Below are 115,343 nucleotides of genomic sequence, written 5' to 3'. Positions count from 1 at the left end.
AATGGACTTGTATACAAATGATGATGTAAGGAGGGGTTTGATAATCAAGGGGCTGGGTAATAATGTCAATCGTAACGAGATGACTAAATTTATGAGTCGTGGAGGTGTGAAGGATCTAGACAATGTACCGGTGATAAGGGTGTCCGAACTGTACTTGAACCGTGCAGAGGCTTATTTTCGTTTGGATGAACCTGGGCTTGCACGAGATGATGTAAATACGATCAGGCAGAGGGCCGGATTGGCGGCTACGACAAAATCAGGATCAGATTTGTTTGAGGAAATCTTGTTGCAGCGTAGATTGGAATTTGCATTCGAAGGACACCGTTGGTTTGATCTGAAAAGGTTGGGCCGTAACGTCGTCAAGTCTGGAAGAACATTACCATTTACGGATCCACGAATCCTGGCCAGAATTCCTTTTCGTGAGGTCAATGCATCGGAAGGAATGATCAGACAGAACAGAGGGTATTAGATGATAGATATTAGATGAAAGACAAAAGATATTAGATAAGATGAAACCTGCATAAATTGCCATAAACAAAAGTATATGAACTAAGCGTAGCGATCTCTTGAACGCCGATAAAAACAAACAAATGGTGAAAAATAATTTATGCAAGCTTCATTGCCGTTAAAAAACAAATTTATTCGAATGAAAAAGATTATTATCATATTAATGGGGGTGTTCATGTTGACCTCATGTTTCAAGGATTACAACGAGGACTTCCTGATCACGCAGAAAACCGTCGAGTTTGAAGATGCGGTCGTCAATTCCAATGCGACGGGAAGAAACTATCCTGTATTGGGACATATTTTTGAGTTGCATGGCGTAGTATCCTACCGTGTCAATATGTTCGGTGAGCAGTCTGCCGTGCCGCAGCAAATAGCCTATCGCATCGTGGACGAACAGAGTACGGCCGTAGAGGGGCAGGACTTTAGGTTTGTGACCGGCAATAGCCTGACTGTATCGCCCCATTCCAGCTTTGGCTACTTACAGGTAGAAGTGTTGCCAACAATCGCAGGCAGCAAATTGTTGGTTGTCGAGTTGCTTGGAAACAGTGAAGTAGAGGTATCGCCCAATTATAGGATGATTGGTATTCCGATGAGTGATGCCGTACTGAAACCGGATCCGAATGTAGTGGTTGATCAAGGAGATTATCTACATATCACCGACTTGACACTTGGAGGGGATGCTAACCCGGATAAGGGCTGTTTCTTGGATATGCAGACCGGCAATATCTACAATTGGGAAGCTGCTGCACTATTTTCGGATAGAGCGACCATCGCTTATTTCCACTCGGGAAGTAACTTTGCCAACTTCGTTTTTCCGGGCTTGTCGAGCATGTCTACCGCATGGAATAGTTACTACAACCGTATCCGGAATTGGTCGGTCGCACCGACAGGTTCAGTGGTACGTTATACCGATATCCAACCTGCCGATAATGCGATCTTCGACAATATATCTTCTGCAAGTGACATTGAAACCGCTGTTTTGGATGCGCAGGCCAACGTCGGTACCAGGCATGGAGCAGCGGCCACCTATGGGCCCGGTGAGCGTGTCCGGTCATTGAAAACAGGGGATCTCGTATTTGTGTATTCATCCACGCACGATTTCTATGCCGTGGTACGGGTATTGGACGCTATACCGGATGGAAGTGTCCCCGGGGCAGAAAGAACAATGAGGTTTGAGTACAAGGTTCAAAAATAATGACTTAAATGGATGATATGATGAAGAAAATATTTTATATAGCCGCCTTGTTTGGGGCAACATGGATAGCCGGGATGATGCTATCCTGTGATAAAGATAAACAATTGCCCCCCGAAGATATCGTGGAGCGTGTGTTGCCACCCATTGAGGATGGGGATGACGGAACCGGAGGTGAAAATCCGAACGATCCAAAAGATTATGTCCATGCCGTGGCCTTTATGACGGCAGAAGATGCCGATATGAGGGGAAGCGGAATCGATCTGGCGACCGGACAGGTGTTTCGTGGACCGAATGCGCACAATTATTTGCATGCGGTGGATCTGCTCTATCTGGACTATGGCAATACGACCAAAGGCAACATTGCCCTGCCCGAGTCGAAAGAGTTGTCGGTCAATGTGTACGGTGAAGATGTACAGTATGGTTGGCGACATAAAAACTCGGGGGTACTTTACCGTCTGGAAGATGTGCAGCCACGGGATGTGGCATGGTTCAATGGGGCAAAGTCAGCCGCGCGGATCACTGCTGTAGTGGATTCCGTGATTTCGGTACTGTCGGCAGATCCCGACCAGCAAAAGCAACGGTACCGCAATGTACAAGGGGATGAGATATTCATCTTCAAATCCACGACGAGGAATATCTCCAGTATAATCTATGTCAGCCAACAGATGACAACCGGTACAGGCTCGCAATGTCGGTTGATTATCAAGAGCGATGCCACGCAATTGCAGGAAGTTGCTCCGGTGACCGGAGGGCTGTTGAATGCCAATGGAAACTATTATGCGGATGTGTTGACTGCGACCTTTAATCCTGCTACCAATGCAGAATTGTTCTTTGATTTTATGAAGAAAAAAGTTTATACCCGGACAGAATTAGAACAGTTGGAAGATTTTTCGGGGATCCACTTAATGTTTGCTTATAAATCCAGTAATAATTCCCATTATATCTACACGCCAACCAGTACATGGATGTATGGAGGAGCTGACAATAGTGCTAGTCATTATACTCCTGGTGACAGAACTCTCTATAACTATTTGAATGCTCCGGGAACGAAGGTGAGCACGATGTGGTTTTGGCGCATTGATAATCGTCCATCTCCCCAATATTCTACGTATACATTTGAACAATCGCGTCTAAACAATACGGCTTTGACTGAATATTATAATTATTGGCAGAATTTGGGATCTTGGGGATCAAATCTTATCAATCCCGCCACCAATTTGGTTTTCCGTATCCGTCATGACAATTCAAGTGGGGCATACGGTGCCTTTAAGATTTTGAATGTCAATAAGACTGCCGGAGAGGTCAGTATCGGTGTTAAATATTGGAATTCATTGGATTAATCTTAACATTATGAAGCATATCAAAATAAAATATTACGCTGTCTTCGCTTTCTTGGTATTGCTGACAGTATCCTGCGAAAAGGAGTTGGCCATTTCCGAGGACAGTATTGTCACAGAGTTTTTCAAGAGTGGGGATGATATCTCCAGGATTTATCTGAAACCGGGAGGCAGCGACAACAGCACCGGAGGCTATATGGATCTGCGGTCGGGTATCATATACACGTTCGAACAGATGGAAGAGCATTATCACGAAGTGGATCTGGCCTATACGTACGGCTCTGCTTCTGGCAACAATCTGTTGGCTATGGATGCAAAAAATGTCTCCTTTAGTCAGGTGGGCGAAGAAGTAGAACATGTCTTCCCCTACAAAAACAAAGGCGAATTGTATCTGTATACCAATGCGACAAGCGAAGATGTCAGTTGGTTTCAGGCTCTGTCCACTACCGCAGATGTGCGGCGGGGATATGATTCCTTGCTCAACGTATTGGCAATAAGGGAAGGTAGTGAAGTACAGCCGGTCAAAAGATTGGGCAATCTCAAAAAAGGAGATATCGTATTGTTTCACGGGATTAACCGCAAGATCAAGAGCCTTATTTATATAGAAAATATAGCGACATCCGCAAACGGAACGATGAACATGTTGGTCAAGTCGGATATGGGCGAGCAAATATACTTTCAGAAACCCGATCTTCCACTGAAAAATCCGGCACTAAAGGCAGATACCTTGGTGTTGGAGGTTAGCGCACCGAATACAGACGAAAACTATATCGACCTGTTCCGCAGAAAAGTGTATAAAGCTGAGGATCTGGAAAATGATGATGTATCGCAGATTACCTTGTTGCATGTTTTTGATGGCATAACGTCAAATTTCTATACGATGACCAGCAGTTATATAGGTTCTACTTACAGACCTGAGCTATGGAACTGGATCAACACACTTCCGGGAAGAAATGCGATGCACCTGTATCGTATAGATAACCATGCCAAGTACCTGCCCGGATATACTTTTGAGGATATCCGAAACAATAATGAAGCGCTTCAAGCATACGGCGACTATATTGGTGGCACGGGCTGGAATTCTCGTTATACAGGTTCTAGTATAGTTCCGGGCTTTGTGATGCGCATACGCAATGCTACCGATGAGACCCAAGGTTTTCTGAAGGTATTGGAGGTAGATAATAATACGGGGATGTGTAAGGTGGCGCTAAAATATGCACACGACGAATAATAGTTGGAGTATGAAAAAAATAATTTTGTGTATTCTTTTACTTTCCTTGAGTATAGCGCAGGCACAGGAGGTCTCCTTACGGACATACACGGCCAAGCTAACAGCTCAAAATGCTGATCCTGCCCGTAATTTTCTGGATCTGAAGTCCCGAAAGACGTTTGATTTGATCGGTGCGAGCTACGAACCGGAGCGTATAGATATGTTTGTACTGTTCGGTCGCAATACACGTGTCAATCTCATGCTTCCATCCAGCAACCGTATAGCATCTTTTGGTGAGCACTTCAAAGTCAATATACAAGAGGGTTGGGATGTCCAGAATAGGGGGGTACTCGTCAATGTGGGGAATGCAAAAGAAACGAAGGATAAGTTTTCTGCTTGCCGGACGTTGTCTGACTTGACATCATGGTATACGGAAGCAGAACAGAATGTCAAGAAAATTGAGAACTACCAGCATCGAAAAAATGGTCCGATCGATAACTTGATCCGTTTAGAAAAAGGGGATGTGATCCTATTTCGATCTGAAGACAGAAACTTTTACGCCATCGGTCTAGTGCAGCGAACGGAAGAGTCCCATCAGGGCAAGGTAGTCATTACGTGGAAGATACCCCGTAGTTTTTAGATGTCAATAAGAGAAATAAAAAGAATTAAAGCAATCTTTAAATCGATAGGATAATGAAAAAATATAATAAAATAATACTGTTTCTGATCTTGACTGGACAAATGGTTGTGTGGCAGGCTTGCAGTAGCGGTATAGAAGATGAACTCACAATCAAAAAGAACCCCGATCGATATGAGACATCGAATCCTGACCCTGATCCCGATCCCGAACCTAATCCCGATCCGGTTAAACCTTTACCAGAAGAGCTTGCCAGTATAGCACAGAGCAACGGTATACCGGGGGTGCAGATCGCTTATATCAAGGGTGATCAAGTGGACTCATATATCTATGGAGTGACAGATCTCAATTCGATGACTCCGCTGACGGAAGACCATGTTTTTCAAGCGGCTTCGGTAAGCAAGGCTGTGGCAGCCTATGTCTTCTTAAGGTTGTATGACAAAGGTGTATATGACTTGGATCGCCCGTTACATGAGTATTATTATTATGATCGTGTGGCAAGAGCCAACAATCCGAAGAACGGTCTCATTACAGCAAGACATGTTTTGGCTCATTTAACCGGATATCCCAATTGGGTAGGTACCGTACAGTCTACTGCGTGGTGGACGTCTATATTAGAACCTGGAGACAATTATACTCCTGGTGTAGATTATCGTTATTCTGGCGAAGGATTTACTTACCTGCAGGAAGTGTTGAAACATCTGACCGGAAAGAGTCTGCAACAAATGGCCTGGGAAGAGGTTTTTGAACCATTTGGAATGGTCAATACTTCGTTTGAATGGTTGCCATCTGTGTTTAGTGGGAAGAATACGCGAGGGCATAGAGTCATAGATGGAGCCTTAGCCGTCAGTGATGATCCTATGACCCGTTGGACGGGAAAGAATCCCAATAGTGCGTTTACGATGATTACTAACGCAAAGGATTTTACTAAATTTATGAAGAGAGGTCTCATGAAAGGCGAAGGACTCAGACCTGAAACCTATGCTCTTCTGACGACGATAGCTAGCTGGCCAGAAGGAATAAATGATCCACATCTGTCCCGTGGATTAGGCATGGTCATTCATAAGAATGAAAAAGGAACAAGTCTCTATCATAGTGGCAGTAATAGTGGATATTTGGCTTATTTTATCATGAATATCGATCAGGATGAAGGGGTAGTGGTATTTACGAACAGCAATCCCGCAGGCCGTGTGATGGGGGAAAATGCTTTTCCTTTTTTCCTAGGGGCGGATCAGACTTTTTATATGTTTGAGTAGTGGACATACAAACTAATTTTAATAGTAGATAAAAAATGAAAAGTAAGGAGCAGATATATGAGATTAATAAAAAGTGTATTGATGTTGGGCTTGGTTGTTTGGATGTTTGGAGCTGTATATGCGCAGAAGAGCGACCTCCGGGTATACACACTTACCGTACATTCCCAACGGAGTCCGCTGGGTGGTAATATGGTGGACTTGGACAAACGTCATGCTTATCCATTGGATGAAGCCGGCTACAACCCGAAGCGGATAGACTTTGGCTATATGTACGGGAGCAACACAGGCGGCAATTTGATGGTACCTGTTAGCCAAGGGTTTTTGACTTTCGGCAACCCTTTTAAAGATGCGCTGTTGTCTTGGGGAAACAATCGTAACAATGGCTATTTTATTAATATGGGTAACGATCAAAAAGCACAGGAAATCTTTAATACGTTACAATCTGCGGATTCTTTAGCGATACTGTATGAAAGATGGTTCGATAAAATTATGGAGGTGCCTAATTACGAGCCGAGCAAACATGGGCCGGGACAACGGGTTCGCAACATGACTATAGGTGATGTGCTGCTATTCCGTTCGGAAAATAAGGACACTTATCATATTTTTCGGATTACCAAGCTCGTGCTTAGCAATAATGGATTGATTGAGCTGGAGGTAAAATCGCCAAAGAACGTGAAGAAGAAAAGGAAGTAGAATTTGGAAATGAGGTGATTTGGAAATTTGAAAATGGTTAATTAAGGTTAATGGTGTCAAACTTAACAACATCACTTCATTACTTAAAAAAAAGAATATGAAACAACTAACATACTTACTGATAGCATTTATTCTGCCACTCTCGCACTTTGCATCGGCGCAACAACGAAAAACTACATTCCCCGGCAAAAAATGGGAAGTTGTCAAAAATCCCGAAGAATCCGGGCTGTCCAAAGAAAAATTGTTGGAGGTCAGGAAACAAATCGAGAATGACAATACTTCAGCGTTTATGATTGTTGTCAACGGCAAGGTAGCTTACCAATGGGGAGAAGTCGACCGAAAATACAATACACATTCTATGCGTAAAAGTGTTTTGAGTGCGATGTACGGCAAATACGTACAAGAGGGAATCATTGCTTTGGAAGCAACAATGGCTGATTTAGGCATTGATGACAACGAGGGATTGTCCGAGGAAGAAAAAAAAGCCACTGTTCGCGATTTACTTAAAGCACGTTCGGGCGTGTACCATCCGGCTTTGTATGAGTCTTCGGGAATGAAGAGACGGAAGCCTGCTCGTTTTTCCGTACGAGCAGGTACACATTGGTACTATAACAATTGGGATTTTAATGTGTTAGGTACTATCTTTGAACAAAAGACCGGTAAGCGTATCTTTGAAGCATTGTATGAAGATATAGCTAAGCCTATCGGTATGGAAGACTATGTACCTGCGGATGGTACTTATATTAGTGGAAAGGAGTCAAGACACAGGGCGTATCCTTTTAATATAACAGCAAAAGACTTAGCACGATTTGGTCTGCTCATGCTCAATATGGGGAATTGGAATGGGAAGCAGGTTATTGATAGTGCATGGGTTGCCGAAAGTACCCGTTACCATTCTGATGCTGCCTTATATGGATCATCGGGGTATGGCTATATGTGGTGGGTGGCTCGCGATTTTAATAAGTATGAATTGTATAAAGGAGTGGATTTACCCGAAGGATCATATGCCGCTCAAGGTGCAGGAGGACACCATCTGATTATCATTCCGGATTATGATATGATCGTGGTACGTCGGGTAAACACAGATATATCCGGCAATAGAGGAAAAGATCTTGCGCCGGTGCTGAAATTGATCTTAGAAGCGAGAATAAAATAGTGGTCAGTAGACAGGCATTGGTGATCAGCAAAGAGATATTGATCACTGACCACTGACCACTGACGACTGACAACTATATAAAAAATGATTAAACTAATATACAAACCCTACGACGTGCAACTGAAGCATGTCTTTCGGATATCGAAGGGGGCACGCAAAAGTGCTCCTGTAATGTTGATTAAGCTGACATACGATGGAGTAGACGGCTATGGCGAAGGGTCTATGCCACCTTTGTATGGCGAATCCTTGGAAACGGCCCAGGCATTTTATGCCAAAGTGGACTTGTCACAGTTTGACAACCCGTTTGATACGGAAACTATCCTTGCGTATGTGAACAGCGTAGCTCCCGGCAATCAGGCAGCCAAGACAGCTATCGATATCGCCTTGCACGATCTGATCGGCAAACTGCTCCATATTCCTGTGCATAGCTTATTTGGTCTCCCTACGGTATCACAACATACATCCATGACAATCGGTATAGACGAACCGGAGGTCATGGCCAAGCGGGCGTTGGAATACAGGGATTTCAAATATTTGAAAATAAAGCTCGGCACGGATAGGGACAGAGAATTGATCGAAGCTATCCGTCAAGTGAGTGATCAACCATTTTTTATCGATGCCAACCAAGGATGGAATAATAGAGAGCAGGCATTGGACTTTATCCACTGGCTCAAAGAGCAAAATACTGTTTTTGTCGAACAGCCCATGTTGAAAGAGGATAAAGCTGGTAATGCTTGGCTGACAGAACGTAGCCCCTTGCCGATTATAGGCGATGAGGGTTTCCAACGTCTTACAGATTTGAAAGAAGTATCGGAGATTTACCATGGTATCAATATCAAGCTAATGAAATCTACGGGCCTTCGTGAAGGATATAAGATGGCCGTGACCGCGAAAGCCTTAGGTCTAAAAGTGATGCTGGGCTGTATGACCGAGACATCCTGTGCCATATCGGCTGCGGCACAGTTGACAGCTTTGGCAGATTGGATCGATCTGGATGGCAATCTGGATGTGACCAATGATCCCTACGAAGGTGTAAAAGTAGAGAATGGTATATTAAGCCTATCTTCCTCTCCAGGTATAGGTTTGGTCAATCCGGATTGGGATAGTATTTGATTTTTTTGTAGAGACGCAATACATTGCGTCTCTACTATTATGGCGCAACCATCTGCATCAATATGCCACATACGTATGCCGCATACGTGCCTATAGCGTAGCTGAATACCGATATAATGACTGCTACCGATATGAGTGATGGATGAAAGGCCGCAGCTGTGGCAGATGCCGAAGCAACGCCTCCGACATTGCCCATACTACCCATAGCGTAGAAAAAGAAAGGGGCACGGATGATCTTGGCAACGATAAACAATAACAGGGCATGGAAGGCAATCCAGATAATCCCAACGAGAAATAACAAGGGGTTGGCCAGAATAGCCAGTATATTCATCTGCATACCAATAGATGCGATCAGGATATAAAGAAATACAGTGGCAAACTTGGAAGCACCTACCCCCTCATATTGCCTGGCACGTGTAAATGAAAGTGCTATTCCTAACAGTGTCGTGATAAGGATCAACCAGAAAAATTTGGATGTGAGGCTAAATCGGGACAATTCCGGAGCTTTCATTTCGATAAATCCGGCTATCTGTCCGGCTACAAAATGACCGATAGCGACAACACCAAATGCCAGAGCCATCATGATAAAAATATCCTTGACTTCTGTAGGGCGGACGTTGCTTTTGGCAATAGCATCCATTCGGTGGGTCAATGCTTCGACCGAAGAATTGTCCGCCTTGAAATACCTGTTAAGGGCATTGGCTTTGCTTGCCCCATAAATGAGGATGGCCATCCAGCCATAGGCGACAAATACATCTACTGCCAATGTTGCTGAGAACTGTTCAGGTGAAGGTTGCAGTATGGTATACAAAGCCGCTTGATTGGCTCCGCCGCCTATCCACGAACCGGCGAGGGTAGCAAGTGCTTTCCAGGTATCACCAGAGACAACATCAGGTGCAAAAAGCGACATGACCCATACGGCAAATGGTCCGCCGAGAACAATACCGAGCATACTTGCAAGGAACATGATGCCCGCATTCTTTCGCATGGCCCACAATTCCTTGAGATTGAGGTTCAAAGTGAAAAGTACCAAACAAGCCGGCAATAGATAGTTGGAACTGATATGACCAATGTTGGAATGTTGACCTGATATAATGCCAAAAGAATTGAGCAGTCCTGGGAGGAAATAGCATAGCAATAGGGGCGGAATAACAGTGTAAAATTTTTTAACAAAAGAACTTTTGAGATTGGAGGTAAAGAATACCAGACCTAGTATGCCCATGAGTATTCCGAAGACTATCGTATCATCCGTGATGAAAGCCGTATTAGGGTTTTCTGACATATAAATTGTTTAATCGTATTATTTATGCTGTTGAATATAAGGATATTTTTTCGATTAGGATCGGTGTTTTTACGATCTGGCGTCCAGAATGAGTTGAAACAGCCTGCCTATATTGGCATTGGACACGCTATGACCTGCGTCTGTATTCACCCGGTGTACGATAACCATGTCATAGGTGGGGATGACGAGCATAATCTGCCCGCCCACACCGGCAGCCATATAAGCACCGTCGGGTAGGTCTACGTTGGGTAGCAATTTATATGTAGTCCCTATTTTGTTGACCCACCACATATACCCGTATCCAGAATTTTGTGAAGCCGCGGCATCCGAATAGGACTGTGTACTTTCGGTTACCCATGATTCGGGAATGATCTGCTGGTTTTTCCATTTACCCTTGTTCAGCATCAGCAGGCCGAACCGTGCCAGATCGCTAGCCGTTATCCGAAATGGATAGGCTTTATGCCTCGATTCTGTACCGCTTACATATTGCCCATCATTTACCTTAAAATATTCCATCTGTAAGGGTATAGCCAACTCATTATATATAGTTTGGTATATATCTTTATCTGTCTGCTGCATGAAGATTGTGCCTAAAGCGTTGAAATCCCAGTTGTTATAGTACCAGAATGTGCCGGGTGCGTGGCTATAGCGATCGGGTTTTCGGTTCACCATAGCTTCGGATTCGTAAAGAGCAGGATGGTAGATGCCCGACCGGGCTTGCAACAGGTACCGTACAGTGGCTTGCTTTTCGACGGTTGAAAGACCTTCGTTGTCATCAATCGATAGATCGGTCATCGTCCAATCAAGATTAATATCACCATTTTTGACGTAATTGCCGTAAAGCGCACTCAGAAAGCTTTTGCGCAAGGAATGGCTCTGGTACTTGTGGTTAATATCCCCTCTTTGGTACAAAATTTTTCCCTTGTAGATGACCAATAAGGCTGCGGATTGATGTTGATTGTACTGGTGAGCGACCAAATCCAGTTTGGACGATAAGAAACCAGCGTCCTCGGCCTTGTCGATCTTTTCCCATCGGGCGTTTGGAAATGTAGCTGTGGTCTTGTCTATCGGAGCTGTATCGGTCGGCTGCGGATCGGAGGATTTACAGCTTACGGCAAGCAGGATGATGAAACATGCTAAGGTCATACGGACACCATAACGATTTATTTCTCTGTTGATCTTTATCATAATTCTATCAAAACAATAGGCAATATACGCCAATTAAAGTTATAGACGGATGAAAGGAGGGAAGGGAGTAGAGGAAAGGAGGCGAAAAATTTGTCATTCTGACGAAGAAAGAATCGAAAATAGTTTTGAATACGTTTAAAGATAGATTCCTCGTACCTCGGAATGACAAAATAATAGTAATTTTTTTCTTTTTTTATGCCTACATTTATGATGATCATTTGATTGATTCATGCTAACATTATATAAAAAGTATTTATTCGCTCTTGTCGGGATATGGATGTGGGTATCGGCAATGGGGCAATACACTGTCCAGAATGTACCTAGCCCGAAGGATCGGGGACAGGAGCATTTCGTCAGTAATCCGGATGGGATTTTAAGTTATGGTACAGTCGCGACATTGGACGCGATGTCCCAAGAGATAGATAGCCTGACAGGTGCCGAGTATGCTATCGTCATTGTAAATGACTATGTTGGGCACAGTGATTTTGAGTTTGCGCTGGAACTGTTCAATAGCTGGGGTATAGGTAAAAAAGAATCAAATAATGGCTTATTGCTCTTTATCGCCAAAGATAGACGGGAATACCGCTTTATTTCGGGATACGGTATGGAGCGTATCTTTCCCGATGCTTATCTGAAAAGGGTGGGAGAAAAATACCTTGTGCCTTATTTTCGACAGGAAGACTACGATACAGGTGTGTTAGAAGCATCACAATTCATCTCGCATATTCTTAAATCTCCGGATAGTATAGCCGAATTGGAATCCATGATGCCCGAAGCGATGTCTTTTTGGAGCACGCGTAATCCGGTACTGATGAACTCCCTGTTTATTTTCATACTTTTTACAGGTCTTTATTTGTACGTCCATTTTGTCGCTGCCAGATTATTAAAAGGTACTAAAAAGAAACCAAAACTGATTGCACCGATATTTTGGGGTATGGGCTGTATGTTGTTGCTGATGTTTGTGAGCTTGTTTGTCTTTCTTTTTGTCTTTGGCAACCTGGAAGAAATTTATCAGGCTAAAAATCTGCCTTATTTCGTTTTTATTTTCTGTGCAATCGTGTTGGCCATGAAGATTACAAATGGAAGATCGGCCATTACCAAAAGTTTTAAAGATGAGGAGGACTTGCAGCGTACGTTAAAAAGATTTACGACTTACCTTTTTATCCCTATGCTGCTGACACCGTTGGCATGGATCGATCTGGGTATGATCTTTAACAGGTTTGCTAAAAATACAGGAAGATTTACCCCTCCTGATAACAGTGGTGACTGGGAACGTATAAATAGAGCTGATAGGGGAGCGAAACCAAAACAATACCTCAATAACGGGCAGATCAAGGAAGAAACGGTCAAGAGTTTGCGTTATGAGATTTGGAAGAATAGGAAAACCAATGAGGTCAAACTGGTTGCCTGGGAAAAAAGTTCCCGGTTTAGGGAATGTCCGAAATGTCACTATTATACATTAGAAGTAAACAAGACGAGAACCATTCAATCCGCCACATACTCTTCTTCCGGTCAGGGCGAGCGATTTGATTCTTGTCAGAACTGTAATTACTTTCTGTCCAAAGGATATTATACTATCCCTCGTAAAAGCGAAAGTTCGGGGAGCTCCGGTTCGTCTGGTGGTGGCAGATCTTCATCAGGAGGTGGCGGTGGAAGTTTTGGTGGTGGTTCTTCGGGCGGTGGTGGAGCCGGGGGAAGATGGTAGTCTGAACAAAGTACAACATACAGTCGAAGCAAATGAGGAATAGATTAACTTTTACTTATTCAATACGATGAAATATCTTGTTTTTTGCAGTATGCTGATATGGGGCTGTCATAATGCCTCCTCCAATAAGCAGGTTCCACTCGGAAACGAAGCAGACACCTTGCAGATACAAAAAAATATGGAAAGGCAGCTGCTTTTTGATAACGATACGATCGCGATCTATCGGATTGATTCGGTTTCGTATTTTGAGCAAAGGCAAAAATTCTATGTCGAACAGGATACGATTCCTTACATTGCCGATTTCGAACAGGCAAAAAAAATACTTCAAGGAAAAGTGGTCTTTGGCGGTTGGAACGACGGACAGCGTATCATTGATTCGCTGTTGGATGGACAGATGATTTCGATGGTGCGGTTCGAAAATGGGGAGGTTTTTGATCAAAACCTTCAAAAAGGAATTTTTTCTGATGTATACTTTGTCAAATATTATCCGACGGAGGATATCGTGCTATTTGAAGGGGGCCATACTTCGGATTTTAGCATTAATCTGAAGAATGGGTTAATGGATGTGGAGCAGGTAGGAAATCCGGATTATATCGTTCATTCGCCCAATAAGCGTTATCGTTTGAACGGCTGGTTTCCGGGACAGGAATGCTCCTCCTATTTTATCCAAAAACAGGCTGAGGGGGAATATCTGTTTTGTACCGGTGTACCTATGCATCTCACCAAAGAGGCATTTGATCTTTGTACGATCGGTGATGTCTTTTGGAAATCAGATCAGGAGCTCTATTTTCGGAATACATATTACGGCAATACGGACGATGAAAGATTGGGCTTTTTTCAATTGGTACTAAAATAGAATGCGGTTAAGCCGCGAGGAATAGAGGAATATAAGACAATTATGAAAATGTTTCTAATATCTATCTGTTTTTTGGGTATATATGTGTCTATTGCTTCGGCACAGATTACATCTATATCTTTGGAGCCTTTGGCTACCGTTAGCACACATAAATACACCCGTGTACAGACAGATTCTTTAGCTCAACAAGGAATATTTATATCTGCAGAAGGACTGCCCATTCCACCTCGTTTGTTGTATCATAGCATTATCAACGAAATAACCTGGAGCTTTGATGCTATAAAGAATAAGGCTGTTGGCGATATTGAACTTCATTTTTGGGTCAAAAAAATGCAGCCTCAAAACTTTGAAATCGTCAAGGATATTGGTTACGGCTCCGCACAAGCTATAATTGATATCATTAAACGCAAGTACTGGTCGCCCGGGATTTGGAGTGGTCCTTTGATGGATACCAAATTCAAGTTGGAAATAAGAGTAGATTTTTCGGATTTACTGTTCGTAGAGTTCCGTAGGGTCTCTACGAACTTGCTAAATGAAAAGGAGTCTCAGACTCCATTCTATTGTTGATCCGTAGTGACCGCTTCGCCCAACACTACGGATAGTAGGAGACGCCATTAAAGGCGTCTCTACATGATTACCTCATTTCTTCTCTTAAAAACCTACCTGTCTCACTGTTCTTTTGCTTGACAAGCTCTTCTGGCGTTCCGGAAAAGATAAGTTTTCCGCCATTTCTTCCCCCTTCGGGGCCCATATCAATGATCCAGTCCGCCACCTTGATGACATCGAGGTTGTGTTCGATGATCAAGACAGTATTGCCCCTGTCCACCAGCCTGTTGATAACCCCCAATAACACGTTGACATCTTCGAAATGCAGACCTGTTGTCGGCTCGTCGAGGATATAGAACGTATTTCCGGTATCTTTCTTGGACAGCTCTGTGGCCAGCTTGACCCGTTGTGCTTCACCACCCGATAGTGTCGTGGATGATTGTCCTAAGGTGATGTAGCCTAAGCCTACATCCTTCAATGTCTTGATCTTGCGATAGATCGATGGGATATTTTCAAAAAACTCCACAGCTTCGTCTATGCTCATATCCAACACATCGGATATGGATTTGCCCCGGTAGCGTACTTCCAATGTCTCTCGGTTGTATCGCTTGCCCTGACAAGTTTCACAAGGAACCTGTACATCGGGCAAGAAATTCATTTCGATGATCTTCATGCCCGCTCCCTGACAGGTTTCACAACGACCTCCTTTGACATTGAATGAGAATTGTCCGGGCTTGTACCCTCGTATCTTTGCTTCCGGCAACTGTACAAACAGCGTACGGATATCCGAAAATACGCCGGTATATGTAGAAGGATTGGACCTTGGAGTACGGCCGATCGGGCTTTGGTCTATTTCGATGACTTTATCGATGTGTTCTAATCCCTCGATGCTCTTGTAGGGCATAGGGGTAGACTTGGCTCTGAAAAAATGCTTGTTGAGGATTGGATAGAGTGTGCCGGTAATCAGACTGGATTTTCCCGATCCGGAGACGCCGGTTACCAGGATCAACGTTCCTAGTGGAAAGTCCAGGGAAATATTTTTGAGATTGTTGCCTGTAGCCCCTTTTAGTGTAAGGGTCTTGCCATTTCCTGTTCGGCGCTGTTGAGGGATGCTTACTTCTTTTCTTCCATTGAGGTAGGCAGCTGTGAGGGTATCTGCCTCAACGATATCTTTTGGCGTACCTTTGGCGACGACTTTTCCACCATTGATACCAGCAGCAGGTCCCATATCGATGACATAGTCGGCATTGAGGATCATGTCTTTGTCGTGTTCGACGACTAATACTGAATTGCCGATATCTCTTAGATTTTTAAGTGAGCTGATCAATCTCTCATTGTCTCTTTGGTGCAGTCCGATACTGGGTTCGTCTAAGATATAAAGTACATTCACCAACTGTGAACCGATCTGTGTAGCCAGGCGGATGCGTTGGGCTTCTCCTCCTGACAGCGTTTTTGATGAGCGGTCGAGTGTCAGATAGTTCAGACCCACATCCAATAAAAAACCGAGACGCGCACGTATCTCTTTCAGTATCTCGGTAGCGATGACCTGTTGCCGTTCGTCCATGCGTGTTTCGAGATTGACCAACCATTCCATGAGTGTGGAAATGTCCATTGCGGCCAGTTCGCTGATGTTTTTGCCATCGATCTTGAAGTGCAAGGATTCCTGCTTTAATCGGGCTCCTTGGCAGGAAGGACAGCAAACCTTGGTGCGGAAGTCTTCCAAAGCTGGAGAATCGTCGTTTTGTTTTCCGCTCATTTCTTCGAGCATTTTGAGGAGCCCCGAAAAATTGACACGGTATTCCCGAGCACCATAAGCACCGTAAGATACAGTCAGAGGTATTGGCTCTTCGGAACCGAACAGCAAAGTGTCGATCAGCTCTTCGCTGAGTTTTTCGATAGGTGCGGCTAGTGAAAAATCAAACTTATGGGCTACAGCTTTCAGTATAGCGGAGTTCCAGGACTCCCGTAGAGGACCCAATGGGGCAATCGCTCCTTTTTGTATACTGATTTTACGGTCGGGGATAACTATATTTTTGTCGATTTCAAAAATATAGCCCAACCCATCACATTTTGGACAGGCTCCATAAGGTGAGTTGAATGAAAATGTATTGGGTTGGGGTTCATCGTAGGAAATTCCTGATTCGGCGTCCATCAGATACCGACTGAAAAACTGCTCGCGTGTATTCTCTCTGTTGCTGATCTTGATGATGCCCTTGGCCGCTTTCATGGCCTGCAATACAGAGGTGTAAAGTCGTTTTCTGTCTTCCTGCGAGACTTTGAGCCTGTCGATGACGATTTCGATATCGTGTATCTTGTAGCGGTCTACCTGCATTTTAGGTACAATATCCGATATTTCACCGTCCACACGCACTTTGGTATAGCCTTGTTTGCGTATTTGCTCGAAGAGTTCGCGGTAATGTCCTTTTCTTCCCTTGACCACGGGCGCCAGTATATGGATGGCTTCCTCCTTGAAGTCTTCGAGTATCCTGTCGACGATCTGGTCTTCGGACATACGCTCCATCTTCTTGCCCGTCACATAGGAAAAAGCTTCACTTGCCCGGGCATAGAGCAGGCGAAGAAAATCATAGATTTCGGTGATGGTGCCGACAGTAGAACGGGGATTTTTGCTTGTTGTTTTTTGTTCGATGGAGATGACGGGACTAAGTCCGGAAATCTTGTCCACATCGGGTCGTTCCAATCCGCCTAAAAATTGACGGCTATAGGCCGAAAAAGTTTCCATATAACGGCGTTGGCCTTCGGCATAGATGGTGTCAAAAGCAAGAGATGATTTGCCAGAGCCACTCAACCCTGTGATCACGACCAACTCATTTCTGGGAAAGGATACATCTATATTTTTTAGATTGTGGGCTCTCGCTCCGAAGACCTCTACTTCATTTTGATCCACTAAATCTACTGCTTTTGTCTTAGCCATTCGAACATTTTTTACAACTTGCAAAGTTACGGAAATAAAACGGCTTTTTGGTAAGACCTATAAGGTTTTCAAAACCTAAAGACCTGTCTGACTTACTGGTTTTTGTGCACTGATTTGTATTTATAAAAAGACTTGACTAACTTCGAATAGTTATAAACGTAAATCGGAGTCACTTCATTGTTTCGCTAAGGGTTATCTTTATGTTATCAAGATGTTATTAAATTTATTTTGACATTAGAGATTGTCTATGAACAAAATATATTCTCTAGTTTTGGGGTGTGGGTTATAAATTAGGAAGACAATGGAGAAATGCAACCTTAATAATAAGAATAGCTTCGCTTTATGAAAGTTTCAAATCCCTAAAAACGGAAGAGATATATCCATGAATCATTCTCAATTGATCGATAATTTAAGAAAAGGAAAAGAGGAGGGCTTAACAGCAATCTACCGTCTTTATAAGCGTTCGTTGCTTTATTTTTCTTCACAATTTGTGGATCGTGAGACTGCAGAAGAAATTGTCTCTGATACCTTTGTTAAGGTATGGCGGTTGAGAGCGGATTTTGACTCCATGCAAAAATTGAAAGCATTTTTATATATCTCTACCAAGAATGCTTGCTTGAATCATTTGAGACGACCACAGGCAAAGTGGAATATCGAAGAAATAGAGAGATGGAAAGAAGATTTGTTTGAGGATGCGGAAGTGTTTGTCAAAATAGTCCAAACCGAATTGTTGGAACAGATCTATAAAGAGGTTGGTCGGCTGTCGGTAAAGCAACGTGAAGTGTTTAATATGACCTATCTGGAGGATATGACCGTAGAGGAAATCGGTAAAAAACTCAAAATAAGTCCTACGGCCGTGTACGTACATCGTTCCAGAATGATCGCCTTGCTCCGGAGTTCCCTCAAGATAAAAGATGCATTCTATCTATTGTTTTTTTTACCCCAGTTTTTTGTTTGATGATAGGGGCAAATGATCATTTGCCTTACAAATCCCTCTGTACTTGACGAAAGAATTATCACACTGGACATTTGTGGTTTCTTTTTGATGAGTCCTCCTGACAAGCCGGGTCAATTTTCACCTTTACATTGACGATCGATATAAAATTTTCATTTTGTATGTTTTTTCCATTATTTATCAAATCGTATAAAAAACATATTAGTAATCAGCTGCTTGTGATTTTTCTTCAAAAAGTATGAAAGATATCCTTTCCTATCGTGTTTCTATCATAAAGGCTCTATATCATGCACCATATCAATCAAGCTGTTCACCTTTTAAAGAGCTACCTAAAAGGTGATATACATCCCGATTCAAACGAGAAGTTGCAGCAGCTTTTGACCAAATATCCCGATTTGCTTGACTTTGTGAAGAGCCTTGATAATCCGGATGACCTTGAGGATGCTTTGGATCAGTATAAGTCATTCGATGACGAAAAGATCGATAATAAAGGGGATCACATGTTGCAAGACATATTATCCCGGATCAAAGAGGAAAGGAAGCCTCAGATCATAAGCTTCAAGCGGGTAGCGGTCATAGCGGCTTCGGTAGCTGTACTGTTTTTTGCAGCGTTTTATGTACTTGGTGATCGCTTTGTAGGTTTGGGGCAGACGACACTGCAAAGCGCAGCAAGTTTTTCTCCAGGGACAAATAAAGCCATACTGACCACATCGGATGGCAAACAATTGGAATTAAGCTCTTCTTACGGAGGTATTATCGTGGCGGATAGGTTGCTTTATGAGGATGGTTCAGTGGTGTGGGAAGAGAAGGCATTGGATCAAAATATGACCTTGACCCTGGCTACGCCGCGGGGAGGGCAATACCAAGTGTCTTTGTCGGATGGTACAAAAGTATGGCTAAATGCAGAAAGTAAACTACACTATCCCCGGGTATTCTCCGATAGTATCCGTATGGTCGAAATGGAGGGAGAAGCTTATTTTGAAGTGGCAAAAGATGCGCAAAAACCTTTTATCGTAAAGACGAAGCAAGAAAAAATAGAGGTCCTTGGTACTCATTTCAACGTCAATGCATATACTGAAGAATCAACGTCTGCGGTGGCGCTGCTAGAAGGGAAGGTAAAGGTGTCTCTAGGAGATCGGACATCTAAAGTCCTCCAACCGGGACAGCAGTCTTTGGTAAAAGAAGATGCTATTCAGGTCCAGAACATAGATGTAGCAGAAAGTATAGCTTGGAAGAATGGTGAATTTATGTTCAACAATGAAAGCCTGAGCAGTGTGATGCGTAAATTGGCAAGATGGTATGATATTGAGGTAGAGATTGCTTCGGATGTGCAGGATATATCTATCTGGGGATCTATATCTCGTTATGACAACTTTAGTGAAGTGTTGCAGGTCATCAAAATGACGGACGATAATATTCAGTTTAAGATTGAAGGAAGGAGGGTAAAGCTGATGAAGTAGCTATAAACAAGACCTTCGATGAATACAAGACTGTTAGAAAAACCGGAGAAGGTGGCACTTCCCCGGTGGATGGTTTCATTCTTGAAAATGTACTAAAGCAATAACATTTAAAAACTTAACCAATCAAAGGTAATGAAAAATTACGTTTTATCTATTGGGACAGGTAAGCTGTTCCCTAGATACGGATATCTGCTTATTATGAAGATGATTGTTTTATTTCTTTTGGTTGCAGTATCTCAACTACAAGCAGGAGTATTGGCCCAAACGGTAAGTCTCACCAAGAAAAGTGTGCCTATTGTAGATATATTCCGAGAAATCAGAAAACAGACGAACTATACGGTGATCTGTAATGCTGCAATCATCAAAGAAACGCCAGCCATCGATATCGATATAAAGAATGTGTCGTTGGAGAGAGCGTTAAAAACGATTTTAGAACCAAATGAATTAACTTATACCATAAAGGGGAAGGCAATTGTCATAAAGAAAAAGACTCCAAATGCTTATAAGGCTCCACCCAAAAGAGACAGACCAAACACGGTTCAGGAGAATCTGGTGACCGGGTTGGTGACCAATGCCTCCAAGCAACCTTTACAGGGAGTAACTGTCACAGTGAAAGGCAAAAGCCACCTTAAAACCGGTACGGATCTCAACGGTCGTTTTGTCCTCAATGTCGGTAAGGGAGAAACCATTGTGATCTCTTTGGTAGGTCACATCACACAAGAAGTATTGATAGGTGATCAGCAGGAGATCACGATCAGCATGGAAGAAGACCTTGAAGGTCTCGAGGAAGTCGTCGTAGTCGGCTTTGGAACACAGAAAAAAGAAAGTGTAATCTCTGCTATCACCTCGGTTTCTCCGAAAGATTTAAGAGTGCCGAGCAGTAACCTGACAACTGCTTTGGCAGGACGCATTGCAGGTATGATTTCTTACCAAACCAGTGGCGAGCCGGGGCGCGATAATGCGGATTTCTTTATTCGTGGTGTGACGACTTTTGGGGCAGGTAAAGTCGATCCGCTCATATTGATAGATAATGTGGAAGTGACTCCTACAGATTTGTCAAAGATGCATCCCGATGATATTCAGAACTTTTCTATCCTGAAAGATGCGACAGCAACCTCGTTATATGGTGCACGCGGTGCAAACGGAGTGATACTGATTACGACCAAAGAGGGTAAAGAAGGTAAAGTCAGGGTTAGTGTTCGTATGGAAAACTCTTTTTCAGAACCTACCTCTACGATTAAAATGGCAGATCCCATTACGTATATGCGTTTGGCAAACGAAGCTGCATCTACCCGCAATCCATTAGCATCGACTCCCTACTCGAATAATAAAATCGATGCTACCATGAATGCCGATCGGAATCAATTTGTGTATCCCGCCGTAGATTGGATGGATATGATCACTAAGGATGTGGCGATGAACCAGCGTGCGAATTTGAATATTTCGGGTGGTGGCACTGTGGCGCGCTATTATATTGCAGGTTCCTTTGCAAAGGACAATGGGATATTGAAAGTGGACGAGCGGAACAATTTTAACAGTAATGTCGATTATGAACAGTACATGCTCCGCTCCAATATCAATATTAACCTTACCTCATCTACAGAAGCCATTGTCCGTTTACACGGGACATTCGATGATTATAATGGTCCTATTGCAGGTGGTAGCGATATGTACAGAAAAGTACTGCAGGTTAGTCCTGTCCGTTTTCCGGCTTATTTCGAACCAGATGAATTTTTCCGTAGAGCTGGACATATTCTATTTGGGGGCTTTGAGGGTGATTCATACATGAATCCTTATGCTGAATTGTTGAGAGGGTATCGACAAGAAAGTAGATCTAAGATGATGGCACAGATGGAGCTCAAACAAGATCTGGGTGCTTTGGTTCCAGGACTTACAGGTAGGTTGTTGGGCAATACAACCCGAATATCCGGATTTGACCTTACCAGATCCTATAGCCCTTTTTACTATCAGATCCTACCAGGTCAGTACAACAGGTTCACGGATGAATATAGACTGACCGAACTGAATCCTACCGGTGGTAGCGAATTTATTACCTATGCTCCCGGATACAAGGCCGTCGAGAGTTCTTTTTATGGAGAGGCTTCTTTGGCCTACAACCGTACCTTCAATGCAAAGCATGAAGTCAGTGGAATGTTGGTAGGGATAGCCCGCAACGCACTTACTGCAAATGCTGCTACGCTTTCTGCTTCGCTGCCGCAGCGCAATCTCGGATTATCTGGAAGACTTACCTATGGATACGATAACCGTTATTTTGCTGAATTTAATTTTGGTTACAACGGGTCTGAAAAGTTTGACAAAGGTCACCGCTGGGGTTTCTTCCCTTCTGTGGGAATAGGATGGTCTGTCGATAGAGAGAGTTTTTGGAAAGGCGAATTGAAAGAGATCGTTTCCAAACTGAAACTTCGCGGTACCTATGGCCTGGTCGGAAATGATGAGATAGGTTCACAACGCTTCTTTTATCTTTCGGAGGTGACCATTGGCGGTGGTGGCAATTTCACTACAGGTTATAATTTCAATGGTATTAACCATAATGGCGTACTTATCAGAAATTATGCTAACCCGAATATAGGATGGGAAATCGCTCGTAAAACGAATGTAGGTTTGGAATTGGGGCTGTTTAATGGAAAAGTAGACATTATAGCGGACCTGTTTCACGAATATAGGAGCAATATTCTCCAATCTAGAGCAGATATTCCTGTAGAAATGGGCTTGTGGAGTACGCCGCAGGTCAATGTGGGCGAAGCTCAGGGAAGAGGTATAGATGCCTCACTGGATTACAAGCACAATCTTTCAAGCACGGCCTGGTTGATCGGAAGAGCAAACTTCACTTATGCACGTTCGACTTATCTCTATTATGAAGAAGCAGAATACTCTCGTCTTAATATGGATTGGCTTTCAAAGAGAGGTAACGCTGTGAAACAACAGTGGGGATATGTGGCCGAAAGACTGTTTATCGACGATGCGGACGTAGCCAACTCTCCACGTCAAGAATTTGGAGAATATATGGCAGGTGACATCAAATACAAGGATATCAATGGTGACAATATCATCAATGAACTCGACAGAGTACCTATCGGTTACCCTACTATTCCAGAAATAAATTACGGCTTTGGGTTGTCCGCAGGATATAAAAATCTAGATGTGTCCATCTTTTTTCAAGGTTCTGCACGGTCTTCGTTTTGGATTGATGCCGCCACCATGTCACCTTTCCGTCAGCATTCTTCTGATGGCAAGATATTGGAAACAGGTTTGGCCCAATTTATTGCGGATGACCATTGGACAGAATTGTCTCAAAATCCCAATGCGGCATGGCCACGACTGTCAAACATACTTATCGATAACAACAATCAGCGTAGCACCTGGTTTCTGCGAAATAATGCGTTTTTACGCTTCAAAAGTGCGGAGATTGGTTACGAACTACCAAAAAAATGGATAGATCGGGTTAATTTATCTTCCTGTCGTTTTTATTTAAGCGGAACCAATCTTCTGGTATTCAGTAAGTTTAAGTTGTGGGATGTTGAGATGGGTGGCAATGGATTGGGGTATCCTCTTCAGCGTGTTTTTAATTTAGGTGTTAATCTTTCATTTTAATAGAATATGAAAAATTCAACCAATATAAAATATACAGGAATAAGTGCTGTCCGGAATAGGGCCATCATGTACCTGTTGTATGTATTGTGCTTTGGTGTCATGTCATGTAGTAAATTTTTGGATGTAGTTCCCGATAATGTTCCTACGGTTGACCATGCGTTTAAGACTCGTTATCAGGCAGAGCGGTTTCTGTATGGTTGTTTCAGCTTTCTTCCTAGTTTTGCTGATGCGGGTTCCAATCCGGCACTGTTGGGTGGTGACGAGACCTGGTATATAGATCCTGTGGAAGGCATGGATCCGCGACTCTGGTACATTGCCAGAGGGGCACAGGGAACCCAATCTCCGTTGGCTAATTATTGGGCAAGCAAGCAAAATACATATAGTTTAAATGGCGGGAACGCCTTGTTTACCGCACTGAGTGATTGTAATATTTTTCTGGAAAACATACATATACCTTATGATCTATATGATGAAGAACGGGCGCGATGGATTGCAGAGGTCAAATTTCTAAAAGCCTACTATCACTTTTGGTTATTCCGAATGTATGGACCTATTCCTCTGATCAAGGAAAACTTTCCTATCAGCGCAAAGGGAGAAGAAGCTCAACGATACCGTGAGCCGGTAGATGAAGTGGTGAGTTATATCGTTTCGTTGCTGGATGAAGCGGTAGAAGATTTACCTCTTCAGATAGAAGACCAAACCAACGAAATAGGACGTCCTACTAAAGCTATCGCTCTGGCGGTCAAGGCTCAGGTACTGACATTGGCCGCAAGCCCGTTGTTCAATGGCAATACGGACTATGCCGGTATTGCGGACGAACGCAACATAGAGCTTTTCCCGCAGACTTATAGCGCCGAAAAATGGCAAAAAGCAGCTGAAGCACTCAAAGCGGCTATTGACATTGCGCATGAAGCCGGGCATAAATTGTATGATTTCAGCGTAATGAACCCTTCTAATGCCGTACTTCTAAATGAAAAGACCATTCTTGCTATGCAGGTCAGGGGTGCAGCTACTGAACTATGGAACGAAGAAATCATCTGGGGAGATTCCGAGACCAATACATTGGCTTTACAAAGAGCCTGCCATCCGGTCTTTTTTGTGAACCAAAATGGAGGAGGTTTATACCGGACTTTTGCACCGACCCTGCAGGTGGTCGAACAATTCTATACCAAAAATGGGGTGCCGATTGAAGAGGATAAAGAATGGGTCGGTGTCGATCCGATGCAGATAAAAACAGCTACTGCAAATGATAAATATTATATCCGGGAGAACCACCGTACTATCCAGCTTCATTTTGATAGGGAAGCCCGTTTTTACGGTTCCATTATGTTTGATGGTGGCACTTTATACGGCAATAGCAGGATTACTTCCGACGATAATATGTGGGTGACTGATCTCATGGCAGGAAGAGTCGGTGGAGGGGCCAATCCCGTGCAACGGTATCCTTCTACGGGTTATATCTGTAAGAAATGGCTTCATTTCCGTTCAGCGGTACCGGATAATAGTAACTCGTTCAGCGCACATCGCTATGCCTTTCCTATTATCCGTTTGGCAGACCTTTATCTGATGTATGCCGAAGCATTGAACGAAACACTTCCGTCTCCCACAGAAGAAGTATACTATTATGTAGATATCGTAAGGGCCCGTACCGGATTGAAAGGAGTGGTAGAAAGTTGGAGCGACTATGCGATTGATGCTAATAAACCGTTGCAAAAGGTCGGTATGCAGGAAATTATTCGACGCGAACGCCTGAATGAACTGGCCTTTGAAGGGGCACGTTTTTGGGACTTGAAACGTTGGAAACTTGCAGAAATATATATGAACCGTCCCGTACGAGGTTTGAACATTCGTGGAGAAACACCCGAAGATTTTTATCAGGAAACAGAGATATATCCTTTGACCTATCGTAAAAGAGATTATTTGTGGCCTATTAAGCAGAGTACTTTGCTTACTAACAGAAAATTAGTTCAAAATCTAGGATGGAATTAAAAAATTAAAAATATATAAGTATGAAAAAGTTATGGTTAGTGATAGGGGTGCTTTTGTCTGTATTCTTTTTGGGATGCTCAGAGATAAAGGACTGGAGTGATCCGGCAGATAACATCCCTCCTGGTGAAATTACCGATATACGTGTAAAAAATACCAATGGAGGGGCAGTAATCCATTATAGACTGCCTAGTGATAATGATTTGTTAGGTGCAAAAGCCGTTTTCACTTTCAGTGAGAATGAGGAACCTATGGAAGTTTATGCTTCTGCTTTCAAAGACTCGATTGTCCTGGAAGGGTATGCCAATACGGAGGAACATATCGTCCAATTGTACGCTATAGACAAAAGCAACAATTTATCACAGCCGGTTTCGGTGACTATTCAACCATTGACACCTCCGATATCTCTGATACGTCAGACGTTGACCGCTCAGGAAACTTTCAGTGGGGTACGAGCTATATGGAAAAATACTTTGAAAAAACCGATAGCAGTTTCGTTGTACACGTTTGATGCATCCGGAGATAAGGTACTCTTCGAACGACATTATTCAAGTGCTGAAAATGGCGGTTATACGTTTCGGAATTTTGAGGCTGTTGAACAACCTTTTTATTTTGAATTAAGTGACCGCTGGGATCACGTGGCTGCTCCATTGGATACGGTATTGACTCCTTTGTTTGAAACACAGATTAAGGGAATGGAAGGAACCCGATATGTGTGGGATCTATATGATTATGATAACAGTATATACAGGGGAGATCCTATTCAGGCAAATGCTGGTAGTCAATCTGTGTATCGTGGGCGTGTCCGGAATCTTTTTGATGGAAATACCTGGGACAATTCGGCCTATTTTTATTTCAGACCCCCTACTATGAATCAATATGTGCCGGGAGCAAGCTCATCGGCGTATCCATCGCCCAATTATGTGACATTTGATTTAGGAGTGCCAGCCAAATACAGTCGTTTTAAATATTATACAAGGGGCCGTACGCCTGTTTATTCAGCATGGTCATGGTATGAATTTGAAGTTTGGGGTACAAATAATCCTAAAAAACCGAATGAGATCGGTGATGGAAGCCAGGCAGATAACCTCAAATACTGGACTTCGTGGCCAGAAGCAGGCGGTACAGATGCCTGGAAAGAAGACTGGGAAAAACTTGCGGATTGCGAGATTAAATTCCCTTCCGGAACACCTGGTAATGCGCCACAGGTCGAGAGTGCCGAAGATATTGCTTTTGTTATGGATGGATTTGGCTTTGATATCGATCCTGATAAGACAGGTAAAGCATTTCGTTATATTCGCTTTGTCCTCAAAAAGAACAATACAGATAATGTTCCTTATATTCAATGGAGTGAATTGCAGTTTTGGGGATCTTATGAGTAGAAAATGACGGATATTCAGTAGTAATCATACATATCAAAAATGAGAGGTTTTATTTTTGTTTGCTTAAGTTTTATTTGGTGGTGTCCTTTGGTGAACGCCAACCAGATTGTATACCCTTGGAGGGCATGTCCAGCGATCGTTTCGATAGGGCAGGCAATAGATATCTTGTATGACAATACAATTGGTATGTCTGTTGATTCGATTATTTTGGAAGGCCCTTATAACCGAGTGATTTTGTCGGTCGATAGGGTTAGTACGGGATGGTTTGAATATGATACTTTCACGAAGGTAGGAGTCAACCAGCAGATACAGGTCACTATTCCGGAAGATACACCGGAAGAACTGTATGATCTGATTGTTAAAAGTGGCGATGAAACAAACATATCAAAGCGATCTGTCAAAGTGCTGAAAGCCTATCGTAATCCGCACCGTTTTATCCATATAAGCGATCCACATATTTCTAGGCAATGGGTTGGGTCCCCTGATCAAGGTTATGCTAAAGAATTGGAACTGCTCGATCGGTTTATTGAAGTGGCAAATATTATTCATCCAGAGTACATTATTGTTACAGGTGATATTATCCATGATTATACCCGTTTTAATGCCGATTCTTTAGGGTGGGGAGGAGTTGTGCGTTCTGGTTTTGACAACCCTCCATTGGCAGAGGAGAAATACAACAACTATTTTGAGGGAGCGAATGGATTTTCCGGTGTTTACGGTTTTAATGCCCCGGTTTTTTCTATCCCAGGCAATCATGATTTTTATGGACCGAAATCGGATGATTATCCAGCGAAAGCCGCCCAATGGAATCGGCTGATGGGAAAGCGGGTGTATGGTTTTTCTTATTTGGATACGCGAATCATTGGAGCTGACGATTACTTGGGTGATCCTGTCATCGATATTCCCAACCATGCACCTATGTCGGGACTTCAAGGGAGGTTGCTGGATAGTTTTCTGCATACGGCTGGACATGGCAAAATACGCATCATGGCACAGCATAGACCTGACCGGGTAGATACTGCTTTTGTCGACAGGCATAAGATCCACATATTGCTCAATGGGCATAATCATCGGCCACACCAGAGTTTTGTTGGATCGACACCTACGCTCAATATTCGGCCCGGAGCTGTATGCAGGAGTGGAGAGATCGCCAAATGGAAGAAAACATTAGGGTTTTTTCGTATTTTCACGATCGACAGCGATACTTTTCAATACTCACCTCCACTTAGGTTTTGTAAAAATCCTACAGCGGCCTATGATGAGCTGATCATGAATCTAACATTGGATTTTAAGTGGGATAATACGGGACAGGCTACATTCAATGAGGCTCGAATTACCAATGATTTTGATATTGATTTGCCAAACTGTAATATACGATTCGTAATGGCAAAAGGAAAATACAAAGTCTCCGAAGGGACTATATATCAAATCATCGAAACTTCTGAATACACTGTGCTTGATGTACGTGTAGATGCAGGTGCGCAAAGCAGTAAAGAGGTGACGGTCACAAAGCAGTGATAGATATATAGGAAAATTCTTAACCTCAGCAGTTTTTTAACCTGCTGAGGTTATAAAAACTAATTTACCTTAATGCTATACGTAATATCCACTCCGCCGGCGGAAAGCATATCGTGTACAGAACAATATTTTTTTACGGCTAGTTCAGCAGCTTTTTGTACTTTTATTTCATCGATCTTTCCTTTGAGAGAAAAGGTGATATGGATCTTGGTAAAGATGTTGGGTATTTCTTCCCGTCTTTGTCCTTCGACCTCCACATGGATATCTTCGATCTCCTGCCGTTGCTTTTGCAGGATCGTTGTCAAATCAAATACACTGCATGAGCCAAGTGCCATCAATACCAGCTCCATAGGGCGTACCCCTTTGCCTTCACCGCCAATGGATTCCGATCCATCGATGTTTACCTTGACATTCGAGAGCTCGCTAGAAGCTTCAAAATGTACAGCTTGATTCACTCTGTTCAGTGCTATTTTCATGTTTGGTTTTTTTATTAAGTACAAACTTAGATAAAGTTGTTTTTATATGCAATTATAATCAAGTTCATCAAAAAAGCAATCATATCGATTTGCCTGCTCGTGAACTCACGAGCTCGCTTCTCCTCTGCCGCTGAGAAACGACTTTTACAAAGGTGATATACGTTTTACAACATATTTTCTATAGGCTACGGCAAAATCACCGCCCTGTACTTGGTGATATCCACGCGTGGTATATTGGTGCTATATTTTAAGTTGATGGCATCGATGAACAGATTGGCCATAATGGCATTTCCCATGGGTGTAAGGTGTATACCATCCAGTGAAAATACATTCCCCGTGATGTAGGAAGCACTGATGTCTATTCCACTCAAAGTAAGCCCATTTTTGACCAGATGCAGGTAGTCATGTGCATCTGCAAGTGCAAGCTCTTTGTTTTCGGCGACGGATTTGATTGTATTGTTCAAGGTCTCGATATGTGTGGTGATTTCCATGACTTCATCTCTGTCCAATACAAACTTGTCATGTAGCGGATTTTGTTCGATCAGACCATAGCCCGCCGTGGCCGGATTGCCAAAGATTACGGCCTTGCCCAATGTGTCCGCAGGAAAGGTCAGAGGAAACAAGTCTTCATCAGTTGCCATCCGTACGCCATTGCTGGTCGTGATGTATATTTTAGAAAACTGGCCTTGCGTAGCAGCACTTACCCCTGCCTCCAGGCGGGCAGTAGTTACCGTATTAAAGTAAGGTACTACCGTGACATCGGGAATGGTGGCCACGACTCCTTTTCGTTCTCCGGCAGTCAATGCCTCGATAAAATTGGTGTATAAATTGGCAAATAATCCTGCTTCTGTCAATGCAGTGGTAGGGTCATTGGGATCATGATAGGCTCCATTGGTCGCATATCCGAGTACATCGTTGTTTCCTAGCCAAAAGCTAAAAAATGTGTGCCCCTTGGTTGTGGCAAAATTAAAATATGTCTCTGTCTCTGTTTTATCATCCGTAAGCAGGCGCTCAAAATAAGAATTGCCGTACACACTACCTACACCGGCGACAAAGGCCATGTCCAGCCGCATGCCGGGTACACCGAGATTTTGTATCTCATTTGTATATTTTGTGTAGAGTGGACGTTGAGTAGGGGACATTCCTCTTATTGCCAGCTTGTCCGTAACATTCTCGGTAACCGGAAGATCATTTACGAAGCCTTTCAGCCGGATATATCCGGAACCGTTGGACTGTTCCTCTGCGAAAAAAGGACTCATGAACTCTCCTCCTCCGACAGACTTCAACTGTGCCGCAATGATATTGGGAAAAGCTGCCTGCTGTCCTTCGAGATAGAGGCCCCCATCTGCAAAACCTGCCGTCAACGAATTACCTACGGCTATATATTTGGAAAAATCTACTTGCGATTGACCTGATGAATTTTGATCAAAGTCGTCAAAATCTGGCGCACAAGAGGATACGGATAATATAGATACGAATAAACTTAAGAAAAAGCTGATTTCTGTATTTGATTTTTTCATGATAGTTACCATTTATAAGTTAATGATAGACCTGGAGCATGGATGTTTGTCTTATAAGCCCCTCTGAGACCGGAAGTAGCACTTGTGACGGTGCGAGCCTGTATTCTTTGAAAAACATACGCACCGGTAATGTCCCATTTGTCCGAAATATTGTATGTGAAACCTGCTGAGCCCATTATCCGGTTATTGTCCGGTGTTTCGGGCGAAACGTAAGGGCCGTTCACAGGTGTGTACACATAGCCTCCACCTGCTCTTAAGGCGAGATGATCACCTGTTTTGTAATTTATCCCTATTTTTCCGGAAAAAGCATTTTCATATTTTTTTGGTTGATGAGTATCTTGCAGGACCGGTGTATTGTCCTTGTAGTCGAAGTCAAGACTTTTGTACACATCGTATCCGATAAAAGTACCATCCACGGCTATATCTACTTTTGGACTTAATGGGAAGCTTATACCAAGATTAAAAGATGCGGGCAAAGGAAGTTCTGCGTCAAATGTCGTATTTGGGAATGAGGCCGCAACGGATGTCGGTACGGTAAATTTAGCGTCGCCGTCTTTCAGTTTGGTGACGACTTTGGATCGATAGCTCAGCGAGATAGCAACTTCATTATCCAGATGGTAGTGAGCCCCCAGATTGAACCCCATGCCCGTACCTGTACCGGATAGCTGTGCCTGTCCCGGTGATCCGTCGGCAAAGAATACAGGCAGGGATCTCGACAAATCCACCAACCCAATGTTATATACAAATCCACCACCGACACTAAACTGGTCGGTCAGCTTGAAACTTAAAGTAGGTTGGATATAAATCGCACGTAGCTGAAGGCTATTGAGCTCGTACCTTCCCGGCCATTCGGTTCCCCAATCTACCGCACCGCCAAAGGGCGTGTATACGCCTAATCCTGCTTTCCACCAAGATTCTTTAGGGCCAAAAGTAGTAAATAGGGAAAAAGGAGGGGAGATCTGGAATTTGGTATGGTAAGTGTCCGCGCTGCCCGTTTCCCGAAAAGCGGAACGATACATTACAGCAGACCCTCCTACGGAAACAGCATTGCCTTCCATCTTGGATAGAGCACCTGGATTGTAAAATATACTGCTCTCATCCACGAATAAAGCTGAGCCTGCACCAGACATCCCCAACGCTTTTATACCTTGTGTATTGACTTGCGAGCCTTGACCAAAAAGAAGTGAGGGGCCCGCCAATAAAATGGAGAATAGAATTCTTTTCATAGCATTGTTAGTTAGTGCTTGAATATATAATGCTGACATAGTATTTTTTGTTTTAAAAAAAATACTTTTTAACATATATTTCGAATACGGAGAGTGTTATTTGTTAGCTTACTCCTTAAATAAATAGTGACCCGATAAAGGACAAGTGACATTCAAAGGAAACGAAGTAAACATAAAAGAGGAGACTGCGGGAAATGAGTAGACAGGGAGACACGACAAAAAACACAAAGTGAGCTCACCATGGGTAATCTGTCGTGTATCCATAGGCACATACCGGGATTATCATCGCTCCGGTAGGTTTTTCAGATTACGTATACAGCTCCCTGATCTGCTGTGCCGCATTTTTGTTGTTCACTTTCTTGATGATATGCTGGATAATGCCATTTTCATCAATGACAAAAGTAGTTCGTGCCGTGCCCATATACTTTTTGCCGTACATATTTTTTTCGACCCAAACTCCATAGTCGTTGACGATCTTTTGGTCATCGTCGGCCAATAGTGTAAAGGGAAGCTCGAATTTAGCGATAAATTTTTGGTGAGATTGTTCGCTATCGATACTCACGCCGATCACTTCAAAACCATCATTCAGTAAGCTTTGGTAATTGTCCCGAAAATTGCAGGCCTCAGTGGTACATCCCGGTGTATTGTCTTTAGGGTAGAAATATAGGATGACTTTTTTGCCTTTGAAATCCGATAATTTTACGATTTCTCCATGTTGGTTCTTTGCGGTGATTGCTGGCGCTTTGTCGCCTGTTTGTAGTGTCATAGTATTAAGTGGTAAGTTATCAGTTGTAAGTATCAGGTTAATCGTTGTTAGGCGGTTGCAATGATTTAATCAGACCCCGAATGATTTTAGATACTTCTCTACTTTGTTCAATAAGCATATCTGCATTGATTTTGTTTAGATAATTTAATCTTTGCGCTAAATAAATCATTGATTTCACTTCACTATTAGAACCTAGCGAAATATACAGAAACCTAACAAATTCTTTTTTACTTTGTCTGTCAAATCCTTCAGCTATGTTGTTGGAAATAGAGACCACGGCACGGTATATTTGATCTTTAAAACTCCAATCTTTTAATTCTGTGAATGACATATATACATCCACAGCTATATCTTGGGCTTTTTGCCAAGCAATAAGGTCTTCAAATTTCAGTATTTTCATAACTCGTTAGCTTTAGTTAAGTTACTAATCTACTAAAATTTTATATATGCATAAAAACTTACCACTTACTACTTATCACTTACCACTCATCTAACAAAAGATGTTTCGTAAACCCGTTCGTTGTCTTTCCAATCCTTGACTACCAAACGGAATTTGTGGGATCCCTTGGCGAGATCTTTATCAAATCTATGCCACAGATGACGATTTTTGGAATCGTATTCCATCAGTACCCATTTGTCATCAATATATCCATTGAAAGACTGTATGCCCGAAAAATTGTCCGAAATGGTAAAATCTATCTTAGACTGAGCGGCTACATTCTTGCCGTTGGTCAGGTTCCGTGCGGTGATGGTTGGAGGTATGGTATCTACGGCCACATAGAATGAACCCAGGTTGCGTGTATTGACCGTCACCCACCCATTTTCAAACTTCCCACCTTCCGATCCGGATTCTACCGAAGCAATCAGCGCCTTGCTTTCAAGATGTGCGGGGAGGTGTGTTGGTTTGATACGGAGGTTATATGTGGTAAACAAGGGGGTAAGGTTGTTGCCAATGTGGTGTACGTGCGAAAAGCCCATGGCAATGGGAGCACTCGGCTGGTAGACGAAATCCAGATCGCTGTACAGTACTCCGGCAGGCATATCCACCTTCACATGTGATGCGGAAAAAGAGTTGGCTCTGTCGTAAGCAAACTGTTCACCTCTGATAGGGTTGCTTTTTGGTTGGTAACCATTGCTGTTCTGTACCTTGAAATTCAATTCACTGCAATTTCCCTTTACATCCTTAACCACATATTTGATCTCGTGTACGGCATTATCTTTCAATTCGATAATACCCTCATGCTCCAAGTGCTTGAATATCTCTATGGGATTACCCGGATCTTTGAAGCTTTTTTGCACTTTGGCTTTTGACTGTTTCCAATAGGCATAGTCTATATAGGAATGGATAGCACGGCTGGTGTTGAAGTCCAGTTCCTCAAATACTACAGTGGATATGACATGGCCATCGAGAAACAATTCGATGGAATATACGCCATTTCGAAAACCACCTGCGCGGTGCCGGTCTATGGTGTTGATACCGAGGCCGAATTTACCATTGACAGGTATGGGGGCACTGCTCGCGAGTGCGTAATGGCCGGTGCGAATGGCCTTGACCTGCGGATGGCGACGAGGTGTATGCTCGTTGAAGATCCTGTCGTTGAGATCATAAACAGTGATACCATTGATCGTCGGCGCAAAATTGTCTGTAAAGCGTAGGCCAAAAAGCTGTGGATTGAGCGGACGTTGTGTCTTGGTGTCCCGTATCTCGAAGTGTAGATGCGGACCTGCCGAACCTCCCGTATTTCCGGCATTGCCGATGTATTGCCCTTTGGTCAGTTTGACCTGACCTGTAGGAAGCGTGATGTCTACATCGAAGCGTTTGAGTTTGTATTGCTCCGCACGTACGATATTCGTTAAGGCATCGTTGAATTTGTCCATATGTAGATATACTGTCGTATAGCCATTGGGATGATCGATATATACCGAATTGCCTCCTCCACCGATCTGTACACGCACACGTGAAACAAATCCCTCTGCGGCAGCATGTAGCGGCAGTCCGACTTTCTGTTGCGTGCGGTAATCGTCTCCAGCATGAAAATGAGTGCTCCTCAGTTCGCCGAAAGTGCCGGAAGCATCAGGAGCGATGTTCAACGGATTGCGGAAATAGCCTTGTGGATAGTCACGTGATGTGATGATAGCCTTGTTTTGGGCGTGAGTAATTAGGGTAGATAGTCCCAAACAGAAAGCTAAAAGTTGTTTTTTCATTGTACTAAAAAATATTCATCACTTAACATAACATGTGAACATTTGTTTTTCTTGCAAAAAACCTTCCAATTTATCACCGATCTGTACAGGCCCTACCCCTTCGGGTGTTCCGGTATAGATCAAATCGCCTTTGCGCAGGGTGATGTACTGTGAGATAAATACGATGAGATCGTCAAAGCTGAAAATGACATCTTTCGTATTACCTTTCTGTACGGTTTCCCCATTCTTTTGCAAGGAGAAGGACAGGTTTTGTATATCTTCAAATTCTTCTTTGGCAATAAGTGGACTGATGACAGCTGAGTGGTCAAAGGCCTTGGCAAGCTCCCAAGGTAGCCTTTTTTCTTTATGTTGGTTTTGGATATCGCGGGCAGTAAAATCTATGCCCAATCCAATAGCATCATAATATCTATGTGCAAATTTCTTGGACACATGCTTCCCTTCGTTGGCGATACGCAGTACGACCTCCACTTCGTAGTGGACGTCTTTGGAAAAATCAGGATAGTAAAAATCCTTGTTGTCCTTCAATACGGCTGTATCGGGTTTGAGAAAGATGACGGGCTTTTCGGGGACAGGATTATGGAGTTCTTTTGCGTGATTGATATAGTTGCGGCCTACGGCTATTATCTTCATGGTCGTAAATTATCGTGTGAAGCAAACTTACTAAATGTGTCTGTCTTTACAAAGAAGAGTAATGATAAAGGAGCAAGGAACAAGGGCTTATAACTAGTCTTTATTCTTTGCTCCTTTGCTTTTTTTCTTCTTTTTTGAAATATCGGCATAAAGTAGTATCATTGTGCCGATAAGTTAACCAATTGTTTACGGTATATTCATATGGCAAAGATTATTTTGTGTTGAAAAGCCGTAAAGTTGAGAATCTAATGGAAAATACCAGGGAAAATAAAGTCGTGTCTTTAAAGCCAAAAACGGAATTCGAAGGCTTTTATAAGAAGAACTTTTCAAAGGTAAGGTTGACATTAGTGTTTGTGGGGGTAGACGACGAAACTGCCGGAGATTTGGCGCAGGAAGCCTTTACCAAGCTATGGTTGTCGTGGGACAATTTTGAGCACGATGCGTCTAGAATGAAATTTCTGAAAGTGGTATCCCGAAATTTATGGATTGACAAGTACCGGAAGATACAGCGCGAGGCTTCTTTTGCTGATCGGTTGGAGGAGGATAGATCGCTACAGGAAATGATCGATTACCAGGATCTACTGGAGGTTACCAAAAAAGCTTTATGCAGTTATGACGAAGCAAAACGTGACATGTTCTACGAGATAAAACTTTATGGTACACCCTATAAGGAAGTTGCAGAAAAATTTAATGTCAATATTAAGACATTGGAACGCTATATGACGCAGATGTCCAAGTCTGTAAAATCTTATTTAAGGAAATATTATCCTCATATTTCTATTGCGGTGATCGCATTTTATTTGTTCTAAACCTTAGAAAAGTCTTGTACTCGCCGTAGACAAAGTGTCTAATTCCCGTTTATTTTTAGAATTTTATAGGTCTTTTATTTTTTTTAAAAAAATATGAGGGATTTCTTCTTCTGATTCGTTTATAGGTCAGAATGAAGAGAATAAATCCTATAAACCGCATTGTCAGGGACTTTCTGGATGGAAAATTGACATCCCGGCAAAGAAAAGCTTTCCTTAACTTGGTGCAACGTAGTGAGGATAGTGAAGAACTGGAAAACATCTATCAAAATATATTTGAGCAGATTGAAAACCTTTCGGAAGACGAAGTAGACTTGTTGCACGAACTTTTGGAAAAAGAAAAGAAAACGACAGGTATAGTCTATAGGATGAGACCGTTCTTCAAATACGCCGCTATACTATTGATGGTGTGCGGTGCATATTTTGTCTATCAATGGGCGCAACCTTTCACAGATAATATTGTCCTGACTGCGGCTATAGAACAAGGAAAGACGGTTTCCAGGCATGTGCTTCCGGATAATTCTGAGATCATACTCTATGGTTCCAGCAGTTTCGAAGTGTTGGAGTATACGGACAAGTCACGCACTATTGTATTGCATGGTGAGGCTGATTTTTCTGTTATGCCGAGCAAAACACCATTTTTTGTACAGACTGAATCCGGTTATTTTACCAAAGTCCTCGGAACACGGTTTACCGTTAGGGATGTTAGGGGGAAATATAGCGTAGCCGTAGAAAAAGGCCGTGTGACGGTAGGTAGAGGCGAAGAAATATTGGGTATCCTTTCTAGGGGAGACTCATTGGTCGTAGATGATGAAGTACATCTGTACGGTGCAGGAGTCAGCCCATTGGTATTCGACAATGTAAATTTAGAATATGTACTGCACACGGTCAATCAGGCGTACGATACAGAAGTTCGGCTGGCAGCAGATTTAGATGGCGCAGTAAAGTGTACAGCAGCATTTGACAAAAATCTAAGTATCATCGAGATCGTAGATATATTGTGCGAAATGTACGGATATACGTATTCGATCAATGACCATAGAATAATAATTCAACACTAAAATCAAATCTATTTAAATGAGATTCAGAACGATTAGAAATTCGTTTATGCTAAGCGTATGTTTGGTCCTGTGGTCATTTGCAACCTTTGCCCAGGACAGCAGACTGCTCAGGGTACAGATGACAAAGAGTAGCGAAAGTTTGACGAACATTCTTAGCCGGCTCGAAAGTGAGCATAAGGTAAAATTTGCCTACAACCCGGAAGAACTATCCAGAATCCAGGTACAGCAACGCTACGATAAGATGTCGCTGTCGGAGGTGCTGGACGAGAAAGGTTATCGACTGTCCGAAAAGTCAGGCAGCTTTGTCATTTCACGTAAACCACAAAGTGCAAGTGGGCAATCACAAGGGCAAAGGCTATTGACCGGAACGGTAAAGGATCCACAAGGCCAACCGCTCATGGGTGCCAGCGTACAGATCAAAGGCGCCGGTGTGAGTACGAGTACAGATGATAATGGAAATTTTGTCATCAATGCCAAAGTAGGAGATGTCTTGCTCGTCCGTTTTGTGGGTTTTGAGGATATGGAGCATACCGTGTTCAATACGGGATCACAAAATCTGGTACTGGTCAAAACAGATGAGACGTTGAGTGAGGTTGTGGTCGTCGGATATGGTACCCAACGTAAGGCTAGCGTCATCGGTGCTATATCGACCGTCAAACCTGAGGTGTTGCAGTCGAACCAGACCCGTTCGATCACGAATAGTCTGGCCGGACAGGTAGCGGGCGTGATAGCGGTACAGCGCAGTGGTGAGCCGGGATATGACAATTCTGATTTTTGGATTCGGGGTATGAACAGTTTTGGGGCCAATACAACCCCTCTTGTATTGGTCGATGGTATAGAGAGAAGCTTGAACAATATTTCGCCGGAAGAGATTGAATCGTTTTCTGTTTTGAAAGATGCTACAGCTACGGCAGTATATGGGGTGCGTGGTGCCAACGGAGTTATTTTAGTACAGACCAAACGTGGTAAGCAGGGTAAGCCCCGCGTTACTGTCAAGACGGATTATGGATTGTCTCAACCTACCAAGCTGCCCGAGTTTGTAGGTGCGGCCAAGTACATGGAAACCATCAATACAGCTTATTCCTATTCAGGATTGGCTCCCCTGTTTTTGGATGAGCAAATTCATCGTACGCGTATAGGTTACGATCCGGATCTGTATGCCGATGTTGATTGGATGGATGCTGTGACTACACCTTTTTCGGGCAATGGCCGTCTGAGTATGGATGTCAACGGAGGAAGTGAACGACTTAGATACAGTTTGGTGGCGGCATATTTCAACGAGTCGGGTATGATTGCCGTTGATGATCGACAGAATTATGATTCCCGACTGGGATTGAAAAAATACAATTTACGGAGCAATGTGGATTTGGATCTGACCTCTTCGACCAAACTAGCTGTAGGTATTGGTGGGTATATCACGGAACGACAGGCGCCTGGTGTAGGTATTAGTACGATCTTCAGCCATGCCATGGATACACCGCCTTATGTACATCCGATCATCTATTCCAATGGAGAAATTCCCCGTATAGAAGCTCGGTACAACCCCTGGTCTGATGCCACGCAGACCGGATACCAGTTGCGATATGACAGCAATCTGGAGACACAGCTCAACGTGGTGCAGGATTTTGGTCTATTGATGCCTGTATTGGATGGATTAAAAGGTAGTGTACTGGCTTCTTTTGATGCATTCAACCGACATGACCAACGCCGGACAAAGACTCCACGTAATTTTATTGCCATTGGCCGAAACGATATAGGTGAATTGATTACTTCGGAAGTGGGGAAAGATGGTCAGGAGTTTTTGGGTTATAGCCGGACTTCGGGCGGCAATCGTACCATTTATTTTGAAAGCCGTCTGAACTATAACAAGACCTTGAACAACGTACATCATCTGGACGGACTGTTTTTGTTTAATCTACGGGATTATGTTGACCAGAGTGTCAGCGAGGCTATAGGAGCACTTCCCTACCGCAATACAGGTATCGCCGGAAGGACTGCCTATTCGTATGCAGATCGTTATTTTGCCGAATTCAATTTTGGCTATAATGGTTCTGAAAACTTCAAGCGTGGTTATCGTTTTGGCTTTTTCCCTTCTTTTGCTGTGGGCTGGATGCCTTCCAGTGAGCGATTTTTTGAACCTTTGCTAGGTACGGTTTCTAAGTTGAAATTTCGTGGATCATGGGGGTTGGTGGGCAATGATCGGATACAGGGAGATGGTACAGCAGATACCCGTAGGTTTGCCTATCTCTCTACGATTGAAAGTGTCAGTGGATATTCTTTCGGTTATACTAACAACTTCGGTTATGGAGGATGGCGCGAAGGAGAATTTGGTATAGAAAACATGACTTGGGAAACGGCCGAAAAGCTGGATGTCGGTATGGAATTGGGCTTGTGGAACAATGCCTTGCATGTACAGGTGGATTGGTTCAACGAAAAGCGTCGGGATATCTTTATGCGCCGGAAGACCATTCCAGAGACAGCAGGTTATAACCTATTGCCTTTTGCCAATTATGGTCGTGTAGACAATCGTGGTTTTGAAGTAGAGTTGCTGGTCAACCACAGCTTTTCGCCCGATTGGTTTATTTCGGCAAGAGGTAATTTTACATACGCCAAGAATACAGTCATCGAATACGATGAGTCGGAAAATCTCAAGCAATCTTTCCGGGCGAGGACAGGGCGTCCGCTGAACCAGCATTTTGGATTGGTTGCCGAACGTCTGTATTCTTATTCGGATTTTGATGACGAATCCAAGAATCTCCTGCGGGAGGATGTTCCTGAGCCTTCATACGGCCCTGTGCGTGCAGGAGATATCAAATATAAGGATCTGAATAACGATGGAATCATCAATAGTGACGACGAGACAGCAATTGGTAAACCTTATGTTCCGCAGAAGATCTTCGGTTTTGGTATCAATACGAGGTATAAGCAGTTTGATTTGGGATTTTTGTTTCAGGGTGCAACCGACTTTACCAATATGATGCAGGGAGCGACTTTGGTGCCGGGTAGCGGTGGTGGAGGTACGGGCAATATCTATGCGAATGTAGATGACCGTTGGACACCGGAAAATCCATCGAGCAATGTGATATGGCCACGTCTTTCGAGCTCCCAAAGTTCAAATAATATGCGTTATTCGACCTGGTGGTTGGTAGATGCGTCCTATCTGCGGCTGAAAAATATGGAGGTAGGCTATACACTTCCCCAGACAGCCAGGGATAAACTCTTGATGAAAAACGCGAGGGTATTTTTGCGGGGAAGTAATTTGTTGACTTTCTCGTATTTCAAGATGTGGGACCCCGAGATTGGCTCGCAAAACGGATTGAAATATCCGTTGCAACGGATCGTGTCTGGAGGGATAGAAATAACATTTTAAAGGATAGCAATGAAGAAAATAATATATAAGATTTTGACCGTCACGGTGTTTTGGGGTATGATGTCCTGTGACAAATTTTTGGATAAGATGCCTGATGATGCTATTACGATGGAAATGGTGTTCAATGACCGAGTACGTACTGAAGAGTGGCTAGCAGCAATATACAATAAGGTACCCGATCCGTTGATGGATTATACCCGGCAGTGGGGCAGTACGTTTTTCTCGGACGATGCGCAGATCGCTATCGCGATGAGTCAGTTCAATGATTACTGGAAATGGGTCGTGGCCAACAATCAGGGATCGGTCAGTGCAACGCATAAGCCACCTGTAGATATCTGGGGCAATGCTTATAAGGATGTGCGTTCGGCTCTGTTGTTTATAGACAATGTCAAACCTTTGGAGGCACAAGGACAGACGGCTGTCATGGTGCAGCAGATGAAGATGGAGGCCCGTTTTTTGATTGCTTTCTACTACCATAAGCTGTTGGAGGTGTACGGACCTTTTCCGCTGATAACAGAATTGGTCGGAGCAGATACACCGTTGGAGCAGGTCATCGTACCGCGTACTCCGGTCGATGAGATCGTGAACTGGCTGGACAATGAATACAAAGTTCTAGCTAATTTCTTTCCTGCATCTTACAGTAATGCAGATCAGATGTTTGGGCGGCCCAACAAGGGAATTTGTAAGGCACTTCGGGCCCGGCTTTGGTTGTATGCGGCCAGTCCTTTGTACAATGGCAATACGGAATATGCAGATCTAAAGAACCCGGATGGTACATTGTTGTTTTCGCAAACGTATGATCCCTCGAAGTGGACAAAAGCCGTAGAAGCTACGCGTGATTTTCTGGATCTAGCCGAAGAGGGTAATTACGACCTGTATAGGGAATATTATCCAAATGGACGGATCGATCCATTCCTTTCTTTTCAGAATCTGTTCCTCAAAACAGCTAACGTCAACAAAGAGATTATCTTCGGTCGGGCAACAAATTCCCGCAACTGGTACAATGGTGTGAGCAATCCCAGAGGGTATGCAGGTGGTTCGGGCTATTATGGTTCGACCCAAAATCTGGTGGATGCTTTCTTTATGAAGAATGGGTTGCCAATAAATGACCCTACCTCGGGTTATGTAGAAACAGGATTCAGCACCTCGCAAACCATTTATCCAAACACTAAATATGATTTAGGAGGAAGTGCGCGAACTGAGGGATTGGTGTCCGAGACAGGTACATATAATATGTATGTGAATAGAGAACCTCGTTTTTATATCACGCTGTGGCACGATAACCAATGGATACCTAGAGCCAATAGAACGACACAATTTAAAAATGGTGGGCAAGATGGAGGGCCTACGCATGACTCACCACAGAGCGGGTATCTGAATAGAAAGGGTGTCAATCCAGAAGCTGATCCAAGGAACAACAATGTGCCTTATCAGCCCGCTATCATCTTGCGATTAGGTGAGTTTTATCTTAACTATGCTGAAGCTTTGAATGAGGTTACGCCGGGCCATGCCGATATTTTGAAATATGTCAACCTGATCCGTGAAAGAGCAGGCATTCCAACCTATGGTAGTGGTGCCGGACAGATCGATATATCTACTGACCAAGGGACTATGCGCGAGATCATCCGTCGGGAAAGACGGGTAGAATTTGCGATGGAGGGTGATGTCCGCTACAACGATATCCGTCGTTGGAAGATTGCCGAGGATATTTTTCGGGCCCCTATCTATGGTATGAATCGGTCGGCGAGCAACAATAGTTTTTACCAACGTACGGCCTATATGACCCGATCGTGGACGAAGCGCAATTATTTTTGGCCAATCTATCAAAACTACAGAGACAATAACGAAAATTTAGTGCAAAACAAATATTGGTAAGATGAGAGATATGAAGATATATATGCCGTTTTTATCGCTATTACTCCTACTGTCCGGTTGCTCGGGCAAAGAGGGATTGATGCGGGATTTTGATGATGATATGGCGAAGAATGGAGGAGACGATACCGATAAAATACAGGTTGTCGTAGGAACCTATAATCTCCGGTTACAGACTACTGCCGACGTAGGCGAACTGCATTGGGAGAGTCGCAGACAATGGGTAAGGAAGATCGTCGATGACCATGATTTTGATATTCTAGGTACACAAGAGGGGTATATGACCCAGATCAGAGATGTCGTGGAAGATAAAGACTATGCTTATGTCGCTGTAGGTAGAGACGACGGGGTATCGGCAGGTGAAACGTGTGCTATACTCTATAAGAAAGATAAATTTGCAGTGGAAGCGCAAGGCACTTTTTGGTTCTCTCAGACTCCCGACATACCTTCCAGTGGATGGGATGCAACAATAAGACGTATCTGTACTTGGATAAAATTTAGGGAGATAGAATCCGGTAAGATCTTTTTTGTATTCAATGCACACTATGACCACCAGGGGAATATCGCACGTGTCGAATCTTCTAAGCTGATGTTAGAAAAGATTCAAGAAATAGCGACAGATTTTCCGGTCATGATGACGGGTGACTTGAATTCGGAACCATCGAGTGAGCCGGTGACGACATTGATAGGAACTAAATTTTTGTGGGATTCGAAACCTATTACAAAATCACCTGCAACAGGTCCGGAGGGAACGTACTATGGTTACAATCTGTCGACAAGTCCTAATTCGCGTATTGATTATGTATTTGTGTCCAGAAAAGTCCATGTGTTGGAATACAAAGTTATAGAGGATGATTTTACGACCGGGAATATCGCTTCGGATCATTTGCCAGTACGTATCAAGGTACAATTCTAATGATAAAAAGGAATATGAAATGTCCATGATTGCAAAACACAAACACGAATAAAAATAATCTGGACATTCCATATGGCCATTAAAAAACAAATTATTTACATATGAAAAGATTATTGTTGTTTATCGGTATGTCTATACTGCTGGTGGGGTGTAAACAGGAATCGGTCGTTATACCTGTATTGGACGACCTAATAGCCGAATACAGAGAAGACGATGCCATACGTTTGGAAGTTTCGGATCATCAGATCGTACTGGATCCGACCAAACGGCGGGAACAAGCTCTATTGGTCACATGGGAACCGCTTAAAGAAGTAGAAGCACATTATCCGGTCAAATATCTGTTTAAAATGGATGTGACTGCAAATGATTTTACAACATCTATCCCGACCATCGAAATGCCCGAAGGTATATATTTCAAGACATATACGCACGAAGATCTGGAAAAACTGTTACGCAACCATTGGCAACGGGTCGAATCCGATGCCGTGTCTATCAGTATCCGGGTCATTGCACAGGTGGCCTCCGGAGAGAAGTTTGTCAAACCTCTGTATTCTACGCTTTCCATATTGGTGACACCTTATCAGATCGAATCCAGTTCTTTGTTTATTTACGGGACTGCAACGGTTGGGGCAAATATGGTCGAGATGCAGGAAGTTGTGCCTGGAGAAATCTATTCCTGGCGGGGTAAATTCAATCCAGGTTCTTTTAAGATAGCGGAGGTCATGGATCAACCCTATCCGGCGTATGGCAAGGGAGAAGGGGATGAGATCGTCTTGATGGAATCCGAAGGGCAACCCGGTGAAGACTTTATCGTGAACGAGGAAGGGGTTTATGCGATTATATTGGATCGTATCAATCAAAAGATTGCTATACAGGAAGTCCCCTATCTGAACATTTATTTTGGTGGTTCGGCCACGCCGACTGCATGGAGTACGCCACCGGTTATGGTATGGGATGTATTTAAACCAAATATCTGTACGATAACCACACAGCTTGTCGGAAAGAATCCGGATGGAAGTGGGGGGGAACTGAAGTTTTCGACACAACCTAATTTTTCATCCGGAACATTGCAATTAAGACCATGGCGGCCGGAAGCTTCGATCCTATCAGATCTTCATGTGCAGGCTAGTTCTGCCCCGGATTGGAAGTGGCGGGTACAACCGGGAGAGGCAGGTAGGTATACGATCGTGTTGGATGTCAGAAGTATGAAAGTTCAATTTATTAAAATCGATTAATCATGAAGTATAGATATTTAGTGGCTTTTTGGTGCGTCTTATTTGCGTTAGGTGCCTGCAAGGATGAGATACCAGCAGTACAGGAAAATTTTATATCCGGAGTCCAGAATCTGAAAGCTATTTCCCAAATGGAGGGCATTGTCTTGTCGTGGGAAAACCCGGACGACAGAGACTACGATAAAGTGGAAATTTCCTATACACTTCAAGGAGAGAAGAAAATGCTTACGGAAACTATTAATGAAAGATACAGTGCTGTCAGTATCAACATCCCCAATGCAGAGGTATATAAGTTTTATATCAAAGCCTTTTCTTCAGTTAGCGGTCGATTCGCTAGGGAGGCAAGTGTGAAAGGTAGAAAATTAGTTTCGTTGGAAGCAGCCGATGAACTGGCAGATATATTGAACAGCATAGAGATCCATGGCGGAGATAATGGTGTACGGGTGTTTTGGGAAAACACCCAGAACCTTCCTGCCATGATCCTTTTGGAATACGAGGGTCAGGTTCGTACTATCGATGCCAATAGTCTGAGTAAGGAATATTCGTTGGGAGGGTTGGAATTGAATAAGCAATATACTTTTACCGTGAGTTTAGTTTACGAAGGAGAAGGCAGTACATTGGTTAGGATGTTGTCGGCGACGGCATTGGAAAAGGCTTACCGGAGATTGAAGAACGAAGGTTGGACGATTACGGCTTCTTCCGAACAAAGTGGGCAGCCTGCGGTTAATCTACTGGATAATAATCCGGCTACCTATTGGCGTTCTAGTGAAAGAGTGACGGTCAACAATAATCCGTCAGGACAGCATATCATTGTAGATTTTAAGACAATCCATCGATTTTCGGCCCTTACGTTTACAAGAAGATTAGGTAACGATGAAAATTCTTCCTGGGATATCAATATCTCTTTTAGTGAGGATGGTGTTACCTATACGGGGCCGTATATGTATAAAAATGCGAGTACAGATCCCAACCCGATATTCAAAGTTGAATTTAATAGAACGGTGGATGGGGAGCAGATGTACCAGTTGCCTTATACGCATACGGCACGTTATGTACGTGTAGACTTTGTGCGTGGAAGTAATAATGGAGCTTACGCTGTTTTTGGAGATATTAATTTTTATGGGGAGTAAGTAACCATAACTCTTAGTTTTTCCATTTGTGTTTTTGGAAAAACTAAAGAGTTATTCAGAAAAATAAATTGATAAGCTGCTTAGCCTCCTTCACGTCATGTACGCGCAGGATATGTACACCTCTTTCGAGGAGGAGGGTGTTCAATGCTGTCGTTCCGTTTAGTGCTTCCTGGGGAGTGGTGTCCAATTTTTTGTAAATCATGGATTTGCGGGAGATACCGCCAAGCATAGGCAAACCGAAGTAATGCAATTCGTCTGTCCGCAGTAGCAATTCGTAGTTCTGTTCTATTGTTTTTGCAAAACCAAAGCCCGGATCCAATATAATATCTTTGACACCCAAGGCTCGCAGAGCGGCTATTCGTTGCCCTAGCTCGGTAGCTACGTCGGTCACTATATCCGTATAGTCTGTCAGTTGTTGCATGGTTTTCGGCGTACCACGCATATGCATCAGAACGTAGGGGACCTGTAGTTTCGCCACTGTGGCAAACATGTTTTCGTCCAGATTTCCTCCTGAAATATCATTGATGATATGAGCACCTGCATCGATACAGGTTTTGGCTACCTCAGCCCGGAAAGTGTCGACCGATAGGATTATGTCCGGAAATTCTTTGGCAAGAGCCTCGACGACTGGAACAGAACGGTCTATTTCTTCTTGCGTAGAAATGGTCGTCGCTCCGGGTCTGGAAGAAAATGCTCCTATATCAATGATATCTGCTCCTTCTTCTAGCATTTGACGTGTATGCGCTATCGCATGATCTACTGTGGCATGCTGTCCTCCATCAAAAAACGAGTCGGGTGTGACGTTCAAAATGCCCATAATAACAGGCTTTTCGAAGGTCAACAGTCTATCTCCGACACGTATACTTTGGGTTGGATATGTCTTGAAATAGGGCATGTAATACCTTATTGAATGACCAATACCCCATCGGCAATCATCGTGATGGCTTTTTGGAGTTGTTTGGTTTCCTTGTTTTCTTTGTTACGGACTGTAGCTGTGCCTTGTACGACAACATTTTTGCCGATAAGGTCTGCCGGAACGGTGTAATCATCCGCAAAGCGGACCATTATAGGATTATCACCACTCTCATTTTGTAAGGTAAGGTAGCAACCGCTCATTTTACATACGGAGGCTACTTTACCGGTCACTTTGCCCGAAAAATTACCCGATGTATTCAAACTGCTTTCCAGTTTTTTGACTGTTATAGCCGGCTTGTTTTCAATAGTTTGTCCATAGTTGACGCCTACTTTTGCGGATTGGGGAGCCTTGCGTTCCTGTGCGATCCCCGTGTGGAGGATAGCCATCAAAAAAAAGAGAAAGATGAATAATCTTTTCATGTTTGGAAACTATTTATTATATATTCAAAATGCCCTCATGCCGGGCGGGCAGTTACTTTTTTTCCGCAAAAAAGTAACCAAAAAACTCGTCGCTGTACCGGCTCGGCACAATGTCTCACCATTCCTGCTATTGCCGACCCGCTAAGGCGACTTTTTGATTAAATGTAAGTATCTGCATTTATTGATTTTTAAAATAGTATTATATCTGTTTTCTTACGTCAAAAATATTTATTTACGTAAAAATTCAAATTTTCCACTTGGATCCAATTTCATCACCACGGAGGGAACACCTTTTGTAGGATCATTTTGGCCGAATTTTACCACGTAATCTACGCGTTTTTTGATATCCTCACTAATTTCGTCAAAGGTTGCCGCAGTAGCATAGCCACTGATATTGGCAGACGTGGATATAATGGGTTTTCGGAAACGTTGCAGAAGCTGTTGGCAGAAGGGATGGTTGACGATGCGGATACCGATAGACCCGTCTTCGGCAATGGCATTGGGGGCGAGATTTTTGGCCTGTGAATAGATAATGGTCAAGGGACGATCCGTGACCTCGATCAGTTCGTAGGCTACATCGGGAATTTCCTGTACATAGCTGGCCAGCTGATTGTCACTGTGCAACAGCACGATCATGCTTTTGTTTTTGTCCCGTCCCTTGAGGGCAAATACTTTCTCCACAGCGTCCGTGTTGGTCGCATCACAGCCGATCCCCCATATCGTATCGGTAGGATACAGGATAAGCCCTCCTTGTTTAAGGGTTTCCAACGCTTGATTCAGATCTGCTCTGTCGATATGCATTTTTGTTTGTTTTTTGCTATAGGCTTTAAGCAGTAAGCTTTAGGCGATAGTCTTATAGCTTACAGCCTAGAGCCTAGAGCTTACAGCTAAATTACACTGCTACATTATGCTCGCGCAAAGCATCGTTCAATGAAGTTTTTTTATCGGTCGATTCCTTACGTTGGCCGATGATCAATGCACAGGGTACCTGATATTCTCCTGCGGGAAATTTTTTGGTATATGAACCGGGAATGACAACCGAACGTGCCGGCACATAGCCTTTGTATTCTACAGGTTCAGCACCAGATACATCGATGATCTTGGTAGAGGCAGTCAAGACAACATTGGCGCCTAGTACAGCTTCCTTTTCGACGCGGATACCTTCTACCACGATGGCACGGGAACCTACGAATACATTGTCCTCAATGATAACGGGAGCCGCTTGTACAGGTTCCAATACACCACCGATACCCACACCTCCGGAAAGATGTACGTTTTTGCCGATTTGCGCACAAGATCCAACAGTAGCCCAGGTATCCACCATCGTTCCCTCGTCTACATAAGCACCTATATTGACATAGGAAGGCATCATGATGACACCTTTGGCCAGATATGCACCATAACGAGCCGAAGCACCCGGTACGACACGTACACCGAGTTCTTTGTAGTTTGTCTTCAACTTCATTTTGTCGTGGTAGACGAAAGGCTTGTTGTCGATTTCTTTCATCTGGCGGATCGGGAAATAAAGGATAACGGCTTTTTTGATCCAGTCGTTTACGTGCCAACGGTCCCCGATAGGTTCTGCTACACGCAATTCGCCATTATCCAGCTTCATGATGATGGCCTGAATGGTTTCATAGTATTCTTTGTATTCCAATAATTGCCTGTCTTCCCAAGCCTCTTCTATAAGTTTTTTTACTTTTTGTAAGTCCATTTTTTATTTATATACTTATTTGTTGTGACTTACAAACTTAGATAAATTCATTTTTATATGCAATATGATTGGGGTGCATATAAAAAAGGTTTATCGATCTCTCCTCTGCCTTTGAAGATTTGTTTTTTCAGAGGAAATATGCTGATTTTTATTGAGAAATGGGAAAGGATAAGGACGTCTTATTTTACTTTGGATTAATAAGTAGGGGCGAAAACCGAGCTTAGCGAGCTCATCGAAGATAAATTTTTCGCCCCTACTATCTTATGCGACTTTATATCTTTATTTTTGATTATGGCAAATGAAAATGAAAAGCTTCGAATAGACAAATATCTATGGGCTATTCGTATCTTCAAGACACGAAGTCTGGCGACCGAGGCATGCAAGGCTGGACGGGTAAAATTGAACGGGCAGAATGTCAAGCCTTCGTATGTGGTCAAGGTAGGTGAGCGATATACGATCCAAAAGGGGATAGAGCGTAAGGAGATCCTGGTCACGGGTTTGTTGGAACGTAGGGTAGATGCCAAGACGGCGGTGCAGTTTTATGAAGATCATACACCGGTAGAAGAGACCTACGGTTTCAAATCTGTCTTTCATGCCCCTGTGCTGAAACGTGATAGGGGGACAGGACGACCAACGAAAAAAGATAGGCGGGAGATCGATGATCTGCAGCAGAGCGATTGGTGGGAGGAGGAAAAATAAGAGATAAAAAAGAAGTCCGCCGATCGGCGGACTTCTTTTTTATCTCTTGTCCAGAGGAACATACTCGCGTTCGGTTTCTCCAATGTACAATTGTCTTGGACGGCCGATAGGCTCTTTGTTGTCACGCATTTCTTTCCATTGCGCAATCCAGCCCGGAAGTCGGCCCAAGGCAAATAATACGGTAAACATATCGGATTTGAAGCCCAATGCACGGTAGATAATTCCGGAATAGAAGTCCACGTTTGGATAAAGCTTTCTGTCGATAAAATATTGATCGCTCAAGGCGGCTTGTTCCAATTGTTTGGCGATGTCGAGTACCGGATCGTTTACACCTAATTTTTCCAACACATCGTCACAGGCTTTCTTGATGATTCTGGCACGGGGATCGAAGTTTTTGTAGACCCTGTGACCGAATCCCATCAAACGGAAAGGATCGTTTTTGTCTTTGGCTTTGGTGATATATTTATTGACATCGCCGCCGTCGTTTTTGATATCTTCCAGCATTTCGATCACAGCTTGGTTTGCACCGCCATGTAGCGGCCCCCATAGAGCATTGATCCCTGCAGATACCGAAGCGTACAGGTTGGCGTTGGAAGAGCCTACGATACGCACTGTCGATGTCGAACAGTTTTGCTCGTGATCTGCATGCAGGATCAACAAGACACGCATAGCGTCCAGTACAGCATCGTCAAATACCTTGTCACAGTTTACTTCTCCAAAGATCATGTTCATGAAATTGTCGATATAACCCCAATCTTTTTTGGGGTAGACAACAGGATGACCCAATGATTTTTTTTGAATCCAAGAAACAATCGTAGGCATTTTGCCGATCAGATTGATGATAGTCTTGTATTCTTCTTCTTCGGACATATTAGGGTTCAAAGATTCCGGATAGAAAGCCGAAAGTGCGCCTACCAAGCAGGAAAGCTGCCCCATAGGATGGGACTTGGAGGGGAATCCGGCAAAAAACATTTTCATGTCTTCGTGTACCATCATCTTTGATTTGATGTCTGTTCTGAACTCTTCTAATCTGTCTTTGGAGGGAAGATCTCCGTATATTAATAAATAAGCTACTTCCAGAAAAGTTGACCTCTCGGCTAAATCCTCAATATTATAACCACGGTATTTTAAGATGCCTCTCTCACCATCCAAAAATGTGATCGCGCTTTTGGTAGCACCGGTATTTTTAAAGCCCGCATCTAACGTGATATAACCACTCTGATCTCTTAATTTCGTAATATCGATTGCCTTCTCGTTCTCTGTTCCTGTTAGGATAGGCAATTCAAGCTCGGTATTGTTTAATTTAATATACGCTTTTTCAGACATAATTTCTTAGTATACTTATAACAAATATAAAAATGTGTCTCAATATACGAATTACTACGGAATATATATTACATAAGAAAGACATTTTTTATTTTTTTATGATAGAAATGGCCAATGGATATTCCCTGTTCATACCCTATAGTCCATGAAGGTGGCATGGGGACAATGTAGGTGCCACAGGCGGTTAAATACTATTTTGTATTCAGGTTGGTCATGGTCAGTTCGATGCCAATATTGATAAAGCTGTTGACCATTTTGACAGCATGTTCGATGAGCGCTGGTAGTTCGCGTAGCTCCTCTTTGTCAAAAGGTCCCAATACATAATCTACTTGACGACCCTTAGCATAATTGTCTCCTATGCCGAAGCGTAGGCGCGGATAGTTTTGTCCGCCGCAGAGCGCTTCGATGGATTTCAAGCCGTTGTGTCCTGCCGCAGACCCTTTGGGTTTGACACGTAAGGAACCAAATGGAATGGCGAGATCGTCTACGATGACCAATACATTTTCGATAGGAACTTTCAGCTGCTGCATCCAATAGTTGACAGCCTTGCCACTGAGGTTCATGTAGGTAGTAGGTTTGATGACATATACATTGTGGCCACGTTGTTTGTACTCTGTATAATAGGCGTGCTTGAGGGTAGACCAGCTTGCGCCTGCTTGGTTTGCCAGTTCGTCAGCTACCATAAAGCCTATATTGTGGCGGGTGTCTACGTATTCTTTTCCTATATTTCCGAGTCCGACGATCAAAAAGTTCATGGGTGTAAAAATAAGAAATTGTAATGAGTATTGGGTACAGCGTATTGAGTATTGCGTATAGAGATGTCAGAAGGAAAAAAGGCATCCGCCAAAAATTGACGAATGCCTTCTCATCTGATTATATCGCTTAATGTCTCAATACGCAATACGTATATTTAACTATTTTTTAGCGCCTTTGGCAGCTTTTGCAGCTTCTTGTTCTGCTTGACGAAGCGCACGGGACATGACAACAGATACAATAGTATCGTCAGCATTGTTCAATACCTTAGCATTTGTCAGTTGAACTTGTTCTACACGGAAAGACTTACCTACTTCAAGAGATTCCATAGGTACTTCTACCTCTTGTGGCATATTGCCGGGCAACGCTTTCACGCGCAGTTTGCGTAGCTTTTGCACCAATTTACCCCCCATTTTGACACCTGGAGAAGTTCCGGTCAATTTGATAGGAATGTGCATAGAAACCTCTTTGTCATCAAACAACTCCAGAAAGTCTACGTGTCTGATTTGATCAGTCAATGGATGGAACTGTGCTTCTTGAACGATTGCCCTTGTTTTTTTGCCTTCGATGTCTAATTCTACGAACACAACCTCTGGCGTATAAAGAACAGGTTTCAAATCAGCTGCGGATACAGAAAGGTGCGTTTGCTCTTTGCCACCGTAAAGAACTGCTGGCACTTTGCCTTCGTAACGCAATTCCTTTGCATCTCTTTTCCCTACGTTCTGTCTTACAGAACCGCTAATAGCAATTGATTTCATTTTCTTTTTGTATGAATGTTATAAAAATTGAGTGGCAAAGGTAAGTATTATTGAGAAGAAAGACAAATGATTGGAGATGTTTTTTAGACACCCTTTATAATACCGATTCTCAATATGTATTTTAATATACCCCTATATGGCGTAAGCATAAGCATAGCGATGCTTGTTCCCAATACATAATTTTAACATAATAACCCTGTCTTTATTAAAAAAATAAGTAAACTTTTGTAATTTTTTAAAAACAATATTGTTTTTGGCATTTGATATGATTATTTTTACACAAACTTAAATTATGCACGTGCTCGAGGATTTATTGGAAAAAGCAAATGATTCGGAATCTGCAAAGAACAGAAAGTCTGCATTAAATAAGGTGCGTCTTTTGAAAACAGTTTTTAGGCAGGAGCAGATGGCTGTGGGCGACCTATCGCAGGGTATGGGGCTGAGTTTTCCTACGGTAAACGGTATTATTTTAGATCTGCAGGAGAGCGGCTTGGTGGTCGCCAAGGAAAAAGGAGAGTCGATCGGTGGACGTAAACCCATTCTCTATCAAGTCAATGACGGTGTGTTCAACGTACTATGTGTAGAGATAGAGCGCTTTTCAATCCGGTTTGTCGTCTTGGACAACAATAATAATGTGGTCTGCCGTCCCAAATCCTACCCTTTTGAAATCAGTGTAGAGGCTTGCAGGGTAGACGATCTGGTGCAATCCATCCATAGGTATATAGCTGAATTATGCGTAGATTTGAATAGCATTTCGGCCATCGGTCTCAATATGCCGGGATTGGTCAATTCAAATACACTGACCAATCATACCTTTTATACGGCTCCCGGTTTCAGCTTAGGTGATTTTTTGCGTGAAAAGTTCAACAAATACGTGGTCGTCATCAACGACGTGAAGGCCGCTGCATTCAGCGAATTAGCATATGGAGCAGCTCGCCAAAAAAAGAATGTATTGGTCATTTTGATGGACTGGGGTATTGGCTTGGGCATCATCAGCAATGGCGGGGTCTATATGGGTAATGATGGATTTTCGGGCGAAATGGGACATATGGTCTTTGTAGAAGATGGAGATCTGTGCTACTGTGGCAAACGAGGCTGTTTGGAGACTATCGCTTCGGGCGTGTACCTGGTCAATCGGGCCAAGGCAGATATTCAGGCCGGTGTACCCACCTTGTTAAAAGGGATGGTCGATATACAGCATTTGCAACCGCAACACATTATAGAAGTAGCCAATAAGGGGGACCAATATGCTATTGATCTGATATCTGCTCTGGGCAAAAACCTGGGAAAAGCTATTTCGATGTTGATACAGATACTCAATCCCGAATCGATCGTATTGAGTGGCAAATTTGCTAAAGCGGGCTCACTTATTACCATTCCGATACAGCAAAGCCTGAATACTTATACCATGAACCCTATACGCGAAGGCTGTTCGGTCGAACTGTCGTCTCTTGATGTGAATGGATATGCAAAGGGATTGGTAAGACATACCATAGAAAAATATTTTGAGCATAATTTTAATATAGTAAATTGATTTTCAACACATTAATTTTTTTATAGATGTTTAAACCAGATTTAACTTCCAGACGCGACTTTTTGAAAAAGTCAATGCTCGCAGCAGCAGCGTTTACAATCGTACCAAGGCATGTCCTTGGAAAAGGCTATTTGGCTCCAAGTGACCATTTGACCAAAGGGGTAATCGGTGTCGGCTCGATGGGCCGTGGACACTTTAAATATGCAGGCACAAAGACGGTCGCTATCTGTGATGTGGATACGCGCCATCTGGCACGCGCACAGACAGCCCTTGGTGGCGGTATCAAGGAGCACCATGACTTTCGCGAACTGATCCAAAATCCCGAAGTGGATATCGTACACATTGCTACCCCGCCGCACTGGCATGGCGTCATGGCTATCGAAGCGGCGCGCTCAGGCAAGGACATCTGGTGTGAGAAGCCGATGACCCGTACCATAGGCGAAGGTAAAAAAGTAAAAGAAGCCGTGGCACAACACGGCAATATTTTCCGCTTGAATACCTGGTTCAGATTCGATGCCAATTTTTACGGCATGAATGTACCTGTAAAGAAGATCAAGAAAGTAGTCGACACAGGTTTGTTAGGATGGCCGCTTAAAGTGACCATCAGCAAGCATACGGGTTTTGATTGGAAATTCTATTGGGTAGGAAAAGAGAACCTGCCTGTACAAGAGGTTCCTAAGGAGCTGGATTATGATATGTGGTTGGGGCCGGCCCCTTATAAGCCTTACAGTGCACACCGTGTGCATACCACTTTCCGTGGATATTGGGATTATGATGGCGGAGGGCTGGGCGATATGGGACAGCATTATCTCGATCCTGTGCAATACTTTCTGGGCAAGGATAATGAAAGTCCTGTCAAAATAGAGATAGACGCTCCTCAGCAGCATTCTGACGCGGTAGGTACATGGCGTAAAATCACGTATACGTATGCCGATGGATGTCAGATTATCCTGGATGGTGCCGGCACAGAAGTTGGCAAAGCCTACGTAGAAGGGCCTAAAGGTAAATTATTCCGAGGCTTTGTATCCGATATACCCGATTTGGAAAGGAAATTGGCACAGTACCCCGATCCGGCTCCTCAAATGACAGACTTTTTGGAGGCTATACGGACACGGCAGAAGTTTGCACTGAATGAGGAGAACGGTTATTACTCCTGTACATTGGTCAACCTGGGGCTGGCAGCGTTGCGGTTGAACAGAACCTTACATTTTGATTCGGCCAAACAAGAGTTTGTCAATGACGAAGCGGCCAATAGACTAATTTATCAACCCATGAGAGGTCCCTGGACTATCTAAATCTATCTATCGTAAAATGAAAAGAATTTTTAATACTATATCTGTTTTATTGCTGCTGCAAACGGCAGTATATGCACAACAGCCTGCCAATCGGACTTCGGCCACAAAAGTTGCCGATGTATTGGCCCAGCAGCCTGCTGAGGAAATGATCAAGTTCTTGTCTGCGATGAAGGAGCTCGAAGGTTTTACTTCCAGTGATGTGACAACTTTATTGACCGGTCTTAAACGACAGGGTTCCAACAATGCTCCTATCGAATATGCCAGCAATTCGTACGCTTTGTATGTCATGCAGCCCGGCAAAGAGCAGCTCCGCGAAACCTATGTGCAGGGATTGTTGCAGGCTTTGGATCAGCTGAAAGACCCGAACAACAAAGGTTATGTATTGGAGCTGTTGAAATTTTGTGCCAAGGATGAGGCTATATCCAAAGTGTCTTCTTACCTATCAGACGACTATCTGGCTGAAAAAGCTGCCAGGGTGTTGAGTGGTATCCATTCGGAGAAAGCCGCGGAAGCACTTCGTCAAGGTCTGCAACAAGCAGGCAACGAGAAAGTGGCTACTGCTGTTGTAGGTGCGCTAGGAGAGGTCAAAGGACAAGGTGTGGAGGATCAAATTTTAGCGTTGTTGCAGAAATACAATGCTGAAAATTTCCAACGCGTCGCCTTGACTACGTTGAGTAAGGTCGGTACGGCAAAATCCTACGATACCTTTTATAATAAGGCGAAAGCTGTCAATTATAAATTTGACAAGGCAAATACAGTAGGGTTGGCGCTGGATTATGCAAATCATCTTGCAGCACAAGGGGATAAGGCTACAGCGGTGAAACTGGCCACTGGTTTCTTTACCGAAGCCAATGACCCGGAAGCCATCGGTGCCAAGGTGGGAGCTTTGGAAGTGCTGGCAAAACTAAACCCTTCCAAAAAACAGAAAAAACAACTCTTGCAACTAACGTCCAATAGCAATCCTGTGTTGCGCAATGTGGCATTGGACCTGCTGGAAGATCAGGCTTCGGCTTCCGATGTCAAAAAGTTGGCCTCCTCTCTGAAGAAGCTTAGTCCGGAAGCACAGGAGAGTGTATTGTTGTTCCTCGCGGATAAAAATGCAGAAACGGCTCTTCCGGTTATTGAGAAAAACTATAAGTCCTTAAAGAATACACAAGCAAAAGTAGCGGCACTCCATACGCTATCCGTATTGTCCAAAGACAATAACACTGCTTTTCTTTTGGCACAGTTGCCTGCCGCGAGCAAGGAGGAACAAGCAGCTGTCAAAACTATTTTGCTGACTTCTAAGGGCGCAGATGTCGTTTCCCATGTCAATCAAGCTCTTGGTAGCTCCGATGTGAATACACAGTTGATATTGCTGGAGGTATTGGCCCAACGATCTAACGCAGAGTCGGCCAAAGCCGTATTTGACTTGCTGGGGAAGACTTCAGATGCAAAAGTAAAATTGGCCGCTTACAAGGCTCTTCCGGCTGTAGCTACTGACGGTGATTATGACCGTGTGGTGGAGGCATTAAGCAAAGCCGAGGGCGAACAAATAAAATATGCGCAGGCAGCGACAGTGGCTACCTTGCGTTATGCCAATGATAGAGAGGCGAAGGTGGGGCGTCTAGCGGCCCAGGCGGAGAAATCTACCGATGCATCCGGAGCCCGGTATTTTCCTGTGTTTGCCGGAGAGGGAAGCGCCACATCCTTAAAGACAGTGGAAAAATATGTAGGTAGTGACAATCCGCTGAAAGCAGATGCTACTCGTGCTTTGGCCTCTTGGTCGAATACTTCTTCTCTCCCTGCTTTGACACAACTATTGCGTGCGGAAAAAGATGAAAAGAATTTCGGGGTTGTCTTCAATGGTTTCGTTAAGCAGCTCAATGCCAGTACGGTCAAGGATGAACAGAAAACCTTACTCCTGCGCGAAGCGTTCGAATTGGCAAAGACCGATGCGCAAAGAAAATCGGCACTGTCCAGCATGAAAGCAACGGGCACTTACCAAGCATTGGCTTTTGCTGCCGGATTCTTGAACGATGCCAAGCTCAAAGGAACAGCTACGGACGTGGTGATGAATATTGTTATGGACAATCCGTCGTACATTGGCAAGGATGTGCGTCAATGGTTGGAGACGGCTAGTGGTAATCTGTCGGGCAGTGAGAGTTCGTATCTACGCGAAGCGATTGTGCGCCACCTGGCCGAGATGCCTGGTGGAGAAGGCTATACCTCGATTTTTAATGGAAAAGACCTGGCAGGATGGAAAGGTCTTGTCGAAAATCCGATCAAAAGGGCAAAGATGTCTGCCAAAGAACTGGCAGAAAGACAGGCTGTAGCGGATAAGGAAATGCGCGAAAACTGGTCCGCAATCAATGGCGATCTGGTTTTTAGTGGACAAGGCAAAAACATTGCTACGGTACAGCAGTATGGGGATTTTGAGATGTTGGTGGATTGGAAACTGGACAAGAATGGTAAAGAACCTGATGCGGGCGTTTATCTAAGAGGTACTCCGCAAGTACAGATTTGGGATATTTCACGAACCAATGTCGGTGCACAAGTTGGATCGGGAGGATTGTACAACAACAAGAAGCATGAATCTAAACCCCTTAAAGTTGCAGATAATCCTTTGGGTGAATGGAATACATTCAAGATCAGAATGGTTGGTGAAAAGGTGTGGGTATGGTTGAATGGAGAGCTGGTCGTCGACAGTGTAACCCTGGAAAATTTTTGGGACCGTAAGCAGCCGATTTTTCCTGTAGAACAAATAGAACTGCAGGCGCATGGCTCAAAAGTATGGTATCGAAATATCTTTGTCAAAGAATTGCCCCGAAAACAGGTGTTTTCGCTGAGTGATCAGGAGAAAAAAGAAGGTTTTGAAATGTTGTTCGATGGTACCAATCTGGACAAGTGGACTTCTACACCAGCGTATGAGATCAACGAAGAGGGCTTTATCCGTGCCAATCCAAATGCGAAATTTGGCAAGAATATGTACACCAAAGAAGAATATGCTGATTTTGTTTACCGTTTTGAATTTAAGCTTACTCCCGGTGCCAATAACGGAATCGGTATCCGTGCACCATTAGAAGGTGATGCCGCTTATTTGGGATATGAGATCCAGGTGTTGGACGATAATGCCGATGTGTACAAGAAACTAAAACCCTATCAGTACCATGGATCCGTGTATGGGATTATCCCAGCGAAAAGAGGAGCTTTAAAACCTTTAGGTGAGTGGAACGAAGAAGAAATCCGTATCCAAGGGAGCAAGATCAAAGTGACTCTGAATGGGAAGGTCATTGTAGATGGCGATATCAAGGAAGCTACCAAAAATGGCACCATGGACAAAAAGGATCATCCGGGATTGAACAGGACTTCTGGCCATATTGGCTTTTTGGGGCATGGATCCGAGGTGTTCTACAGGAATATCCGCGTTAAGAAGTTGTAACCGTAAATTTGTAGAGACGCAATGCGTTGCGTCTCTACAATTTCATAATTCGCTTTGTTATCTTACCTTTGCGCTATGGCAACTATCAAACCATCTTTAGCGAAAGGTACACGTGATTTTTCTCCGTTGGAAATGGAGAAAAGAAATTATATTTTCAATACCCTAAAGACTGTATTCAAAAAATTTGGATACAGTGAGATCCAGACCCCTTCTTTTGAAAATCTCTCTACATTGACCGGAAAATATGGTGACGAGGGGGATAAATTAATATTTAAGATATTGAATTCAGGAGACTATCTGTCCAAAGCCCCGGAAGATCTGCTACAAGAAAAACAATCTAACAAACTTATTCCTCATATTACCGATAAAGCATTGCGTTATGACCTTACCGTGCCTTTTGCCCGGTATGTCGTCATGCACCAGAACGATATCAACCTGCCCTTCAAACGTTTTCAGATCCAGCCTGTATGGCGGGCAGACAGGCCGCAGCGGGGACGCTATCGCGAATTTTATCAATGTGATGTGGATGTCGTTGGATCAGAAAGTCTGTTGAATGAAGCCGAATTTATTTTGATCTATCAGGAAGCTCTGCAAGATTTGGGGTTGAAAGATTTTACGATCAAGATCAATAACCGCAAGATATTGAGCGGTATTGCAGAGGTTATCGGCAAGCCTGAATTGATTGTGGACATGACGGTGGCCATTGATAAGCTGGATAAGATAGGTTTGGAGGGAGTGAACAAAGAGTTGTTGGAAAGAGGGTTTACGAGTGAAGATCTGGATATTTTGAAGCCGATCATTCTATTGGAAGGCAGTAGTGCTTCAAAATTGGAACAACTCAAACAAGTGTTGGCCTCGTCCGAAAAAGGGTTGCAAGGTATTGCGGAAATTGAGCAGGTATTTATGTATGTGCGGTCGTTCACAGGTTCGGAAGAGCTTTTGGACAAGTTTGTCGAAGTGGATATTACTTTGGCCCGGGGTCTGAACTATTATACAGGTTGCATCTTTGAGGTGAAAACCCATGAGGTCGCTATGGGTAGTATCGGTGGTGGCGGTAGGTATGATGATCTTACAGGTATGTTTGGGTTGAAAGGGCTTACCGGAGTAGGTATCTCCTTTGGTGCAGATCGTATCTACGATGTGCTGGAAGAGTTGGGGCTTTATCCCGACGCGCGTGTGTCCAATACGAAGTTGCTCATTGTGAATTTTGATAAACCGGCTGAAAAGATGACGCTCCCGTTGCTATTCCGGATGCGTGCCGCAGGTATCGCGGCAGAGTTATATCCAACGGCTGCCAAGCTCAAAAAACAGATGAGCTACGCCGATGGCAAAGGCATCCCGTATGTGTTGCTCGTGGGAGAGGAAGAAATGGAGACAGGCCGGTTTACACTCAAGGACATGGCTAGTGGAGAGCAGTTTAAAGTAAGTGAGCAGGAATTGGTGGAGAAGCTGGTTTAGACGGGGCTGATCGTATACTATTTCGTAGTATTGAGCGGAGTGGCCACTACGGATTGACAATAAAGCGAAGTCTCAGACTCCAATCCATTTTGAAAGTTCTTAGAGACCCTGAGAAACTCTAAGAACAGTTCTGGGAGTTTTAAAGCCTTATAGGCTTTTCATGATCTTTCCAGAAATATGATAAAAATTACCTAATTCCACGATGAAAAGTCTCCTTTTTATCGAGATAAATTATTAGCTTTGTGGTCGATTTAGTAAGAAATAAACTTTAAAATGAGTTCAACACCTATAACGAAAGAAACATACTTGGAGTGGTACAGATCCATGCTCCTCATGCGTAAATTTGAAGAGAAGGCCGGCCAGCTTTATGGGCAGCAAAAAATTCGTGGTTTCTGCCATCTATATATTGGGCAAGAGGCAGTAATGGCAGGTACGATTTCTGCGACAAGACCGGACGATACTGTCATCACCTCTTATCGCGATCATGCCCATGCTTTGGCCAAAGGTGTTTCTGCCAATGCGTGTATGGCTGAGCTTTATGGTAAGGCCACAGGCTGTTCGAAAGGTAAAGGTGGTTCGATGCACTTCTTCTCCAAAGAACACCGTATGATGGGTGGCCATGGTATCGTGGGTGGCCAGATTCCATTGGGTGCAGGCATTGCCTTTGCGGAGAAATATTTGGGCAAGGATAATGTCAATGTCTGTTTTATGGGGGATGGTGCTGTGCGTCAAGGCGCGTTAAACGAGACCTTCAATATGGCGATGTTGTGGAAGCTTCCTGTCATCTTTGTTTGTGAAAACAACGGATATGCGATGGGAACTTCGGTAAAACGTACGACCAATATGGAAGATATCTACAAAATAGGTCTGGCATTTGATATGCCAAGTGCACCCGTAGATGGTATGGATCCGGTAGCTGTGCACACGGCGATGGACGAAGCTGTACAACGTGCACGTGCCGGAGAAGGACCAACCTTCTTGGAAATCCGCACCTATCGTTATAAAGGGCACTCCATGTCCGACCCTGCTAAATACCGTACAAAAGAGGAATTAGAGGCTTACAAAGACAGAGACCCGCTATTGAGTACAAAACATGCCATTCTGGAAAATAAATACGCAGATGATGAATGGTTCAAAAAAGTAGATGCGGAGACCAAACAAATTGTGGAAGATTCTGTTAAGTTTGCAGAGGAGTCTCCGTATCCGAGTGTAGACGAATTGTATCAAGACATCTATGTGCAGGAAGATTATCCATTTGTTATGGACTAATCATGGGTAATACGTATTATTTAAGAACACAAGAATAATCTACTAAAATACATGGCTGAAGTAGTAAAAATGCCGAAAATGAGCGATACCATGACAGAAGGTGTGATCGCTAAATGGCACAAAAAAGTAGGAGATAAAGTGAATTCCGGGGATCTTCTGGCAGAGGTCGAGACAGATAAGGCGACCATGGACTTTGAGTCCTATCAAGAAGGAACCTTATTGTATATCGGTCCGAAAGAGGGAGAAGCAGTAGCAGTAGATGCTGTCATAGCGATCCTCGGCGACGAAGGGGAAGATTACAAAGCCTTACTGGATGCTGAAAGTTCGGAGACCCCTAAAGCAGAAGAACCAAAGGAAGAAAAAAAAGCAGAGGCTTCTGGTCAAGAATCTTCTGGCAATAGTGTCTCCGCAGAAGATCTAGACTGCACGGTGATCACCATGCCACTTTTGAGCGATACGATGAAAGAAGGTGTCATCGCTCAGTGGAATTTTAAGGTCGGTGATGCCATCAAGTCGGATGATGCCATTGCTGATGTCGAAACCGACAAAGCGACAATGGAAGTCACTGCTTATGCTGAAGGTACATTGTTGTATATCGGTGTAGAAGCGGGACAGGCCGCCAAAGTAAATGATATCATTGCGATCGTAGGGCCTGCCGGAACAGATGTTACACCATTGTTGAACCAACCTACGGCATCGGCTCCAGCTACGACACAAGAAACGAAGGCCGAAGAAAAAGCAGCTGAGCCAGCCTCGAAAGAAGCCCCTGCATCAGTTGCTTCTTCGCAGGATGATTCGCGTATCAAAGCATCGCCCTTGGCACGTAAGATTGCGAAAGAAAAAGGTATTAACTTAAATGAAGTGCAAGGTTCGGCAGACGGTGGGCGTATCGTCAAAAAAGATGTCGAAAACTACGTGCCATCAGCCAAAACAGCTGCAACAGCAGTTCCTACCGCATCTACGACAGAGGTCAAAGCGGTTACGCTTCCGCAATTTGTCGGTGAAGAAAAGTATACAGAAGCCAACGTTTCGCAAATGCGTAAGACGATTGCCCGTCGATTGGCAGAATCCTTATTTACAGCGCCGCATTTCTATCTGACGGTTAGTATAGATATGGATAATGCAATTGCTGCCCGTGCGCAGATCAATGAGGTAGCTCCGATCAAGGTTTCTTTTAACGATATCGTCGTCAAGGCAGTAGCTATCGCATTGAAGCAACATCCTGCCGTGAATTCTTCATGGCAAGGAGACAAGATCAGATTCAACGAGCATACGAATATTGGTGTAGCCATGGCTGTGGAAGATGGTTTGTTGGTGCCGGTTGTACGTTTTGCAGATGGCAAATCCCTTTCCCATATTTCAGCAGAAGTCAAAGACTTTGCAGGCAAAGCTAAAGCGAAGAAACTACAACCTTCGGATTGGGAAGGATCTACGTTTACGGTTTCCAACTTAGGTATGTTTGGTATCGATGAGTTTACATCTATCATCAACTCTCCGGATGGTGCAATCCTTTCGGTAGGTGCGATTCAGCAAGTGCCGGTTGTGAAAAATGGTGCGGTAGTGCCCGGAAATATCATGAAGCTGACATTAGGCTGTGACCACCGTGTAGTGGATGGTGCTACCGGAGCACAGTTTTTACAAACGTTGAAAGGTTTGTTAGAAGCACCGATCCGTTTGTTGGCGTAGATTTTTATACTGGGATAATTTGGAGAGCCGCTTTGTACAAAGCGGCTTTTTTTATGTTTATGCTTAGTAGAAGGTGTCTCAAAAGGTCTGGTATAATCTCTTTTTGTCATTCCGACAGCCCCACGACCACCAACACGTCCCTGATGCCTGCTTCGCAGTCGGTAAGCCTCAGAATGACAAATTGTACGGTTCTGCTTTACTTTTGAGACAGCCTGAATTATATATTGATCTTTAAAAAGAGCAAAAATACAATATAATTGCTCTTTTATTTGAGCATTTGTTTTGTATATTTGCTCTTTAAAATAAGCATAAATGGAAACTTTATTGTTGGAACATCAAGCAAAATTGGTTCGTACAAGTGATAAAACCCGACGTTATCTCTATCAAAAAGTCGATTTTTCCAATAGGCTCATAGCGATCAAGGGAGCCCGGGGATCAGGCAAAACAACCCTTTTGCTGCAATGGGCAAAGCGACTCTTTGCTTCTCAGTCCTCCCTGTACGTGAGCTTGGACCATATCTGGTTTTACGAAAACAAATTGTACGATCTGGCCAAACGATTTGCCCAATTTGGAGGGACACATTTGTTGTTGGATGAAGTGCATAAGTATCCCGATTGGTCGAGAGAAATCAAGTTGATCTATGACAATTTCCCGGAATTGAACGTTATCTTCACATCATCTTCCATTCTTGAGATATATAGATCAGAGTCCGATCTGAGCAGGAGAGCGGTGAGCTATGATTTGAAAGAGCTGTCTTTCCGGGAATTTATCGCGTTTGAGATAGGAAAAAATCTCCCGGTGTATGCCTTGGCCGATCTTTTGGAGCATCACACCTATATTGCTACAGAGCTCATGGCCGAGCTGAAGCCTTTGCCGCTATTTGATAAATACCTCAAAACAGGAGTATACCCCTATTACAAAGAGAATGAGGCAGCTTATGGGCAGAAATTATTGAACACCATCAATCTGACGATAGAAATAGATGTCAATGCAGTAGAGCATTTAGCGTATGAAACATTGGTAAAATTGAAGAAATTGCTTAAAGCGATTGCTTCAAGTGTACCTTTTACGCCTAATATCTCAAAATTGAGCGAGCATGTAGGATTGACACGCAATGGCTTGGTACATGCCATTAAGATATTAGCACGTGCAGGTCTTGTTCATGAATTGTATAAAAATACTTCGGGGATAGGAGTATTGACAAAGCCCGAAAAACTATATCTCAATAATACCAATCTGCTATATGCCCTGGCCGAAGAAAACACAAAAACAGGAAATGTACGTGAAACTTTTTTTCTGAATCAATTGGCGGGATTGCATACTGTTAATCTGTCTGAAAAGGCTGACTTTCTGATTGATAATACCATCACCATAGAAGTAGGCGGAAAAAATAAGGCAAAGAAGCAGATTTTGGGATTGGATAATGCCTATATAGCAAGAGATGAGATAGAGGTAGGGTATGGGAATGTGATCCCTGTGTGGCTGTTTGGATTTTTATACTGATTAAAAAGTAAATTTATCGTGACCGGATGCCTGTTTGTTGCAATTATTCCTATATTTATTTTTAGATAGCTAAAACGTTTTTTACCTGTGAGATTACCATTATTTTTGATAGTTGGTTTAGTATTTTATACCGTTGTATCCTGTTCAAGTGCAGAACAAAAGCAACAGAAAATTGAAAAAAAGCAAAGTGAGCTGGATAGCCTGGCTCTGTTGTACAATCCCGCCGAAGCCGATAGGCAGATCGATTCTTTTATGCACAATCTACATACCCGATCCGGTTTTAATGGAAATGTACTTATTGCCAAAAAAGGGAAGATCATTTACCAAAATAGTTTTGGATGGGCAGATTACCTTCATAAGGATAGCTTGAAAATCGACTCCAGATTTGAGTTGGCTTCTGTTTCCAAGCCGATGACTGCATTGGCCATATTGCAATTGATGGATCAGGGGAAAGTAAGCCTTGACCAGGAGGTCGAAACTTTTTTTCCCGGCTTCCCGTATCCAGGGGTGACAGTCCGACAATTGCTTACCCATCGTTCGGGATTACCCAATTATGTATATTTTTCGGAAACGGTCTGGAAAGACCGAAAGAAGGGAATGAGTAATATGGATGCTATCAATTTATTGATCGAACATAAGCCGGCTCGGTATGGAAAGCCAGATGGCCGTTTTCAGTACAACAATTCTAACTATATGTTGCTCGGCGGTATAGTGGAGAAAGCTTCAGGTCAGAGTTTTGCCGATTATATGGAGCAACATATTTTCAAACCTGCAGGTATGAAACATACAGCTGTCTTATCGAGAGCAATGTACGATAAGATTCCGACGGATGTCATCGGCCATGACCGGATATGGCGGAGATCGGTTGTACAGGATTATCTGGATGGCCCGGTAGGGGATAAAGGGATCTACAGCACTGTACAGGATATGTATTTGCTGGATATCGCTTTGAAAGAAGGGAGGTTGCTTCCGGTGAATTTACTGGATTCCGCTTATGTGCCTAGAAGCGATGCCAAACGTGGTGTGTTTAGTTATGGATATGGTTGGCGTACGTTTTCTCCTGCAAATAGCCAGGTTGTTTACCATACCGGCTGGTGGCATGGGTTTAAGAATCTCTATGTCCGAAACCTGACACAGGATATCACGATCGTATTATTGTCCAATATGGTGAACGGTAGCTTGAATAACCTGGACAATCTGTATAGAATTTTGGATATGCCCATTTTGAGACAAAATGCCTATGATGCCCAGGGAGGATTTGTGGAACATTAAAAAAAATATTGATCGGTTACCTACTTTATTTGACGATGGTGATCTTGATAAAAATAAAGGGAGGGTTATTTTAGACAACTGCATTTTTCCATCCCACCACCTTTCCGTCTTCGCCGGCGGACGGCCTCGTGACTTTTGAAGCCCAAAAGTCACCAAAAGGCTTGTCCATTTCAATGCATCTTGTCGCACATCCACACGCTCAATAGCCCTGCAACTGCTGCCCTTGGTTTTGTCTCTCCAGGGCCATTGCCCACAGTCCCATCGACAAAACTGAACGGAGCCAGGAGCATCCCACCGCACAACCTCCCGTTGCAAGGCTATTCCTGCCGATGCTGGTGAAATGGACGAACACTGTCTAATACGGAACTACTTTGCCTGCATATCAATACGGTATTTGCAGACTGTTGGATAGAAAGCAATATCCCAAAGAACGACCTTTCAGCATATCGAGATCAAGGCCGTGGAGCTACGGTCTTGCTGGCTTACATCTAGTGCAATGCAAGCATTTTAAGTCCTTGTGGTGGGGATTGAGCTGTGGAGACATCAAAACCGAGCGAAGCGAGCTCTTGAACGCCTTTGAAAACAAACAAATTGTGAAAAACGCGCTTCGTAGTGTAGCGAGCCGGATCGATGAGAGGATGAACAGTCTTGATTTGTTTGCTTCTTTATTTATCAAGAAATAAAGAAGAGCCTGGCCGGCTTGAGGCCAAAGAAAAATTGTTTAATTTATTCCTCCATTTATATTATCCATAAAATAAGATACCCTTGCCCTGCGTTATTCTCCTCCTAACTTGTGGAACAATAAAAAAAATTATAACTTTATACAGTGGTCTCTGACCATCCTTGGCAGAAGTCTGGTAGACACCGCTGATGAACGGATTTATAGAAATAATAAATTTATCCATATGAAAAAAACCTTAATACTGGGAGCGAGTACCAATCCGGCCCGATACTCTTATTTAGTGGCAAACAAGCTGGTTCGGAAAGGATACCCTATAATAAATGTAGGTCGAAAAGTCGGTGAAGTCGCCGGAGTAGCTATAGAGCCTCCTGTCACCCTGCACTCGGACGTAGATACGATTACATTATATGTAGGCCCCAGAAATCAACCCCCTTATTACGACTATATATTGCAGACAAAACCCAAGCGGGTCATATTCAACCCCGGTGCAGAAAACCCTGAATTGGTCAAGATGCTTGAAGAACAAGGGATCGAACCTGTTGAAGCCTGTACATTGGTCATGCTGAATACCGGGCAGTATTAAAATGAGGACGAAAAATAAAGCAAAATCGTTCTTTAATGTCATCCCGACAGCTTGTCCCGAAAGCATTCGGGAATAGGAGGGATCTGCAAACCCTGCCTGACGGCAGTCAGGGATCTGAATACGTGATTATAATAGTCTGTTTTTAGATTCCTCCTATTTGTCGGAATGACAAAAAAAGGTAAAACGTACTTTTTATACACCTTTCTTGTAGCAATACATAAACCTATAAGGTTCCCAAACCTTATAGGTTTTTTTGTGAAACTTTTTTCATAATACATTGTTATCTCCTAACACAAGAGCCGAAGATTATGTAGTCGATATACTATGCATGCATTATTTTTTTTTGAAATTATTTGTAACTGTAATAATAGTGTTATATATTTGCCCTTGTGTTTAACACTTTTTAACACATATTCGTCACTAACTATTGCTATAGGCAGGATTTTTTTAACTAACACAACAAACACATGAAACAAAAATTACTCAGTTCAATTTTTGCGCTGGTATTCCTGATAGGGGTATCTTACGCGCAGGATCGTCAGGTGAGTGGTAAGGTCACCTCCGCTACAGACGGGTCGCCCATCAGTGGGGTCTCTGTGTCGGTAGTAGGATCGACTACAGCCACGCAGACAGACGGTTCGGGAAATTATTCCATCTCGGTATCGAATAGTTCGGTATTGAGCTTTTCGTACATTGGCTATGCAAGCCAACGGGTTACGGTAGGCAATCAGGCTGTGATTAACGTGCAGTTGGTCGATGATTCGGAGGCTCTAGAGGAAGTGGTGGTAACAGCATTGGGAATTTCCAAAGATAGGAGATCTGTTGGTTATTCTGTCTCCAATGTGAGTGGAGAGGACTTAGTAAAATCTGGCGAATCTAACATTATTCAAGGTTTGGCTGCCAAAGCTACGGGAGTACAGATCACTTCTTCCAGTGGTACACCGGGAGCTTCTTCAAAAGTTGTGTTACGAGGTCCCGCAACTTTTTCGGGTGACAATCAACCTTTGATAGTTGTCGATGGGGTTCCAATTGACAATGGTGTTAATTTTCCAAGGGCAGGGGATGACCCTTATAACCAATTTTTGGCCGGGGTGCAGCTTGGGAATAGGGCATTGGATATTAATCCGGAGGATATTGAAACTGTAACTATATTAAAGGGGCCAGCTGCTGCAGCTCTTTACGGACAAGCAGCAGGAAACGGGGCAATAATTTATACTACAAAAAAAGGGAAATTAGGGTCGGGTCTTGGAATTACATTCTCAACCGGGCTGGAACTCCAAGAAGTCAATAAATTGCCAAAATTACAAAGCAAGTATGGTCAAGGGGCAGGTGGAGTATATTCTGCTACAGCGCCCAATAGCTGGGGTCCAGATTTGGAAGCCTCTGGTACGCAAGTATATGATAACTTGGGTAATTTTTTCCAAACCGGAAAAAATTATAACAATAACCTAGCTATTACATCTGGAGGAGAAAAGACTTCGTTTAGATTTTCCATTGGATCTACAAATAACGAAGGTATTATTCCTTTCTCTAAGTTCAACCGTTATACTGCACGTTTGAGTTCGGATACGAAGCTATCGGATTGGATGAATGTTGGAGGAACTTTGAGCTATACCAATTCCAATACAAGGGCAACCCAAAATGGTAGCAATACAGCGGGAGTTATGTTGGGATTGTTGAGAAATCCTGCAGAGTTTAATATTGCAGACTATGAAAATGAGGAGGATGGTACGCAGAAAACCTATTTTGCTGGATATGATAATCCTCTTTGGTCAGCAAAATATAACCCTTATACAGAGGAAAACAATCGTATTGTAGGAAATGTATATACAGATATCAAATTGGATGAAAATTTTTCGGTTAATTGGAAAACTGGACTAGACTCGTATGGCACATCCGGTAAACAAATCTATGCAGTAGGGTCAAATGGGGATGACTATTCAGCGCAATGGGGAGAAGTGAAATATACCGATGTGAATTATCGGAATATTTATAGTGATCTATTGCTAAAGTACAATAAAGAGTTGTCTCCAGATTTCAGTTTAAATGCCCTTTTAGGCGGAAACTTTAACTATAAGCAATATTCATCTCTATTTGGAAGAGGTAGAAATCTAAGTTTGGCCGGTTACTATAATTTAGCTTCTGCGAAGGACTTATATACAAGTAATAACGAAGAGTACCAAAATAGTAAAGCTATATTCTTGGATGCTACTGTCGATTATAGAAATTTATTATTTTTGACCTTGACAGGTAGAAAAGAATGGTCTACTACTTTTGGAAAAGATGGCAAAGGATTTTTCTATCCTAAGGCGGATATCTCATATGTATTCTCGCATCTATTGGGCAATTCTAGTTTTGTAGACTACGGTAAGATTAGGCTTGCATATTCTAATGTTGGTATCTCTCCAAATATATATTCTGATAGAACATATTTTACCGTTCCGTTTATTGCAGACGGAATGACCAATGGCTTTTCTTTCCCATATATGGGACAGACAGGTTTTGCTATGAGTTCTTTAACCGTTGCAGATGATTTTCGTCCAGAAAGGAATGAGGGATATGAAGCTGGATTGGAGATGAGGTTCTTCAAGAGTCGACTAGTATTAGATTTTACCTATTATCAACAGATATCTACGGATTTGTTGATTCAGCAACCAATAGATCCAACCACAGGTTATTCTTATTTCTATAATAATATCGGAAAGATGAGAAACACGGGGATTGAGTTAGGTCTGGAAGGTACTATCGTTAAATCTTCTGATTTTAGTTGGAATGCCCGGGTAAATTGGTCGACAAATGACAATGAAGTATTGGAATTGGCAGAAGGCGTGTCCGAACTGAGTATCGGTACAGCATTTGCTGCTCCTCAATCTTATGCAATTGTGGGAGAACCTTTCGGAGTAATGTATTCTCAAAGATTTAAGCGAGATAACAATGGCAATATCATTATTGCGTCAAATGGTCTTCCTGAATACGAGAGTTCTTTAGGGAATGTAGGTAGTACTATTCCGGATTGGCTGATGAATATCAATAATGAATTCAAGTATAAGGATTTTTCATTTTCTTTCCTTTGGGATATAAGAAAGGGTGGAAAAATATGGGGTGGTACCTATGCAACATTGGTTCAGAGAGGAAGAGCTGATATTACAGCAGACAGAGACAGAACCTACGTAATTGATGGTGTTTATGCGGATGGAACTAAAAATACAACTCCCATAAGTAGTGAACTTTATTTTGGTTCTGGTTATCTAGGAAATTCGAATTCAGAGATAGCTATTGAGGACGGATCATGGGTTAGATTGAGATCTGTGGATTTGAGTTATCGTTTCAAAAAGATTTCGAAAGCCATAGATTATCTACAATTGGGAGTGAATTTAAGGAATCCTTTGTTATTTACAAAATACAAAGGAGTAGATCCCGAAACAAGTTTAACTGGATCTAGTCAGAATTTTGCAGGATATGACTATTACAATAATCCAGGAACTCGTTCGTATTCACTCAATTTGCGTATAGGTTTTTAATTCAAAACTCGTAATAACATGAAAAAGTATTTTAAAATATTATATATAGCATGTCTGACATTTTTTGTTGGATGCAAGACCGGGGATGATCTGTATATCGACCCGACCGAACCTGGTAGTGCGACTTTGTCCACTTTGTTAACAGCATTGGAAGTAAATGTATTTGCGAATCTTGAGGGAGAATTATCTCGCCAAAGCAGTATCTTTGTGCAGCATTCTGTAGGATTGAGTAATCAATATTCAGACGTACAAAATTACTTTATTACGGAAGGTGACTATGCCAATTCTTGGGAAGGTTTATATGTAAGTACTATGCATAATGCAAAAATAATGATTAACCAAGCAGGTGATGAAAATCCTTATTACGCAGGTATAGGAAAAGTAGTTATGGCAATGACCATCGGTATGGCTACAGATTTATGGGGCGATGTACCTTTTTCTGAAGCATTTCGCATAGACGAAGGAATACGAACACCGAAGTTAGATTCGCAACAAGACATCTATGCAAGTATAGATGCTCTCTTGGGAGAAGCAATAGCTGATTTCGAGCGTAATGAAGATGAAAATATATATCTTCCGGCTGAAGATGATTTAATTCATGAAGGTGATGTTGAGCTGTGGACAAAAGCTGCTTATACATTAAGGGCACGATACCTGAATAGACTTTCCAATAAAGCAGATAATAATACTAAGATTTTGGATTATTTGTCAAAAGGAATATCTGCTAATAGTGAGAATGCCGAAGCTGTGCACGATGCAACTGCCCCAAATCAATGGGGAGCTTTTCAAAATGAGAGACCAGGGTACATTGGTGCCAGCAAATTGTTTGTAGATAGATTGAATTCTACAAGTGACCCGCGTATTTCTTACTATTTAACTAAAAATGAGGGAGGTGTATATCTTGGTGGAGATATCACGCAGGAGGCAATAGATCCTGATATATCTGGATCAGGTAGCTTCTTTAGTGAGGCCCATAGTTATCCAATCGTAACGTATTACGAAGCTAAATTTATTGAGGCAGAAGTATTGGCAAGAACTGGAGGAGATGCTTCTGGTGCACTAAATGATGCTATAAAAGCTTCTGTGGAATATGTGACTAATGGAGCAAATGATGGTAGTGCTATCGCAACATATACTTCTCCATCCGAGACAGAAGTCTTGACAGAGAAATGGGTAGCAATGTTTAATCAATCAATAGAAGCTTACAATGATTTTAGACGTACAGGTATCCCTGCACTTACTCCACGTCCGCAATCTGTGGGAGCGATGTTGAATGTTATACCTAAGCGATTACCATTTCCTAAAGAAACAACACTGTATAATCCTAATGCAAAGTTTATAGCATTAGATGTTCCGGTGTGGTGGGCTGAATAGTTTAGAATAATTAAAATAAAAAGGTCGTACACCATTGGTTGTGCGGCCTTTTTTACTTTATATCTATCTATATTAATAAACCTAGATAATTTGGTACATATAGGAACGGTTAACTTCTTAATTAATGATGTTGGGTGCTAGTAACCTATTCATTGACCAGTCCCCATGATTTACGGGTACTATCTACAGAGCAGTTGCGATCCATGTGCATAGGCATGATCGTAAAAGTAGCTGGGCAAATGCATTTGTGACAATGTATATTTTGTTAATAACGAAAGCTTCTTTATCCATGTCATAAACAATCTTGTTTGTACTGTCCGAAAAAAATCATGACATCCCCATTTACAGCTTTGCTTTCGCCATAGACAGCATACAGTTTGTCATAAACAGCTCATACTTCACCCTAAACTCAACAGTCTTTGCCGAAAAGGCAAACCACTTTATCGAAAAGTCAATACACATGGAAGCTAACAGGTCGGTAACGGATATGTCACAGCTACGTTTGCAACAAACCGTAGTGCGTCTGCCGTAAACGCAGTACAGTTTGCAACAAACGCTGCATTCTTTGCCACGTACACTGTATACTATATCACAGTGTACATGCACTTTATCCTAAACAGTAGTCGCGTTATGGTAGAAGCAATCCTGTTTATGGCCATCATTTTATTCAAAAAGGAATTCATCACTACTATGAAGGCATAACGAGATACGTCCACGCCGTCGGCTTTCTTCCAACGCCATCCGTATATCTTCTTCAAGATATTCGTCTACGCTATTCAGACAAATCGGATAGAGTCAGCCATTCTTTAGATTGCGTTTGTAGGTGGATTCATCCGTAACAATATGAAAAATGGCTTGATGACAATAAGTGACCACAAAAAAAATCCCGTAGCGGGGAGCTACGGGATTTTTTGCAGACCAATTATTATAATACAAGCTTGTGACATATTAGGGGGAGTCCCATTGTAAAATCTGTAGTCTTTGGTAAAGGTAGCGCAATGTCTATGGAGTATTGACATGTCTTTGAATGGAGGTTACTACCAATACATATGAATAAATAATAAAAAAGGAGGCTATCTCCAAAAGACAACCTCCTTTTATTAAAATATCAAGGGCCAGTTAGTCACTGAGTTTTTCGATGGAAACAATACGGATGAAACTCTCGGAACATCCTTCGTGATAACATCCGTTCTCTACATAGCCACAACTGGAGATCATTCCATTGTTATCAGCTCGGAAGTAGGTTTCGGCATTTTTTCGTTTTACGAACCAGTTGTTTTTGGCGAGTTTGTACACTTCGTCCAATGTCCAGATACCACCATATTGATGTGTTCCGATCTCTTCCCTGTTTTCTGTCCATTGTAACTGGTCTAATAGATTTTCTTGGCTATACCATTCAACGGAATATCCGAAGGATTTGAACGCGTCGATGGCTGTTTGCTTATCCCAACCTCCCTCGGGCATAGCGACATTGCCGATAAAATGGTATCTGAATTCCCTGCCGATGACCGTACCGGATTCCACCGTTATGGTTGTCAGGGTGGATATCAATTCGTCGTGATAGCGTAACATGGTATACGCATAGCTATTGTTGGATTCCTTCTTGAAATCGAGCCATGCCTTATAGCTTTTTTCATATTCATCCTGATAGGCTAATTCTTCTTTGTCACAGGATGTAGCGGTAATTAGTACCGATGCTAAGATGATGCGGAGGATTGTTTTCATGTGGATTTTATTTGGTTTCTTATGGTGTAATATTAGTTAAGATACGGGTTCTATATGGATATCGCTACACTTAAACGATAAAAGAGGTTGATATATTTGGGGTCACAAAAAAAATCCCGTAGCGGGGAACTACGGGATTTTTTGCAAACCAATTATTAACCTAAAATATGAAATTACTGTTATAACGGCGAGTTGTACGCCAATAGTATAACCGGCTGTTGGATTTAAGATTTTTTAACAGATAGGGGACTTCCGAGGTTTCCAAGCGGCGACCCATCAGCTTTGTCCTTAAAAATTCGGAAGTCTTTATCGTTTTTACCTATTTGCCAGTATACTCAACTCCTGTGCGACCCTTCCGGCCAGATCGGCAAAAGCCTTTGCTGTGGGATCGTCGTGATCCAAGGCGATCGGAAAACCGTTGTCTCCGGCATCGGCGACGGATTTGACCAGTGGTATCCCCCCAAGGAAAGGTACTTGGTTGTCCTCGGCCAAACGTTTGCCACCATCTTTTCCGAAGATGTAGTACTTGTTGTCCGGCAATTCGGCAGGCGTAAAGTAAGACATGTTTTCCACGATACCGACGATAGGGATATTGATGCCCTCCATACGGTACATGGCCATGCCTTTGATAGCATCTGCCAAAGCGACTTGTTGAGGTGTTGTGACAATGATGGCTCCGGCTATGGGGTACGTCTGTGCAACGGTAATGTGTATATCCCCTGTGCCGGGAGGCATATCCACGACCAGGTAGTCGAGTTCTCCCCACTCGGCGTCATTGAACAATTGTTTGATGGCGGATGTAGCCATAGGACCACGCCAAGGAATAGGTTGGTTCGGATCGGTAAAGAAACCTATGGACAATAATTTGAGGCCATATTTTTCAATGGGTTCTATCTTGGTCTTGCCATCGGGTGTCTGTGTCGCTGCGGGCTTGGCGCCTTGTAGACCAAACATAATCGGTAGCGATGGTCCATAGATATCGGCATCCAGGAGACCTGTCTTAGCTCCTGTCGCGGCCAAGGCTAGGGCAAGGTTGGAGGCTATTGTTGATTTTCCTACACCACCTTTGCCGGAAGAAACCAGAACGATATTCTTGATACCTTTTAACTGGTTGCTGTCTACAGCAGTAACGCGTGATGTCATGTTGATATCCACGGCGATATCTTTGTCCACGAAAAGCGCAATAGCATTTCGGCAGGCATGTTCAATATGTCCCTTGAGCGGGCAGGCCGGTGTCGTCAGTATGACGTCGAATTTAATTTTGTCCGGATAGATTTCGATATTTTGTATCATGTTCAGCGTCACCAGATCTTTTTTCAGATCCGGTTCTTCTACATGGCTCAATGCGTGTAATATTTGCTCTTTTGTAATCATGGTTTTGCGTAAGTAAAAGTCAAAAAGGTAAGGACAGCCTTTTTGGGAAAATATATATTATTACAAAGTTACGGATTGTAAGAGATAATCGTGTCATTTTGATGTTTTTAAACGGGAAAAGGAAAATTTGCAATTGGGGTTCATGGATTCCATTGAAAACAAACACTGATCCATAACTACCAAAAGGCTTGCCCATTTCAAGGCATCCTGTCGCACAATTCCGATGCTCAATAGCCCTGAACTGATGCCCTTAGTTTTGTCTCCCTAGGGCCATTGCACACAGTCCTGTCGACAAAACTGAACGGAGCTAGGGGCGTCCCAACGTACAGCCTCCCGTTGCAGGGCTATTCCTGCCGATGCTGGTGAAATGGGCGTTGCGCTTTCCACAACGGCTAGCTTTACCTACATATCAAGACGTTGTCTGCAAGCCAGCGTAAAAAGTACTATCCTCAAAAAAGGCCTTGTGTAGCATGGAAAGCAAGACCGTGGAGCTATGGTCTTGATGGCGTACATCCGGCACAATGCAAGCCTTTCAGTCTTTGGGAAGGGATTGTGGGGGGGAGACATCAAAAGGCGCTTCCATAGCGAAGCGTGGCGGCTTGAACAGGCTACACACAGTCTTGACCTTTTGCTTCTTTTCTGTCAAGAGAAAAGAAGTCGCCCTGCGCCGGCGAGAGAGGCGCATAAAAGTGTATAACAAAATCCTCCCTTTCGACCCAACACCATTCATAACATTAAAAATAATTATTTTAGCATTTGTCCCGTACAAACCCTTTCGTGCGTACAAAACAAATATACCCTGCATGGATTCCTACGTGGACAAAAAAAATACCCCTACTTTGAAAAAGTTCCTTATTTTAGCTGTGTATGAAGATGACTATCAGACAGAAGAAAGTATGGATTGTGGTGTTGGGTACATTGATCGTGCTGTTAGGAATAGGAGTTGCCGTAGGATTGTCCAAGCGGGGAGATATTCTTCGCCGTACGATGGTAAAGGTACAGCATAAGCTGAAAAAGGAGTACCACGTCGACTTGCATACTGCACGCTATGGCTTTGATGGGCTGACAACGGTCGTTTTTGAGGATATGGCCATCGTACCTGAACAAAGAGACACTTTGGCCCAAATGCAACGGCTGGCAGTCCGCATCCGTATATTACCCTTGCTTTGGGGGCAGATCAAGATCGGAAATCTGGATGTCACAAAAGGAAGGGTGTCTTTTGTGAAAGGCGATTCGACCAGCAACTATGATTTTTTGTTTCGTAAGAAGGATAAAGATAGTGTGCGGATAGAACAGCCCTCCGAAAAGAATTTTGCAGAATGGACAGAAAAGCTGGCCAAGCAGTTTTTTTCGCTAGTGCCGGAAAATTTAAAGGTACAGGATTTTGAGGTTTCCTATAGCGATACAGGTAGCACACAAAAAATCCGTGTTCCCGAAGCTATAGTGAGTGGAGGAGATTTTGAAACGTCTTTGTTTCTCAATGAACATGATGCAGAGTGGATGCTGAAAGGTCATGTGAATAGCAGCAGACAGAAGCTGCGCGTAGAGATATCAGCCAAGGAAAAAGGAACGGAACTTCCGTTCTTACGGCGTAAGTATGGGCTCAAAGTCAGTTTTGATAAGTTGATATTCGACTTGCACCCTATCAAGCGACAGGCAAAAGATTTGCTCAGTCTGGAAGGCGAAGTAGAATCGCACAACCTATTGGTTAATCACCGTCGATTGTCCAGTGAGGATATTGTCGTGCCGGAGATCAAGCTCGATGGAGGCTTTGATATATCCAATGACTATATAGCACTGAGCAAGGGCTCTTCGGTGTCGGTAGAAAAATTCACCGTAAGTCCACAAGCCAAATACACGCGAAAACCGAAAAGACAAGTAGAACTATCTGTACATACAGGAGTATTTGCGGCACAGGATTTTTTTGACGCTATTCCGCAAGGTTTGTTCGAATCGTTGGAAGGGGTGGAGGTGTCTGGAAATATCGCTTACGATTTAGATTTTGCGATAGAGCTTGACAATCCGGACAATATCGTGTTTCGTTCGTCTATTGACGACAAGGACCTGAAAGTCATCAAATGGGGTAAAGCACGTGTAGATTCGTTGAAGTATCCATTCGTCCATTCGGTATATGAGGATACCACCTTGGTGCGAAATATCGTCGTTGGTCCTCAAAATCCGAAATTTGTACCTCTACAGCAGATACCTTATGTACTGAAGACGACAGTCCGGAATACGGAAGACCCTTTTTTCTATAGGCACAATGGTTTTGAAGAGGAGGCGTTCAAACTGTCTATCTCGACCAACCTCAAAGAACGGAAATTCAAACGAGGGGCCAGTACGATATCCATGCAGTTGGTGAAGAACGTTTTCCTCAACAGGAAGAAGACCATGGATCGAAAGATCGAGGAGATCCTGTTGGTGTGGCTCATGGAAGCTTCCAAAGAGGTGAGTAAAGATCGACTGTTTGAAATTTACCTCAACATTATTGAATGGGGCAGGAACGTGTATGGTATCGCGGAGGCAGCTGAATATTATTTCCAGAAAAAACCGCAGGAGCTTACCTTGGGTGAGAGCCTGTTTTTATCCAGCATTATTCCCAGACCCAAGACGGGGCTTTCTTCGTTTGACCATACTGGGCATTTGAAGCCTTGGGTACAACGGCATTTCAATACGTATGGACATATCATGACCAAAGTGGGGGATCTGACCAATGTAGAAGTGCCGGAGTACTACGGTTTTTATCAAGTATTGTTGCAACCTCGATGGAGACCTGCGGCACCGGCTATTGTAGATACTGCAGATACAGCGAACCAAGATGTGGTCGAGGATCACGAAAGGGCCATGCGCGAGATAGAAGCGGAAGAAGCTACGAAAAAATCTATCCTGGACAAGCTATTTGGCAAAGAAAAATAATTATGGATCACATAGAAATAGACGGCCTGCGTTTCGAACGTTTTATCGATTACGAACAGATCAAAAAACGGATACGTTTGATGGGGATCGATATCAGTATGAAATATGAGGCCCGACACCCGGTCTTTGTTGGCGTTTTGAATGGCTGTTTTATGTTCATGGCCGATCTGATGAAACAGATCCATATTCCTTGTGAAATGTCTTTTATCAAGCTGGCTTCGTACGAGGGGATGGACAAGGGTGAGGTACTGGAGCTGATCGGTTTGGGGATCGATCTTCGGGGGAGACATGTGATCGTGGTGGAGGATATTGTGGATACGGGAACCTCGTTAAGACATACGCTGGCGGGTTTGGAAAGATCGGGAGTAGCGAGTCTCAGTGTATGTACGCTTCTGCTTAAGCCCTCTTGTCTACAATATGATTTTGACAATATTATGTACGTTGGGTTTGAGGTGGATAAAGAATTTGTGGTAGGCTATGGATTGGATTATAACGGGCAATGCCGTAATCTTCCCGATATTTATAGGAAGGTGTCTAAAAAGCCCTGAATTTCCAGTTCGTCATCCTGAGCATGTCGAATTGCGAAGCAATCATGAATGCCTTTGAAAACAGACATAGTATGAATAACGATCTCGTTCATAGTGAATGCTTTACTAGATTGAGATGTGTTCGACTTCGCTCAACATGACGGCTTTTTAGATCCTCTTATCTAAACCTACAGTTCACAAGATGATCATTGACCATGCCTACAGCTTGCATATATGCATAACATATCGTTGTTCCGAAGAATTTTATACCGCGTTTTTTGAGGTCTTTTGCGATGGCGTCAGATTCGGGTGTGGAAGTAGGGGCATTGCGTAGGCTTTCCAGTGTATTAACAATAGGTTGGCCATTGGGCATAAAACTATATAGATAGTTGTAAAAACTACCAAACTCTTGTTGGATGTCTATAAAGATGCGGGCAGCTTGTACAGCGGCGGCAACCTTGCCACGGTGTCGTACGATGGCCGGATCCTGGACTATTTCGTCTATTTGCCCTTCTGTGAATTGGGCTACTTTTTGTACTTCAAAGTCTGCAAAAAGCCTTCGGTATCCTTCCCGCTTTCGTAGGATGGTGAGCCAGCTCAATCCCGCTTGCGCTGATTCGAGTATGAGAAATTCAAAAAGTGTCTGTTCGTCTTTCGTGTGTTTGCCCCATTCTTCGTCGTGATATTTGACATATTCGGCGTCATCTCCGCACCAAGGGCAGCGTGTGATATGTTCTTTTGTCATGTTGTAAGATTTTTTTCTTATGCTGGCGCACGAATCCCTTCGTGTGCCCGACCTTTTCCAGTTTAACCAATATCACAAATTTCAATCGTCCCTAGTCCATTAGCATAATTAGTAGCACTACTATATTTCCAATGCCAAGGCTTCGTTACATAGCCTGCTTTCACAGGATTGTCGTGAATATAATCTACCTTTTGATCGATGACAGTGGAACTCCATAGTTCAATTGGTTTGTTATGATGTTGCCATAACATCCTTTTGTTTACATTCTTTTCCTTGTTAGCTGCCTGTACCATCATCCAGAGTAGCCAGTCTTTTCGACTTTCTTCAGCGTTACTTTCAATGGCTTTTTGAATCTGTTGCGAGGAATATCTCTTGATATTGCCCAATAAAAGTTCCGGTTTATTATTTTTATCCCTAAAGATCATGTGGACATGGCTAGGCATGATACAGTAGGCGTATAGTTCGAGTCTGTCCTTTGCATAAAATTTGAGTGTATCGATAAATATAGAACAATATTCCTCTCTTGTGAATAAGTCAATCCAATAAACTACAGCAAAACTAACAAAATATAACCCTTCGGGATTATGAAATTTATATTTTCGGCTCATGCATCGCAAGGATTGTTCCATACAAAGATAGCGTAGTCTTGTAGTAGAATGAAAAGGAGACTGAAATAAATTGAGCACACGAAAGGATTCGTGCGCTAGCTTTTAGATTCGTGTGCTAGCGTTAGTTAGATACCACTAAAAAATCATACCTTTGATTGCGCATGAAACACATGGTACTAAAATTGACGGAAGTTAGCAAAAAAAAGGTTTTTTCAATCCTTTTCTTTTTATTCTTTTTCAATTTTTTGCATCTCTTCGCCCAAAATGTGCCTTCATCATCAGCTATCGATTCACTGGCTTATGTCCGGCATGTGCACGATTCATTGTCCCGGGAATACGTTTTTTTGAATGAGGCAAGAGCCAATCCGCTATTGGACAGCCTGCGGCAACACATTGTTGTAGAAGGCAATGATTTCATCCGATGGATGGGCTTCATGGATTCTTTGTCTGAGGCAAAAGCAGGTCATGCGGCAGAAGTGGCTGTGACCAAATTTGTACGGCCGGTTTGGGTGATCGTGGTATTGTTGTTGCTGATCTTAGGCATAGGTCTGGTACGTCTTTTTTTTACATCCTTATTCCGAAATATTGTGCAGGCATATTACGACAAGCAGGTCTTGCAAAACATCAGCAAAGAGGACAGTGTATTGACGTCTTGGCCCTATATCTTTCTCTATATCCTGTTCAGTTTTTCATTGGCACTTTTCTTATTGGTGTATGTGTCGGCTTTTAGGGATATGGAGGTATTGTCTTTGTCCAATTTCTTTAGGCTGTCGGGATCTGTGGCTTTGTTGTTTGCCGCAAAAATCCTTGTACTACGTCTGATAGGTTCTGTCTTCGAAATCGAGCGGCTTGTGCGGGAATATATTGTGGTGTTGTATCTGGTTTACTTCAATAGTATGCTTATCCTTATACCCGGTCTGTTGATATTTACTTTTGTACCTGTTTTTTACTTTAAATTTTTGTTAATTTTATTCTCTGGAGCGGTGTCTGTACTGTTTTTATACAGGTTCTTTACGATCGCCTTCCACATGCTCGGGCAACTAAAGTTTTCAATCTTTTATTTAATTCTTTATCTTTGCACCTTAGAAATAGCACCGATTTTAATTTTAGTGAAGATGCTAAGCCATTAAATTAAAGAGAGAATTTATGCAGATTGATGTTGCGCGAGCAAAAAAAGTGAAAAGTATATTAGTTACTTTGCCTAAGCCTGAAAACGACAAGTCACCTTATTTTACGTTGGCTTCGAAGTATAATCTCAAGTTGGATTTTCGTGGTTTTATTCATGTTGAAGGAGTTTCGGCAAAGGATGTGCGGAAAGAGCGAATCAACTTTGCGGACTATTCAGCCGTGATATTTACGAGTAAAAATGCGGTTGATCATTTCTTTAGAGTATGCGAAGAGATGCGTTTTGAAGTGTCGGCCGATATGAAGTACTTCTGTATTTCTGAAGCCATAGCGTTGTACCTCCAAAAGTATATCCAATACCGTAAACGTAAGATTTTCTTCGGCAAGCAGACGGCCAAAGACTTGGAAGAAGTACTTAAAAAGCACAGTGACGAGAAATTTCTGTTCCCTTGTTCGGATGTAGCCAATGAGGAAACACAAAAATGGTTGCAGGACAATGGATACGATTTTACACCTGTGGTGCTGTTTCGTACCGTCATCAGTGATATCACCGATCTGAAGGACGTATTTTACGATATCATCGTCTTCTTTAGCCCATCCAGCGTACAGTCATTATACGAAAACTTTCCGGACTTTGTCCAAAATGATACGCGGATAGCTGCCTTTGGTTCCAGTACGCAGCAGGCCTTGTTGGAAAAAGGGTTGATATTGGATATCCCTGCACCTACACCGACAGCACCAAGTATGACTATGGCTGTAGAGCAGTATATAAAGCAGGTGAACAAATAAAAGGAAAGCAGTACGGAGTGCTGCTTTTTATTGTTGAAACAACTGTTAAAAGATGTTAAAAGTGGATAGATTGTTACATAATTTTATTTTCTTTTGTAAAGTCTAAACAAAGTAAAACATTATCCTGTACATTTGCGTACTTAGAAAAGCGTATATTAGAGGCTCGAAAACATATGGTTTTCCTAGCTAGATGAATTTTTATGAACTTTAACAAATACAATTTTGCCTGTTATGTGTTTCTGTTTGCAGGATTGATCCTGTTACAAATGGGCTGTAAGAGTCCAGGGAATTCAGGAGAATTGGTAGGGGTGCAGTTGAATAAACTGAAGGCGAATAAAACGCCTCACGGTATGGTTTTGATCCCGGGAGGAACCTTTATTATGGGACAGTCTGACGAAGATATTACCTTTTCGCAGACCGCTCAAAACAGGCAGGTGACCATTGCTCCGTTTTATATGGATGATACAGAGATATCCAACAGCGAATACAGACAGTTTGTATTTTGGGTAAGAGATTCTGTGTTGATCCACAATTTTCTTGGGGATGATACTTATTTCATACAATCGGCCAATGGCGATAAAAGATACATCGATTGGGACAAAGTGTACAAAAACTCCCCATGGAAGTCTAAGGATCCTAATGTATTGGAAAAGATAAGTAGCATGTACTATCAGGGAGAGGACAGGATATTCGGCAAGAACGAATTGGACCCCAACTTGCTACGTTATCATTATGAATGGTATGATCTGCAGGCTGCCATAGCCGCAAAAGGTAATCCAACAAAGAAAAGGTCCGATTTTATACGTCGTGATACCATGTTTGTCTATCCGGATACCACAGTATGGCTCGCCGACTTTAGCTATGCGCAGAACGAGCCTATGGTGAACGGTTATTTTTCACATCCGTCGTACAACGAGTACCCTGTAGTCGGTGTCACGTGGAGACAAGCACAGGCTTTCAATGTCTGGAGAACCCGCCTATTCAATAACGCAGCATATAAAAACAAGCAACAGCCTCGTTTGGACTACGAACTGCCCTCAGAGGCACAATGGGAATATGCTGCCCGGGGAGGTAAGGTAGGGATGCAGTATCCCTGGGGTGGACCTACGGCACGTAATGCCCGTGGCTGTCTGATGGCCAATTTTAAACCGGGGCGCGGAAACTATATGGATGACGGTGCTGCATATACCGCACCTGTTTATTCTTATTTTCCCAACGACTTTGGTTTGTACAATATGGCTGGCAACGTAGCCGAATGGACTAAATCTACTTATAACGAATCGGCTTATTCGTTTGTGCATGATATGAACCCGACTTATACGCATCATGCTAAAGCAGACGATCCTTTAGCGATGAAGCGTAAAGTGGTGCGGGGAGGATCCTGGAAAGATATAGGCTTCTTTTTGCAGAATGGGACGAGACAGTACGAATACCAGGATACGGCGAAATCTTATATCGGATTTAGGTCGATAACGAATTTTCCGGGAGTGACTCATTAACATAGAAAATATATTTTATCAAAACATGGCAAAGAAAAAGAAGTTTGGCTTTGGGATCAATACCTTCATCAATTGGGGGGCTACCGTCGTTATTATTGGTTTGATGTTTAAGATATTGCACTTTAAAGGTGGCGAATGGATGATTGGAGTCGGTCTGGCGGTGGAGGCTGTCCTCTTTTTTATCATGGGATTCATATCTGCCGAGAAAGAGGTGGACTGGACAAGGGTGTATCCGGAACTGGATGAAGACTATAATGGCGAATTGCCGAAGCGTACCGCTTCTGTAGCTGCTCAACCTGTCGCTATAGGAAATACAGCTGCGTTGGATAAATTGCTGCAAGATGCTAAAATCGATGAAAACCTCATCGGGAATCTGGGTGACGGTCTTCGGACTTTTGGAGACAAAGTGGCGGCAATCTCTAAGGTTGCTGATACAGCCTCAGCAACAAATCAGTTTGCGGACAAGCTGAATGCTGCTTCGATCGGCGCTTCGCAACTGAGCCATGCTTTTGACCGTGCTGCTGCAGATCTACAGACATTTAATGAGTCAGCGGCCGACATGCAGCAATTTAAAGAGCAAGTAAGCACATTCAATAAAAACCTGTCGTCATTAAATGCGATTTACGGCAACATGTTGTCTGCGATGAGTGCTAATCGGTCCTAATATTCTTTGTATCTAAATTTTTAAAAGGAGCATAGAAAATTATGGCAGGACATAAAGAAACACCAAGACAGCGGATGATAGGTATCCTTTATTTGGTGCTGCTCGGCTTAGTGGCACTAAATGTAAGTGATTCTATCCTCGATGCATTTAAAAATCTTGGGAATAGCTTGAATACGTCAACACAGAATACGCAGGCGGGTATAGACAATATGTTTTTGGCTTTTCGGGAGACGAAGATGAAGGAGAACCCGGAGCGCGCCAAGCCATTGTTGGATAAGGCCGAACAAGCGCAACAATTGGTGGCAAAGCTGACGGAAAAGCTCGAGGAATACGATCAATTGCTTACGCAAGAGGGTGGAGGAATGAATGAAGAGACAGGAGATGTTACTTTTCGGAGCAGTACCGATATCTCAGCTCGTTTGATGATCAATCAGAAAAGGGGTAAGGAACTGCGTGAGATGATTAATTCTACAGCGGCAGAATTGAAAAAACTGACAAACAATGAAGTTAATTTTTCGTTGTCCGCTGAGGATCCTAAACCAAGAGGAGGAGTGAAAAGAAGTTGGGAAGAAGTCAACTTTGGCGATGGCATACCATTGACGGCAGCAATCACGGCTCTGGAGAAGATCCATGCCGATGCGAAAAATGCCGAGTCGGCTGTCGTGAAACATATCTTTGGAAAAATGGATCAGGCTGTAGTCAATCTGGATAAATTTGCGGCAGTGGCCGTTGCTCCAACGTCCTATCTGATTGCTGGGCAGCCCTACACCGCCAAGGTATTCCTAACGGCTTACGATTCGAAATCTACTCCGCAGATATCCGTAAACGGATCGTCTATACCTGTTGTGGACGGACAGGGTACCTATACAGTCACCCCGGGTGTAGGCACACACACTTGGAAAGGCTCTATCCAAGTACAACAGACAGATGGCACAGTCAAGGTATATGAAACAGAGCCAATGACATTCCAGGTGGCTAAGCCATCTGCGGTAGTCTCCCCGGATGCAATGAATGTGTTTTACATTGGGGTAGACAATCCTATTTCCATATCGGCTCCCGGTATTCCGGCAGAGAGTTTGAAAGTCTCCGGAGCAGGGGTCAATCTCACTTCGCGGGGAGATGCCAAGTATATCGCACGGGTGTCGTCTCCCGGTGATGTCACACTGAATGTCTCCGCTACGATCGATGGAAAGGTACAGAATCTCGGTAGTTCCAAGTTTCGTGTGAAACGTATTCCAAGACCCACTGCGCGTGTAGCAGGTAAAGATGGGGGAAGGATTTCGGCAGCACAATTGCGTGGACAGACTGTCGTGTCGGCCGCCTTAGACAATTTTGATTTTGATGCGAAGTTTTCGGTGACCAAATTTAACATGTATATTGCTAAGCCGAGGGTAGATCCTTTGGTATTCGCCGCCTCTGGAAATAATTTTTCAGGACAGATGAAAACCGCATTGGGTGGATTGACCTCAGGATCGGTCGTCATGATCTATGATATTGTAGGGGTAGGGCCGGACGGTGTGGCACAAAACTTGAACCCCATTACGTTCCAAGTAACGAACTAATAGAAGGGAATTCTATGAAGAAGATAATATTTTTGTTAACGATAGCTTTAGGTATTTCTCTACCTACATTTGCGCAGCAAGCCAATCTTTCCAATAGCACCAGTCCTGTGCCTATGGAAAAGCCCGTGGATGGCTATTTTGTCAAGTCCGATATAGAAAACCGTAAAGTAATCCCCTATGCACCTGTTCGACAGACAGATGTTGCCTATCAAAAGCGGGTATGGAGAGAGATCGACTTGCGTGAAAAGCTGAACCAAGTTTTTGCATCACCTAAATCGAGGCTGATGGACATCTTGGTCAATGCCATTCAGGCAGGGGAGCTGACAGCCTATGACCCTACGCCTACGGAAGAAAATCCTACGGGGGACAATTTTGAGCATATGGCGGTACTGTCCATCGATCAGGTCATGGCAAGGTTGGGAGGAGACAGTGTATTGGTAGAGCAGTTTAATGAAAACAATGAGGTGATTAGCTCCCATTACGAAAATCGTGCTTTCAGTGGAGAGAATGTCCTCAAATTTCGTATCAAGGAAGATTGGATTTTTGACAAACAACGTTCTGTATTTGAGCCACGTATTATCGGGATCGCACCGTTGATCACACCGGACATACCGGGTGCAGATGCGCTTCCGGTCAGTGATGGCAATACAGGAAGTGCAGATCCGTTTGATCCATTTGCACCACGACCGGAAAATACGGGCGAAAACAATACGGCCAATGAACAAGTACCTGTTCCAGTGCAAAACGATCCCACCATTCAGATCGATCCTATCCCTGCTTTTTGGATTTATTTTCCCGAAGCCAGGCATGTGTTGGTCAATAAAGAGGTGATGAACCGGCATAATGATGCGACAGGGTTGAGTTACGACGATGTATTTATCAAAAGGATATTTGCAAGTTATATCATCAAACAATCCAATACCGAAGACCTGAGGATCAAGGATTATGTAGGAAATGATATAGAAAGGCTTCTTGAATCCGAGCGTATCAAAAAGACGTTGATGGACTTTGAACAAGACCTATGGTCTTATTAATCAATTAAGTGATTACGATCACTTGTTTTTTCAAAATATTTCTACAACTTGGTCTTTAGAACTTTTCTAAATAAATATTGGAAAATGTGTTCTGGACTTTGAAATGTAGAAATATTTTTTTTTAAGTTTGTATTGGTTATTTGAGGAGTGTACTATATACAGATCCTTCAAGTATCAATGATATGCGGTTAGAAGAAATGTTTAAGTGTTGTATTTAAATTAAGTAGCTTGTGAAACTGAAACCTGTCAATAGCATTTCGGGTGTCGCTCCAAAGGATTTTGTGAGGGATTATCTCAATAAAGGTCAGCCCGTTATCATTAAAGACTTTATCAGTCCGGATAGTCCGTGCTGGGGCAAGTGGAGTTACGACTATTTTAAAGAAATAGCGGGTAACGAACAGATCGACGTCTACGGCCGTGAAGAGGAAGCTCAAAACCATGCGGCAAGTCCACCGATAGGACGCATGAGTTTTGCAGAGTATTTGGACAAGATCAGCACCGAACCTACGGAACTGCGCTTGTTTTTGTTCAATCTGTTGAAGATCCGGCCAGAACTGAAGAAGGATGTGATCTATAATGATCCTACAGGAGGTAAGGTATTGCAAGGCTTGCCATTTATGTTTTTTGGGGGTGAGGGTTCGGCAACACGCAATCACTTTGATATAGACATGTCCCATGTCTTTATCACGCAGATTCAAGGTAAGAAACGTATCTGGGTGTTTCCGAATGAGCAGTCGGATCTGATGTACAAGTTACCGTACAACTTCCATAGTATTGCCAATCTGAAGACAAGCAGTGTTGAAGAATATCCGGCGTTGAGATATTTGGACGGTTACGAAGCCGTGATCGGTCCCGGAGAGACGTTGTACATGCCTGCGGGCTGGTGGCACTACATTCAGTACGAAACAGAGGGATACTCCATTTCGGTGCGTGCCTTGGCCAATTCTTTTGGTGAGAAGCTCAAAGGTGCACGCAACTTGTTCATTACGCGTCATTTCGACGATACCATGCGCAAGATCTTTAAGGACAAATGGCTCCATTACAAAATCGGTACGGCTAGAAAACGTGCCGATCGAGCGATGAAGCGGTATAGATAACAAATAAAAGCAGCGATGGAATCTGAAATCCCATCGCTGCTTTTATTTATAGACCTTTATACGGCGAATACCTAAAATTATCTTCATGTTGGCTTCTGTAGAACGGGGTGTGGGGATCGAAGAGCTCCCGGAGTTTGTGACGCAATAAGTCCAGAAATTCGGTCTTCTGACTGGCTAAAAATTCAGCAGATAGTTTCGTAGGAATGCTTTTCGTTTTGCCGTTTTCGTCTACGACGATTTTGGTGTGAAACAAGGTTCCGTCTTTCTTCATTTTACGAACGACATATAGGTTAGGTTCTACGCAGGAAATCTGTTTTGCCGTCTCGAATACGTAGGTGTAGAACAGTGTCTGAATGAGGGCTTTGTTCTGGTTCTTGCTATGTGTATCGAAGGCTTCGCTCAAGCTCTTGTAACTTACCTTGTCACTGCCCGTTTTGTAATCCACGATTTGGGTTGTACCATCCTCTTTCAACTGTACACGGTCTATGATCCCTTTGAGTAGGATAGTCTGTCTGTTGCCGTCAATGTCAGCGAAGTCGAAGGGCACAACCATTTTTTCTTCCATCTGTATAATCGTAAAGGGAGCATTATCCTCGTCAAAATCCAGGATAATGTGACAGTACTCCGCCACAATCGCCATGATGACGCGCTGCATACCCGTAAATCGTATTTTATCGGTTCGGTTGGGATAGATGACCTTCAGAAAACTCTCTTCTATAAAGGGGGTTAAATTTTTTCGACCTTCCCGAATGCGCTGTGCGGTGATGTGTGGATCTTCGATCTTCAAGGCTGTGTAAAAATCCTCCAATGTCTGGTGGAGGATACTTCCCAAATGGTTGGCCTCGACGACTTCGTTGATCTCATCAGGTTCTTTGATTCCTGCGATTTCCTTGAAGAAGAAGTCCAATGGATTGGCAATATAGGTGGTCAGGGCCGATGCGGATAAAGTTCGTTCGCCACGTAGATAGGCATCCAATTTGGATTGGATAGCGTCCGTCTTTTGGATTTCTCGTTCTTGTACTTTTTCGACCTCGATGGCCACATGCTGTTCGTGATAGTGGAACTGGAGCTTGCTCTCGTATTCCAATTGTTTGAGAAAGCGGCTAGGCTCCCCGGTATTGCTTTCATCAGTCAGGCTGTTGTACACAAAGCTTACCTTCTTTGCCCGCTGTACCAGCCTGTAGAAAATGTATGCGGATATGGCATCCTGGTTTTCGAGTACAGGGAGACCAAATACCCGACGGAGGCTATCCGGAATGAAGGAATTGGCCGTGGTGTTTTTTGGTAATGTACCGTCGTTCATACCAACAAAGACGACATGTTCAAAATTGAGGTTTCGGCTTTCGAGGAGTCCCATGACCTGTAGACCGGACAGCGGGTCCCCGGAAAGGGGTACGGCTATGCTTTGTAAAGCCTGCTGGATCAGTGCCGTGACAAATTTATGTTCCGGACTCAGCCCTTGGGCATAGTGCTGTAATGTATCGTGAAGCCTGTTGAGCTCTTGCAGGGTTTTACTGAATAAGTTGGCGTTTATCTCTGTGAGACGATTGCTTTGCAACAAATCCCGCAGGGTGTATTCCAAGACTCCTCGCAGGCCTTTGGCCAGTGTAGCTCCATCAGCTACCTTGGTGAAGAAGACGTTGAATATACCGCCTTGCTCCAATAGTCGGGACAGGGGGATATGAGCCAGTTGTTCGTTCACCAATTCGGTACTCATTTGTTGGCGTAGGTGTTCGGGGACTATGCTCAAAGGATGTGTGAGGAAGAGTTCGACCAATCGGTAGGGAACCGTCGCTTCTTGCTCCTCCATTTGTTGGAGGTATCCTTGTACGGTCAGCCACAGGTCGGCGTATCCGTAGAGCGGTGAAGATACATAACTGATCCCCATGGTCATATTCAGGTTGATGGGAATACCTTTAATGCCCTCCTGTGTATGTTCGTAAGGAATGGTCTGCAAGGTGGGGACGAGTAGGCTTTCATCCGCGAGTATGATGGCGGTATCTCCGTAAGTGGGGTTTTGGGACAGGGTTTGATAATCTTCCTGCAATACCGTGTTGAGGATTTTGGCCTGTGCACTTTGCCCTTGTACTTTGTAGACATGAGCTTCTGCCGTATGGAAATTGAGAAAGGCGCGTTCGTTGTCCAGTTGATTGTGTAGACCGTATTGTACGAAATTCTTGCGCAGGAACAGCCCTGCTTCATGCAAAGGATCTGTCAGGTAGTAGCTGTCGGTGTCAAAGAAGAAGATAGCCTTGTCTTCCTGTTGCCAACGTTGGAACATGATCGCTTCCGACTGACTTAAAGCATTGAACCCAACAAAAATGAGTTTCTTGTAGGATTGGACAAAATCGGGATTTGAACAAATGCCGTTGGCCAACTGCCGATAGACCTGCGCTTGGGTGATCCAACCTTTTTGTTGGAGGTCGCGATGGAAATCATTGTACAATCGGGGCATCCTACGCCACATGCGGATGAAATTTTCCTGTTGCTTTTTGTGCTTTCCTTCGGAATAGGATAGCCAAAATTGGCTTAGGAAAGCATGTTGTTCTTCGGTCAGAAAATCAAATTGTTGATCGATCACGGCAATATCTTCTAATTCTTTAAACAGTTGCTGGGCAGGTACATTGTCCATATCGATCTGGGTAAGGTCGCTGAGGATAGTCTGTGCGATCGGAAAGAACTTGTCCATAGGGATCTGGCTTCCACCTTCGGCCAGCAATAATTTATTGAAAATATCGTAAAGGGTAAAAAACTGTGTGTAAAAGTCTGCCACTTTCAGATCGGTAGAGAGGGCCAAAAATTCCTGTATGGTAAAGGTTGCAGGGCTCCAGAATGGTTTTTGTAGGATCTCTGCCAGATGGTTGTTCAGATAGATCACCGGCCTTTTGTTATTGAATATGATCGCACAATCCTTGAGCTCCTCTCCAAAGGAGAGGACCAGCTTTTCCGCAACTTCTTCTAAAAATGGTTTCATAACAGTGGTAAAGTATTAAAAGATGGCTTTCAATTTTTTGTTCGCGGCGTAGAATAGATACCCTTCTACATTTTTATAGTCCATGTCTTTCAATAGATTGACATATTTTCGCACTTGCTCCTCGTGCTGAAGCTCTTCCTGAAAGGTAAATTTATAGTCAATGACGACAATCTTGTCCTCTAAAAAAAGTATTTGGTCGGGACGTTGAAGATGTCCGTTCTGCGTGACGATCGCCCGTTCGGCCAATCTGCTTTTGGCTTGTCGAAGCAAAGCGCTCAGTTCAGGATGTTCCAGGACTTCGGTCGCTGATGTGATAAAGGTCTGTTTTTCTTCTTCGGACAGGATACCTTGCACGATCAAGGCATCAACACATGCTTCCAGTTCGTCGGTGCGGATGACAGCAGCAAGGATTTGGTGTAGGATCGTCCCTGTACGCCCTGCCTCGTGGATATGTAGCAGGTGTACAATGTTTCGCTCTTCCAAAGGTTCAAATATTTTTGACATCCGATCGGTGGTGGGATACTGCTCGAGTACCAATGGGGTTATCTCTTTTTTTGTGCTAGATCGGGCGATGGGTTTCTCGATGGCGATCTGCTCATTTTCATCCCATTGCTCTTCGTGGATCTTAAGCAGGAGATCACCTGTATTGGTCAGATTGTCGGTCGATTTTCTGTCTTTGACGGCAAGATATAGATAATCTTTGGCCCTGGTCGTTGCGACATAGAGCATATTCAGTGCATCGATATGATTGAATAGGCTTTCTTCGAAATAGTAACTTGCTACCGTGGAAGTTGCCAGATCTTTGTTGTATTTCAGCGGTATAGAACCCAGTTGCTCATAGGCCGTACCTTGGGCAGGAACCCAAAAAATAGTATTGCTCCTTCCTTCGAGGCTCAAATTGCAGAATGGAATGAACACGGCCCGGAAAGCAAGTCCTTTTGATTTGTGGATGGTCATGACCTGTACGGCGTCGATACCTTCGGGCGAGGGCAATGTCTTGCGGACACCGTCGCTTTCCCACCAATTCAGAAAGCTTCGGATACCTTTTTCACCTTGTCGTATTGCGGTATTGACCACATCCCTAAAAGCCAGAAGATAGGCGAAGCTGGCCCTGTGGAGATCAAGTCCATAAGCCTTGATAAGCCGTTCGACCAATTCGGGAAGAGGTAGTTGTATCCATTGCGGAGCTTGTTCGCAAAGCGCTTTGGGGAGATAGTCGCCAAGTTGCTTTAAGGTCTTGCTCTGTAGGTCAAGGAATGCTTCGGGAGCAAGGTCTATTTCTTGGATCCGGGCGTAAAGAGCCAGACATTCAGCTTTGTGCAGGGATATGTTTTGCTCATAGCCAACCAATGTGTACAAGGTGTGGATAAGCAACTGTATGGCACTGTTGCCTGCCAGCATCAGAGCATCTCCCGATACGACAGGAATCTGGGCTTCCATCAGTGCCTGTACAAGCATGGAAGCTTCGGTATTGCGGCGTACCAATATACCGATATCGCCGTAAGCGTATGATAACTCGGAGGTAATGCGCTGTATCTCACGAATGGTATCGGCCATAGCCAATTCTTGAAAAAGAGTATCACTGAATATCCGGTCTTCGTCTTCCGGTTTGGTTATCTTGACCAGCTTGACGATGCCGCCTTCTATCGTGTGGGCATGGGTGTGCTGTGCCGTGTTTTTATAGATATCGGCTATGATGTTGTCATAGTTGCTCGCTCTCCACCATGCCAGCAGTTCGGGGCTTTCGGTTGTTTCGATGTTGCTGTTGAGCTTATGCTGGATCATCGTTGGCAAGAGTGCATATATCCTGTTGTTGAAAGCAATAATCTCGGTGCTGCTTCGGTAATTCTCTTCCAGATTGTCGTCTACGACGTTGAAATCGCCCAAGTGTGCTTTGACTTTACTCTCCAGGATGCGCCAATCTCCGTTTCTCCATCGATAGATGGATTGCTTGGTGTCGCCTACGATCAGATGATCTATGGTATGTAGGCTTGGTGAGGCGAGGGCATTTTGTACCAAGGATTTAAAGCTGTCCCATTGTGCAACAGAGGTATCCTGGAATTCGTCAAAAAGAAAATTCCTGTATGTGTTGCCGATTTTTTCCCAGATAAAGGCCGGATTGTCCCCTGCATCTTGGGTAATACCCGAAAGCAGGCTCTGTGCATCACTGATCAATAGACTCCCGGTCTCGTCCCGGTAAGTTTTTAGCAGTGCGGCCATTTCTTGCATGAGCCGCAGGTAATAGACATTTTTCTGGAACTGTTGTGCGAGAATATAATCTGCCTGTTGCGCGGTATAGTAGTGGTACAACTCTTTGAGCAATGGATTGATCGTATAGTAAGGTGATTCATCTGTCTTTGGCTGAAACCAGTTTGCAGGTTGATCTATCAATTTTGCCAAGGCCGAAATTTCGTGGAATTCCTTGTTTACGATCTTGGGTAGTTTGGTGAGGAGCGGGTTTCTGGATTTTTGCTTGAGATCGTCGGGAGTCAGGTTACTTTTCAAAAAGGCCTGATGCACTGCACCGGCTTTTTGTACGATAGTCTCCTCGACCTGGCGGATATAAGCGCGTGTATCTTTTGCATAGTCCGCAAAAGTCTTATCCAGATTTTCGTGTCCGATTTTTAAGAGCGCTTTTTCAAAGTCGGCAAAGCGTTCTTTGAATATTTCACTGGCCAGGCCAAGCAGTTCGCCTTTGTAGTTCCAACTGCGGTCATCTTCTATGCGTTCTTTGGCTAGCTGTATGATCCAGTCGACGAGTTCGGGCTTCCTGTCCAGGTCTTTGTCCAATCGTTCGACAAGACTTTCCTTGACCTTGTCGATGTTCATTTCCAAGGTATAGTTGCTGTCCAGCCCCAACTCAAAAGCAAAACTGCGAATGACCTTTTGAACAAATCCATCTATGGTGCTGACCGAAAAACGGCTGTAATCGTGTAGTATGCGCCGATAGATGCTGTCGGCCCGTTCCTGTAGCTCCCAAGGGGACAGGGTGGGGTAGGCACGGCTGATGATCTTTCGGTAATCATCGATCCATGTTGCAGGATCGTTTTGTGCCAGCCCTTTCAAGACTTCCAATATACGGGTTTTCATCTCCTCTGTAGCCTTGTTCGTAAAGGTGACAGCGAGTATTTCCCGGTATTTGTATTCGTGTGCGAAAAGTAGGGTCAGGTAATGGGCAGCCAGATTGAACGTCTTTCCCGAACCTGCAGAGGCTTTCAGCAATTTGAGAGGGGCTATAGAAGTCATGGTATGAATGTAAAAAGTAAAAAGTAAAATGGCAAGGTTTTTTATCTGGGAAAAACCTTATTTTTGTTTTATTGCAATTTAATAACCAATTAAAATATGAGAAGGTTAATATATAGTATTCTTTTTTTGGGGATCATTTCCTGCCAAAAAGATGATCACAGTTTTTGGGAAAGTAAAATTATTTCCATTGAAAGCGGCTTGACCAATACCTCTCGTGTGGTCATCCAAGAGGGACAAAGTCCCTTCCCGCGTCCTATCATTAATCAAATTACAAAAGTTGCCTTTAAATATGACGCACAGGACAGGATACAAAAGATTGGCGATAAAGTATTTTATTATGGGGCGAATGGAAAAGTTGCCTATTCGCGTCTCGCTACAGAATACAAGGGTGAGCGCCTTGAAATGAATACATAGAGCGACTTAGCTACTATTGGGATAGTCAGGGAAGGCTTAAGGAAGTATATCTGGATAGTCTGTATCAGAAAAGCCGTTATTTGTTTCCGGTTGAAGAAACGATCGGAACAGGTAACGAGAATGAAAGTATGATGGGAGGTGTATTGTTGGCCAGCTATAGTTATGAGGGAACACATCGGAAACCCTTTAAAATAAAGTATCGGAGGATAATGAGATCCATGTGGGGCCAAGTTGGTAGTATCGGACTGGAAGAAGAAATACACTACAGATACGAAGGCAATGATGTGGCGGCTTCACGATTGAGCGGATATTTGATAGGTCCATTGCCAATCGATCCTACTCCATCTGGCAATAGATATAATCTGGATGTTTTGTACACGTATATATCAAACCCGAACTACTTGTCAAAAGTGTACGAACAATTGGGCTTTCATCCATTTGATCTATCTACCGTAGTCCCAGAGCACAGTGTTGCTACTGTGAGGACAGAGATCGATGTCGATTTAGCAAATATGGGGACAGATGCAGACTTGCCAGGTATTGTCAGAAACGGACACAGTATATCTTTATATTATACAGATCTTTTGCCCGAACCAAAAACTATCTTCATAGAAGATAACAACGGAATGGATACTTATACATATCGTTTCAATGATACGGGCTGGCCTGTGGAAATCACTGGTAATATTGGATCTATTTATGGAAAGACTATCATAAGATATGAATAGTATACTACCCGTTGTGCATTATGTGCGTTTTTTTTATCAGCCCCACAGCCCCGTACGCAACCCTGATAGAGATAGTTTGTCATTCCGACAGCCTGTCCCGAATACGTTCAGGAATAGGAGGAACCCCGAAGGGCTCATCGAAGATAATCTAATAAGCATACATAAACAGATGGTTATTCATTTGTGTTAGCTTTATTGATCTTTGTCTGTTCCTCATGGCATCAATGAGTTCGCTATGCTCGGTTCAATGGCATGAATGATTGCTTTGCAATTCCTATCGTCAGCATGACAATAGAGGATTTAGTTAGCACTTTCCTCATTTTTACTACGCTAGATACTGCACGCCTGCCTATTGGTAAGCAGGTGTGCAGATGTGCTTGCTTTTTTAGATAAAGCATTTTGTTGTATATAATATAAATATTATAGAATTTCTATTAATTAAAAATATCTATTTGTTTATAGCTATGCCCCAGTAGCAATCGGATGATACAATAATGCAAAAAAATGAGACAATTTAACTGATTATTTACATAGTCTTTGTCTAAAATTGTATTAACAATTAGAGATCGCAGATAGTGATGATTAAATGAGGCCGGCTAACTAGGTAAATCTAAAACATCTCACTTGCTTTTGTTAAGATAAACATTGGATTAGAGCGTTTTTTTGAACTGATTACCCGTAGTGCTGAGGGGCATAGACGATATGATTATATCGCGCATATGAATTGTTTGTTTTGATCGTGAAGCTGTCGTATAAGGCCTGCGTACGCTCTGGCTGTATCAATTGTAAGGGAAGTCATGAATACAACAGACAAAGAGAAAATTTAACCAATATAAAACGTTTATGGAAGTAAATAAAACCAATAGGAGATGTTGGCCGATCCAAGGGATATGGGTTGCATTGATTGTGCTCTGCTGTGTGCAATGCAAGGACGTCGGCAGCGAAGAGCAGGCAGTAGCTTATGATCCTTCAAAGCCGTTGCTGGTCACGGACTTTCTTCCGAAAGAAGGTGGAGCGGGGAGCAATCTGGTGATCTATGGGGACAATTTCGGCAACGATCCGTCTCAGGTCAAAGTCGTTATCGGAGGCAAAACAGCTAAAGTTGTCAGTGTCCAAGGTAATGCCTTGTATTGCATTGTCCCGTCCGGGGCTTTCGACGGGGATGTACAGGTGTATGTGATGGACGAGAGCGGCGAAGAGGAACTTGCGCACGGGGAAGCACCGGCGGTGTTTGTCTACGAGAAGAAATGGCTTGTTTCGGATCTGGTGGGTACCTACTACGAGATTGGCAGCCAGTTTGAGGAGAAAGAAGGGCCATTTGGTGACTGCGGTGCGTTCAAGGAAATGACCTGGTTTACCCTGGATCCGAAGAATCCCAATCACCTCTATGTGGCGGCTGAAAGCAATTCTGCGCGTAAGATCGATCTGGAGGAAAAGTATGCATATTATTTCAAGACACAGGGCGTAGGTCGCAAATCTGTCATGACCTGGAGACTTGACGGTGACCAGGATCTGGTGACCGCGGAAAACCATGCCTCTGACACGAAAAATGCGTTTTATGTATTTTCGCGTTCGTCCAATTTTACATCAAGCCAGGTCGTTGACAGGGTGGCAAGAGGGGTCAACGGTGCGGCGGTACATCCCGTGAACGGTGAGATGTACTATTCTATCTTTCGTGCGGGAGAAATATGGCGTTATGATTTCGCAACCGGTGAAAGTAAACTGGCCTTTGCCAACCCTTTCCCGTCAACGGCAGTTTTCATTGTCATCCACCCTTCGGGAGAATATGCCTATTTTACCAATTATGAACACCATTATATCCTGCGCAGCGATTATGATCCGATTGCGAAGACTTTCAAGAGACCGTACCCTGTGGCAGGCTCGGCCCAAAGTGATGGTTATGTAGACGGTGTAGGTACCAATGCCCGGTTGCGAAATCCCGCGCAGGGCGTATTTGTCAAGAATCCCGATTATGAAAGTCTGGGCGGCGAGCAGTACGATTATTATTTCTGTGATCAGTACAATCACTGCATCCGCAAACTTACTTCACTTGGGCGGGTAAGCACCTTTGCCGGACGTGGCAACAATGGGGCGGAAGGTTACGCCAACGGCGACCTGCGCCTGGAGGCACGTTTCAACGGGCCGAAAGCCATTGCCTATGATGAGGCCCGGAAATGTTTTTATATAGGTGATAAGAACAACTGGATCATCCGCAAAATTGCAAGAGAGGAAGAATAGAAGAACCAATTTAACGACAAAAATAATGAATAAACTTGTAGTATTTATAGGGCTTGCCCTGTCGGCTGTGAGCTGTCCGTATGCTCGTGCACAGGAGACTGTGCAACAGGTCGTACAAGAGGAAGTGACCATTTCCGGTATTGTTACGGATGTGAACGATGAGCCCCTTCCGGGGGTGAGCGTGTCTATCCTCAATGTGCCCGGATTGGGGGCGAGGACAGACAATGCCGGAAAGTACAGTATCAAAGTACAGCGTTTTCAGACACTTGTTTTCAGCTTTGTAGGGTATGACAAACAAGAGATACTGTTCAATACGCAAATGGAGATCAATGTGAAGATGCAGGAGTCGGGCGCTTCTGTGATCGATCAGGTCGTCGTGACGGCTACGGGCAATCAGCGGCGGATAGCGGTGACCGGTGCGATCACGACGGTCGACGTAGAGCGGCTGAAATCCAATCCCTCCAGCTCCATGGCCGATGCACTGGCCGGGCAGGTACCGGGTATCCTGGCGATGCAGTCATCCGGCCGTCCGGGAGAGGTGTCCGAGTTCTGGATACGCGGTATATCTACGTTTGGAGCGAGCAACTCGGCACTGATCTTGGTGGATGGTTTTGAGCGGGATATGAACGAGATCAACGTCGAGGATGTGGAATCCTTTACCCTTCTCAAAGATGCATCTGCTACGGCCATCTATGGTAGCCGCGGAGCCAACGGCGTGGTACTGATCAATACCAAGCGGGGAAAAGAAGGGAAGATCAATATCAATGCCAAGGTAGAGGGCTTTCGTAGCTCTTTTACCCAGCTGCCGAAATTTGCGGATGGCTATACCTATGCCAGCATGGCCAATGAAGCCAAGACTACCCGCAATCAGGAACCCTTATACTCGCAGGCTGAATTGGAGATCCTGCGTCTGGGACTGGATCCGGACCTGCTGCCTAATGTGGACTGGATGGACATATTGCTACGGGATGCCACCTACAGTAACCGTAGCCAGCTGAGCCTGAGCGGTGGCGGCAGGACAGCACGCTATTACGTAGGAGGATCCTATCACGACCAACAGGGTATGTACAAGGTGGATCAGGCGATGCAGGATTACAATACCAATTCCAACTACAAGCGATATACCTATCGGATGAATGTGGATATGGACATTACGAAGACGACCCTCTTGCGGGCGGGCGTATCCGGTTCGCTGCGTAAAGAGAATGACCCCGGGGTGGGGACCAAAGCCATCTGGACTTCGCTCATGGGCTATAACCCGGTGATGATGCCGTTGACCTATTCGGATGGACGTATACCGTCCTGGACCGGAAATGACGACAACCTCAATCCCTGGGTGCAGGGTACGATGACCGGGTACCGCGAAAACTGGGACAATAATATACAGACCACGTTGAATCTGGAGCAGAAGTTGGATTTTATTACCTCCGGGCTGCGCTTCGTCGGCCGCTTTGGCTATGATACCAAAAACTGGAACTCCATATACCGTATCAAGCGGCCGGAAACCTGGCGTATCGAGCGGTTCCGTAACCAGGGAGAACTCGTCTTCTCGCGTACAGCCGAAGAAATGAAAATGATACAGGCTTCTAGTTCTGAGGGTACACGGAGAGACTTCTTTGAGTGGGACCTGTTGTACAACAGCAATTTGGGGCGGCATCATTTCGGCGCGGTGGCCAAATATATGCAATCGTCCGAGGTATTCACGCAGGGACTCGGCACAGAACTCAAAAACGGTATTGCCAAGCGTATACAGGGATTTTCCGGACGAGTGAGCTACAATTTTGGCAGCCGTTATTTCGCGGATTTCAACTTTGGCTATACCGGATCTGAAAATTTTCACAAAGACCACCGCTTTGGCTTCTTTCCGGCCTTTTCGGCGGCATGGAACGTAGCGGAAGAGTCTTTTCTGAAAGATGCTACTTGGGTCGATATGTTCAAGATACGCTATTCGCACGGTAAGACCGGAAATGACCGTTTGGGCGACGAACGTTTTCCCTACCTGTACTCGATTGACCAAATGACCGGTGGAGGATATCAGTTTGGGGATTATCAATCGTCCAACTCTTGGGCGGGTATGCGGTACAAGCAGATATCATCGCCCGATGTTTCCTGGGAAGTCGCTACCAAAAAAGATCTTGGATTTGATTTTTCTTTCTTGAACGATAAGATATCGGGTGTATTGGATCTCTTCCACGAGCGTCGGGACGGTATCTATATGAGGCGTGATTACCTGCCTACGTATGTGGGACTGGGCAGTGAAAAAGTCAGGGAAAACAATAAAGATGTGTACTATCGTTGGCCTAAGGCCAATGTGGGTGTCGTGAAATCGAGAGGATTTGACGGAAACCTGAACATTAAGCAAAAGTTCAATGCGGTAGATCTGACCTTTCGCGGAAATATCACATACAGTAAAAACGAAATATTAGAACGGGACGAGCAGAATACGATTTATGCTTACAGTCTGGAGGAGGGGCATCGGGTCGATCAGGCAAGGGGACTTGTGGCCTTAGGCCTCTTCAAGGATTATGACGATATCCGCAACAGCCCTACACAGACATACGGAGAGGTGATGCCGGGAGACATCAAGTACAAGGATGTCAACGGTGACGGCGTCGTGAACGACGCGGACAGGGTCGCTATCGGCGCTACTAGACGGCCTAACCTCATCTACGGTTTCGGCCTGTCAGCAAAGTGGAAAGGTATCGATGTCAATGTACTGTTTCAGGGAGCGGGCAAATCGACCTACTTTATCAACGGTTCCACGGTCTACATGTTTCAGGGCGGCGATGGCTGGGGCAATGTGCTGATGGACCTGGCCAACAGCAACCGATGGATACTGGGTGTCAACGAGGACCCGAATGCCGAATATCCCCGTCTTACATACGGCAACAATTCGAACAACAACCGAGCTTCGACATATTGGCTCCGGAATGGAGCCTACATGCGGCTTAAAAACCTGGATATCGGGTACTCGCTGCCCAAGCATCTGGTCAACAGAGCACGGTTGAACAATGTACGTCTGTTTTTTGTGGGAACCAACCTGCTTACGTTCTCCAAGTTCAAGCTTTGGGATCCGGAGATGGGCAATCCGGATGGAAAAGAGTACGGGCTGAGCAAGACGTTATCATTGGGCCTATCTGTTAATCTATAAGGAATTACGAAATATGAAAAGAATAGCTATAATCTTGTCCGCGATCGGATTGATGACGGTCATCGGCGGATGCAAAAAATACCTGGACTCGGATTACCTGTTCGACGAACAGATGACACTCGAAAATGTATTCACCAGCAGGGACTATACCGAGCGCTGGCTGGCACGTGCCTACTATTATCTGGGCACCAATGCGATGCAGGATGTCAGTAGCAAGAAGTCTGTCATGTTCAACTTTGCCGACGATATGTACTATGGCGATGAGAACGAGGAATATGCCCGTTGGAAAAGAGGGCAATATACGGAAAGCGGCCTGAGCGGTGAAAGCTTAGGTATATGGAAGACCGCGTACGAAGGTATAAGACAGGCCTCCATCTTTCTGAACAATATCTACATGAATGAAGAGATTTCGGATTATGAAAAAGAGGATATGAAGGCGCAGGCCAGGTTTTTGCGAGCTTATTTTTATTGGGTGCTGATGCGCAACTTCGGTCCGGTGCCTATCCTGCCGGACGAAGGTCTGGACTATACACAGAGTTATGATGATCTGGCACTGCCGCGCAACAGCTACGACGAGTGCACGGATTACCTGGCCGCGGAGCTGGCCGATGCAGCACAGGCGCTCCCGTCATTCCGGGGCAATTCGCATCTGGCCCGTCCTACCCGTGGTGCAGCACTGGGCCTCCGTGCCAGGGTACTGCTGTTTGCAGCCAGCCCGTTGTTCAATGGCAAAGCACCTGCGGATGTCGCCGCAGCGCTTGTCGATAACAAAGGAAGGCGTCTTCTGTCGGATACGTATGACGAAGCCAAGTGGGCCAAAGCGGCGGCAGCGGCCAAGGACGTGATCGACTTGGGACGCTATCAGCTATATGTAGCGTATCGCAGGGAGACCGCCGCCAGTCCGGGGTATCCAGCCACAGTGACCCCGCCGTACAATGCGGAATTTTCCAGCAGCAACTGGCCGTTAGGTTGGCGGGATATTGATCCTTATGAGTCTTACCGGGCACTGTTCAACGGGGATGTACCGGCCTTTCAGAATCCGGAGCTGATCTTTACCCGTGGCCAAAACCAAGGAGATGAAAATATCCGTGTCATGGTACTGCATCAGTTGCCCCGGTCAGAGGCACGAGGGTACAACTCGCATGGGATGACCCAAAAACAGGTGGATGCCTATTATATGAACGATGGGAGTGATGTACCCGGTATGAACAGCATGTACCAAAGCCAGCCGGGCTATGCCGGACGCTACAATACCTTACCACGTCCGTCCGGTGTGGTAGCAGCAGATGAAGAAAGCGATTATCCCGAGTTGGGATATAAAGGGGAAAGCGTACACAAGCAATATGTGCGCCGTGAGCCCCGTTTTTATGCTTCGGTAGCCTATAATGGATCTGTATGGCACCTGGACAATGGTACCCTGCCCGAAGATGTCGCCAACAAAAATAAACAGGTATTCTATTATTTTGATAACGTCAATGGGTACCGGACAGGGACGACATATTGGCTACGTACCGGGATCGGTATCAAGAAGTACGTACATCCCAACGATACGCGTACGATATCTACCAATACCGGCTACGACCTGACGAATATAGAGCCCAAGGTAGACCCGGCTATCCGGTACGCCGAGGTGCTGCTGATCTATGCCGAGGCATTGAATGAGCTGAGCGGTAGCCACAGTATCCCTTCGTATGACGGTAGCAAGACGCATACGGTTATGCGGGACATATCCGAAATGAAGCAGGGGATACAGCCGATCCGCATCCGTGCAGGCCTGCCGGACTATACGCAGGAGGTATATGGCAGTCCGGATAAATTTCGTAACAGTCTGAAACGTGAGCGCCAGATCGAGCTCTTTGCCGAAGGACACCGCCATTACGACCTGCGCCGCTGGACAGATGCTCCCAACGAAGAAGCGGCCCCGATATACGGATGCAACGTGCTGCTGACCTCGGATAAACCGGATTATTTCCATACACCGGTGGTGGTACCATCCCTACCGACCGTTTTCTCGCTGAAGAGATGGTTTTGGCCGATCCATTGGGACGAGCTGCGGAGCAATAAAGCACTGACACAAAACCCGGGATGGACAATGCCCGAATAATAAACTTTAAGTTCAAAAATCATGAAATATACATATATACTGTTTTTAGCAATGACGATCGGCATTTTTGGCCTGTCGTCCTGCAACAACGAATGGGAGGATGAGCAATATGAGCAACTGGTATCTTTCAAGGCTCCGCCCAATACGGAGGGAGTCAGCTGGACATACGTCCGCTACAAACCGGACGGGAAGGTGACATTCAACCTTCCTGTGCTGATCAGCGGATCGACGCCCAATACCGAAGACCGTACCGTACGCGTCGGATTGGATCTGGATACACTCTACATACTGAACCGGGAGCAGTTTGGCGAAGAGCAGGAACTTTATTATAAAGTTCTGGAAAGCAAATACTACTCGATACCGGAGACGGTTACTATTCCTGCAGGACAGAGTCAGGTAAATATTCCCATTGAATTTTCGTTGGCAGATATCGACGAGTCGGACAAATGGGTACTCCCTTTGCAGATATTGGATAATCCATCGGGCAATTACCGGGTCAATCCACATAAGCACTACCGCAGGGCCATGTTGCGCATCGCACCGTTCAATGACTACTCCGGGGGGTATGATGGTGCACTGTTTGAGATTATTCTGGAGGGCAATACGGAGGGTACGGCACTCAATGTGGAGACACACCGCGCATATGTCGTAGACGATGAGACAGTCTTTTTCTATGCCGGGACACGGAATGTGGACTATCCGGATCGTAAAAACTATAAGGTATTCGTCAGGTTTACCGATGAGGCTATCGACAGTCAAAAGAAAAAACTGGAAATATGGAGCGATAATGCGGACAATAATAAGTTTGAGGCCAGTTCAGAACAGCCTTATTACACCATGGAAGAAGATTATTCAGATATTACCAAGCCTTATCTGAAGCGGATATACATTACGCTTTCGCTGGGTTACAAGTTTGAGGATTATACGTCTGTGCCGGGTCTGCGGCTGAAGTACGAGACCAGGGGCATGTTGTCCATGCAGCGCGATCTGAATACGTTGATCCCGGACGAGGACCAGCAGATACAGTGGTAAAATCAAAAACGAAAGCGTGACGGAAGTTACGGATTATGGAAGTGATGACACACAGTTTACTTTCATAGTGCTATCAGCAATGTAGCAGCCGTCACTCTCACAACTATAAAGTATACAAACATGAACAAACTATTAACCCATATTCTTGCTTTACTGATGATGGCTTTCGCTACGGGGGCTTGTAAAGATAAAGTGCTGAGTGATGCGCCGGCAGAGCTGACCAGCTTCTCTGTCGTGGATCAGAATGGAACGAATCACGATCTGAGCGTCAATACGAGGAAAAGCACGGTCAGCAACCGGGAAACATTCCCGACCTATGTCAATCTAGCCAGCCTGGTGCCACAGTTTAAGCTCAATCGTGCAGATGCCGTGGTCAAGATCAACGATGTGCAGCTGCAAAGCGGCAAAGGGCAGATCAATCTGACTGATGATCTGATCTGTGACCTATACGTGGGCGGCTCGAAAGTACGTTCGTACGTCATCCGGATTACAAAAGAAGGTATGGCGAATACGTTCCGCTCTTTTGGTTTTTCAGATCCTATTATGGAACAGTTTGGCCTGACCATAGACGAGGCAACGGGCGAGATCTACAATACGATCGCCATTCCCAAGAATGTCAATATTACGGATTTGCAGCCTGTATTCACGTTGTCCGAGACCCAGTCTGCTGTCAAGGTCAACGGCGTGAGGCAGGTGAGCGGTGTACAGCGGCAGGATTTTTCCAACCCCGTTGTATATACCGTCGAAGGCGAGGACGGTTCATCAAGGACATATACCGTACGTCTTGAACAAGGAGATTTCGTAGCCATCAAAAATCCCGTTATGGCCGGAAGTTATGCGGATCCTACGGTAATCCATGTTGGTAATGAATTTTACACCTATGTGACATCGGGTCGCGTGAGAGGGTACAGGTCATCTGATCTGATCAACTGGAGAAGTATCGGCCCGCCGAGCGAGGTATTTACGACCAGACCTGTCTTTACTGCTGATGCGAACCAGAATGACGTAGGTATGTGGGCACCGGATATCAACCACTTTGACGGTAGGTATGTGATGTATTACTCCTTGTCGGCCTGGGGCGGCGGAGCGACCTGTGGTATCGGTGTGGCGGTTTCGAACAAGCCCCAGGGACCTTTTGTACCTCCGGCAGGCAATACGAACGGAAAACTGTTTGTAAGTTCCGAAATCGGGGTGCACAACTCTATCGACCCCTGCTTTTATGAGGAGAACGGCAAACGATATCTGTTTTGGGGCAGCTTCTTCGGTATGTACATGACCGAGCTGACGGCCGACGGTATGCAGATCAAGGATATGAACGCGAAAACCAAAGTGGCGGGCGATTCTTTTGAAGGAGCGTATGTACACAAACGGGGCAATTACTACTACCTGTTCGCTTCAGCAGGGACATGCTGTGATGCGCTTAACAGTACCTATAGAGTCGTGGTGGGGCGATCTACAAATCTGGCAGGGCCCTATGTTAATCGTGACGGTGTAGATATGAAAGATTTCAATGTGCGGTATAACAGTATACCGACTTACAATCCTATAGTACTGCAAGGAAACGAGACCTTTGTGGGCCCGGGACATAATGCACGTATTATAACTGATAAGAATGGTGTAGATTGGATGTTATATCATGCCTATGAGAATGTAAACAATACCGTGGGCTCACGTAATTTGATGCTGGGTAAAGTAAATTGGGATAGTGACGGTTGGCCTAAGGTGGATAATGGAACACCTTCTGCAATTTTGACAGAAATGCCAGTGTTTTAAAAACATAATGTATAAATAAACCTAGTTTCATGCTTAGTAAATGTTTTGTTTTAGCGGTTGCATTGTTTTGGTCCTGCCAAAATAGTAGTAATTCGAAGATGCTTCCCGAACAAAAAGAGGAGACGTCGTCGGTAGTCGAGATCATAGAAGATAGACTACCGATAGCGGATCCCTATGTATTATATCACGATGGTTTATATTATGCCTATGGAACCAGAGTCAGTGGGTTTGAAGTTTATATATCAAAGGATTTAAAACATTGGAAACGTGGAGAGAAGTTGGCTTTATCTCCATCCGATTCTTGGGGCGACCGGTGGTTTTGGGCTCCAGAAGTGTATTATGTGGAGTCAAAAAATAGGTTTTACATGTTCTATTCCGTGGATGAGCATATTTGTGTAGCCTCATCGAACCGACCGGAAGGGCCTTTTGTGCAGCAGGAGAAAAAACCTATTGTCAGTGAAAAAGCTATTGATACCAATCTCTTTATTGCTGAGGATGGTACTCCGTACCTTTACTTTGTACGTTTCACAGGTGGTAATGTGATCTGGGTGGCAGAGATGGGTGAGGACCTAACTGATATCAAACTAGAGACTTTAACGGAATGTATCCGTGCCCAAGACAGGTGGGAAAGAAAGCAAGGAACGGTTGTGGAAGGGCCATCTGTGCTGAAGCGTGGGGATATGTACTATCTGATATATTCTGCCAACCATTTCGAAAGTAAAGATTACGCCGTTGGGTATGCAACAGCCACATCACCCAAAGGGCCTTGGAAGAAGTACGAAGGTAATCCCATTTTACACAGGGATATGCCTGCAGCTTTCGGAATGCTGGGTACAGGGCATGGCGCACCTTTTGTCACAGCTGACGGTGGCTTCAAGTACATTTACCATGCGCATGCAAGTGAGAATAGTGTAGGGCCACGCACGTCTTATATAAATGACATGGAGCTTTCAGCGGACGGAGTTATTCGCATTGTCGGCGATGTTATTCGTCCTGTAGTGGTGAGGTAATCGGTATTTAGCGTTTCCTCTGTAAGCATATTTAAACTAACAAAACAGCATACAGCTTTATAGCTGTATGCTGTTTTGTTTTACGAAGGGTTGGAAAAGACCCTCCTTATTTTTCCAGTAAAGCGTTGACGCACCACAGGTAAGGGAACTGTCCATGAAAATCACCTTTCCTGCGCGGACGGTCATAGTAGTACTGTTTGTCGTTCTTTTTGTTCGTACCTATACAGACTTCTGATACGCCCCCTTTTTCATCCACATAATCTACTAATGCCAACCAAGCCTTGCGGGCAGCCGGTGCATATTCATTTGCATTCAACCATCCTTGTTTGACGCCGGTGATAAACGCGTATGCAAACATAGCGGAACCCGATGTCTCGGCCCAACAATCAGTTTCGTCGATCAATTGGTTCCACATACCATTTGGTTGTTGGTATTGCTTCAGGCTTGCCATCATCTTGCGGTACCCTTCTAGGATACGTGGGTGATAGGGGCTGTCTTTTGGTAGATAGCGGAGCAGTTCGGTCACGCCCGCAGCCATCCAGCCATTGCCGCGTCCCCAATAGAAAGGTACGTCCGGCGCATGGTAGAAAAGACCGTTCGGACGTTGCAGCTCGTCCAAATAAAGCACCATCTCTTTTGCCGCGCGGTCGATGTATCTGCGGTCACCTGTCACTTTGTACGCTTCGCTCTGTACGATCGTGATCATGTACATGTCGTCTATCCAGAGACGTGTCTGCCATGAAAAGCCCTTGTCTGCCCAAACTTTCTCCTCCGCCTTGGCATCTGCCGGAACTTGCCATTGGGTATCTGCGTAGGGGAGTCCCAGCTCGAAATAACGTTTGTCAGCTGTCATCCGGTAGAGTGTAAGCGGGAGGCTGCCGAACATATTCAGGTCGACATGATTCTGAATCGGCAACAGTGCCTTGTCTTTGTTGAACAGCAGTTCGAAACGGTTTTTTAGGTATCCGGCAAGCAACTCGTCCTTGGTCAACTCCGCAAAATTAAGCCCGCTTTTCCAATAAAATGTTTGGGGATAGCCGATCCATTTTCCGGCGTGCAGTGCATTGTTCATATACACGAAGCGGTAGGCGATAAGCCTGCCTATCTCTTCTGGTGTTTTACCTTTAGGGAAGTCCGTTAATAGGTTTTTCTGTGCAACGCTAAGCTGAAAACAGCTTAGCGCTAATACGAATAGGATTGCTCTTTTTGACATTATATTGAGTTTTTATTTGATGTTTCGCTTGCTATTGTTTACGTATGCCTATTGATTGCCCAGGTAAATCTCCGTAAGCTGTGCCGTAGCCCCTTGGCTCATGGATTTCCAGCACTCGTCTTTCTGGCACCAGAACCGGATATACCTGTAATTGGAAGATGGAAACACAATATTCGGAGACTCGACAACTGACTCGTTCGGTGCATCGGTCACTTCAATGTCTGAAGCTATGGTAGTCCAGTTTTCACCATCATTGCTTCCTGACAGGGTTTCGATTATGTAATAACGGAGTTGAGTGAGACCGGGCACATGTCTGATCCTGAAATAGTTGACTTTTCGCGGTTTTTGCATATCTATCGTGAAGGAGATAAAACCTCCATTCTCCTTGGATGGAACGCTAACACCGAAACTGGATTTGCTTGGTCTTACTAAAGCCAGACGACTATTCTCATTCCCGTCTATAGCATGTTCAAGTTGATTGCCTTCTGAAATACTAGGGAGCGGATTTTGCGAAGCTGATACGGTCCATCCGGTACGGTCGTAGTCTCCTATATGATCGGCTTCCGTTACGGTCACGTTGATCGTGGCAGTCACCTCGGGTACCTGTACGGAGGTGATGCTGATCGTTGTCGTTCCCTGGCTGACGGCCGTTATCGTACCGCTTTGGTTTACGGTCGCGACATTGGGGTCAGCGGAACTGAACGAGACAGTCTTGTTGGCAGCGTCTGCCGGTAGGACCGTTATCCGAACGGCAATATCCACGGTAGCTCCTTCCTGCAGCTCCACGTCCGGATCGCTGATAGCGATCTCGTTGGTAAGGACAGGAGGTTTGGGGTCTACCGTCAGCGTGAACTGATCTGTTTGTCCATCGACGATCACTGTTATAATGGCTGTGCCTGCATCATGTGCAGTCACTAGACCTTCTTCGTCTACTGTGGCTATTTTTTTGTTGCTTGACGAAAATATCATCCTTTTGTTTGCAGCATTTTCAGGTAGGATAGTGACTTTGTCCGCGATATTTATCGCGTCGCTTCCGGCCTGTACGGTTATTCCTTGTTTCAGTGATTCGGCTATCTTTACACTTTGTACACGGATCGATGTAGGTTCGACGTTTTCGTCTTTACAGTTTATCAATAACGATGCCCCGAATACAACGGTGATCCAACAGAGGGCTAATGTGAATTTTTTCATGTTATTTGGTATTTAGTTAGTTTTAGTCATGCTATATGTTTCATTTCCGGCCTTGAAAAAAATGTGTTTATAAATCCGCGGCTAGGGCATAGGCACACCACAGCATGGGTGCCTGTCCGTGCAGGTCGCCGACATTACGTTTACGGTCTACATAGAACTGATAACTGCTGTTTTTATTCGTGCCTTCGCAGACGTCCGTAATGTTGTCATCGTTGTTTATATAAGTCAAGAGGGAAAGCCATGCTTTGCGGGCGGCCGTGCCATATGTTACTTTGTCGAGCCAGCCTTTTTTGACACCTACGATCATTGCATAGGTGAACATGGCCGTGCCGGATGTTTCTTTCCATAGTTCGCTCTTGTCGATCAATTGCCGCCACATACCGTCTTCTGCTTGGTATTGCAGCAATGTAGACATCATCAGCTTGTAGGCATTTTCTATTTTTGGTCGGTCGGGGTTGTCTTCAGGAAGTATTCTCAACAGTTCCGCTATGCCCACGGCCATCCAGCCATTGCCGCGTCCCCAGTAAAAAGGTGCATCCGGTGCATGGTAAAACAGTCCGTTGGGGCGTTGGATCTCATCCAGATACATCGCCATCTCTTTGGCAGCCCTGTCTATGTATTTTCGGTCGCCCGTAGTTTGGTATGCCTGCGCTTGTATGGCGGTGATCATGAACATGTCGTCAATCCAGATACGGGTTTGCCAGGAGTAGCCCTGGTTGTGATAGTTTTGCTGCGTCGGTGTAGGATTGGCGGGCAGCTCCCATTGCTTGTCGGCATAGTCCATTCCCAGATTAAGGTATTTGCTGTCCTTTACTTTTTTATAAATCTCCAACGGCACGGATCCGAATATATTGTTGTCTACGTGGTCGGGAGTAGGGAGGGTGGGGGCATTTGCGGAGAAAAAGGAATTGTCATACCTTGTCCGCAAATCATTGTACATTTGATCATTGTTAACGGCTTGTGCAAACCAAAATGCACCTAAGTAGGTACATACATAGGGGTAATTGACACGTGTGTTATGAGGAGAAGAACTGACCGTCTGTATGAATCGTTGGCCAAGTCGCGTGCCGACCGTCACCGGGTCAGAACCCTCCGGGAAAACCAATAGCACATCGTTCTCATGCGTAGGGATAGCGATAGTCGTTGCCTTTTCCGAGCGGTTTCCCTTGTCGTCTATTGCTACGGCCGAGATCGTATATGTCCCGTGCTGAAGTACATGGAGACGAAAAGATCCCTTGTCGTCCGAGGGTCTCATGATGTTCGTTTTAATGGCATTGGATTCGTTATCGCCCTCTTGTAGACAGGTGATCTCTGTCCGATCGACTTTGGCGGGAAACGTCCAGGTGATATGCAGTTCGTTGGCTTTTTCAGTTTTCTCTGCTTTGAGATCGCTTATTGGAGTGACAAAGGCAGGTTCTCCCTCCTTAGGCTCTTCTTTGTCGTCCGGTTTTTTTGTGTCAGGCACAGGCGCATCTGTCCCTTTACAGGCTACGGATAGGAGAGCCGCCGTGAGGAACAATGTAAAGGCTTTGACTAGGTTTTTTCTCATTATTATGTATAGTTAAACATTAAAAAGTGGTTCTCGGATCATAGATGGCTACACCAACCCGGCTGTCCGCACAACCGTAATACAGAAACCATTTGTCTTTGAAATAAGTAAGACCCTGAATAAATACGGTGCCATTTGGATATTGCCCGCTTTTTTCAAAGGATTCGGTAGGCACAAAAAAAGGTTTGTCCAAACGGTCTATAACTTTGGAAGGCGTGTTCAGATCAAATAGTACTTGTCCTGCGGCATACGTATTGGCGGTGTAATTGGTATCTCTCCCATCTCCGCCTCTGTTTTTGCCATTGTACAACACGAGAATACCATGGTCGGTCATAATAGCGGGAGGACCACATTCGGTCATGTCGCTATCAAAATATCCCTGTCTTGGTTTTACGACCAGATCGAGTTGGCCTCTTGCGTCCAATGTCGGTTTCCAGTTTATCAGGTCGTCAGAAGTGGCAATATTCATGAACCGCTCACCCCAATACATCATATATTTACCTTTGACTCGTGTAATGACCTGTTTGCCGCCTTCGATTTTGGTTACGACCGACCCCGATTTGCAGAACATGTCTTTAAATTTGCCTTGATGCGCTTTCTGAAAGGCGGGCCCGTGTTTAGTCCAATTTTTCAAGTCTCTGGAAGTCGCTACGGCCAGACGGGCTACTTTCCTGTTCCATTGTGTGTACAGCATCACATATAAGCCATCCTCTGTCACAGCTATACGGGGATCTTCACAGCCACCGGGCCATTCATTTTCCTTTTGGCTGTCTTCGTTGGGGAAAAGAATGGGTTTCTTGCTCCGCTTCATGTGGATACCATCGTTGCTTTCCGCGATACCCAACCTTGATGTACGCTTACCGATACCCATCCCGGATTTATCTTCGCCACGATAGAGTACATAGATTCTGTTGTTCTTTACTACAGCTCCCGGATTGAAAACGTCACTTGCTTCCCAAGCTACTTTTTGTTTGCTCATGGGATCAAAAAATGTGCTTTTCGGATTGGGAGAAATAATAGGGTTGGCACCTTCCGGCCGTACAAAAGGCCCTAATGCCCAATCCGGATGTTGTGCTTGGGCGAAGAATATCCCGGAAAGAAGAGCAACGGTCAGCTGCATTCGTAAAACCCTGCAATTCATATGTCTGAAGACTGATAACATACGGCAATAATACTATTTCTATTTCCCCAATAAAGCTGCCGCACACCAGAGGTATGGAGCCTGTCCATGAAGATCGCCTGCATTGCGCGGACGATCGTAGTAGTACTGCTTGTCATTCTTCTTGCCTGTACCGATGCAGACTTCGGTTACATTGTTGCGTTGGTCAATATAGGGAATCATCGCTAGCCAAGCTTTTCGTGCAGCGGGAGCGTATTCTTTGGCATCGAGCCATCCTTCCTTTACGCCCACAATAAAAGCATAAGCAAACATGGCTGTGCCGGAAGTTTCCGGCCAAAAGGCGGGTTCATCGATCAACTGATTCCACATACCACTTGGTTGCTGATAGTTTTTGAGGCTTTTCATCATTTTCAGATAGCCTTCCATGATGCGGGGGCGATCTTTGTGGTCTGCGGGCAACATACGCAGCAGGTCGGGCATACCTACAGCCATCCAGCCATCGCCACGTGCCCAATAGTAGGGTACATCGGGTGCGTGATAAAACAATCCGTTGGAGCGTTGTAGCCTGTCCAGGTACATCACCATTTCCTTGGCGGCGCGGTCGAGATATTTCTTGTCACCGGTCACTTTGTATGCTTCGCCCTGCACGACGGTAATCATGTACATGTCGTCGATCCAGAGACGTGTCTGCCAGGAGAATCCTTTTTCTGCCCAAGCTTTTTCTTCTGCTTTGGCGTTTGCAGGTACTTCCCATTGTGTATCGGCATAGGACAGTCCCATTTCCCGGTAGCGTTCGTCTTTTGTTATCTGGTAGAGTTTCAGCGCAAGGCTGCCGAACATATTGTAATCCACATGGTTCTTGGGAGGGAGCAGTGCTTTTTCTGTTGTGAAAAAGGGTTCGAATTTGTCCTTTAGGTGCTTGATAAGCTTCCGGTCATTCACTTTGAGGGCATAATCCAATGCCCCGTTCCAGGTACACACTTCGGCATAATGGATCCATCTGCCTGCATAGAGGTCATGTCTGCCATTTATAAAATGATAGGCCAATCGTTTGCCAACCTCCTTTGGCGTAGATTCTTTTGGAAAACGGGTCAATACATTTTGCTGTGCAAATGAAAACTGAAAAGCACAGATTGTCAATAACAGTAAAAATGATTTTTTAGACATAGAGGTTTGTTTTGATGAGTTAATAAGTTTAAAATGTCGTATCCATATTTACACCCTGGTCTCCTTGTTCTTTCATCCAGTTATGCAAATGTTTTGTATAGCGTTTGATTACATTTTGGTAGGCGGGAATATCAGCAAGATTATGCAGTTCGTCCGGATCTTTTTCCAGATCGTAAAACTCTACAGCAGGTTTGGTCGATATCCGCTTGGTCAGGTGGGCGGCTTGGCTGTTGTGTTTGGCTGTTGCTGTCCAAGACGTCCATACCAATTTAGGATCTTTGTTGTTCATCATCCATTTGATGGAATATGTGGCATCGGGCAATAAATTTAAAATTAACTTATAACGGTGGTCGCGTACACTACGCATAGGATATGCCGGACCCTCCGGGATATTATTGTGGATACCGAATGCCAGGTCCCGGTGCGGTTTCTCCGGCTTCGTGAGCACCTGCTTAAAGCTTTTTCCATCCAAGCCGCTGATTGCTTTGCCTCCGGCGATATCGACAAGGGTAGGGGTGATGTCTTCGTATTGTATGATCGCGTCTGTCTGTACCTGTGCCTTCACTTTTTCCGGCCATCGGACAATCATCGCACTTTTCTGTCCGTAATCGTACAGGCTCCATTTCCCACCGGGGAATTGTGGCCCCTGCTCACCCAGAAAAATGACGATGGTGTTTTTGTGTTGCCCCGTCTTTTCCAGCATCTGCATGATATCGCCCACCTGATTGTCCAGACGTCTGACCTCGGCCAGGTATTTGCAAAACTCTGTACGGCTTCGTTCGGTGTCTACCCAATGGCCCGGCAATACCAAATCGGATGGATTGAATTCACTCGGATCTCCGACTGTCCAGGGTGCGTGTGGATTGTTGCTCATGATGAAGAGGCAATAGGGTGACCCTTGCATGATGTAGTTTTGGACACTATCTAAAAAATAGACATCTGTTCTAGACACACAGTTCGGCTCGAAACCGGCTATGATATCGAAGGGAAAGACAGCTTTGGGTTTTGTCATATGGTCTTTTCCGGTAAGTCCTACCCGATAGCCTAAATCTCCAAGATAGTGTACGACACTTTTCAGTTCGTCGTGGACAGGCTTATGGTTTTGATAGGCACCGTGCCGTGCGGGGTATAAGCCTGTCAATAAGGATGCCCGTGTGGGGATACACATCGCTTCGGAGGCTATCATCGAATTGAACTTTAACCCTTCGGACGCAAGCCGATCGATGTATCTGGTCTCTAGGTTTTTTCCACCATAACAGCTGAGCTGTCGCACATCGAGATCGTCCGCCATAATGATGATAAAGTTCGGCTTGTTGTCTTGATGCTGCCTGTCGCGAACCTGTGCCGATACCTCCTGCGATATGGTACACCATAGAAATATGGTAAGCAAGGCTGAAAGAAGTGTACGCGTATCTATCATGTTTTTAATGTTTGTACTATGTGCATAGCCATAAAAAGCTATCCTCCTGTGTTGTCTTCGTCAGCGATGGCCTCTTCCCAGGTTTCCCATTTGGGTGTAGCCGGATCATAGCCGTCATAACCATAGTTTTGCGCCAGTCTTCCTTTACTGTTTGCGGTAATAGAGGCACTAAAAATCGGCCAATATATATTCTTTTTGTCCATTGTATAGAGAATGGCGTTTTTGCCTGTGGCGTCCACGATAATGGGTGTATTGTATTTGTTGTAAAAACTGTGATGAACGATGCGCTGGTACCAATAGCTTCCGCCATTCGGGTCTGTACCTTGCTGCTTGTCAAAGTTGTCCACGTTGTAGGTGTTGCCCCATTCATCTGGTTTGCCGCTACGTGCCAGGCAAAGTGACACACGGGTCAGTTCCACATTACGCCATTCTTCCCAATACAATTCACGTGCGCGTTCGTCCATGATATCGCCAATCGTTACTGTACCCTGATACAATTCGGTGCATTTTGCTCTTTTTCTTATTTCATTTACATCATCGGCTGCACCGGCTGCGTCACCCAGATAAAATTTGGCTTCTGCCCGCAGCAAATAGGCCTCTGCCAGACGGTAAAGGTACCAGTCGGCTATGCCCCCGTTTGTAGCTCCCTGGTAGCCATTGGAATTTATATTGGCTTCATTCACGGGATCATCCAAGTAGAATTTATAATGAGGGACATCAAACCAACGGCGGATCGTGTCGCTGCATAATTCGTTGCCGCTGTCATCTCTGAGTGTAAGCGGATTCCCAAACTCGGAAGAGGCTTTATTATTGACGCGGTAATCTTCCATCCGGATCCAGTTGCCTACGGCTGAGCTGTGGCGCAGATCGGTTTCATCCATCCTGCCATTGACTTTCCATAGGTCATGCGTCTGAAAATAGGTAGGACGCCAGGTAGCGATTCCACGTCCCATTGCCCGCATATAGTCGTACTGCGGATTGTAATCGGCATGACTACGGGTTAGATTTAAGAGGGCCTGCTTACCATCTTTTGTTTTTACCTTGGTGTCAAAGAGGAAAGGGTATAGGATACGCATCGTCACCATTTTGGTAAAGGATTCTTTGTCTGAGCCACGATTGGGAATACCGAGGATGACCTCTCTATTGGCGGCAATGAGTTTGTTTTCTGCACGGTGCATATCCCAGATAATGTTGCGTGTAATAGGCCATGTTCTTGGTTCTCCACCATCGTTGAAAGTGCCGAAGCTGTCGCCCGTGATGAGCGCATAACCCGATTGATCAATCAGGATATCCGTTTGTACTTTTGCTTTTTCAAACTCGCCCAATGCGAGGTAACATTTGGTGAGCAACATGCGGCAGGCTCCTTTATTGACCATACCCCTCGACTTCATTTCGCTTTGTTCGGGTACCCACTCCACGGCCTGTTCCA

84 protein-coding genes (2 of these 84 cut by a window edge) are annotated in these 115,343 nt (G+C 44.1%); 54 read left to right on the top strand and 30 right to left on the bottom strand.

Features of this window, described 5'->3' with window-relative positions; genetic code table 11:
* From G5B00_RS01665 to G5B00_RS01625, 9 genes are all read left to right on the top strand, one after another.
* Positions 1–469: the 3' portion of a RagB/SusD family nutrient uptake outer membrane protein gene (locus tag G5B00_RS01665; RefSeq protein WP_163871502.1), read on the top strand. The gene continues 944 nt to the left of window position 1, outside the view; the window shows 469 of its 1,413 coding nt (coding positions 945–1,413); the start codon falls outside the window, past its left edge; the stop codon is at positions 467–469.
* A gap of 177 nt (positions 470–646) precedes the next feature.
* Entirely contained in the window at positions 647–1,702 is a 1,056-nt protein-coding gene (locus G5B00_RS01660) for a hypothetical protein (RefSeq protein ID WP_163871501.1), read from the top strand.
* A 17-nt stretch (positions 1,703–1,719) separates the two neighbouring features.
* Complete coding sequence (locus tag G5B00_RS01655; RefSeq protein ID WP_163871500.1) at positions 1,720–3,042, top strand: hypothetical protein; 1,323 nt, start codon at positions 1,720–1,722, stop codon at positions 3,040–3,042.
* A gap of 10 nt (positions 3,043–3,052) precedes the next feature.
* A complete protein-coding gene (locus G5B00_RS01650; protein WP_163871499.1) occupies positions 3,053–4,270 on the top strand; it encodes a hypothetical protein in 1,218 nt (405 codons plus the stop codon).
* Positions 4,271–4,280: 10 nt separating this feature from the next.
* A complete protein-coding gene (locus G5B00_RS01645; protein WP_163871498.1) occupies positions 4,281–4,889 on the top strand; it encodes a hypothetical protein in 609 nt (202 codons plus the stop codon).
* Between the two features lie 53 nt (positions 4,890–4,942).
* Positions 4,943–6,142 (top strand): serine hydrolase domain-containing protein, encoded by a 1,200-nt coding sequence (locus G5B00_RS01640; protein ID WP_163871497.1) that lies wholly within the window; start codon positions 4,943–4,945, stop codon positions 6,140–6,142.
* Positions 6,143–6,199: 57 nt separating this feature from the next.
* Positions 6,200–6,835, top strand: coding sequence for a hypothetical protein (locus G5B00_RS01635; RefSeq protein WP_163871496.1), 636 nt, complete (start codon positions 6,200–6,202; stop codon positions 6,833–6,835).
* A gap of 97 nt (positions 6,836–6,932) precedes the next feature.
* Positions 6,933–7,991 (top strand): serine hydrolase domain-containing protein, encoded by a 1,059-nt coding sequence (locus G5B00_RS01630; RefSeq protein WP_163871495.1) that lies wholly within the window; start codon positions 6,933–6,935, stop codon positions 7,989–7,991.
* An 84-nt stretch (positions 7,992–8,075) separates the two neighbouring features.
* Entirely contained in the window at positions 8,076–9,104 is a 1,029-nt protein-coding gene (locus G5B00_RS01625) for a dipeptide epimerase (RefSeq protein WP_163871494.1), read from the top strand.
* A gap of 37 nt (positions 9,105–9,141) precedes the next feature.
* Here the strand turns inward: G5B00_RS01625 and G5B00_RS01620 are convergent, their stop codons facing one another.
* Positions 9,142–10,386 carry a DUF819 domain-containing protein gene (locus G5B00_RS01620; RefSeq protein ID WP_163871493.1) on the bottom strand — a complete coding sequence of 415 codons (1,245 nt, stop codon included), beginning with the start codon at positions 10,384–10,386 and terminating at the stop codon, positions 9,142–9,144.
* Positions 10,387–10,455: 69 nt separating this feature from the next.
* Positions 10,456–11,574, bottom strand: coding sequence for a serine hydrolase domain-containing protein (locus G5B00_RS01615; RefSeq protein ID WP_205966247.1), 1,119 nt, complete (start codon positions 11,572–11,574; stop codon positions 10,456–10,458).
* A gap of 229 nt (positions 11,575–11,803) precedes the next feature.
* On the opposite strand from G5B00_RS01615, the gene G5B00_RS01610 reads away from it, so the two are divergent.
* The 3 genes from G5B00_RS01610 (at position 11,804) to G5B00_RS01600 (ending at position 14,702) form a co-directional block, all read left to right on the top strand.
* Positions 11,804–13,279, top strand: a complete 1,476-nt coding sequence (locus G5B00_RS01610) for a TPM domain-containing protein (protein WP_163871590.1) — start codon at positions 11,804–11,806, stop codon at positions 13,277–13,279.
* A 67-nt stretch (positions 13,280–13,346) separates the two neighbouring features.
* A complete protein-coding gene (locus G5B00_RS01605) occupies positions 13,347–14,135 on the top strand; it encodes a hypothetical protein (protein WP_163871492.1) in 789 nt (262 codons plus the stop codon).
* 42 nt (positions 14,136–14,177) lie between these two features.
* Entirely contained in the window at positions 14,178–14,702 is a 525-nt protein-coding gene (locus G5B00_RS01600) for a hypothetical protein (RefSeq protein WP_163871491.1), read from the top strand.
* Positions 14,703–14,769: 67 nt separating this feature from the next.
* On the opposite strand, the gene uvrA is transcribed toward G5B00_RS01600, so the two are convergent.
* The gene (gene uvrA / locus G5B00_RS01595) at positions 14,770–17,613 is read right to left on the bottom strand and encodes an excinuclease ABC subunit UvrA (RefSeq protein WP_163871490.1); all 2,844 of its coding nucleotides are present in this window, start codon (positions 17,611–17,613) and stop codon (positions 14,770–14,772) included.
* A gap of 382 nt (positions 17,614–17,995) precedes the next feature.
* On the opposite strand from uvrA, the gene G5B00_RS01590 reads away from it, so the two are divergent.
* The 6 genes from G5B00_RS01590 (at position 17,996) to G5B00_RS01565 (ending at position 28,526) form a co-directional block, all read left to right on the top strand.
* Entirely contained in the window at positions 17,996–18,571 is a 576-nt protein-coding gene (locus tag G5B00_RS01590; protein WP_163871489.1) for an RNA polymerase sigma factor, read from the top strand.
* Positions 18,572–18,855: 284 nt separating this feature from the next.
* Positions 18,856–20,028, top strand: coding sequence for a FecR family protein (locus G5B00_RS01585; RefSeq protein WP_163871488.1), 1,173 nt, complete (start codon positions 18,856–18,858; stop codon positions 20,026–20,028).
* A 132-nt stretch (positions 20,029–20,160) separates the two neighbouring features.
* Positions 20,161–23,640 carry a TonB-dependent receptor gene (locus G5B00_RS01580; RefSeq protein ID WP_163871487.1) on the top strand — a complete coding sequence of 1,160 codons (3,480 nt, stop codon included), beginning with the start codon at positions 20,161–20,163 and terminating at the stop codon, positions 23,638–23,640.
* A 6-nt stretch (positions 23,641–23,646) separates the two neighbouring features.
* Positions 23,647–25,629 (top strand): RagB/SusD family nutrient uptake outer membrane protein, encoded by a 1,983-nt coding sequence (locus G5B00_RS01575; protein WP_205966246.1) that lies wholly within the window; start codon positions 23,647–23,649, stop codon positions 25,627–25,629.
* A 20-nt stretch (positions 25,630–25,649) separates the two neighbouring features.
* Positions 25,650–27,008, top strand: a complete 1,359-nt coding sequence (locus tag G5B00_RS01570; RefSeq protein WP_163871486.1) for a DUF4959 domain-containing protein — start codon at positions 25,650–25,652, stop codon at positions 27,006–27,008.
* A 186-nt stretch (positions 27,009–27,194) separates the two neighbouring features.
* Positions 27,195–28,526, top strand: a complete 1,332-nt coding sequence (locus tag G5B00_RS01565) for a metallophosphoesterase family protein (RefSeq protein WP_163871485.1) — start codon at positions 27,195–27,197, stop codon at positions 28,524–28,526.
* Positions 28,527–28,585: 59 nt separating this feature from the next.
* Here the strand turns inward: G5B00_RS01565 and G5B00_RS01560 are convergent, their stop codons facing one another.
* The 7 genes from G5B00_RS01560 to G5B00_RS01530 form a co-directional block, all read right to left on the bottom strand.
* Positions 28,586–29,002: an OsmC family protein gene (locus tag G5B00_RS01560; protein WP_163871484.1), complete on the bottom strand. Its 417-nt coding sequence runs from the start codon at positions 29,000–29,002 to the stop codon at positions 28,586–28,588.
* Positions 29,003–29,187: 185 nt separating this feature from the next.
* Positions 29,188–30,522, bottom strand: coding sequence for an SGNH/GDSL hydrolase family protein (locus G5B00_RS01555; protein WP_163871483.1), 1,335 nt, complete (start codon positions 30,520–30,522; stop codon positions 29,188–29,190).
* Positions 30,523–30,527: 5 nt separating this feature from the next.
* A complete protein-coding gene (locus tag G5B00_RS01550; protein ID WP_163871482.1) occupies positions 30,528–31,748 on the bottom strand; it encodes an OmpP1/FadL family transporter in 1,221 nt (406 codons plus the stop codon).
* A gap of 307 nt (positions 31,749–32,055) precedes the next feature.
* Entirely contained in the window at positions 32,056–32,514 is a 459-nt protein-coding gene (gene bcp / locus G5B00_RS01545; RefSeq protein WP_163871481.1) for a thioredoxin-dependent thiol peroxidase, read from the bottom strand.
* 37 nt (positions 32,515–32,551) lie between these two features.
* Positions 32,552–32,914, bottom strand: coding sequence for a four helix bundle protein (locus G5B00_RS01540; protein WP_163871480.1), 363 nt, complete (start codon positions 32,912–32,914; stop codon positions 32,552–32,554).
* A gap of 86 nt (positions 32,915–33,000) precedes the next feature.
* On the bottom strand, positions 33,001–34,719 hold the full coding sequence (locus G5B00_RS01535) for a M23 family metallopeptidase (protein WP_163871479.1): 1,719 nt from the start codon (positions 34,717–34,719) through the stop codon (positions 33,001–33,003).
* 18 nt (positions 34,720–34,737) lie between these two features.
* Complete coding sequence (locus G5B00_RS01530) at positions 34,738–35,349, bottom strand: fumarylacetoacetate hydrolase family protein (RefSeq protein WP_163871478.1); 612 nt, start codon at positions 35,347–35,349, stop codon at positions 34,738–34,740.
* A 248-nt stretch (positions 35,350–35,597) separates the two neighbouring features.
* On the opposite strand from G5B00_RS01530, the gene G5B00_RS01525 reads away from it, so the two are divergent.
* The 7 genes from G5B00_RS01525 to G5B00_RS01495 all read left to right on the top strand — a co-directional run bounded on the left by G5B00_RS01525 (position 35,598) and on the right by G5B00_RS01495 (position 45,736).
* Positions 35,598–36,158, top strand: a complete 561-nt coding sequence (locus G5B00_RS01525; RefSeq protein WP_163871477.1) for an RNA polymerase sigma factor — start codon at positions 35,598–35,600, stop codon at positions 36,156–36,158.
* A gap of 131 nt (positions 36,159–36,289) precedes the next feature.
* Positions 36,290–37,216, top strand: coding sequence for a FecR family protein (locus tag G5B00_RS01520; protein ID WP_163871476.1), 927 nt, complete (start codon positions 36,290–36,292; stop codon positions 37,214–37,216).
* Positions 37,217–37,262: 46 nt separating this feature from the next.
* A complete protein-coding gene (locus G5B00_RS01515; RefSeq protein WP_205966245.1) occupies positions 37,263–40,586 on the top strand; it encodes a SusC/RagA family TonB-linked outer membrane protein in 3,324 nt (1,107 codons plus the stop codon).
* A gap of 9 nt (positions 40,587–40,595) precedes the next feature.
* On the top strand, positions 40,596–42,461 hold the full coding sequence (locus tag G5B00_RS01510; RefSeq protein ID WP_163871475.1) for a RagB/SusD family nutrient uptake outer membrane protein: 1,866 nt from the start codon (positions 40,596–40,598) through the stop codon (positions 42,459–42,461).
* Positions 42,462–42,471: 10 nt separating this feature from the next.
* Positions 42,472–43,374, top strand: coding sequence for an endonuclease/exonuclease/phosphatase family protein (locus tag G5B00_RS01505; protein ID WP_163871474.1), 903 nt, complete (start codon positions 42,472–42,474; stop codon positions 43,372–43,374).
* Positions 43,375–43,475: 101 nt separating this feature from the next.
* Positions 43,476–44,609: a SusE domain-containing protein gene (locus G5B00_RS01500; RefSeq protein ID WP_163871473.1), complete on the top strand. Its 1,134-nt coding sequence runs from the start codon at positions 43,476–43,478 to the stop codon at positions 44,607–44,609.
* Positions 44,610–44,611: 2 nt separating this feature from the next.
* Positions 44,612–45,736 (top strand): discoidin domain-containing protein, encoded by a 1,125-nt coding sequence (locus G5B00_RS01495; RefSeq protein WP_163871472.1) that lies wholly within the window; start codon positions 44,612–44,614, stop codon positions 45,734–45,736.
* Positions 45,737–45,791: 55 nt separating this feature from the next.
* Here the strand turns inward: G5B00_RS01495 and folP are convergent, their stop codons facing one another.
* From folP to G5B00_RS01475, 4 genes are all read right to left on the bottom strand, one after another.
* The gene (gene folP, locus G5B00_RS01490) at positions 45,792–46,631 is read right to left on the bottom strand and encodes a dihydropteroate synthase (RefSeq protein ID WP_163871471.1); all 840 of its coding nucleotides are present in this window, start codon (positions 46,629–46,631) and stop codon (positions 45,792–45,794) included.
* Positions 46,632–46,639: 8 nt separating this feature from the next.
* Positions 46,640–47,071 (bottom strand): DUF4920 domain-containing protein, encoded by a 432-nt coding sequence (locus tag G5B00_RS01485; RefSeq protein WP_163871470.1) that lies wholly within the window; start codon positions 47,069–47,071, stop codon positions 46,640–46,642.
* Between the two features lie 228 nt (positions 47,072–47,299).
* Positions 47,300–47,872, bottom strand: coding sequence for an L-threonylcarbamoyladenylate synthase (locus G5B00_RS01480; protein ID WP_163871469.1), 573 nt, complete (start codon positions 47,870–47,872; stop codon positions 47,300–47,302).
* A 91-nt stretch (positions 47,873–47,963) separates the two neighbouring features.
* Entirely contained in the window at positions 47,964–48,785 is an 822-nt protein-coding gene (locus G5B00_RS01475) for a 2,3,4,5-tetrahydropyridine-2,6-dicarboxylate N-succinyltransferase (RefSeq protein ID WP_163871468.1), read from the bottom strand.
* Positions 48,786–49,076: 291 nt separating this feature from the next.
* Here G5B00_RS01475 and G5B00_RS01470 point away from each other — a divergent pair, with 291 nt between their 5' ends.
* Complete coding sequence (locus G5B00_RS01470) at positions 49,077–49,484, top strand: RNA-binding S4 domain-containing protein (protein ID WP_163871467.1); 408 nt, start codon at positions 49,077–49,079, stop codon at positions 49,482–49,484.
* A 39-nt stretch (positions 49,485–49,523) separates the two neighbouring features.
* Here the strand turns inward: G5B00_RS01470 and G5B00_RS01465 are convergent, their stop codons facing one another.
* The 3 genes from G5B00_RS01465 to G5B00_RS01455 all read right to left on the bottom strand — a co-directional run bounded on the left by G5B00_RS01465 (position 49,524) and on the right by G5B00_RS01455 (position 52,321).
* Positions 49,524–50,810, bottom strand: a complete 1,287-nt coding sequence (locus G5B00_RS01465; protein WP_163871466.1) for a citrate synthase — start codon at positions 50,808–50,810, stop codon at positions 49,524–49,526.
* 191 nt (positions 50,811–51,001) lie between these two features.
* Entirely contained in the window at positions 51,002–51,565 is a 564-nt protein-coding gene (gene pth, locus G5B00_RS01460; RefSeq protein WP_163871465.1) for an aminoacyl-tRNA hydrolase, read from the bottom strand.
* Between the two features lie 159 nt (positions 51,566–51,724).
* A complete protein-coding gene (locus G5B00_RS01455) occupies positions 51,725–52,321 on the bottom strand; it encodes a 50S ribosomal protein L25/general stress protein Ctc (protein ID WP_163871464.1) in 597 nt (198 codons plus the stop codon).
* A gap of 292 nt (positions 52,322–52,613) precedes the next feature.
* Here G5B00_RS01455 and G5B00_RS01450 point away from each other — a divergent pair, with 292 nt between their 5' ends.
* From G5B00_RS01450 to G5B00_RS01400, 11 genes are all read left to right on the top strand, one after another.
* Positions 52,614–53,855 carry an ROK family transcriptional regulator gene (locus G5B00_RS01450; RefSeq protein WP_163871463.1) on the top strand — a complete coding sequence of 414 codons (1,242 nt, stop codon included), beginning with the start codon at positions 52,614–52,616 and terminating at the stop codon, positions 53,853–53,855.
* A 62-nt stretch (positions 53,856–53,917) separates the two neighbouring features.
* Complete coding sequence (locus G5B00_RS01445) at positions 53,918–55,150, top strand: Gfo/Idh/MocA family oxidoreductase (RefSeq protein ID WP_240894344.1); 1,233 nt, start codon at positions 53,918–53,920, stop codon at positions 55,148–55,150.
* A 16-nt stretch (positions 55,151–55,166) separates the two neighbouring features.
* Entirely contained in the window at positions 55,167–58,571 is a 3,405-nt protein-coding gene (locus tag G5B00_RS01440) for a DUF1080 domain-containing protein (protein ID WP_163871461.1), read from the top strand.
* Between the two features lie 75 nt (positions 58,572–58,646).
* A complete protein-coding gene (hisS, locus tag G5B00_RS01435; protein WP_163871460.1) occupies positions 58,647–60,029 on the top strand; it encodes a histidine--tRNA ligase in 1,383 nt (460 codons plus the stop codon).
* A gap of 273 nt (positions 60,030–60,302) precedes the next feature.
* Complete coding sequence (pdhA, locus tag G5B00_RS01430) at positions 60,303–61,298, top strand: pyruvate dehydrogenase (acetyl-transferring) E1 component subunit alpha (protein WP_163871459.1); 996 nt, start codon at positions 60,303–60,305, stop codon at positions 61,296–61,298.
* A 51-nt stretch (positions 61,299–61,349) separates the two neighbouring features.
* Positions 61,350–62,984 (top strand): pyruvate dehydrogenase complex dihydrolipoamide acetyltransferase, encoded by a 1,635-nt coding sequence (locus tag G5B00_RS01425; RefSeq protein ID WP_163871458.1) that lies wholly within the window; start codon positions 61,350–61,352, stop codon positions 62,982–62,984.
* Positions 62,985–63,296: 312 nt separating this feature from the next.
* Positions 63,297–64,487: an ATP-binding protein gene (locus tag G5B00_RS01420; RefSeq protein ID WP_163871457.1), complete on the top strand. Its 1,191-nt coding sequence runs from the start codon at positions 63,297–63,299 to the stop codon at positions 64,485–64,487.
* An 87-nt stretch (positions 64,488–64,574) separates the two neighbouring features.
* Entirely contained in the window at positions 64,575–65,759 is a 1,185-nt protein-coding gene (locus G5B00_RS01415; protein WP_163871456.1) for a serine hydrolase domain-containing protein, read from the top strand.
* A gap of 905 nt (positions 65,760–66,664) precedes the next feature.
* On the top strand, positions 66,665–67,024 hold the full coding sequence (locus G5B00_RS01410) for a CoA-binding protein (RefSeq protein WP_163871455.1): 360 nt from the start codon (positions 66,665–66,667) through the stop codon (positions 67,022–67,024).
* 467 nt (positions 67,025–67,491) lie between these two features.
* Positions 67,492–70,545 (top strand): SusC/RagA family TonB-linked outer membrane protein, encoded by a 3,054-nt coding sequence (locus G5B00_RS01405; RefSeq protein WP_163871454.1) that lies wholly within the window; start codon positions 67,492–67,494, stop codon positions 70,543–70,545.
* A gap of 18 nt (positions 70,546–70,563) precedes the next feature.
* Positions 70,564–71,919, top strand: coding sequence for a SusD/RagB family nutrient-binding outer membrane lipoprotein (locus G5B00_RS01400; protein ID WP_163871453.1), 1,356 nt, complete (start codon positions 70,564–70,566; stop codon positions 71,917–71,919).
* Between the two features lie 1,119 nt (positions 71,920–73,038).
* Here the strand turns inward: G5B00_RS01400 and G5B00_RS01395 are convergent.
* Positions 73,039–73,644: a hypothetical protein gene (locus G5B00_RS01395; RefSeq protein ID WP_163871452.1), complete on the bottom strand. Its 606-nt coding sequence runs from the start codon at positions 73,642–73,644 to the stop codon at positions 73,039–73,041.
* Between the two features lie 315 nt (positions 73,645–73,959).
* Positions 73,960–75,018, bottom strand: a complete 1,059-nt coding sequence (locus G5B00_RS01390) for an Mrp/NBP35 family ATP-binding protein (protein ID WP_163871451.1) — start codon at positions 75,016–75,018, stop codon at positions 73,960–73,962.
* Between the two features lie 867 nt (positions 75,019–75,885).
* Here G5B00_RS01390 and G5B00_RS01385 point away from each other — a divergent pair.
* Positions 75,886–77,934, top strand: coding sequence for a transglycosylase domain-containing protein (locus G5B00_RS01385; RefSeq protein WP_163871450.1), 2,049 nt, complete (start codon positions 75,886–75,888; stop codon positions 77,932–77,934).
* Between the two features lie 2 nt (positions 77,935–77,936).
* A complete protein-coding gene (locus G5B00_RS01380; RefSeq protein WP_163871449.1) occupies positions 77,937–78,482 on the top strand; it encodes a phosphoribosyltransferase in 546 nt (181 codons plus the stop codon).
* 157 nt (positions 78,483–78,639) lie between these two features.
* On the opposite strand, the gene G5B00_RS01375 is transcribed toward G5B00_RS01380, so the two are convergent.
* Positions 78,640–79,206, bottom strand: a complete 567-nt coding sequence (locus G5B00_RS01375) for a DNA-3-methyladenine glycosylase I (RefSeq protein WP_163871448.1) — start codon at positions 79,204–79,206, stop codon at positions 78,640–78,642.
* Between the two features lie 62 nt (positions 79,207–79,268).
* Positions 79,269–79,814, bottom strand: coding sequence for an REP-associated tyrosine transposase (locus G5B00_RS01370; protein ID WP_163871447.1), 546 nt, complete (start codon positions 79,812–79,814; stop codon positions 79,269–79,271).
* A gap of 266 nt (positions 79,815–80,080) precedes the next feature.
* Here G5B00_RS01370 and G5B00_RS01365 point away from each other — a divergent pair, with 266 nt between their 5' ends.
* The 7 genes from G5B00_RS01365 (at position 80,081) to G5B00_RS01335 (ending at position 87,584) form a co-directional block, all read left to right on the top strand.
* Positions 80,081–80,944 (top strand): DUF4271 domain-containing protein, encoded by an 864-nt coding sequence (locus G5B00_RS01365; protein WP_163871446.1) that lies wholly within the window; start codon positions 80,081–80,083, stop codon positions 80,942–80,944.
* 16 nt (positions 80,945–80,960) lie between these two features.
* Entirely contained in the window at positions 80,961–81,728 is a 768-nt protein-coding gene (locus G5B00_RS01360) for a uroporphyrinogen-III synthase (RefSeq protein WP_163871445.1), read from the top strand.
* A gap of 200 nt (positions 81,729–81,928) precedes the next feature.
* Positions 81,929–83,227 carry an SUMF1/EgtB/PvdO family nonheme iron enzyme gene (locus tag G5B00_RS01355; RefSeq protein ID WP_205966244.1) on the top strand — a complete coding sequence of 433 codons (1,299 nt, stop codon included), beginning with the start codon at positions 81,929–81,931 and terminating at the stop codon, positions 83,225–83,227.
* A 25-nt stretch (positions 83,228–83,252) separates the two neighbouring features.
* On the top strand, positions 83,253–83,891 hold the full coding sequence (gene gldL, locus G5B00_RS01350; protein ID WP_163871444.1) for a gliding motility protein GldL: 639 nt from the start codon (positions 83,253–83,255) through the stop codon (positions 83,889–83,891).
* A 41-nt stretch (positions 83,892–83,932) separates the two neighbouring features.
* Positions 83,933–85,453: a gliding motility protein GldM gene (gldM, locus tag G5B00_RS01345; RefSeq protein ID WP_163871443.1), complete on the top strand. Its 1,521-nt coding sequence runs from the start codon at positions 83,933–83,935 to the stop codon at positions 85,451–85,453.
* 14 nt (positions 85,454–85,467) lie between these two features.
* A complete protein-coding gene (gldN, locus tag G5B00_RS01340; protein WP_163871442.1) occupies positions 85,468–86,487 on the top strand; it encodes a gliding motility protein GldN in 1,020 nt (339 codons plus the stop codon).
* A 230-nt stretch (positions 86,488–86,717) separates the two neighbouring features.
* On the top strand, positions 86,718–87,584 hold the full coding sequence (locus tag G5B00_RS01335; protein ID WP_163871441.1) for a cupin-like domain-containing protein: 867 nt from the start codon (positions 86,718–86,720) through the stop codon (positions 87,582–87,584).
* 46 nt (positions 87,585–87,630) lie between these two features.
* On the opposite strand, the gene G5B00_RS01330 is transcribed toward G5B00_RS01335, so the two are convergent.
* Both G5B00_RS01330 and G5B00_RS01325 read right to left on the bottom strand, forming a co-directional pair.
* On the bottom strand, positions 87,631–90,558 hold the full coding sequence (locus G5B00_RS01330; RefSeq protein ID WP_163871440.1) for a PD-(D/E)XK nuclease family protein: 2,928 nt from the start codon (positions 90,556–90,558) through the stop codon (positions 87,631–87,633).
* Positions 90,559–90,573: 15 nt separating this feature from the next.
* Positions 90,574–93,804, bottom strand: coding sequence for a UvrD-helicase domain-containing protein (locus G5B00_RS01325; RefSeq protein ID WP_163871439.1), 3,231 nt, complete (start codon positions 93,802–93,804; stop codon positions 90,574–90,576).
* Positions 93,805–93,900: 96 nt separating this feature from the next.
* Between G5B00_RS01325 and G5B00_RS01320 the strand changes: the two genes are divergently transcribed.
* From G5B00_RS01320 to G5B00_RS01285, 8 genes are all read left to right on the top strand, one after another.
* A complete protein-coding gene (locus tag G5B00_RS01320; protein WP_163871438.1) occupies positions 93,901–94,218 on the top strand; it encodes a hypothetical protein in 318 nt (105 codons plus the stop codon).
* An 80-nt stretch (positions 94,219–94,298) separates the two neighbouring features.
* A complete protein-coding gene (locus G5B00_RS01315) occupies positions 94,299–94,946 on the top strand; it encodes a hypothetical protein (protein WP_163871437.1) in 648 nt (215 codons plus the stop codon).
* An 843-nt stretch (positions 94,947–95,789) separates the two neighbouring features.
* Positions 95,790–97,184, top strand: a complete 1,395-nt coding sequence (locus tag G5B00_RS01310; RefSeq protein ID WP_163871436.1) for an IPT/TIG domain-containing protein — start codon at positions 95,790–95,792, stop codon at positions 97,182–97,184.
* A 25-nt stretch (positions 97,185–97,209) separates the two neighbouring features.
* Entirely contained in the window at positions 97,210–100,335 is a 3,126-nt protein-coding gene (locus G5B00_RS01305; protein WP_163871435.1) for a SusC/RagA family TonB-linked outer membrane protein, read from the top strand.
* A gap of 13 nt (positions 100,336–100,348) precedes the next feature.
* On the top strand, positions 100,349–102,439 hold the full coding sequence (locus tag G5B00_RS01300) for a RagB/SusD family nutrient uptake outer membrane protein (protein ID WP_163871434.1): 2,091 nt from the start codon (positions 100,349–100,351) through the stop codon (positions 102,437–102,439).
* Between the two features lie 21 nt (positions 102,440–102,460).
* Positions 102,461–103,471 (top strand): DUF4973 domain-containing protein, encoded by a 1,011-nt coding sequence (locus G5B00_RS01295; RefSeq protein WP_163871433.1) that lies wholly within the window; start codon positions 102,461–102,463, stop codon positions 103,469–103,471.
* A gap of 120 nt (positions 103,472–103,591) precedes the next feature.
* Positions 103,592–105,244 carry a family 43 glycosylhydrolase gene (locus G5B00_RS01290; RefSeq protein WP_163871432.1) on the top strand — a complete coding sequence of 551 codons (1,653 nt, stop codon included), beginning with the start codon at positions 103,592–103,594 and terminating at the stop codon, positions 105,242–105,244.
* Between the two features lie 29 nt (positions 105,245–105,273).
* Positions 105,274–106,254 (top strand): glycoside hydrolase family 43 protein, encoded by a 981-nt coding sequence (locus G5B00_RS01285; RefSeq protein WP_205966243.1) that lies wholly within the window; start codon positions 105,274–105,276, stop codon positions 106,252–106,254.
* A gap of 106 nt (positions 106,255–106,360) precedes the next feature.
* Here the strand turns inward: G5B00_RS01285 and G5B00_RS01280 are convergent, their stop codons facing one another.
* The 7 genes from G5B00_RS01280 to G5B00_RS01250 form a co-directional block, all read right to left on the bottom strand.
* Positions 106,361–107,467: a glycoside hydrolase family 105 protein gene (locus G5B00_RS01280; protein ID WP_163871431.1), complete on the bottom strand. Its 1,107-nt coding sequence runs from the start codon at positions 107,465–107,467 to the stop codon at positions 106,361–106,363.
* Between the two features lie 48 nt (positions 107,468–107,515).
* A complete protein-coding gene (locus G5B00_RS01275) occupies positions 107,516–108,658 on the bottom strand; it encodes an Ig-like domain-containing protein (protein ID WP_163871430.1) in 1,143 nt (380 codons plus the stop codon).
* Between the two features lie 67 nt (positions 108,659–108,725).
* A complete protein-coding gene (locus tag G5B00_RS01270; protein WP_205966242.1) occupies positions 108,726–110,207 on the bottom strand; it encodes a glycoside hydrolase family 105 protein in 1,482 nt (493 codons plus the stop codon).
* 19 nt (positions 110,208–110,226) lie between these two features.
* Complete coding sequence (locus G5B00_RS01265; RefSeq protein WP_163871429.1) at positions 110,227–111,348, bottom strand: glycoside hydrolase family 130 protein; 1,122 nt, start codon at positions 111,346–111,348, stop codon at positions 110,227–110,229.
* Positions 111,349–111,387: 39 nt separating this feature from the next.
* Positions 111,388–112,494, bottom strand: coding sequence for a glycoside hydrolase family 105 protein (locus G5B00_RS01260; RefSeq protein ID WP_163871428.1), 1,107 nt, complete (start codon positions 112,492–112,494; stop codon positions 111,388–111,390).
* Between the two features lie 28 nt (positions 112,495–112,522).
* A complete protein-coding gene (locus G5B00_RS01255) occupies positions 112,523–113,914 on the bottom strand; it encodes a sulfatase (RefSeq protein ID WP_163871427.1) in 1,392 nt (463 codons plus the stop codon).
* Positions 113,915–113,952: 38 nt separating this feature from the next.
* Positions 113,953–115,343: the 3' portion of a RagB/SusD family nutrient uptake outer membrane protein gene (locus tag G5B00_RS01250; protein WP_205966241.1), read on the bottom strand. It continues 625 nt past the right edge of the window; 1,391 of the gene's 2,016 nt are visible here — the last part of the coding sequence; its start codon lies beyond the right edge, outside the window — the gene reads right to left on this strand; its stop codon occupies positions 113,953–113,955.

Source organism: Parapedobacter sp. SGR-10 (assembly GCF_011030405.1).
Lineage (GTDB): Bacteria > Bacteroidota > Bacteroidia > Sphingobacteriales > Sphingobacteriaceae > Sphingobacterium.
The sequence above is the reverse complement of the archived record's forward strand: the minus strand, read 5'-3'. Positions and strand labels throughout refer to the sequence as shown.

Excerpts from the sequence above, each read along its gene's own strand:
- G5B00_RS01660 (WP_163871501.1), top strand. The coding sequence starts at position 647 with ATGAAAAAGATTATTATCATATTAATGGGGGTGTTCATGTTGACCTCA.
- G5B00_RS01655 (WP_163871500.1), top strand. The coding sequence starts at position 1,720 with ATGATGAAGAAAATATTTTATATAGCCGCCTTGTTTGGGGCAACATGG.
- G5B00_RS01650 (WP_163871499.1), top strand. The coding sequence starts at position 3,053 with ATGAAGCATATCAAAATAAAATATTACGCTGTCTTCGCTTTCTTGGTA.
- G5B00_RS01645 (WP_163871498.1), top strand. The coding sequence starts at position 4,281 with ATGAAAAAAATAATTTTGTGTATTCTTTTACTTTCCTTGAGTATAGCG.
- G5B00_RS01640 (WP_163871497.1), top strand. The coding sequence starts at position 4,943 with ATGAAAAAATATAATAAAATAATACTGTTTCTGATCTTGACTGGACAA.
- G5B00_RS01635 (WP_163871496.1), top strand. The coding sequence starts at position 6,200 with ATGAGATTAATAAAAAGTGTATTGATGTTGGGCTTGGTTGTTTGGATG.
- G5B00_RS01630 (WP_163871495.1), top strand. The coding sequence starts at position 6,933 with ATGAAACAACTAACATACTTACTGATAGCATTTATTCTGCCACTCTCG.
- G5B00_RS01625 (WP_163871494.1), top strand. The coding sequence starts at position 8,076 with ATGATTAAACTAATATACAAACCCTACGACGTGCAACTGAAGCATGTC.
- G5B00_RS01620 (WP_163871493.1), bottom strand. The coding sequence starts at position 10,386 with ATGTCAGAAAACCCTAATACGGCTTTCATCACGGATGATACGATAGTC.
- G5B00_RS01615 (WP_205966247.1), bottom strand. The coding sequence starts at position 11,574 with ATGATAAAGATCAACAGAGAAATAAATCGTTATGGTGTCCGTATGACC.
- G5B00_RS01610 (WP_163871590.1), top strand. The coding sequence starts at position 11,804 with ATGCTAACATTATATAAAAAGTATTTATTCGCTCTTGTCGGGATATGG.
- G5B00_RS01605 (WP_163871492.1), top strand. The coding sequence starts at position 13,347 with ATGAAATATCTTGTTTTTTGCAGTATGCTGATATGGGGCTGTCATAAT.
- G5B00_RS01600 (WP_163871491.1), top strand. The coding sequence starts at position 14,178 with ATGAAAATGTTTCTAATATCTATCTGTTTTTTGGGTATATATGTGTCT.
- uvrA (WP_163871490.1), bottom strand. The coding sequence starts at position 17,613 with ATGGCTAAGACAAAAGCAGTAGATTTAGTGGATCAAAATGAAGTAGAG.
- G5B00_RS01590 (WP_163871489.1), top strand. The coding sequence starts at position 17,996 with ATGAATCATTCTCAATTGATCGATAATTTAAGAAAAGGAAAAGAGGAG.
- G5B00_RS01585 (WP_163871488.1), top strand. The coding sequence starts at position 18,856 with ATGCACCATATCAATCAAGCTGTTCACCTTTTAAAGAGCTACCTAAAA.
- G5B00_RS01580 (WP_163871487.1), top strand. The coding sequence starts at position 20,161 with ATGAAAAATTACGTTTTATCTATTGGGACAGGTAAGCTGTTCCCTAGA.
- G5B00_RS01575 (WP_205966246.1), top strand. The coding sequence starts at position 23,647 with ATGAAAAATTCAACCAATATAAAATATACAGGAATAAGTGCTGTCCGG.
- G5B00_RS01570 (WP_163871486.1), top strand. The coding sequence starts at position 25,650 with ATGAAAAAGTTATGGTTAGTGATAGGGGTGCTTTTGTCTGTATTCTTT.
- G5B00_RS01565 (WP_163871485.1), top strand. The coding sequence starts at position 27,195 with ATGTCTGTTGATTCGATTATTTTGGAAGGCCCTTATAACCGAGTGATT.
- G5B00_RS01560 (WP_163871484.1), bottom strand. The coding sequence starts at position 29,002 with ATGAAAATAGCACTGAACAGAGTGAATCAAGCTGTACATTTTGAAGCT.
- G5B00_RS01555 (WP_163871483.1), bottom strand. The coding sequence starts at position 30,522 with ATGAAAAAATCAAATACAGAAATCAGCTTTTTCTTAAGTTTATTCGTA.
- G5B00_RS01550 (WP_163871482.1), bottom strand. The coding sequence starts at position 31,748 with ATGAAAAGAATTCTATTCTCCATTTTATTGGCGGGCCCCTCACTTCTT.
- bcp (WP_163871481.1), bottom strand. The coding sequence starts at position 32,514 with ATGACACTACAAACAGGCGACAAAGCGCCAGCAATCACCGCAAAGAAC.
- G5B00_RS01540 (WP_163871480.1), bottom strand. The coding sequence starts at position 32,914 with ATGAAAATACTGAAATTTGAAGACCTTATTGCTTGGCAAAAAGCCCAA.
- G5B00_RS01535 (WP_163871479.1), bottom strand. The coding sequence starts at position 34,719 with ATGAAAAAACAACTTTTAGCTTTCTGTTTGGGACTATCTACCCTAATT.
- G5B00_RS01530 (WP_163871478.1), bottom strand. The coding sequence starts at position 35,349 with ATGAAGATAATAGCCGTAGGCCGCAACTATATCAATCACGCAAAAGAA.
- G5B00_RS01525 (WP_163871477.1), top strand. The coding sequence starts at position 35,598 with ATGGAAAATACCAGGGAAAATAAAGTCGTGTCTTTAAAGCCAAAAACG.
- G5B00_RS01520 (WP_163871476.1), top strand. The coding sequence starts at position 36,290 with ATGAAGAGAATAAATCCTATAAACCGCATTGTCAGGGACTTTCTGGAT.
- G5B00_RS01515 (WP_205966245.1), top strand. The coding sequence starts at position 37,263 with ATGCTAAGCGTATGTTTGGTCCTGTGGTCATTTGCAACCTTTGCCCAG.
- G5B00_RS01510 (WP_163871475.1), top strand. The coding sequence starts at position 40,596 with ATGAAGAAAATAATATATAAGATTTTGACCGTCACGGTGTTTTGGGGT.
- G5B00_RS01505 (WP_163871474.1), top strand. The coding sequence starts at position 42,472 with ATGAAGATATATATGCCGTTTTTATCGCTATTACTCCTACTGTCCGGT.
- G5B00_RS01500 (WP_163871473.1), top strand. The coding sequence starts at position 43,476 with ATGAAAAGATTATTGTTGTTTATCGGTATGTCTATACTGCTGGTGGGG.
- G5B00_RS01495 (WP_163871472.1), top strand. The coding sequence starts at position 44,612 with ATGAAGTATAGATATTTAGTGGCTTTTTGGTGCGTCTTATTTGCGTTA.
- folP (WP_163871471.1), bottom strand. The coding sequence starts at position 46,631 with ATGCCCTATTTCAAGACATATCCAACCCAAAGTATACGTGTCGGAGAT.
- G5B00_RS01485 (WP_163871470.1), bottom strand. The coding sequence starts at position 47,071 with ATGAAAAGATTATTCATCTTTCTCTTTTTTTTGATGGCTATCCTCCAC.
- G5B00_RS01480 (WP_163871469.1), bottom strand. The coding sequence starts at position 47,872 with ATGCATATCGACAGAGCAGATCTGAATCAAGCGTTGGAAACCCTTAAA.
- G5B00_RS01475 (WP_163871468.1), bottom strand. The coding sequence starts at position 48,785 with ATGGACTTACAAAAAGTAAAAAAACTTATAGAAGAGGCTTGGGAAGAC.
- G5B00_RS01470 (WP_163871467.1), top strand. The coding sequence starts at position 49,077 with ATGGCAAATGAAAATGAAAAGCTTCGAATAGACAAATATCTATGGGCT.
- G5B00_RS01465 (WP_163871466.1), bottom strand. The coding sequence starts at position 50,810 with ATGTCTGAAAAAGCGTATATTAAATTAAACAATACCGAGCTTGAATTG.
- pth (WP_163871465.1), bottom strand. The coding sequence starts at position 51,565 with ATGAACTTTTTGATCGTCGGACTCGGAAATATAGGAAAAGAATACGTA.
- G5B00_RS01455 (WP_163871464.1), bottom strand. The coding sequence starts at position 52,321 with ATGAAATCAATTGCTATTAGCGGTTCTGTAAGACAGAACGTAGGGAAA.
- G5B00_RS01450 (WP_163871463.1), top strand. The coding sequence starts at position 52,614 with ATGCACGTGCTCGAGGATTTATTGGAAAAAGCAAATGATTCGGAATCT.
- G5B00_RS01440 (WP_163871461.1), top strand. The coding sequence starts at position 55,167 with ATGAAAAGAATTTTTAATACTATATCTGTTTTATTGCTGCTGCAAACG.
- hisS (WP_163871460.1), top strand. The coding sequence starts at position 58,647 with ATGGCAACTATCAAACCATCTTTAGCGAAAGGTACACGTGATTTTTCT.
- pdhA (WP_163871459.1), top strand. The coding sequence starts at position 60,303 with ATGAGTTCAACACCTATAACGAAAGAAACATACTTGGAGTGGTACAGA.
- G5B00_RS01425 (WP_163871458.1), top strand. The coding sequence starts at position 61,350 with ATGGCTGAAGTAGTAAAAATGCCGAAAATGAGCGATACCATGACAGAA.
- G5B00_RS01420 (WP_163871457.1), top strand. The coding sequence starts at position 63,297 with ATGGAAACTTTATTGTTGGAACATCAAGCAAAATTGGTTCGTACAAGT.
- G5B00_RS01410 (WP_163871455.1), top strand. The coding sequence starts at position 66,665 with ATGAAAAAAACCTTAATACTGGGAGCGAGTACCAATCCGGCCCGATAC.
- G5B00_RS01405 (WP_163871454.1), top strand. The coding sequence starts at position 67,492 with ATGAAACAAAAATTACTCAGTTCAATTTTTGCGCTGGTATTCCTGATA.
- G5B00_RS01400 (WP_163871453.1), top strand. The coding sequence starts at position 70,564 with ATGAAAAAGTATTTTAAAATATTATATATAGCATGTCTGACATTTTTT.
- G5B00_RS01395 (WP_163871452.1), bottom strand. The coding sequence starts at position 73,644 with ATGAAAACAATCCTCCGCATCATCTTAGCATCGGTACTAATTACCGCT.
- G5B00_RS01390 (WP_163871451.1), bottom strand. The coding sequence starts at position 75,018 with ATGATTACAAAAGAGCAAATATTACACGCATTGAGCCATGTAGAAGAA.
- G5B00_RS01385 (WP_163871450.1), top strand. The coding sequence starts at position 75,886 with ATGAAGATGACTATCAGACAGAAGAAAGTATGGATTGTGGTGTTGGGT.
- G5B00_RS01380 (WP_163871449.1), top strand. The coding sequence starts at position 77,937 with ATGGATCACATAGAAATAGACGGCCTGCGTTTCGAACGTTTTATCGAT.
- G5B00_RS01375 (WP_163871448.1), bottom strand. The coding sequence starts at position 79,206 with ATGACAAAAGAACATATCACACGCTGCCCTTGGTGCGGAGATGACGCC.
- G5B00_RS01370 (WP_163871447.1), bottom strand. The coding sequence starts at position 79,814 with ATGAGCCGAAAATATAAATTTCATAATCCCGAAGGGTTATATTTTGTT.
- G5B00_RS01360 (WP_163871445.1), top strand. The coding sequence starts at position 80,961 with ATGCAGATTGATGTTGCGCGAGCAAAAAAAGTGAAAAGTATATTAGTT.
- G5B00_RS01355 (WP_205966244.1), top strand. The coding sequence starts at position 81,929 with ATGAACTTTAACAAATACAATTTTGCCTGTTATGTGTTTCTGTTTGCA.
- gldL (WP_163871444.1), top strand. The coding sequence starts at position 83,253 with ATGGCAAAGAAAAAGAAGTTTGGCTTTGGGATCAATACCTTCATCAAT.
- gldM (WP_163871443.1), top strand. The coding sequence starts at position 83,933 with ATGGCAGGACATAAAGAAACACCAAGACAGCGGATGATAGGTATCCTT.
- gldN (WP_163871442.1), top strand. The coding sequence starts at position 85,468 with ATGAAGAAGATAATATTTTTGTTAACGATAGCTTTAGGTATTTCTCTA.
- G5B00_RS01330 (WP_163871440.1), bottom strand. The coding sequence starts at position 90,558 with ATGAAACCATTTTTAGAAGAAGTTGCGGAAAAGCTGGTCCTCTCCTTT.
- G5B00_RS01325 (WP_163871439.1), bottom strand. The coding sequence starts at position 93,804 with ATGACTTCTATAGCCCCTCTCAAATTGCTGAAAGCCTCTGCAGGTTCG.
- G5B00_RS01320 (WP_163871438.1), top strand. The coding sequence starts at position 93,901 with ATGAGAAGGTTAATATATAGTATTCTTTTTTTGGGGATCATTTCCTGC.
- G5B00_RS01310 (WP_163871436.1), top strand. The coding sequence starts at position 95,790 with ATGGAAGTAAATAAAACCAATAGGAGATGTTGGCCGATCCAAGGGATA.
- G5B00_RS01305 (WP_163871435.1), top strand. The coding sequence starts at position 97,210 with ATGAATAAACTTGTAGTATTTATAGGGCTTGCCCTGTCGGCTGTGAGC.
- G5B00_RS01300 (WP_163871434.1), top strand. The coding sequence starts at position 100,349 with ATGAAAAGAATAGCTATAATCTTGTCCGCGATCGGATTGATGACGGTC.
- G5B00_RS01295 (WP_163871433.1), top strand. The coding sequence starts at position 102,461 with ATGAAATATACATATATACTGTTTTTAGCAATGACGATCGGCATTTTT.
- G5B00_RS01290 (WP_163871432.1), top strand. The coding sequence starts at position 103,592 with ATGAACAAACTATTAACCCATATTCTTGCTTTACTGATGATGGCTTTC.
- G5B00_RS01285 (WP_205966243.1), top strand. The coding sequence starts at position 105,274 with ATGCTTAGTAAATGTTTTGTTTTAGCGGTTGCATTGTTTTGGTCCTGC.
- G5B00_RS01280 (WP_163871431.1), bottom strand. The coding sequence starts at position 107,467 with ATGTCAAAAAGAGCAATCCTATTCGTATTAGCGCTAAGCTGTTTTCAG.
- G5B00_RS01275 (WP_163871430.1), bottom strand. The coding sequence starts at position 108,658 with ATGAAAAAATTCACATTAGCCCTCTGTTGGATCACCGTTGTATTCGGG.
- G5B00_RS01270 (WP_205966242.1), bottom strand. The coding sequence starts at position 110,207 with ATGAGAAAAAACCTAGTCAAAGCCTTTACATTGTTCCTCACGGCGGCT.
- G5B00_RS01265 (WP_163871429.1), bottom strand. The coding sequence starts at position 111,348 with ATGAATTGCAGGGTTTTACGAATGCAGCTGACCGTTGCTCTTCTTTCC.
- G5B00_RS01260 (WP_163871428.1), bottom strand. The coding sequence starts at position 112,494 with ATGTCTAAAAAATCATTTTTACTGTTATTGACAATCTGTGCTTTTCAG.
- G5B00_RS01255 (WP_163871427.1), bottom strand. The coding sequence starts at position 113,914 with ATGATAGATACGCGTACACTTCTTTCAGCCTTGCTTACCATATTTCTA.